Source organism: Streptomyces sp. H39-C1 (assembly GCF_027158125.1).
Classification (GTDB): Bacteria; Actinomycetota; Actinomycetes; order Streptomycetales; family Streptomycetaceae; genus Actinacidiphila; species Actinacidiphila fildesensis.
In genome coordinates this window covers 57,181-170,547 of the sequence record NZ_JAPVLS010000005.1, presented here as the reverse complement: position 1 = coordinate 170,547, position 113,367 = coordinate 57,181, and the positions used below count along the sequence as shown (strand labels likewise).

The window sequence follows — 113,367 nt, the reverse complement described above, 5'->3', positions numbered from 1 at the left end:
GCGATCCCCGCTCCGGTCGCCGCGACCACCACGATGGCGGTCGGGGCCTGGCGCGGTCGGCGGTGTCTGCCGTTCCCGGACTTCAGCATGCGGTCACCCTTCTCCAAAAAACATCGACTACGGTCCTGCGTCATCTTCGAGAAGCCTGCGATGACCGCAGAACGTAGCGGTGTTGACCATCGCATCACAAGTCGGTGTAGCGGGCATCACGTTGAGGTCACGGTCGATTTCAGCCCTTACCTCTTGTACGGGACATTTTTGACGTCCCGTCAGGGATTAACGGTGTGAAAGGCTGGACTCAGGACGTCGATTCGAGGATTCCGGTTTCGGGGGTGAAACCCACCGGCAGCGTCCGCAGCCCGCGCATGATGAGGCCGCCGCGCCACCGCAGATCGTCCGGCTCGGCCGCCAGCCGCAGGTCCGGGAGCCGGGTCAGCAGCGTCGCGAGCGCGGACTGCGCCTCCAGGCGGGCCAGCGGGGCGCCCAGGCAGTAGTGGATGCCGTGCCCGTAGCCGACGTGCTGGTTGTCGCGGCGCGCCAGGTCCAACGTGTCGGGTCCGTCGAACCGGTCGGGGTCGCGGTCGGCCGCCGCCAGCACCACCAGCACCGGCTCGCCCTCCCCGATCCGCTGCCCGCCGATCGTCAGCGACTGCGTCGCGAACCGCCACGTCGCCAGCTCGACCGGCCCGTCGTACCGCAGCAGTTCCTCCACCGCGGTCTCCAGGAGGTCCGTCTCACCACGGGCGATGGACGCCTGGAGCTGGGCGCGTTGCTCGGGATGGCGCAGCAGCGTGTAGACGCCGTTGCCGATGAGGTTGACGGTGGTCTCGAAACCGGCGAAGAGCAGGATGAAGGCCATCGCGGCGGCCTCGTTCTCCGACAGGTGCTCACCGTGGTCGCTCGCCTTGATGAGCCCGGAGATCAGATCGTCGCCGGGGTCCGCGCGCTTGCGGTGGATCAGCTCCAGCAGATACGCCCGCATCTTCTTCACCGACCGGGCGACGCCGCCGCGCGGGCCGCCGCCGTGGCGGATCATCATGCCCGCCCAGTCCCGGAAGTCGTCCTGGTCCTCGGGCGGGACGCCCAGCAGATCGCAGATCGTGTAGATGGGGAGCGGGAACGCGAACTCGTGGATGAGGTCCGCCTCCGACTTCACCGCGCCCGCCTCGTCCACCTGCAGACCGCCGATGAGCCGGTCGGTCAGCTCCTGCACCCGCGGTGCGAACTCCGCGATCCGGCGCGGGGTGAACGCCTTGGAGACGAGCCGCCGCAGCCGGGTGTGGTCCGGCGGATCGATGTTCAGCAGGTGCGTCATCAGATCCGCGCCGCGCTCGCCGGGGATGCCCACCTTGTTCTTGGCGTTGGCGCCCTCGCTGTGATGACCCCGGTTCTTGCTGAGCCGCGCGTCCGCCAGCGCCTGCCGCGCGTCCGCGTACCGCGTCACCAGCCAGGCGTCGACGCCGCTGGGGAGCGTGGTCCTGTGCACCGGCGAGTGCTCGCGCAGCCAGGCGTACGCCGGGTACGGATCGGCGGCGAACTCCCAGGTGAAGAGGGTGGGGGCGGGAGGGGTGGCGGGGGTGGGCGCGGGGGTTGCGGCAGTCTCGTCAGGCACCCCCTGACGCTAGCGCGTCCCGGCAGAGCCGATCGGCGAGCCGGGTCGTCTGCGGCAGCCGGTACTCCGGCGCCAGCGCGAGGACGTGCCGGCACGCGGTGTCCAGGTCGATGCGGTGCCCTGTCGACACATAGACCGGTTTGACGCCCCGCTGGGTGCGCAGCACGCGGCCCACGGTCTCCCCGTCGTCGACGAGCGGTACGAACGCCCCGCGTTCCGGGCCCAGCGCGGCCGGGTCGTGGCGTCCGGTGAACGGTGTCTTCGCGACCCCGGCGGTCGGAATGCCGGTGATCACCCCGAGGTGGCAGGCGAGGCCGAACCGCCGGGGGTGCGCCAGCCCGTGACCGTCGCAGACCAGCAGATCCGGGACGGTGCTCAGCTTGCGCAGCGCCTCGACCAGGGCGGGCAGCTCGCGGAACGCGAACAGCCCCGGGACATAAGGGAACGAGGTCTCGGCGACGGCTGTCGCCTGCTCCACCGGCGCGAGCGTCCGCGCGTCCAGTACGACGACGGCCGCGGCCACCCGGTCGCCCGTGCCGTTCCCGTCGCCCGCGTACGCGACGTCCAGCCCGGCGACGAAGCGCGGCTCGCGCGGGCCTGGCCCGCGATGGTCCGCCCGCGCCCGCAGCCGGTCCTGGATCTCCAGCGCCTGCGCCTCACCGGCGGGCCACTCGTGCGGCACATCAATCTGCATGGCAGAACGCTACGTTGCGGCCCGGAGCCCGGTCGCCCCGGATTCCGCGCCGGACATCCCCTGCCTGCTCCGTCGGTCTATTCGGCTGCGCGCAGGGTGTCGCGGTAGCGGCGGGCGGCGGCCCGCAGCGCGGATTCCGGGTCGAGCCCGGCGGCGGTGGCCGCGGAGGCCAGTGCCAGCAGCAGGTCGCCGAGCGCCGTCTGGTCCGACGGCACCTCGACGCCGGCGGCGTCCGGCACCGGCAGCCCGGCCCTGCGCGCCCGGCCGCTGAGCTGCGCGGCCAGCGCGAGCGCCGGCTGCCCGACGGGCACCCCGTCCGTCACCGAGTCGCGCTGCTTCTCCACGGCCTTGAGCCGGACCCAGTTCGCCTGGACGGCCTCGGGAGTCTCGGCGACCTCGTCCCCGAAGATGTGCGGGTGCCGGTGGATCAGCTTGTCGACGATCGTGCCGGCGACGTCGTCGACCGAGAACGGCTCCTCCGCGTCCTCCTCGGCGATCCGGGAGTGGAAGACGACCTGCAGCAGTACGTCCCCGAGCTCCTCGCGCAGCGACTCCCGGTCGCCCTCCTCGATCGCCTCGACCAGTTCGTACATCTCCTCGATGCCGTACTTGGCGAGGTCCGTGTGGGTCTGCTCACGGGTCCACGGGCACTCCGCGCGGATCCGGTCCATGACCTGCACGAGATCGAGCAGCCGCGCGCCCGGCAGGTCGTACGAGCCGGGCAGCAGTTCCAGGTCCGGCATCGCGACCCGCCCCGACCCGCCGAGGCGGGCCAGTTCGTCGGTGACCGCGGGGTCGTTGTCAGCGGCCGGCAGATAGACGACGGTCCGCTCACCGGCGGTGGCGTCCACCAGTTCCCGCCCGGTCGGCGCCGCGTGCACGACGCGTACGCCCGCCTCCCGCAGATACGGAAGCTGCGGATGCCCGGGGTCGGCGCAGATGACCTGGTCGGCACCGCGCAGCAGTTCCCACGCGGGCCACGACAGCAGACCGGGTGCCACACGGTGGCTGGTGGTGAGCAGTACGAGGCGGCCTGGCGCGGGGGTCATCAAGTCATCCACCGCTCGAACCTACCCCGCCCCGCGCCCCTGCTCCGCCCCGTCCCGGGAGCGGACCCCCGGGGTCCGGCCCCGGGCGGCCGGGGTGGGCCGGCCGCCCGGTCGGGGTCAGGCGCCCTGGACGGGGGCGGTCGCCACGGGGACGAGCCACGGTTCGTGGGTGGCGCCCAGGCGGGCGTTCTGGACGTCCCAGGTGCCGTAGCGGGGGTTCACGTCGATCTTCATGTCCTTGCCGGTCTTGGCGAGCAGCTGGTTCAGGGCCGCGCTTCCGCCGTCGCTGCCGGGCTCGACGCCGAGACTGGAGATGATCTTGCCCGCCTCGACCTGCAGCCGGCAGAAGGCGTCGATGTCGGAGGGCGCGACGTTGTACTTCTCCAGCAGCGCGGGCGCCAGCGCGTCCGGCCCGCCGGACTGGGCCTCCAGTGCCGTCCGCATCTGCCCGACGTCGGAGCGGGTGACCGTGACCCCCGCGTCCTTGGCGACGCGGTCCAGCAGCCGGGTCACCACCATCGTGCCGAGCGTCTGGCTGGTCAGGTCGCTGCTGCCCTCGATGAGGGCCGCCGCCTGGGGCGACTTCTCCTGCGCGGTGCGGACCGCGTTGACCTTCGACTGGAGGTCCGAGACGGAGATCGTCTCGTTCTCCACCACTGCGGCGGCCCCCGCGTGCGGGGTGCCGCACGCGCTGATCACAGGGGTCATCGCCACGAGTGCGGCGGCGGCGAGCGAGACGGCGGTGCGTCGGCGGACCATGGTGCCTCCCGGCATGGGATCGAGCGGCGGTGCTTCGACCTTGCGAAGATCGAGGATATGGAGCGGACCGCTTCGATATCCAGCACTCCGCCGAACTGGGCCGTGTCCGGCCGAACCCGAACGGCTCAGCTGGTGGGCAGCTTCTCGTTCGGGCAGGTGTTCAGCTGCTTGCGCATCGCGTCCTTCTCGGCGGCGGTGACCCACACCCCGTACTTCTTCTTCACCGCGACCTGCCGCGCCACGTACGCGCACCGGTAGCCCTTGTTCGGCGGCAGCCACGTCGCGGTGTCGCCGTCGCCCTTGGAGCGGTTGGCGGACGCGTCGGCGGCGATGAGGTTCATCGGGTCGTTGGCGAACTGCACCCGCTTGTCGGTCGTCCACTGCCCGGCGCCCTTCTGCCAGGCGTCGGAGAGCGCGACCGCGTGGTCGATGTCGATCGTGCTCTTGCCCCGGGTGTAGGTGAGCTGCTGCCCGGTGTACGGGTCGTCCAGCTTCCCCGAGGTGACGACGCAGTCGCCGCCCTTCTCCGCGCGGAACGTTTCCGCGGTGAGGTCGCGCTTCAGTATGTCGTCGCGCGTCCCGCAGCCGTTGTGGTCGGTGTCGACCCAGGACTTGCCGAACTTCTCCCGCGTGTAACCGGTCTTCGGCGCCCGCCCCTTGACGGTCAGGGAGTCGACGGCGGCCAGCGCGCTGCCGCCGGGAGCCGACTTCCCCGGTCCGTTGCCGTTGCCGTTCCCGGCACCGCCCGCGGTGTCGGCCTTGCAGCCCGCCGCGCCGAGCAGTCCGGCGACCGCCAGCCCGCAGAGGAGTATGTGTGGTGCCCGTGCCCCGCGTTTGACCATGCTCGCACCTTATGGCGTTGACAGCCCGGCGTCCGGAGCGGCCCGGTCGGACCACCCATCTGCTCGCCTCATGCCCGAACTTGGCCCAGCCATGCCAGGGTGCGGCGCAACTCGACGCAGAACGGATGGTGCGGTCCGTGCACGCGGTCGGCGTCGTAGAGGAGCCGTGCGAGCACCTCCCGGGCGGTGGCGCGGTCGCCGACGGAGAGCAGGAGGTTGCCGATCCGGCGGCGGATCTCCAGCGGGACGACCGGGTCGGTGGCCGCGTACCGCTCGAAGTACGGCAGCAGGGTGCGGTATTCGCCGAGGGCGGCGCCGGCCTCGCCGAGCTGTTCGAGGCACTGCGCCGCCTCGTAGCGGAACTGCAGGACCTGCCGGTCGGCCGGACCGCTCTGGGTGGCGAACTCGTCCGCCAGCCGCCGCAGTTCGGGGAACGCGCGGCGGAACTGGCCGTCCTCCATGAGCGTGGCGGCGTACTGCTTGCGCAGCATGCGCACGATCGGTGAGTGCTCGCCGTGCTTCGCGGCGGCGGCGGGCAGCACGCCCCCGAGGATGTCGACGGCCTGCGTGATGCGGCCCGCGTCGAGCAGCCGTCTGACCTCGTCGACCGCGGCGGCGATGTCCGGCCCCGCCGGCGGCGTCGGCGTGGTGGAAGGCGGCGTCGACGGCATGGCCGGCACCTGGACACCTTCCTGGCCGGTACCGGGCCGGTCCGGCCAGGGGGCGTGCGGGCGCAGGAACGGGCGGGTGGGGTCCATCGGCCCGGGCGGGCGCTGCGCGTGCGCGGTCCCGGCGGACGGGAGCATTGACGCGAGTTCACCGTAGACGCGCTGGGCGTCGGCGGGCCGGTGCTGCGGGTCCTTGGCGAGCAGCCGCAGGACGAGGGACTCCAGCGGCGCGGGCACCTCGGGCCGCAGCTGGCGCAGCGCGACCGGGGCCTCGTAGAGATGGCGGTGCAGGACGCCGAGCGCGGTGGAGCCGTGGAACGGGACGTTGCCGCTGAGTAGTTCGTGCAGGACCACCCCGAGCGCGTACAGGTCGGTGCGCGGTCCGACGGCGCCGCCCATCGCCTGTTCCGGCGCCATGTACGCGGGGCTGCCGATCGGGGTGCCGGTGTGGGTGAGGCGGGTGGTGTCGGTGTCCATGACGGACGCGACGCCGAGGTCGAGCACGACGACGGTGCCGTCGGGGCGCACCATCACATTGCTCGGCTTCAGGTCGCGGTGCACGATCGGCACCGCGTGGACGGCGGAGAGCGCCGCGCACAACTGGGCGGCGACCGCCACCGCCCAGGGCCACGGGTAGGGGTCGTGCTCGGCGAGGTGGTCCGCCAGGTCCTGGCCCTCGACGTGCTGCATGACGAGGTACAGCTCGTCGCCGTCGGTGCCCGCGTCATGGACGGTGACCAGGCCGGGGTGGTCGACCTGGGCGGTGACCCGGCACTCGCGGTCGAACCGCTGGCGCAGCTCGGCGACGTTCTCGCCGCCAGCGACCTTGTCGGGGCGCAGCAGCTTCACCGCGACCCGGCGGTCCAGTCGGCGGTCGTACGCCGTCCAGACCTGGCCCATGCCGCCCTGGCCGAGAACGGTGGCCAGCTCGTACCGCCCCGCGACGAGCCGGCCGTTCACCGGCCTTCTTCCTTGCGGAGGTAGTCACTCAGCTCGTCCAGCTCGGCGCGGACCTGGTCGATGCGCGGCGCGGGCGTGCCGGCCGGTCCCGGGGTCGGCGTCGCGGCCGGGTCCGGGGCCACCGGAGCGGTGGGAGCCGGGGTGGAGGTGGGGGTGTCCCGGTACGGGTTGTAGTCGGCGCGCGGGGTCGGCAGCTGCGTCTGGTGCACCTGCTGGCGCGGCGGCTGCGGGGCGGCGTAGGGGAACTGCTGCTGCCCGTACGCCCTGGACGCGTTCTGCGCGTCCACCTCCCGGAAGTGCCGGATGTCGGAGACCAGGTAGTACACCGCCACCGCGATGGCCTGGATCACCAGGATGGAGACCACCGCGTTGTCCCGCGGGCTGTTCCTGTTGCCGCTCTCGCCGCTGTCGCCGCCGTTGCCGAGGAGCGCCACCAGTACGACGGTCAGGACGCAGCTGGCGCCGCAGAGCACCCAGTCCACGGCGTTGCGCCGGCGCAGCAGGGCGACGCGCAGCAGCGGTGTCCAGGCGAGCATTCCGCACGACAGCACCGCGAGCAGCACGAACAGGACTCGCAGCCCGGAACGTGTGCCGTCACTCGGCTGGGGCGGCACGATGCCTGGGCCGTTCATGGCTGCTCCTGAACAAAAGTCTCGGCTGGAAGAGCGAGCGTATCGGCAGGGGCGGACGAGCGGTCTGGCGATGCCACAACAATTCGGACCGGACCACACCCCGCACGAACACCGTGCACCCCCGCCACCGTCCGGCCGACGGTCCGGCCGCTGTCACCAAGAGCGACGCAGACTGCGATACGGGTGGTTGCGGTGACCGGAGAACGGCCGGCCGAACCACATACCCGCGCCACTCACGTATCTTTTCGTGGCGGGCGTGCACCGGCCGAGGGTGCCGCGCGTCTTCCCGTGCGAAAGGAACGCAGCATGGACATGGCTACCGCGGCCATCCCCGCCCAGCACGGGAACAGCTCCTCTCCCGGCAGCCGCTTGCAGCGGCTCTTCCGCCCCCGGCTCGACCCGTACTGGCTGGCCGGCGCGCTCTTCGTCGCGTACGCCACCCTGTCGGTGTGCCGGTTCCGGCGGATGGCGACGATGTCCTGGGACCTCGGGATCTTCGAGCAGGCAATCAAGTCCTATGCGCACTTCCAGGCGCCGGTCGCCGATCTCAAGGGCCCCGGGACCAATATCCTCGGCGATCACTTCAGCCCCATCACGGCCCTCGTCGCCCCCTTCTACCGGGTCTTTCCCACCCCGGTCACCCTCCTCGTGGTGCAGGCCGTCCTCTTCGCGCTCTCCGTCGTCCCGGTCACCCGGGTCGCTGCGCACTTCCTCGGCCGCGGCCGGGGGCTGGCCGTCGGTGTCGCCTACGGCCTGTCGTGGGGGGTGCAGCGGGCGATCGAGTTCGACTTCCACGAGATCGCCTTCGCCATGCCGATGCTCGCCTTCTCCCTGGAGGCCGTGCTGCGCAAGCGGTGGAAGACCGCCATGTGGTGGGCGCTGCCGCTGATCCTCGTCAAGGAGGACATGGGCGCGACCGTCGCCGCCATCGGTGTCGTCGTGCTGCTGCGGACCCGGCGCGAGGATCCGCGGACCGCGTCGTACGCGATCTGGCTCATCGGTTTCGGTATCGCCTTCGCCGCCATCGCCTTCGGCGTCCTCATCCCCGCCTTCAACAACAGCGGCGGCTACGACTACTGGAACAAGCTCGGCGGCAGCGGCGCGCCCGTCGCCGGCACCATTGCGCCGGACACCGCGCTGCGCACCCTGTTGTGGATCCTGCTGCCGACCAGCGGGCTGCTCGCGCTGCGCTCCCCGCTGCTGATCGCCGCGCTGCCCACCATCGGCTGGCGCTTCATCTCCCACGACGACCACTACTGGGGCCTGGACTGGCACTACAGCGCCGTGCTGATGCCCGTCGTCCTCCTCGCCCTCGTCGACGCCGTCAACGAGTCGCGCAACAGCCCGCGGGGCTGGCTGCGCTCCTACGCCTCGCAGGTGCCGGCCGCCGTGGCGGCCGCGGCCCTGGCGCTGAGCACCACTCTCCCGCTGGCGGATCTCACGCACACCGCCACGTACCAGCCCGGCGAACACGTCAAGGCCGTCGAGAAGCTGCTGCGGCAGATCCCGGACGGTGCGAGCGTCGAGGCCAACGTCGGGCCGATCAGCAGGCTCGTCAACCGCTGCACCGTCTACTGGGTCGGCGGGGCCAAGAACGTCGTCCCCGACTACATCGCGATCGACAACGGGGACGGCTGGGTCCCCGACCCGGTCGAGTACGCCCACCAGCTCCATCCGTCGGCGGCCTACACCCAGATCGCCAACAGCGAGGGCTACGTCATCCTGCGTCGCGCGTAGCCGGGGTGAGGGCGGGCTCCTGGGCGGGGGCCGGCTGCTCGCGGGTCAGCAGGATCCGCCGGGAGAGCAGGAACGTCACGGGGATCGCGGCGGCCGCCGCGATCAGCGGGGCGGGCTTCTCCCCCACCCCGCACCACTCCACCAGGACGTACATGCCGACCGAGGTGACGGTGAAGTTCGTCAGGTTGGTCAGCGGGAAGAACAGGAACTTCCGCCAGGTCGGCCGGGTCCGGTAGGTGAAGTACGTGTTGAGGAAGAACGAGCCGATCATGCTCAGCACGAACGCCACGACATACGCCGGGTAGTAGGGCATCCAGCGGTGCAGGAGCAGGTAGCAGCCGTAGAAGGTGCCGGTGTTCACCACACCCACCAGGCCGAAGCGCACCACCTGGAGGAGACGTACGGGCATCAGCGCCGGCCCTCCGACGCGGGCGCCGGGCGCTCCGCCAGCAGCGCCGCACCGCTGGCGGGGGCGCTGTCCGGGCCGCCGAAGGTGGCGGGCGGCACGTTGGTCTCCTTCACGAGGAAGTGCGGCCGCCGCTTGGACTCGTAGTAGATACGGCCGATGTACTCGCCCATCAGCCCCAGCATCATCATCTGCAGCCCGCCGAGCCCGACGATGGCGACGATCAGTGTCACATAGCCGGGCGCGGTCACCCCGCCGACCACCGCGGCGACCGTGACCCAGGCGGCGTACAGCCCGGCGAGGCCCGCCAGCGCGAGGCCGAGGTGGATCCCCATCCGCAGCGGGCGGTTGTTGAAGGAGATCAGCCCGTCGATCCCGTAGTTGAGCAGCGCCCCGAACCGCCACTTGGTCTCCCCCGCGGCGCGGGCGGCGTTGCGGTAGTCGAAGGTGACGGTGTCGAAGCCGATCCAGGAGAACAGCCCCTTGGAGAAGCGGTTGTACTCCGGCATCGACAGCAGCGCGTCGACCGCGCGGCGGGAGAGCAGCCGGAAGTCACCGACCCCGTCGGTCAGTTCGACGTCGACCCACTTGTTGACCATCCGGTAGTACAGCCGGCTCACGGTGCTGCGGACGAACTTGTCGCCCTCCCTGGTGCGGCGGGCTATCACCTGGTCGTGGCCGCGGCTGAACAGCTCCAGCATCCGCACGATCAGCTCCGGCGGGTGCTGCAGATCGGCGTCCATCAGCACGACGGCGTCGCCGGTGGCCTCGCGGAGCCCCGCGAGCATGCCGGCCTCCTTGCCGAAGTTCCGGCTGAACGAGACGTACCGGGTGCTGCCCACATGCTGCTCGGCCAGGCCACGCAGGCGTTCCAGCGTCGCGTCCGAGCTGCCGTCGTCCACATAGCAGAGCTCGTACTCGACGGGGAGGAGGTCCAGGGTCTCCCGGATCTTCGCGTCGAAAAGCTCTACACCGGATTCCTCGTTGTAACAGGGAACGACAACGGACAGGCGCATGGATTCACTTTCCGTGGGATACACGGAAATGCTGCCCGCGGTACACGACCCCCGCGCGGCCGCCGCGCAAGGGCCACATGACGGCGATCTGAACGCCACGTGACTCACGGCGCGGCGGCGCCGGTTGTGTATCGGTTACCCCTCGGAAACCCGTCGGTCGGGTCTCAGTTGTCGAGAATCGTGGTCAGGAACTCCGACGTCCAGAGCAGGAGTTCCCGTCCGATGACCGGTGTGCCGCCGATCTTGGCGGTGGTCGGGCGCGGTACGAGGACCTGACGGGCCGCGTTCTTCAGGACCGTGCGCGGGTAGAGCCGGTTGAGCCGCAGTTCCTGCGACTCGCGCAGCTCGACCGGGCCGAACCGGACGTTGCTGCCCGCCAGGGTGATGTCGCTGACCCCGACCTTGCGGGCGAGCAGCCGCAGCCCGGCCACCAGCAGCAGGTTCTCCACCGGCTCCGGCAGCTTGCCGTACCGGTCGGTCAGCTCCTCGCGGACCGCGGTGATGTCCTCGTGGCTGTTGGCGGCGGCGATGGCGCGGTACGCCTGCAGGCGCAGCCGCTCCCCCGGTGCGTAGTCGTGCGGGACATGCGCGTCCACCGGCAGTTCGATCTTGACGTCGAGCAGTGTCTCGTCGGGCTCGCCGCCGTCCTCCAGGGCCGAGCGGTAGTCCGCGACCGCCTCGCCGACCATCCGGATGTAGAGGTCGAAGCCGACGCCCGCGATGTGCCCGGACTGCTCGCCGCCGAGCAGGTTGCCCGCCCCGCGGATCTCCAGGTCCTTCATCGCCACGTACATGCCCGCGCCCATCTCGGTGTGCTGCGCGATGGTCGCCAGCCGCTCGTGCGCGGTCTCGGTGAGCGGCTTCTCCGGCGGGTACAGGAAGTAGGCGTAGCCGCGCTCGCGTGACCGGCCGACGCGGCCGCGCAGCTGGTGCAGCTGCGAGAGACCGAAGTTGTCGCCGCGCTCCACGATGAGGGTGTTCGCGTTGGAGATGTCGATGCCGGACTCCACGATCGTCGTGGAGACCAGCACGTCGAAGCGTTTCTCCCAGAAGTCGACGACGACCTGCTCCAGCGCGCTCTCGCCCATCTGCCCGTGCGCGGTGGCGATCCGCGCCTCCGGCACGATCTCGCGCAGCCGCGCCGCCGCCCGGTCGATCGACTCGACCCGGTTGTGGATGTAGAAGACCTGGCCCTCGCGCAGCAGTTCACGCCGGACCGCGGCGCCGATCTGCTTCTCCTCGTACGGTCCGACGAAGGTCAGCACCGGGTGCCGCTCCTCCGGCGGGGTGGTGATCGTCGACATCTCGCGGATGCCGGTGACCGCCATCTCCAGCGTGCGGGGAATGGGGGTGGCGGACATCGTCAGCACGTCCACGTTGGCCCGCAGCTTCTTCAGCTGCTCCTTGTGCTCGACGCCGAACCGCTGCTCCTCGTCGACGATGACCAGGCCCAGGTCCTTGAACTTCGTCTCGGACGAGAACAGCCGGTGGGTGCCGATGACGACGTCGACCGTGCCGTCGCGCAGCCCCTCCAGGACGGCCTTGGCCTCGCTGTCGGACTGGAAGCGCGACAGCGCCTTCACCGTCACGGGGAACTGGGCGTAGCGCTCGGAGAAGGTCGTGAAGTGCTGCTGCACCAGCAGCGTGGTCGGGACCAGCACCGCGACCTGCTTGCTGTCCTGGACCGCCTTGAAGGCGGCGCGGACCGCGATCTCGGTCTTGCCGTAGCCGACGTCGCCGCAGATCAGCCGGTCCATCGGGACCGACTTCTCCATGTCCTCCTTGACCTCGGCGATGGTGGTCAGCTGGTCGGGCGTCTCCACGTACGGGAAGGCGTCCTCCAGCTCGCGCTGCCACGGGGTGTCGGGCCCGAAGGTGTAGCCGGGGGCCGCCATCCGCGCCGAGTAGAGCTTGATGAGGTCGGCGGCGATCTCCTTGACCGCCTTCTTGGCGCGCGCCTTGGTCTTCGTCCAGTCGGCGCCGCCGAGCCGGTGCAGCGTCGGGGCCTCGCCGCCGACGTACTTGGTGATCTGCTCCAGCTGGTCGGTCGGCACGAAGAGCCGGTCGCCGGGCTGTCCCTTCTTCGCCGGCGCGTACTCGACGAGCAGGTACTCGCGGGTGGCGCCCTGGACGGTGCGCTGCACCATCTCGACGTAGCGGCCCACGCCGTGCTGCTCGTGCACGATGTAGTCGCCGGGCTGCAGGGTCAGCGGGTCGATGGTCTTGCGGCGCCGCGACGGCATCCGCCCCATGTCCTTGGTGGAGGACTTCTGCCCGGTGAGGTCGGACTCCGTCAGCACGGCCAGCTTGAGCCCCGCGTCGATGAAGCCGTGCTCGATCGAACCGGTCGAGACATGGACGACGGACGGCTCCAGATCGGCCAGGTCCATGTCCAGACGGGCCGCGATGCCCTCGCCGCCCAGCACCTCCACGATGCGGGCGGCCGGGCCGTGGCCCTCGGTGACATAGACCGTGCGCCAGCCGTCGGCCAGCCAGCCCTTGGTGTCGGCGAGCGCGCGGGCGGTGTCCCCCCGGTACAGCTCGGGCGCGCGCATGCCCAGCTGCAGGGTGTCCTCGTCCAGCTCGGCATCCGCGGCGAACTGGCTGATCGACCACCAGGGCGTGCCCAGCTGCCGGGCGTGGTCACGCACATCGGCGATCGACCACAGCGAGGCCGCGCCCAGGTCCACCGGCGCCACCCCGCCACCGGCGGAGGCCGCCCAGGACGCCTCAAGGAACTCCTGCGACGTGGCGACCAGGTCGGAGGCGCGTGTCCTGACCCGCTCCGGGTCGCAAACGACCGTCATGCTCCCGGACGGCAGCACGTCCAGCAGCAGCTCCATATCGTCCACCAGGACCGGAGCCAGCGATTCCATGCCCTCGACGGCGATTCCCTCGGCGATCTTGTCGAGCAGTTCGTTCAGCTCGGGGTGCCGGATCGCCAGCTCGGCCGCGCGCGCCCGCACCTCGTCGGTGAGCAGCAGCTCCCGGCACGGCGGTGCCCACAGGCCGTGCTCGGCGATCTCCAGCGAGCGCTGGTCGGCGACCTTGAAGTACCGGATCTCCTCGACGTCGTCGCCCCAGAACTCCACCCGCAGCGGGTGTTCCTCGGTCGGCGGGAAGACATCGAGGATCCCGCCGCGCACCGCGAACTCGCCACGCTTCTCGACCAGCTCCACCCGGGCGTACGCGGCGGCCGCCAGGCCGTCCACGACCTCGCCGAGATCCGCGCTCTGCCCGCTGCGCAGGGACACCGGCTCCAGCTCGCCCAGCCCCTTGACCTGCGGCTGCAACACGGAACGGATCGGCGCGACGACGATCTTCACGGGCCCGGCCGTCGGGTCGTCCGCCCGCGGGTGTGCGAGCCTGCGCAGCACGGCGAGCCGGCGGCCGACCGTGTCGGAGCGCGGCGACAGCCGCTCGTGCGGCAGCGTCTCCCACGCCGGGTACTCCACGACGGAGTCCGGCGGCAGCAGCGAGCGCAGCGCCGCGACCAGGTCCTCGCTCTCCCGGCCGGTGGCCGTCACGGCCAGGACCGTACGGCCGGTGCGGGCGGCGAGGGCCGCCAGCACGAGCGGCCGGGCGGCGGCCGGCCCCACCAGGTCGACGTACGGGCGATTGCCGTCGGTACCGGCCTTGACCGCTTCGGCGAGGGCCGGATCGTTCACGACGACGTCGAGCAGACCGTTCAGACTCATGAAGGGGTTTCCGTCCCAGGGCTGGACAACGCGAACGCCCGACACGTCAAACGGGCCGGGGTTCTTCCAGCGTACGACGCCCCACCGACAGTCGCTGCCGCTCGATCACATGTGACGCACCGAGCGGCGACAAACGGCGGCCCCGGAACGCGGGGGGTTGCGTTCCGGGGCCGCCTGGTAGGCAGTGGGGAGACTGCCTAGTCGGAGGCGATGGCGTTGAGCACGTTCATCCGGCCCGCCCGGAAGGCGGGGACCAGCGCGGCCACCAGGCCGACGAGGGCCGATCCGAAGAAGACGATGATGATCGTCCCCCACGGGATCTCCAGGACTCCGAAGCCCACGGTGGCCATCAGCCGCTGCGCCGAGATGCCCCAGCCCATGCCCAGGCCGAGGCCGACCAGGGCGCCGAAGAGGGCGATGACCACGGACTCCAGCCGGACCATCCGCCGCAGCTGGCGTCGCGACATTCCGATCGCCCGCATCAGGCCGATCTCACGGGTCCGCTCGACGACCGACAGGGCCAGCGTGTTCACGACGCCGAGGATGGCGACGACGATCGCGAGGCCGAGCAGCCCGTAGATCATGTAGAGCAGCTGGTTGACCTGGCTCTTGATGAGGTCCTTGTAGTCGGTCTGGTCCCGGACGGTGAGCTGCGGGTAGTCCTTGACCGCTTCCTTGAGGGACGCGGCCGCCTCCTTCGCCTGGCCGTCGACGGCCTTGGCGAACATGATCTGGTTGGGCGGGAACTTGTCGGCCGGCAGGAACCGCTTCGCCGTGGCGATGTTCGTGTACATCGCGCCCTTGTCGAACGTGGTGTCGTCCGACGTGATCGCGGCGACCTTCAGCTTCGCGGTCTCGCCGCCGACGAAGGCGACGGTCAGCTCGCTGCCGATCTTGATGCCGTGATCCGTGGCGAAGCCTTCGTTGACCGACATCGAGTTGTCGCCGTAGGCGTCGGACAGCTTGCCCTGGACTGCCTCGACGCGCAGGTCCCGCGCGTAGGTGGGGCTGGCGGCCGTCAGCTGCTTGGTGGAGACCTTGCCGTCCGGGGTGGTCAGCTTGGCGTTGGTGCCCGTGTAGTCGGTGACGTGCTCCAGGTGACCGGCCGAGTGGATGGCCTTGGCCAGCGAGGGGCTCAGCGGCTGCTGGTTGTCGGTCTGCAGGATGAAGTCCGCGCCGACCGACTTGTCGAGCTGGTCGGTGGCCGAGGCCACCATCGAGGTGCCGACCACGGACAGTCCGGCGACCAGCGCGAGGCCGATCATCAGCGCCGAGGCGGTGGCGCCGGTACGCCGCGGGTTGCGCAGCGCGTTGCGCTCCGCGAGGCGGCCGACCGGTCCGAAGAACCGCAGCGAGACGGTGCTGAGGGCGCGGACGAGCACTCCGGCCAGCAGCGGGCCGACGATCACGAAGCCGATCAGCGTGAGGAGCACGCCGAAGCCGAGGAACGAGGAGCCCTGGGACGCCTTGTCCGCCTTGCCCGCCGCGACCAGGGCGGCGCCGCCGGCCAGGGCCACCAGCACACCGATGGTGGCGCGGACCTTGCCGGCCTTGCCGTCCGCCGGAGTTCCGGCGTCCCGCATGGCGGCCATCGGCGAGATCTTGCCTGCCCGCCGGGCGGGCAGCATGGCGGCCACCACCGTGACGATGACACCGATCGCGAGGCCGATCACCGGGGTGGTGGCCTTGATGGTCAGCTCGGAGGTGTCCAGGTGCATGCCGAGCTTGCCCATGAGCTTCATCAGCAGGATGGCGAGTCCGATGCCGCCGCCGATGCCGAGCACCGAGCCGAGGACGCCGAGCATCAGCGCCTCGAAGAGCACGGACCGGTTGATCTGCTTGCGGCTGGAGCCGATGGCCCGCATCAGGCCGATCTCGCGGGTCCGCTGGGCGACCAGCATCGAGAAGGTGTTGATGATGAGGAAGATGCCGACGAACACCGAGATGAAGGCGAAGCCGAGCATGACGTACTTCATCGGGTTCAGGAACGAACCGATGTCGTCCTTGGCCTCGGCGTTGGCCTCGGCGGCCGTCTGGATCTTGTAGTCGGTGCCGACCGCGGCCGTGACGTCCTTCTTCAGCTGCGCGTCGCTGACGCCGCTCTTGGCGGTCAGGCCGAAGTTCGTGTACGCGTCCGTGGTGCCGAGCAGCTTGCTCTGCGCGGTCGGGGTGTCGAGGTAGATGAGCGCGGCACCGGGGTTGGTGGTCTTGAAGGTCGCGATGCCGACGATCCGGGTGCTGAAGTCACCGGGGGTGGCGATGACCCGGAGCGAGTCGCCGATCTTCAGGTCCTTCTTGGCGGCGGTGTCGGCGTCGATCAGCGATTCGGTCGGACCGCGCGGCGCGTGGCCGGAGGTGAGCTCCACCGACTTCTTGCTGTCGCGCTCGTCCCAGTTGATGGCGATGGTGGGCGCACCGGTCTTGGAGCCGACGTTCTCGTTCTTGCTGTTGACGACGGTGATCTTGTCGCTGACCACCTGCGTCTCGACCTGCTGCACCCCGGCGGTCTGCTGCAGCTTCGCCAGCAGCGAGGCCGGAACGGTCTCCGGCTTGCCGGTCTCCTGGGCGTCGTCGACCTTCTTGGCGCTGACCGAGACGTCCGACGCCGTGGAGGCGAAGAGCTTGTCGAAGGTCGCGGTCATGGTGTCGGTGAAGACGAGGGTGCCGCAGACGAACGCCACCGAAAGGAGCACGGCGACGGCGCTGAGCACCATCCGGCCCTTGTGCGCGACAAAGTTGCGCATCGATGTCTTGAAGACGGTCACGACACCCTCCCACGGGCGTCGAAGGACTTCATGCGCTCGAGAACGGAGTCGGCCGTCGGGTTCGCCATGTCGTCGACGATGCGGCCGTCGGCCAGGTAGATGACGCGGTCCGCGTAGGAGGCGGCGACCGGGTCGTGGGTCACGATGACGATGGTCTGGCCGAGCTCGTCGACCGAGCGGCGCAGGAAGCCCAACACCTCGGCGCCGGCGCGCGAGTCCAGGTTTCCGGTCGGCTCGTCACCGAAGATGATCTCGGGGCGGGCGGCGAGGGCGCGGGCGACCGCGACACGCTGCTGCTGGCCACCGGAGAGCTGGTTCGGGCGGTGCTTGAGACGCCCGGCCAGGCCGACGGTCTCGATGACGCGGTCCAGCCACTCGCGGTCGGGCTTGCGGCCCGCGATGTCCATCGGCAGCGTGATGTTCTCCAGCGCGTTGAGCGTCGGGAGCAGGTTGAACGCCTGGAAGATGAAGCCGATCTGGTCCCGGCGGAGCTGGGTGAGCTTCTTGTCCTTCAGCTTGGTGATCTCCGTGTCACCGACCCAGATCTGTCCGCTGGTGACCGAGTCCAGGCCCGCCAGGCAGTGCATCAGGGTCGACTTGCCGGAACCGGACGGGCCCATGATGGCGGTGAAACCGCTACGGGCGATGTCCACGTCCACCGCGTCCAGCGCGACCACGCGCGTGTCCTCGGTGGTGCCGTACGACTTGGTGACCTGACGTGCACGGGCGGCAACAGCCGAACGCTCTCCGCTGCCCCCGGACTTGGGAATCGTTACAGCCGTTGTCACTGCTATCTCCTGAAATCTCGTGTGTTTCGTCGGGCTCCTGCGGAACCTGGTGGACCCTGTCGCGCGTTATCAGAGTGCTGGTAAGCCTGGGGTCGCGGCGATGGGGCAGGTCTCCGTCTTGCTGGTGGGGTTAGCCCCACCACGTCCCACTGATGACCCTAAGGAGCACCAGGCCTCCCGAACGTCCTCCGCCAGTACGAACATCGAGTAGGCGGAAGTGAGTACTTTCCCCTAAGGGTCGCCGACATCCAACCGTCCGCGACCTCGGGGTCGATGATCTGCCCTCACGCCACGTGAGGTGCAAGAACCTTGTTCCACCTGCGACGATGCCGCCGATACCGGCTGTCGCGACCCCGGTCCCGCATGGAATGGTGCGGTGTACACACACTGCTGTGCACGCCAGGGGAGGGAGCCGCCGTGAGCGGTCCTGTGGAACGTACGGCCCGGTCATCGGCCGCGGCGGAGCCCGCGCGCCCACCCCGGCGCGGCCGGATCGTGGCCGCGCTGATGCTCGCCATGGCGCTCGCCGCGATGGACTCCACGATCATCTCGACGGCCGTCCCGCAGATCGTCGGCGACCTCGGCGGCCTCTCGGTGTTCTCCTGGCTCTTCTCCGGCTATCTGCTGGCCGTGACGGTGACGCTGCCGGTGTACGGCAAGCTCGCCGACACCTTCGGCCGCAAACCGGTGCTGCTGGCCGGCATCGCGCTCTTCCTGCTCGGCTCGCTGCTGTGCGCGGGCGCCTGGAACATGGCGAGCCTGATCGCCTTCCGGATCGTCCAGGGGCTGGGCGGCGGCGCGATCCAGGGCACTGTGCAGACCGTGGCCGCCGATCTGTACGGGCTGAAGGAACGCGGCCGCATACAGGCGGCGCTCTCCACCGTGTGGGCGGTCTCCGCCATCGCGGGACCGCTGGCCGGCGGCTTCCTCGCCGGATACGGCGACTGGCGCTGGATCTTCCTGATCAACCTGCCGGTCGGCGCGGCCGCCCTCGTCCTCATCCTCCGCCACCTGCACGAGCACATCACCCGCACCCGCCACCGCATCGACTGGCCCGGCGCGGTCGCGCTCTTCCTCGCCGGCGGGCTGCTGCTCCTCGCCCTCGTCCAGGGCGGCATCGCGTGGTCCTGGCTGTCCTGGCAGTCCCTCACCCTGTTCGCCGCCAGCGCCGTCTGCACCGCCGGCACGGTGGTGATCGAACGGCGCGCCGCCGAGCCGATCATCCCGGGCTGGGTGTGGCGGCGGCGGGTCATCGTCTCCGTGAACCTGGCGCTCGGCGCGCTCGGGCTGCTCATGATCGCGCCGACGGTCTTCCTGCCGACCTACGCCCAGACGGTCCTGGGGCTCGGGCCGGTCGCCGCCGGGTTCGTGCTGTCCGTCATGACGCTGAGCTGGCCGCTGTCGGCGGCCCTGAGCAGCCGCGTCTATCTGCGGATCGGCTTCCGCAACAGCGCCGTCATCGGCATGAGCTGCGCCACCGCGATCCTCGCCGCGTTCCCGCTGCTGCCCTACGGCGGGCCGGCCTGGCAGCCCGCGTTGCTGATGCTGCTGCTCGGCGGCGCGCTGGGGCTCTTCCAACTGCCGCTGATCGTCGGTGTGCAGTCCACTGTCGGGTGGGCGGAGCGGGCGACGACGACCTCGTCGGTGCTCTTCTGCCGCCAGGTCGGGCAGAGCGTGGGCGCGGCGGTCTTCGGCGCCGTCGCCAACCACACGCTGGTGGCCCGGCTGGGCGCGGCGCCGGCTTCGCTGACGCCGCCGGGCGGGGCGGCCGAGCCGGTGCGCCGGGCGGTGGCGGCCGCGGTCGACCACGTCTACGTGGGCGCCGCGGCGGCGGCCGGGGCGGCCGTGCTGGTGCTGCTGTTCGTCGCCCCGCGCCGCTTCCCCGTCCTGACGGACGGGGACTGACGGACGGGGACCGACGGACGGGGACCGACGGCCGCCCGTTCCGCTACTCCGGGGCCGGGCCAGGTTCCGGGACCGAGGGATCGTCGTCGGGCAGCGGGCGGCCGGTGAGGGCCGCGAGGCTGCTGCGGACGTGGGCGAGGTGGGCGCGGATCTCCTCGCGGCGCTCCTCGTGCTCGCGCAGTTCCCGCTCGCTCTCGCGCCGGATGCGCTCCTCCCGCATGCGGGCCTCCGCGAGCAGGGCGGCCGCCCGGGCTTCGGCGTCCTCCTGCCCGTGCCGCGCGAACTCCTCGGCCTCGGCGCGCGCCGTCCTGGCGTCCTCGAAGCGGCGCTCCGCGTAGCCGGTCAGCTCGCCGATCCGGCTGTCGACGCCGGCCTCGCGCTCGGCCATCTCGTGCTCGAAGGCGTCCAGCCGCTCGCGCTGTTCCTTGTCGAGATCGGTGAGGGTGCGCGTGGTGTCCTGCCGGGTGGCCTCCAGGGCCTGCTCGGCCTCGCCGCGTACCAGGCCGGCCTCGGTCTGCGCTTCCGTGAGGATCTCGCCGGCGCGGCCGCGTGCCACGTCGAGCACCCGTCCTGCCTGGTCCTCCGCGACCGCGCGCCGCTCGGCGGCGGCGGCCCTGGCCTCGTCCTGGAGGGCGCGGCGGGCGGTCTCCGCGGCGTCGTGGGCGTACTGGATCTCGTTCTCGGCGCGCTCCCTGACCGCCGCGGCCTCTTCCTGCACGAGGCGCAGCAGTTCCTGCGCGCTCGCGCTCAGCGTCTCGTAACTCGCCGGGCCGAGCGCGTCGACGGATTCCCGCAGCGCCTTGGCCTCGGTGTCCATCTCGTTCGCGAGAACAGTGAGCCGGGCGGCCCGCTCCCAGGCCGCGTCGCGGTCCTCGGACAGTTCCTCGAGGAAGCGTTCGACCTGTTCCACCCGGTAGCCGCGCCCGCGAACGGTGTCGAAGCCGTGAGGTGTTGCCGTGCTGCTCATGCGCTGCCCCTCGCCGTCCTTCCGAACCGTACTCTGTAATCCATTTTTGCCGATATGTCTGAATTGTGTATACCGCGACACTCCGACCTACCCCTACCCAACCCATCGCCCGTACATAGCGCGGCGGCCCGGGTCCGGATAATCCGGACCGGGGCCGCCCGGGGATCAGGACACAGCGGGGAGCGTCAGAGCAGGCCGTCCCACATCTGCTCGATCAGTACGGCCCACCAGTTGTCCGGCGAGGCGATCGCGGCCGGGTCCTGCGCCGCGAGCTGCGCCTGGAAGTCGACCGTCCAGCGGCCGGCCTGGTCGGGCGTGAGCCCGATCCGCAGCCGCCACATCCGCCCGAGCAGGGCGAGGCAGCGGGCGAACTCCGGCAGGCTGGAGTTCACGAACTGCGGCGGCACCGGCTGCCCGCCCGGGCCCGCTTCGAGCGGCACCGCGACGATGTGCGCGGTGCCGTACTGCACACACAGCTGGCGCCCGAAGTCATTGCCCATGACCAGGTACGAGCCCGCGTCCGAGGCCGGCTGCACCCCGCGCTCCTGCGCCAGTTCGGCGAGCGTCGGCACCGGGCGGCCCGGCTGGGCCTGCGCCCAGAAGAACGGCCCGAAGTCCACCGGCAGCCCGGCCCACATCAGGGTCTGCGCGACGATGTCCGGCACCCCCTGGCGGGAGACCGCACGCTGGTCGAACCGGAACAGGCCCTGCGGCCCGAACGCCTGCGCCAGCTCGTGGCCGATCCCCTCGAGCGGGATCGGCGGTACCCGCTGGACCTGGTTCGGGTCCGGCATCGGCACCCGCTGCGGCTGCGGCCGCGCCGGCGCCGACGCGACCTGGTGCAACTCGCCCTGGTGCGTCAGCAGATGCTGGACACCCTGCTGGCGCGAGGCGTGCTCGCGGCCGTACGGGGCCGTGTGGCTGATCCGCACCTGGGGCCAGGTCTCGCGGATCATCCGGGCGCAGTAGCCGCCCGGCAGATCGCACGCCTCCAGCTCCGTGTGCAGCTCCAGCACCTGCTGCGGCGGCACGTTGAGCGCGCGCAGCTCGTGCAGGATCTGCCACTCCGGGTGCGGAGTGCCCGGCGCCGAGCGGCGGATCAGCTGCTGCTGCGAACCGTCGTGCGCGCGGTAGCTCAGGACGGCCATGTAGCCGGGGCCGACCGTCGGCACACCGGCCGGCGGCTGCGGGTATCCGTAACCGCCGGGGGGCGGCGGGGCCGCGGCTCCGGGCGGCGGCGGTGGCGGCATGCCGGGACCGCCTGGACCACCAGGGCCACCGGGGTTCGGGCCGGCCAGCATCGTCGCTGCGTACGGGGCACCGGCACCGGGCCCGCCGGGGCCCGGCGGGGTCGGCGGAGCGCCGCGGCCACCGCCGGGGACACCGGGCGGGGGCGGCGGACCACCCGGGCCCGAACCACCGATCACACCGGGAGGAGGCGGCGGACCACCAGGACCACCGGGAGCACCCGGACCACCGACACCGGGACCCGCGAGCATCGTCGCCGCGTAGTTCACACCGCCGGACGACGGCGGGCTGCCCGGGGTGCCGGGGGCACCGGGAGCGGCCGGACCGGGGTCGTTCCGACCGCGCGCCGGCACCAGCTGCGTCGGCAGGTATCCCCCGCCGGCCGGAGCGCCGGGAGCACCCGGGGCTCCGGGCGCGTGGGGCCCGCTGGGCGGCGGCGGGGCGTCCGGGCTGCGCCGTCCGGGACCCGCGGACGGCACGCTGCCGCGCACCGCCTTCGCGGTCTCCGCGTCGGCGATGTCCGCTGCTGCGCTCCCCGAAGTGCCGGGGCCACCGGGTCCGCCCGGGGTCGCGAGACCCGCGGGCGGCGGCAGCGCCACGCCGGGACCTGACGGCGGCGGCAGGCCGGGACGGGCGTAACCGGGGCCCGGCGGCCGGCCGGGACCGCCGGCGCCGGGCGTCGCGGGCGCGATCGGGAAGCCGGCGCCCTCCGGCGGGGCGATGATCGTCGCGGGCAGCGAGCTGCCCTGCGGCATCAGTTCGGTCTTGGCCTCGGCGCCGGCCATCGGCGGCGGGGTGTGCGCCTCGTCGGAGTCGGAGATCGGCGGGGCGAAGACCGTGGCGGGGATGGGGACGGAGACGGAGTCGTCCGGGGCACTGGTGGTGCGGCCGGACCAGGCCCCGGAGTCGATCTCGACGGACGCCTGGGACGGCACCGGCGCGGGGGCCGGCACGACCGGTGCGTCGGGGGCCGCGGCCGGAGCCGCGCCGGGGCGGCGGTCCGGGATGCCCATCTTGTCCGCCGCGTCCTGCAGCCACTGCGGTGGACTGATCAGGAAGGACGTCGCCTCCAGATCGAGCCGTTGGGGCGGCGTCGGCGGGGTGTCGTTCGGCACCGCGCCGTACTCCTCCTCGTAGCGGCGGATGACCTCGCCGACCGGCAGACCCGGCCACAGCGTGGCCTCTCCGCTGTCCCGCGCGATGACCAGCCGCACCTGTCCGTCATCGCTCGACGGACCGTCCTCGCGGGGCTCGGACCAGGCGACGAAGCCCAGGTCGAACTCCCGCACCCGCACCTCGCGGGCCTGGTACGCCGGGACGTCACCGTTGATCCACCGCTCGGCGCGCTCCTGCGCCTGCGCGAAAGTGACCATTCCCTGCTTCACCCCTCCACCGGGACGGCACTGGCGAAGCCACCGTCCACCATCAGGTTCGCCACTGTCTCCAACTCCGGCGGATTTCCCGCCAGCCGCAGCAGGAACGCGTCGAGCGAGTCACCGCACGGCAGCAGCAGCTCCGCGACCCGCTCCTGCGGGGACGACCAGTGGTCGCCGTCCCGCGCGTCGTCGTAGGCGCAGAACCAGACCGAGCCGGTGCTGTCGCCCTTGACCTTCACCGCGAGCACTCCGCCCTGGACGTAGCCGATGGCCAGGTAGTCCTTGGTGAAGTGGTCGCGCAGACATTTGTTGACGTACACGAGGTCGTTGACGGCGGCCTCGTCACGCACCGTGAAGAACGGCTGGTCCAGCAGCAGTCCCAGGTCCGGGTCGAGCGCGACCCCGGCCGGGGCGCAGCCGCCGGCCGCCTTCAGGAAGGTGCGGTAGGCGCCGGGGAGCCGGTAGCCCAGCTCCTCCTCGACGTCCAGGACCTGCTGCTCGGTGACCGCCACACCGCTCTGGTGGGGCGTCGCCTTGGGCAGCCCGAAGTGCACGGGGCGGGTCTCCTGGAGCGGGCGGGTGCCGCGCTTGGAGTGGTCGGCGGTCGAGACGGCGAGGCCGCCGTGGTGCCGCAGCAGGGCCTTGACCTCGACGGGGATCAGCTCCAGCCGCCGGGTGCCCGCGACGTGGTGCCAGGTCCAGCCGTGCGGGGTCGCGACGGGCGGCAGGCTGCCCCACAACTCGTGTCCCGCGGCGTGCATCGCGGCGTTGGCCGACACGCAATCGGTCAGCCGGAGCTCGTCCACGCCGAAGCCCTCGGGCGGTTCCGCGATCTCCGCCGCCGCTCTCGCGAACGCCGAGAAATCCGGGTAGCCGTCGTCGTCGACCCAGACACCCTGGGGGTGCCGGGCGGCGCGCACCGGGTCCGGGAAGTGCACGACCTGACCGGCGTAGGCCGCGTTCGGTGGCACGGTCCGTCCCCCGGTCCGGGGGCTGGGAGGTGCCCCCAGCCCTGGCCGACCTGTCGTCATGGCGGTTGCCCCCTGCTGCGTCTGGCTGATGAACACAGCCTATGGGGTGTGGCAAGGTCGGCTTCCGCCCCCGTCCGGCTCAGCCGGCGGCCTCCGCGGCCTTCAGGTTCGTGTCCTGCTTGCGGGCGACGACGAGGGGCGGGTCGCCCGCCTGGCCGGTCCCCTTCACCGACAGATACGTGACGCTGGCGTCGCCGGTGCGCACGACGGTGACCAGTGCCGTGCCGCCCTCCTTGTCGCCGGTGTCCGCCATGACGTACGAGACGGCCTCGTCGCCCACGGTGACCGCGGGGCCCTTCCGGATCGCGAACGGGATCTTCTTGCCGGTGCCGTCGGTGGCCGTGAACGCGGTGCACTTGTCCAGCGCCTGCCGGATGTCGGCGACCATCTTCCCGGCCTCACCGGGGGCGTGGCTGGCGAGCAGCATCTGGGTCAGCTCGACGCCGGCCGGCAGATTGGCCGGGTCGATCTTGCCGACCGAGGCGCCGACGAACGCCTTGCGCGCGTACTTCGGCCGGGTGCTGGGCGGATCGGCGAGCGGCTGGCACTCGGGCTTGTCCGTCGTCATCACGTCGTCGGGGCTCATCGCCTCGTTCTTCGACGCCTCGATCTTGTAGCCGGGCACCTCGGTGTCCTTGACCAGCGCCGACCTCAACTGCGCTGCGGTCAGCGGCGCCTTGGCGGCCCCCGTCGAGGACCCGGCCGCGGACGTCGCGGGAGCCGTCGTCGCGCCGTCCTTGCCCTTCCCGTCGCCGCTCCCGCCGTCATCGCCGGAACAGGCGGCGGCCAGTGCCAGAACGGGCAGCACGGCGGCGGCCGTGACGGCTTGGCGGATACGGACATTGGTGCGAGTGGTGGTGCGGGACCGAGCGCGCATGCCGGCAACTCTCCCTCGTGGACGGAACGTTCCGCCCGCGAATGCGAGCTGCGGCCCATCCTTCCGGCCCATCTGCTGCCCCGTCCAAGCCGTTTCCACTCCGCCGACGATCCGTCACACCACGGTGACATGGGACACACAGGATGTTCCGCACACCGCACCCGACTTCCCCACCTCCTGACACCTTTGGCACTCTGAGTCTTGTAAACGGGGGATCGCCCGCTCCGGCGGGCGGACAGGAGGACGCACCACCATGCAGACAACGGACGCCGCGGATCCGCGGCTCACCTGGAGTGCCATGGGCGCCGACACCGCGGGGCCACCCGTTCTGCGGCACCGGCGGGACGGCATCCTGCCGGCCGTCGCCGCCGCGCTGTCCATCCGCGACGAGGTGCTGACCTGCACCGGGAGCAAGGCCGAGCAGGCACCGGCGCTGCATCCGATCGTCCAGGACTTCCTCGACACCCTGCCGGTCGCCCAGCGCGAGCGCTTCACCGGACGCTGTCCGGAGCCCGTGCTGCTCTCCCGGTTCCTCTCCGCCGTGGACGCCTCGCGCAGCAAGCGCGCGGCCCGCAAGCCGCTCACGCAGAGTGAGGCCCGTAAGGCATTGCGTGGCGCGCGGCTCACCGCCCGCCGTATACGTGAGGACGGTGACCCCGAGCACGGCTCGTACGCGCCGCCCTGCCGCTCCTGCGGGCCGCTGCTGGCGCATTTCGGCGTGCGGCCGGTCGACCCGTCGGCGGAGGCGGCGTGAGCGACCCGAACGCCCTGCGGGACCCGAACAGCGTGAACGGTGTGAACCACGCCGCCGGTATGCCGAGCTCCCCGAGCACCCGGTTCCCGGTCGGTGTGGACGCCGCCCTGCGGTCGGCCGGCTGGCAGCCCGGCCGCTGGGACATCAAGCAGGCCGAGGTGTGGGCGGACGCACTGCGGGCGCACTCCTCCCCCGCCGGGCACACGCACGCCGTCTCCCCGGCGGCCGTGGAGGCCTGGGCGGAGTTCGGCGGCCTCGCCATACCCGCCACCACCGGCCCCGGCCGGCAGATCGCCCCGACGCCGGTCCTGGTCAACCCGCTGCGCGGACTCCATCTCGCCAGGACCCTCGCCGACCTCGGCCGTGCGCTGGAGACCGAGGTGTCCCCGCTCGGCGAGGAGATGGGCTCGGGCTCGCTGCTCGCGATCGACGCGAACGGCCATGTCTACGCCATCGACCACACCGGGGACTGGTATCTCGGCGCCGACATCGACAGCGCCCTGACCACCCTGGTCAGCGGCGGCCGGCCGAACCGGCTGACCACCGCCTGACGGCTGCCCGGCACGCCCGCCCGGCCGTCCGCTCAGCCGGCGGCCGGCGGTCCGGTGGGCACCGCGACGACGGGCAGCGCCGGGATCATGGCGGAGACCCGGAAGCCGCCGGCCTCGGTGTGCCCCGCGACGAAGCCGCCGCCGAGCGCGGTGACGCGCTCCTTCATCCCGACGAGGCCGTGGCCGCCGCTGGGCAGTGCCGCGGCAGGTGAGCCGTCGGACGGGCCGTTCTCGACGCGGACGGCGACCTCGGCCTCCCGGTAGGCGAGCCGCACCTCGGTACCGGCGCCCGGGGCGTGCTTGTGAACGTTGGTGAGGGCCTCCTGGACGACGCGGTACGCGGTCCGCTCGACCTGGTCCTCGCACGCCCGGACCTCGCCCTCGACGGTCAGCTCGACGCGCATCCCCGCCGCGCGGGACTCCTCGACGAGCGCCTCCAGTTCGGCGAGGCACGGGCCGTCCGGCTGCCGGGCGCCGGCCTGCGGCCCGCTGCCCGCCCCGTCGGAAGGCCCGGCGGTCCGCGCCGCCCCGGAAGCGTTGCCGCTGCCCAGCTCCGTGAAGGCCAGGGTGCTCCCGGTGCCCGCGCCGTTCATCACCTGCGCCGTCCGCAGGACGCCGAGCATCTGGCGCAGCTCGTTGAGCGCCTGCCGCCCCATGTCCCCCAGCAGCTCCGCGCTCGCGGACGCCTTCTCCGGGTCCTTCAGGGCGACGGCCTTGAGCGCCGCCGCGTGCACCACCATCAGGCTCACCCGGTGCGCGACCACGTCGTGCATCTCCCGGGCGATCCGGGTCCGCTCGTCGGAACGGGCCCGTTCCGCCCGCTCGGTCGCCTTCTCGGCGAGCAGCGTCAGTTCCCGCTCCAGACCGTCGGCACGCTCCCGCAGGCTCTCCACCAGCCGGCGCCGGGCCCGGACGTACAGCCCGAGCAGCACCGGCGGCGCGGTCAGCCCGAGGGCCATCAGGACCGAGGTGATCACGATGACCGGCATCGGGGTGTTGCTGTCCTGCCGCAGGCTGTCGCGCATCTGGATGAACGCGACGATCATCGTGCCGACCCCGCTCATCCCGGCCAGGGTGGCGGTGATGCGGCGCGGGACCTCGGAGGCCGCCAGCGTGTAGAGGCCGACGATGCCGAGCAGGAACCCGAGCTGCGCGGGGGTCACCGCGATGGCGATCAGGACGATCGCGATCGGCCAGCGGCGGCGCAGCAGCAGCGACGCGCCGACGAGCAGCCCGAAGACGGCGCCGATGCCGGGCTCGATCCCGGCCTTCTCCGCGAAGGACGCCCCTTCGACAAAGCATTCGAGCGCCGACACAGCGGCCAGCGTCGCGTCGAGCACGAGGCTGCGCCGCCTCGGCCACCACCACGGGCCGGGCCGTGCCCGGCCCCCACCCCTGTCATCCGGTACGTGCGCCCCCGTCGTACTCATACGGTCCAGCCTAGGCCGTGTACCGCGCGGGCAGGGGTCCGGTGTCCTGGGGCGGCCAGGGGGGCGGCCGTCGGCGCATAGGGGTGTCCGCCAGATGGGCGGGGGCCGTGCCCGGCGGTGACCCGACCTATCCTGGTCGGGTCGGACAGCGCGGTCCGCCCCACTCCGCCCATCCACCGGCGGGGAGATCAGCCGTCGCCCATCCCCCTGCACTAGGAGCCGCACCTGTGAGCAGCGCCGACAACGCAACGGACAGCCCAGCCCTGCGCGCCGACATCCGCCGGCTGGGCGAACTCCTCGGCGGAACGCTCGTCCGCCAGGAGGGCCAGGAGCTACTCGACCTCGTCGAGAAGGTGCGGGCCCTGACCCGCTCCGACGGCGAGGCCGCCGCCGCCCTCCTCGGGAAGACGGACCTGCAGACCGCCGCGAAGCTGGTGCGGGCCTTCTCCACCTATTTCAACCTGGCGAACGTCACCGAGCAGGTGCACCGCGGCCGTGAGCTGCGCGCCCGCCGCGCCTCCGAGGGCGGTCTGCTCAGCCAGACGGCGGACCTGATGAAGGACGCCGACCCGGACCACGTCCGCGAGACCGTCAAGCACCTCAATGTGCGGCCGGTGTTCACCGCGCACCCGACCGAGGCGGCCCGCCGCAGCGTGCTGAACAAGCTGCGCCGCATCGCCGAGCTGCTCGACGCGCACCAGGACGGGACCGGCGACCGCCGCCGCGCCGACCTGCGGCTGGCCGAGAACATCGACCTGCTGTGGCAGACCGACGAGCTGCGCGTGGTGCGCCCGGAGCCCGCCGACGAGGCGCGCAACGCGATCTACTACCTCGACGAGCTGCACGCCGGGGCCGTCGGTGACGTCCTCGAGGACCTGTCGGCCGAGCTGGAGCGGGTCGGTGTGCCGCTGCCGCCCGAGACCCGCCCGCTGACCTTCGGCACCTGGATCGGCGGCGACCGCGACGGCAACCCGAACGTGACCCCCGAGGTCACCTGGGACGTCCTGATCCTGCAGCACGAGCACGGCATCACCGACGCCCTGGAACTGGTCGACTTCCTGCGCGGCGCGCTCTCCAACTCGATCCGCAACTGCGGCGCAACCCCGGAGCTGCTCACCTCGCTCGACGCCGACCTGGCGGCGCTTCCGGAGATCAGCCCGCGCTACAAGCGGCTGAACGCCGAGGAGCCGTACCGCCTCAAGGCCACGTGCGTCCGGCAGAAGCTCGTCAACACCCGCGAGCGGCTCGCCGCCGGCAGCGCGCACGTCGCGGGCCGCGACTACCTGGGCAGCGCGGAGCTGCTGCAGGACCTCGCGCTCATCCAGACCTCGCTGCGTGCCAACCGCGGTGAGCTGATGGCGGACGGCCGGATGGAACGCACCATCCGCACGCTCGCCGCCTTCGGGCTGCAGCTCGCCACGATGGACGTCCGCGAGCACGCGGACGCCCATCACCACGCGCTCGGCCAGCTCTTCGACCGGCTCGGCGAGGAGTCCTGGCGGTACGCGGACATGCCCCGCGACTACCGGCGCAAGCTGCTCGCGAAGGAGCTGCGCTCGCGCCGTCCGCTGGCCGGCACCCCGGCCCCGCTGGACGCGGCCGGCGCGAAGACCCTCGGTGTCTTCCACACCATCCGCGAGGCGTTCGGGCGCTTCGGCCCCGAGGTCGTCGAGTCGTACATCATCTCGATGTGCCAGGGCGCGGACGATGTCTTCGCCGCGGCGGTGCTGGCCCGTGAGGCCGGTCTGATCGACCTGCACGGCGGCGTCGCCCAGATCGGCATCGTCCCGCTGCTGGAGACGACGGACGAGCTGAAGGAGGCGGACCGGATCCTCGACGAGATGCTCGCCGACCCGTCGTACCGCCGGCTGGTCTCGCTGCGCGGCGATGTGCAGGAGGTCATGCTCGGGTACTCCGACTCCTCCAAGTTCGGCGGTATCACCACCTCGCAGTGGGAGATCCACCGCGCCCAGCGCCGGCTGCGCGATGTCGCGCACCGCTACGGCGTACGGCTGCGGCTCTTCCACGGCCGCGGCGGCACCGTCGGCCGTGGCGGCGGCCCCTCGCACACCGCGATCCTCGCGCAGCCGTGGGGCACGCTGGAGGGCGAGATCAAGGTGACCGAGCAGGGCGAGGTCATCTCCGACAAGTACCTGATCCCGTCGCTGGCCCGCGAGAACCTCGAACTGACCGTCGCGGCGACGCTGCAGGCCTCCGCGCTGCACACCTCGCCGCGCCAGTCCGACGAGGCGCTGGCCCGCTGGGACGCGGCGATGGACACCATCTCGGACGCGGCGCACAACGCGTACCGGCGCCTCGTCGAGGACCCGGACCTGCCGTCGTACTTCTTCGCCTCCACCCCGGTGGACCAGCTCGCCGAGCTGCACCTGGGCTCCCGTCCCTCCCGCCGTCCGGACTCCGGCGCGGGCCTGGACGGGCTGCGGGCCATCCCGTGGGTGTTCGGCTGGACGCAGTCCCGGCAGATCGTCCCGGGCTGGTTCGGCGTCGGCTCCGGGCTCAAGGCCGCGCGGGACGCCGGCCTCGGCTCCGTCATCGACGAGGCGCACGCCAACTGGCACTTCTTCCGCAACTTCCTGTCCAACGTCGAGATGACGCTGGCCAAGACGGATCTGCGGATCGCCCGGCACTACGTGGACACCCTGGTGCCCGACGAGCTGAAGCACGTCTTCGACACCATCGAGGCCGAGCACGCGCTCACCGTCCAGGAAGTGCTGCGGATCACCGGTGAGAAGGAGCTGCTGGCCGGCGACCCGGCGCTGGCGCAGACGTTCCACATCCGCGACCAGTACCTCGACCCGATCTCGTACCTCCAGGTCGCCCTGCTCTCGCGCCAGCGCGAGGCGGCCGCCCGGGGCGAGGAGGCGGACCCGCTGCTGTCACGTGCCCTGCTGCTGACCGTCAACGGTGTGGCGGCGGGTCTGCGCAACACCGGCTGACCCGGCACCGGGCACGGCACAGGACAGGTGAAAGCCCCCGGACGCGACGTCCGGGGGCTTTCGCCTGCTCAGCTCTTGCGGTGCCCGATCAGGCGCGGCTTGGGCTCGATGCCCGACAGCCCGTTCCAGGACAGGTTCACCAGGTGGGCGGCGACCTCGGCCTTCTCGGGCCGCTGCGGCGCGTCGAGCCACCACTGGCCGGTCAGGGCCACCATCCCGACGAGCGCCTGGGCGTACATCGGCGCGAGCTTGGGTTCGAAGCCGCGGTTCTTGAACTCCATGCCGAGGATGTCCTCGACCTGGGTGGCGATATCGCTGATCAGGGACGCGAAGGTGCCGGTGGACTGCGCGACCGGCGAGTCCCGGACGAGGATCCGGAACCCGTCGGTGTACTGCTCGATGTAGTCGAGCAGCGCGAACGCCGCCTGTTCCAGAAGTTCCCTCGGATGGCCGCCGGTGAGAGCACTGGTGACCATGTCCAGGAGCCGGCGCATCTCGCGGTCGACCACGACGGCGTAGAGCCCTTCCTTGCCGCCGAAGTGCTCGTAGACCACCGGTTTGGACACCCCGGCCTTATGGGCGATCTCCTCGACCGAGGTGCCTTCGAAGCCGCGTTCGGCGAAGAGCGTGCGGCCGATGTCGAGCAGTTGCTCGCGGCGCTCCTTGCCCGTCATCCGTACCCGGCGCACGCGCCGAGCGTTCGTACCCGTCGTTCCGTCCGGGCCCTCGCCGCTCGTACTGCTGCCGTCGCTCACGCGTCAATCATGCCGCTTCACTGACGCTCTCCTTACGCCGGGCGGCGATCCGCTCCTTGCTGGGCCACCGGACGTCACTCGCCCAGCCGAGCTGTTCGCACCAGCGGATGATGCGGGCGCTGGAGTCGAGCTGGCCGCGCAGCACGCCGTGCCGGGCCGAGGTGGGCTCGGCGTGGTGCAGGTTGTGCCAGGACTCGCCGCAGGACAGCACGGCCAGCCACCACACGTTGCCGGACCGGTCACGGGACTTGAACGGGCGGTCGCCGACGGCGTGGCAGATCGAGTTGATCGACCAGGTGACGTGGTGGAGCAGGCCCACCCGGATGAGCGATCCCCAGAAGAACGCGGTGAACGCGCCGGTCCAGGTCATCGTCAGCAGTCCGCCGACGAGCGGCGGGATCGCGAGCGAGACGAGGGTGAAGAGCAGGAACTGCCGGGAGATCATCCTGATCGCCGGGTCCTTCATCAGGTCCGGCGCGTACTTCTCCTGCGGGGTCCGCTCGGTGTCGAACATCCAGCCGATGTGGGCCCACCACAGGCCCTTCATGAGGGCCGGCACGGTCTCGCCGTAGCGCCACGGCGAGTGCGGGTCGCCGTCCGCGTCGGAGTACTTGTGGTGCTTGCGGTGGTCCGCGACCCAGCGCACGACCGGGCCCTCGACGGCCAGCGAACCGGCGACCGCGAGCGCGATCCGCAGCGGGCGCTTGGCCTTGAAGGCGCCGTGCGTGAAGTACCGGTGGAATCCGATGGTGATGCCGTGGCAGCCGATGTAGTACATGCCGACCATCAGACCGAGGTCCAGCCAGCTCATCCCCCAGCCCCAGGCCAGCGGGATCGCGGCGACGAGCGCCACGAAGGGGACACCGATGAAGGCGCCGAGGGTGATGCGCTCGGTCATCCCCTTGTTGTCGCCACCAAGGGTGGCGAGGGTTACGAATTGGCCGGGCCCGGGGTCTCGGGGCTCGGTGATCACGTCGGCCTGTGCGGTCATGAGGGTCCCTCACCGGGGGTGTATGGGGGGATTTACTACGGAACCGTAACCTACGGCGACGTAAGTATGTCAGCGTCGCGTCAACAGGCAATAGGCCCGGAGGGCTGACGCCCTGTAGCTCGTGTACCCCGGAACCTCGTCGCGTTCACGTGGTCGCTTGCGGCATAGTAGGGACGCGCAGGCGCGCTCAGGCGTGTCGGTCCGCCGTGGTGTAATTGGCAGCACCGGGGCTTTTGGTGCCCTTTGTCCGGGTTCGAGTCCTGGCGGCGGAGCTTGTGGTAGCGGGTCCCGGTCTTCACGGCCGGGACCCGCCCGTGTTTCCCCGCCCATACCCCCCGGTATCCTGCGGGTGTCCGTCACCCAAAGCCGAGGAGCCCCTTCCGTGAGCCCCAACCGCCCGGCTGCTGTCGTCGTCCTCGCCGCGGGTGAGGGCACCCGCATGAAGTCGGCCCTCCCCAAGGTCCTGCACGCCATCTGCGGGCGCACCCTGGTCGGCCATGTCGTGGCCGCCTCGCGCGCGCTCGACCCGGAACACCTCGTCGTGGTCGTCGGCCACGCCCGCGAGCAGGTGGGCGCCCACCTCGCCGAGATCGACCCCGCCGCCCGCACCGCCGTGCAGGACCAGCAGCTCGGCACCGGGCACGCGGTCCGGATGGCGCTGGAGGCGCTGTCGGGCCAGGGCGTCGTCCTCGCCGGCACGGTCGTGATCACCTGCGGCGACACCCCGCTGCTGACCGCCGGAACGCTGCGCTCCCTGGTCGCGACGCACGAGGGCGACGGCAACGCCGTCACCGTGCTGTCCGCCGCGGTGCCGGACCCGGCCGGCTACGGCCGGATCGTGCGGGCCGCCGACGGCTCGGTGTCCGGGATCGTCGAGACCAAGGACGCCAACGAGGCCCAACTGGCCATCGCCGAGATCAACTCCGGGGTCTTCGCCTTCGACGCGCAGCTGCTCGCCGACGCGCTCGGCAAGGTCACGACGGACAACGCGCAGGGCGAGGAGTACCTCACGGACACCCTCGGCATCCTGCGCGAGGCCGGCCACCGGGTGGGCGCCGCGGTCGCCGCGGACCACCGCGAGATCGCCGGGATCAACAACCGGGTGCAGCTCGCCGAGGCCCGCCGCACGCTCAACGACCGGCTGCTCAACGAGGCGATGCTGGCCGGCGCCACCATCGTCGACCCGGCCTCGACCTGGGTCGACGTGGCCGTCGAGTTCGCGCCCGACACCTTGGTGCTGCCCAACACCCAGCTGTACGGGGCCACCAGCCTGGCCACGGGCGCCGAGGTCGGCCCGAACTGCACGCTGACCGACACCACCGTGGGCGCGGGCGCCCAGGTGAGCAACACGGTCGCGCAGAGCGCCGAGATCGGCGAGCACGCCACCGTCGGCCCGTTCGCCTTCCTGCGCCCCGGCACCCGGCTCGGCGCGAAGGCGAAGGCCGGCACGTACGTCGAGATGAAGAACGCGACGATCGGCGAGGGCACCAAGGTGCCGCACCTGTCGTACGTGGGCGACGCGACGATCGGCGAGTACACGAACATCGGCGCCGCGAGCGTCTTCGTGAACTACGACGGCGAGGTCAAGCACCACACCACGATCGGCAGCTACTGCAAGACCGGCTCCGACAACATGTTCGTGGCGCCGGTCACAGTCGGGGACGGCGCCTACACCGCCGCGGGCTCCGTGATCACCAAGGACGTACCGGCCGGTTCGCTGGCCGTAGCCCGTGGCCAGCAACGGAACATCGAGGGCTGGGTCGCCCGCAAGCGCCCCGGAAGCGCCGCCGCGGAGGCCGCCGAACGAGCCGGTCAGGGTGAGTAACGGCACTCCCGCCGGGTCACGACCCGCCCCGGCGGGGCGTACCGTAAGAGATGCACAGAATGCCGCAGGTTGACGTCCACAGGACGAACCCGCGAACTGAGTCTTAACTGAGTCTTCACGGGGGTTGCCCCCGAAACCCCCGTAGACCCGTACAACCAAGGAGACGGTGTGACCGGGCTCAAGACGACCGGTGAGAAGAAGCTGATGCTCTTCTCCGGACGCGCTCATCCGGAACTCGCGGAGGAGGTGGCCCACCAGCTCGGTGTCGACCTCGTCCCGACCAAGGCGTTCGACTTCGCGAACGGCGAGATCTACGTCCGCTTCGAGGAGTCCGCGCGCGGCAGCGACGCGTTCGTGATCCAGAGCCACACCGCTCCGATCAACAAGTGGATCATGGAACAGCTGATCATGATCGATGCGCTGAAGCGGGCCTCCGCCAAGCGCATCACCGTGATCCTGCCGTTCTACGGCTACGCCCGCCAGGACAAGAAGCACCGCGGCCGCGAGCCGATCTCGGCCCGGCTGATGGCCGACCTGTTCAAGACCGCGGGTGCCGACCGGCTGCTCGCCGTGGACCTGCACGCCTCGCAGATCCAGGGCTTCTTCGACGGCCCGGTGGACCACCTCATCGCCCTGCCGCTGCTGGCGGACTACGTGGGTGCCAAGGTTGACCGCTCCAAGCTCACCATCGTCTCCCCGGACGCCGGCCGCGTCCGCGTGGCCGACAACTGGTGCGACCGGCTCGGCGCCCCGCTGGCGATCGTCCACAAGCGCCGCGACCCCAACATCGCGAACCAGGTGACGGTCCACGAGGTCGTCGGTGACGTCAAGGGCCGCATCTGCGTGCTCGTCGACGACATGATCGACACCGGTGGCACCATCTGCGCTGCCGCGGACGCCCTGTTCGCGAACGGCGCCGAGGACGTCATCGTGGCGTCGACGCACGGTGTGCTCTCCGGCCCGGCCGCCGACCGGCTGAAGAACTCGCAGGTGAGCGAGTTCATCTTCACCAACTCGCTGCCGACCCCGGGCGAGCTGGAGCTGGACAAGATCACGGTGCTGTCGATCGCCCCGACGCTCGCCTCCGCGATCCGCGAGGTCTTCGAGGACGGCTCGGTCACCAGCCTCTTCGACGGCGCCTCGCACTGAACCATTGATCGACCGCGTCCGGTCCTGACCGGACGTTGATCGATTTCGTCAAGGCCTCCCCGCCGGGTAGACTCCTGGAGTTTGCTCGGCGAGGGAGGCTTTTTCGTCTCCGTTATCGGCGCGCTCCTCGTAAGTGGATCGGCCCCCGTCGTGGGCCGGGCGACATGTGTCCCAGCCAGTCGTCTCTTTACGAGGAGTGATTCTCATGTCCGCATCCGAGGTCAAGCTCAGCGCCGAGGTCCGCACCGAATTCGGCAAGGGTGCCGCCCGTCGTGCGCGCCGCGCCAACCTGGTCCCCGGTGTCGTCTACGGCCACGGCGCCACCCCGGTGCACGTGAACCTTCCGGGTCACGCGCTGCTGCTCGCGCTCCGCACCAAGAACGTCCTGATCAGCCTCGAGGTCGAGGGTGAGACCACCTTCGTGCTCCCCAAGGCCGTCCAGCGTGACGCCATCAAGGGCTTCCTCAAGCACGTCGACCTGCTCACCGTGAAGCGCGGCGAGAAGGTCAACGTCGAGGTGGCCGTGCACACCGAGGGCGAGCTCGCCCCGGGCGGCGGCCTGCTGGAGCACGTCCTCAACGCCCTCCCGGTCGAGGCCGAGGCCACCCACATCCCGACCTCCGTCTCCGTCTCCATCGAGGGCCTGGAGGCCGGCGCCGCCATCCTCGCGAAGGACATCACGCTGCCGGAAGGCACCGTGCTGACGATCGACGGCGACACCGTCGTCATCCAGATCGTCGCCCCGCAGGCCGAGGAGCCGGCGGACGAGTCCGCCACCCCGGCCGGCGAGACCACCGAGGCCTGATCCTCCTGGCCTCCGCTGTCCCGTACCGCCGTCCCGCTCCCACCGGAGCGGGGCGGCGGTTCGGGTTGCGACGTCAGTGGACTTGAATGGACGGCATGAGCATGAGCAGTTCACCCGCCCCCGAGGGGCCCTGGCTGGTGGCCGGGCTCGGCAACCCCGGCCCCGAGTACGCCGGCAACCGGCACAACATCGGCTTCATGGTGGCCGATCTGCTCGCGGAGCGGATCCGCAGCAGGTTCAAGACCCACAAGAGCCGCGCCCAGGTGGTCGAGGGCCGGATCGGCGGACAGCGGGTCGTGCTGGCGAAGCCGATGACGTTCATGAACCTCTCCGGCGGGCCCGTCACGGCACTGCGCGACTTCTACAAGGTGCCCACCGCGCAGATCATCGCCGTCCATGACGAACTGGACATCGACTACCCGACACTGCGGCTGAAACTGGGCGGTGGCGACAACGGCCACAACGGCCTGAAGTCGATCACCAAGTCGCTGGGTCCCGACTATCTGCGGGTGCGCTGCGGCATCGGACGGCCGCCGGGCCGGATGGATGTGGCGGCCTTCGTGCTCAAGGACTTCTCCTCGGCCGAGCGCAAGGAGCTGGACTGGTTCGTCGACCGCTCCGCCGACGCGGTCGAGGCATTGATCTCGGACGGCCTGGAGCGGGCCCAGAGTACGTACAACAGCTGACTCCGGCCGCCGTCGGCCGCGGCGGTTGACTCCATGGCGTGTCATGGCCAAAGATCGCCCGCATGGTCAAACGGAGCCGGTCCCGCCGGATGGCGGAGAGTGCCTGGGGCGTGCTGCTCGTCGGCAAGGCCGTGATCCTGTCGGCGGCGGTCGCCCTGCTGCTCGCCTCGGGTGTGTGGGTGTCCTGGGGGACGGCCCAGCACGTGATGCTCTCCAAGGGCCGCGAGCGCGGCACCATGACGGTGGCGGCCTGCGGCGACAAGACCTGCACCGGCCCCTTCGCCCCCGCCGGGGCCGCCACGGCGCGGCCCCGGGTCACCATCACCCGGTCCGTCACCCACCGCACCGGCGAGAAGCTCAAGGTCGCCGTGGAACCCGGCACCGACGACGTCGTACGCACCGGCTGGGCCGGCGTGCTGTACGCCTGGGTCCCGCTCGGCGGCGCCCTCCTGCTGGCCGCCCTGGTGCTCGCGGGGGGCCTGCGGATGCCCCGCAGCGCCTGGACGGCCGGCCTGGCGGGCGCGGCCCTGATGGTCGCCGCCTTCGCCCTGCTGTAGCGGGCGCCTGCGCAGCGCGCCGCTCAGGAGGGGTCGGGCTCCAGGAACTCCAGGCGGTTGCCGAACGGGTCGTCGGAGTAGAAGCGCCGGTGCCCCGGGAGGTTGTCGTCCCACACGACGGTCGCGCCGCGCTCCTCCAGCCGCCGGGCGTACGCGGTGATGCCGTCGACCCTGATGCCCGGATGCGCCTTCCTGGCCGGGCGGAAGCCCTCCTCGACCCCGATGTGGATCTGGGCCGCGCCGGAGCCGAACCAGCAGCCGCCCCGGGCGGCGAGCACCGGCGGCTTGGGGAGTTCGGTCATGCCGAGGACGTCCCCGTAGAAGGCGCGCAGCGCGTCCTCGCTGCCGGGCGGTGCCGCGAGCTGTACGTGGTCGAGAGCGCTGATCACGCGGCCACCCCTGCCTTGCGCGCGACGACGAAGATCCGCCGGAACGGGAAGACGGTGCCGTGCGGACCGGCCGGATACGCCGTGCGCAGCAGCTCGCCGTACTCGGCGAGGAACTCCTCGCGGGCGGCGGCGTCGTTCCCGAGCGCGGTCAGCACGGGGCGCAGCGCGGTGCCCTTGGTCCATTCGAGCACCGGGTCGGGGCCCTGCAGATGGTGCAGGTACGTGGTCTCCCAGACGTCGGTCTCGCAGCCCAGGCAGCTCAGGCGCTGGAAGTACTCCTCGGGTTCGAGGGTGAGCACGCGGCGGTCGGCGCGGCCGCCCAGCCGGGCCCGCCACCTCGGGGACGCGCACAGCTCGGCGAGCAGCACATGGCTGGGAGCGTCGTAGTTGCCGGGGACCTGGAACGCGAAGGTGCCGCCGGGGGCCAGGTGGTCGAGCCAGTCGGGGAAGCGCTCCGCATGGCCCTCGACCCACTGCAGGGCGGCGTTGGCGATGATCAGGTCGTAGGTCTCGTCGGGAGCCCAGTGCGCGGCGTCGGCGGGCCGGAAGTCCAGCTGTCCGCCGCCGGGGGTCGGGCCGGCGTAGGCGCGGGCCGCGTCCAGCATCTCGGGCGAGTTGTCGAAGCCGGTGACGCGGGCGGCCGGCCAGCGGCCGCTCAGCAGCGTGGTGACATTGCCGGGACCACAGCCGATGTCCGCGATGCGCGGCGCCTGCCCCGGGAGGGCGGGCACCCGGGCGAGCAGTTCGTGGAAGGGGCGGGTGCGGTGGTCGGTGTGGTGCAGGTACTGCTGGGGGTCCCAGGCGGGTGCTGCTGCCGGCACGTTTCTGCCTCCCTGACGGATCCGGTGGATCTGCTGACGTCCTCTACGGTGCCTCAATTTTTATCTTGACGTCAAGAGACTTCATATCGACAGAACCACTACACTGATCGTCATGGAGGACGAGGTCGACCGGCTGGTCGCTGCATGGCGCCGAGAGCGCCCCGACCTCGACGTGGAACCACTCGAGGTGCTCAGCCGCGTCAGCAGGCTGGCCCGGCACCTGGACCGGGCCCGGCGGCTCGCCTTCTCCGAGCACAGCCTGGAGCCGTGGGAGTTCGACGTGCTCACGTCGCTGCGCCGCACCGGCGACCCGTACCAGCTCTCCCCCGGGCAGCTGCTCACGCAGACGCTGGTCACCTCCGGCACGATGACCAACCGGATCGACAGACTCGCCAAGAAGGGCCTGGTGGAACGGCTGCCGGACCCCTCGGACCGGCGCGGGGTGCTCGTCCGGCTCACCCCCGAGGGGCGCGAGCGCGCCGACCAGGCGCTGGCCGGGCTGCTCGCCCAGGAGCGGTCCATCCTCGGTGAACTGACGGACCGCCAGCGCGGCGACCTCGCGGCGCTGCTACGACAGCTGACCGCTCCGTTCGACAACATCCCCGGCTGACGGGACCAGTTCCACCGGTCCGACGCCGGCCCGGCGCGCCAGCGCGACCGCCGCCAGCGTCGAGTGCACGCCCAGCTTCCCCAGCACGTTCTGCATATGGGTGCGGACGGTGTGCGGGGACAGGAACAGCCGCTCGGCGACCGCCTTGCGGCCGAGCCCCGCCACCATGCAGCGCAGCACCTCCTGCTCGCGCGGCGTCAGCGACTCCACCAGCCGTTCGCTCTCGGTGCGGTGCCGGCGAGCCGCGGTCAGCTCCCGCAGCACGCCCGTGAGCAGCGCGGGCGGCAGATGCGTCTCGTCGCGCAGCACCCCGCGCATCACGGCCAGCAGCCGTGACAGGGAACAGTCCTTGGCGACCCAGCCGGAGGCCCCCGCCTGCAGCGCGCGGGCCGCGCGCCGGGCGTCGTCCCGCTCGGCCAGCACCACGGTGCGCGTCGAGGGATGCTCGGCGCGGACCCGTTCCACCAGGCCGATCCCGTCGATCAGATGGTCCGGGATCGCGGGGGCGGCCGGGCCGCCCGGGTGGTCCGCCTGACGGGGCTCCGGCACGATCCGCGGCACCGCGGTCAGCGTTGCCGCGCCCACCGCGCCTCCCGGCGGGCGGAACACCGCACCGAGGTCGGCGTCCACCAACAGCACGTCGTACCTTCGGTTGTCGGCCACCGCGCGCTCCAGACAGCGCTGCGCGGCAGGGCCGCTGCCGGCTGCCGACACATCGACGTCCGGCTCCGCCGCGAGTGCGGCCGCCAGTGATTCGGCGAAGATCCGGTGGTCGTCGACGACGAGAACACGAATGCGTCCCACGGGCCCCACTCCCGGCATGTTGCTCTCCCCCACGGTTGGGGTTGCGATCGCATGGGATCCGGCGCCCGGAAACAGGATCTTCCACCGCAGTACCGCACGACCGCCGTCGTGCCCCGCCTGCGGTACCCGTTCCGGGTGCCGAATCCTTGCGTCTCGCCCCCTGATGGCGCCGGCCCCCACCGGCGCTGTGTCAGAAGCGTAGGGGCCGGGGACGCCAATAGCGCCCGATTGGCAGAAGTCGGCCGGTAGCAGCGGATGCATTCGGCCAACACGCGGGGCGCGCGGGAACGTTGGTGCTTCGGGTCCCCCGCTCTTTCCGGCCGGCCGGGGTTTGGGACGCCGGAACGCCCGGACAGCCGGCCGGTGGCCCGGCCGGCCGGACGACACGTGGCGGGCTACCGGCGGCGGGCGCCCGCCGACGGGACCGCCGTGAAGACCCGCGGCTCCCGGTAGCCGGCGGCGGCGAACGCCGAGACGACCGCCTCGGTGATCTTCTCCGCGGCGTCGCTCTCCGCGAAGACGATGGCCGAGCCGCCGAATCCGCCGCCCGTCATCCGCGCGCCCAGCGCACCGGAGGCGTTCGCGCTGTCCACGACGAGGTCCAACTCGGCGCAGGAGATACGGAAGTCGTCGCGCAGCGAGACGTGGCCCGCCGTCAGAACCGCCCCGATGTCCCGGGTACGGCCGGCGTCCAGCAGCTCGATGACCTGCTCGACCCGGTGGTTCTCGGTGACGATGTGGCGGACGAGACCGAGGATCGTGTCGTCCTGACCGCCCGCGCGCAGCCGGTCGAGGGCCGCGGCCAGGCCGTCGTAGGGGATGTCGCGCAGCGCGGGGACCCCGAGGGCGGCGGCGCCGGCCTCGCACCCGGCACGGCGCTCGGCGTACGAGCCGTCGCTGTGCGCGTGCTTGACGCGGGTGTCCACGACGAGCAGCCGCATCCCCTCCGCGGCGAGGTCGAACGGCACCTGGCGCTGCGAGCCGTCGCGGGTGTCCACGAACAGGGCGTGGCCCGCGGTGCAGCAGGCGGACGCCGTCTGGTCCATGATGCCGGTGGGCGCTCCGACGTAGACGTTCTCGGCGCGCTGGCACAGCAGGGCCATCGCGGGCCGTTCCAGGCCGAGTTCGTGCAGGTCGTCGAGGGCGAGAGCGGTGACGACCTCCAGCGCGGCCGACGAGGACAGGCCGGCGCCGGTGGGGACCGTGCTCTCGTAGTGGATGTCGGCGCCGGTGAGCCGGTGGCCCGCCTCGCGCAGCGCCCACACCACACCCGCCGGATACGAGGCCCAGCCGTCGTCCCTGCCGGGTGTCAGCTCGTCGAGCCGCAGTTCGACGATGCCGCCGGGCATGTCGGCGGAGTGCAGCCGCAGCAGGCCGTCATCGCGGCGGGCGACGGTGGCCACGGTGGTGTGCGGCAGCGCGAACGGCATCACGAAGCCGTCGTTGTAGTCGGTGTGCTCACCGATCAGGTTCACCCGGCCGGGGGCGGCCCACACGCCCTCCGGAGCGGTGCCGAACACCTTCTCGAACACGGTCACTTGGCGGTCTCCTGGTTCTCCCCGCGCTGGGCGAACGCCCAGGCGTCCCGGACGATTTCGGCGAGATCCGGCCGGGACGGACGCCAGCCGAGGACCCGGCGGGCCCGGTCGGCGGAGGCGACGAGTACGGCCGGATCGCCGCCGCGGCGCGGGACGGTGACCTCGGGGACCGGGTGACCGGTGACCTGCCGGACGGTCTCGACGACCTGGCGGACGGAGAAGCCCTCGCCGTTGCCCAGGTTGCAGATCAGGTGCTCGCCCTCGGCGCCGGCGGCCAGCGCCAGCAGATGCGCCTGCGCGAGGTCGGCCACGTGGATGTAGTCGCGGACGCAGGTCCCGTCGGGCGTCGGATAGTCGTCGCCGTAGACGGAGATCGCCTCGCGGCGGCCCTGCGCGACCTGGAGGACCAGCGGGATGAGGTGCGACTCGGGGTCGTGCCGCTCGCCGATCATCTCGCCGGAGAGCGAGCGGTACGCCCCGGCCACGTTGAAGTACCGCAGCGAGACGGCGGACAGCCCGTGCGCGGCGGTCTCGCCGGTGATCATGTGATCGACGGCGAGCTTGGTGGCGCCGTACGGATTGGTCGGCGCGGTCGCGTCGTCCTCGGTGATCGGGACGGACGCCGGCTCCCCGTAGGTCGCGGCCGTGGAGGAGAAGACCAGCCGGCGGACCCCGCACTCGCGCATCGCGGCGAGCAGCTCCATGGTGCCCGCCACGTTGTTGCGCCAGTACTTGCCGGGGTCAGCGACCGACTCGCCGACCTGCGAGGAGGCGGCGAAGTGCAGCACGGCGTCGTAGGAGGAGTCGAGCACCTTGCCCGCGTCCTGGATCCGCCCCTCGACGAAGTCCGCGCCCGCCGGCACGCCCTCCCGGAAGCCCGTCGACAGGTCGTCCAGGACGGTGACCCGGTGGCCGGCTTCCAGCAGGTGTGCGGTGACGACGCTGCCGATGTAACCGGCGCCGCCGGTCACCAGGACCTTCAGGGGGGTGCTCACTGGCTCGCTACCTCTCGCAGTCGCTGTGCCGCGGTTTCCGGGGGCACGTCGTTGATGAACACACTCATGCCGGATTCGGAACCCGCGAGAAACTTCAGCTTGCCGGAAGTGCGGCGGACGGTGAAAAGCTCAAGGTGCAACGCGAAGTCACACCGGTCGGCCGCCCCGAAGGGTGCCTGGTGCCAGCCCGCGATGTACGGCGTGCGCGGTTCGCCCTCCCCGAAGATCCGGTCGAAGCGCTTCAAGAGTTCCAGATAGACATGTGGGAACTCTGTGCGGGCGTCCTCGTCGAGCTGCAGCAGGTCCGGCACCCGGCGGTTCGGGTAGAGGTGCACCTCGTAGGGCCAGTGCGCCGCGTACGGGACGAACGCCGTCCAGTGCTCGCCCTCCAGCACGACACGGCGGCCGTCGGCACGCTCATCCGCGAGTACGTCGTCGAAGAGGTTGCCGCCGGTGCGTTCCCGGTGCTCGGCCAGCGAGCGCAGCATCAGCTCGGTGCGCGGGGTGATGAACGGGTACGCGTAGATCTGTCCGTGCGGGTGGCCGAGGGTGACGCCGATCTCCTTGCCGCGGTTCTCGAAGCAGAAGACCTGTTCGACGCCGGGGAGTTGGGACAGCTCGGCGGTGCGGTCGGTCCAGGCGTCGAGCACCAGTCCGGCCTGCTCGGGGGTGAGGTCGGCGAACGAGGCGTCGTGGTCGGAGGTGAAGCAGACGACCTCGCAGCGGCCGGCGTCGCCCGCGAGGGAGGGGAAGCGGTTCTCGAAGACGGCGACGTCGTAGTCGGCGGCCGGGATCTCGCTGAGCCGGCCGTCGCGCGACGGGCACAGCGGGCACTCGTCGGCCGGCGGGTGGTAGATGCGGCCCTGCCGGTGGGAGGCGACGGCGACGGTGTCGCCCAGCAGCGGATCGCGGCGCAGCTCGGCCGAGGTGGCGACGGCGTCCAGCAGGCGCCGGTCCACGGCGTCGCGCACCACGTCGTCACGGGAGTCGTAGTAGAGCAGCTCACGGCCGTCCGCCAGGCGGGTCGTCGTCTTCTTCACTCCGGAGACCCCTCATCAAACCTACTCAACATAACCGCGCACAATGAACCACAAAACAACAGTGACGTCAATGCACCAGCCAGGACCTGGCCAGATCGGTGAGTGAGGGCACGACGACATGCCGCTGCCCCCACACAGGGCGCGGGGGCAGCGGTGCGTGGAGCATCGGCCTGTGGAGCGTCGACGGGTGGAGCATCGGACCGCGGGCAGGGGGCTCGGGCCCCGGGCTACGGCGGCCCGGTCAGCCTCCGGAGGGGAAGCTCCCGGCCGCGACCCGGTCCAGCAGCCCGGTACGGGCCGCGAGCGCGGCGGCCTCCAGCCGGGAGCCGACGCCGAGTTTCATGAGCACCCGCTGCACATGGGTGCGCGCGGTGCTGGGGGCGATGCTCATCCCGGCGGCGATCAGCCGGGTGTCCTCACCCTCGGCGACCCTCATCAGGACCTCTATCTCGCGCGGTGTGAGCATCTGCAGCAGCCGGCTGCCCTCGTCGTCGGGCTCCTCCACCGGATTCAACAGCTCCGCGAACGCGCTCTGCAGCAGCTGCGGAGAGACCGCGACCTCACCGGCCCTGGCCTTCACCATGGCCCGCTCGACGCCCTCGATGCGCTCGTCCTGCCGCACATAGCCCGAGGCACCGGCCGCGAACGCCGCCGCGATACCGCGCGGGCTCGGCACCGGCCCGAGAACGACCACGGCCACCGCCGGCCGCTCGCGCTTGACCCGCGAGACGGTCTCGAACACCCCCGGATCGGCCGGGGACGACGTGCCGATCAGACACACCTCCGGCGACCTGCTCAGTACGAGATCCGCCGCCCCCGCCGCCGGCGAGGCTGCGGCGAGCACCCGGTGCCCGCGCAGTTTCAGTGCCGAGGCGAGCGCCTCCGCCAGCAGCCGGTGGTCGTCGATGACGACAAGACGTACGCCCATGTCGCGTTCCCCTATCCCCCTGAGGACCGATCGGGACCGGTCCCGGCGGCTCCACGTCCTGCCCCCACTTGTACGTAGCGCACGGCCCGCCCGTTGTCCCGGCGGTTGACCCACGGCGGGCCCGGGTCCAGGGCCTGTCCGGCCGATCACGAACGGCCCCTCCGCCGCCTGGCACGGCCCCTCGCGGCGTTGCCGAAACACCCATATACAACCGGTATGCGGGTGCTCCGGCGCCTTGCGAGGCACCGCACCAGACGACGTCTGGACCGCCCATGATCGGCCGGACAGGCCCTAGCCCCGGAAGCTACACGTTTGTTCGACGCGGCGCGCCCCTTACCGGTAAGAAGCACCCCTCAATTCCGAAATACCCGTCATTGATGGCCGGTTCACACCCGGGCGTCTCATCGTGCACAGGACGGGCCCACAACGGGACAGGTGTCTCGTTATGGGCCCGTCAGTGCGGTACTGGGGTTTTACCCCGGCCGGTGGCTCAGCTGAAGTCCGCGATCACCAGCGCCGACAGCGAGTCCCGGGCGGAGACGGTGACGCCGGTGAGGAAGAAGTGCCCGTTGTGCAGCCACGTGTAGCGGTACGTGTCCAGGAACTCGTTCTCGGTCTTCTTCGTGTCGGCGCTGAACACCATGTACGGCGTGTTCTTCTGCGTCGTCGGGTCCATCGCGTAGAGCCCGCCGGGCTTGTCGTACCCCGACTCCTGGTACGCGATGACCTTGCCGTTCTCGATGCCGACCACGGTCGACTCGCCGGAGACGGCCGGCTTGACGGTCCACAGGGGCTTGCCGGTCTTCAGGTCCACGGCTGCGATCTCGTTGGTCTGGCCGTAGGCGCCACCGTCCGCCTTGTGCGACTTCGTCGGGGTGTAGAGCGTCGTGCCCTGGATGGCGAAGTTGAAGCAGGGGCCCTCACCGGCGATCCGGCAGTGGATCCCGTAGTTGCCCTGATAGCCGCCGTTGCCCAGTGAGGTGTGGCCGACGAGCTTGCCGCCCTCCAGGTACATGAGGTCGGACATCAGGCTGTTGGTGGCGCCGATACCGATGACCACCGGGTCGGTGGACACGATGCTGGAGAGCTCGGTGCCCGCCGAGACCTGCCAGGACCAGCTGGTCTTGTAGGTCGTGGTGTCGATGCCCCGGACGAAGACGTCCTTGCCGCACTCGACCGAGACGACGAGCTGCTTGCCGCCCGCGTAGCTCTTGTCCTGGCAGCTGGACGCCGGGTTGGGCGCCCAGATCTGCGCATGGGTGCTGAGCTTGTACCCGGCGTAGCCGTGCAGCCAGGAGATCGCCGCGACATCGCCGCTGACCGCGACCGTCGAGTAGAGGAACGTGGAGCTGCTCGAACCCGGCGCGATGGGCAGCGGCACCTCCCAGAGCTTCGTGCCCTTGGAGATGTCGACGGCCATCAGCATTTCGCAGTTGGCGCCGAACTGGATCGCGACCCGGTTGTCGGAGACGTCGTCCGACGCCGGGCAGGACTTGCCGGTGATCGGGATCGACCACTTCTCCGCGCCGCCGCTGAGCGCGTACCCCTTCACGGAGTCCGGCAGCGTCTTGACGACGGTGTCGCCACTGAACCAGGTGTTGGGCACCCGGGCGGTGATCTCGTCCACGGGCGGCCGCGTGGCGGTCTTGCTCCAGCCCACCTTGGCGTTGATGACGCCCGTCGGCTTGCCGTCGTTGCCGCCGCTGGCGCCGCCGTTGGCACCGGCCGAGGTCTTGTCCGCGATCGGCTTCTTGTCGCCGTCGTCGCCCTTGGTCAGGAAGTACACGCCACCACCGATGACCAGCACCGCGGCGACCACCGCGGCGACGATCATGACGATCTTGCTGTTGCCGCCGCCCTGACCGCCACCCTGCGGCGGGTACCCGCCGGGCTGGGTGTAGCCACCGGGCTGCGTGTAGACGGTCTGCGGAGGCTGGCCGGGCGGCTGCCCCTGCGACGGGTAGCCGTACTGCGGCTGCGGCTGTTCGGGCTGCTGCGGCGCCGGCTGCGCGTACGGGTTCTGCCCCGGCGGGACCGGCTGCGCGTACGGGTTGTCCGGCACCTGGCCCGCGGGCGGGGCCGGCGGATACCCGTACGACTGCTGCGCGGGCGGCGGCCCCTGCTGCGGGTAGCCGTACTGCGGCGCCTGCGGCGGCGGACCCTGCGGGGGAGGCGGAGGCGGCACAGCGCCCTCGGGCTTCCCGAAGTTGGGCGGGTTGCCGGGCGGCGGGGGCGGCTGCGTCATCAGCAGGTCCTCATTCAGGCAATACCAGTAAGGGTCAGGTAAGCGGGAGTTCTCTTTCTATCACTGCGTCCCTGCCGCCCCACCTGCCGGTCCACGACCGTTACGCGCCCGCTACAAGCCCCACACGCCGGGGCGCGCACGCCCCGGCGTCGACAGCTCCGGCCGCCCTACTCGTCGTCCGCCAGCTCCAGCCAGCGCATTTCCAGCTCGTCGCGCTCGTCGCGCAGCGCGCGCAGTTGGGTGTCCAACTTGGCGACGAGGTCGAAGTCCGTCGAGTTGTCCGCGATCTGCGTGTGCACCTTGGCCTCTTCCTGGCCGATGCGGTCGAGCCGGCGCTCGACCTTCTGCAGCTCCTTCTTCGCCGCCCGCTCGTCCCGGGACCCGGCGGCTCCCGCCGCCTTGCCCTTCGACACGACCGGCGCGGGCGCCGAGTCCGCCGCGATACGGCGGCGGCGCTCCAGGTACTCGTCGACCCCGCGCGGCAGCATCCGCAGCGTCGAGTCGCCGAGCAGCGCCCAGACGTTGTCGGTCGTGCGCTCCAGGAAGAACCGGTCGTGGCTGATGACCACCATCGAACCGGGCCATCCGTCGAGCACGTCCTCCAGCTGCGTCAGCGTCTCGATGTCGAGATCGTTGGTGGGCTCGTCGAGGAACAGCACGTTCGGCTCGTCCATCAGCAGCCGCAGGATCTGCAGCCGGCGCCGCTCACCACCCGACAGGTCACCGACCGGCGTCCACTGCTTCTCCTTCGAGAAGCCGAACTGCTCGCACAGCTGGCCCGCCGTCATCTCCTTGCCCTTGCCGAGGTCCACGCGCTGCCGCACGCTCTCCACGGCCTGCAGCACCCGCCACGTCGGGTCGACCTCGCTGACCTCCTGCGACAGGTACGCGAGCTTCACCGTCTTGCCGACGACGATCTTCCCGGCCGGCGGCTGGTCGTCGCCGTGCGAGTACGCGGCCTGCGCCAGCGCCCGCAGCAGCGACGTCTTGCCCGCGCCGTTCACCCCGACCAGGCCGATCCGGTCGCCCGGACCCAGCTGCCACGTCAGGTGCTTGAGCAGCACCTTGTCGCCGCCCTGGATCGTCACGTCCTCCAGCTCGAAGACGGTCTTGCCGAGCCGGGAGTTGGCGAACTTCATCAGCTCGGCACTGTCGCGCGGCGGCGGCACGTCCGCGATCAGCTCGTTCGCGGCCTCGATGCGGTAGCGCGGCTTGCTGGTCCGCGCCGGGGCGCCGCGGCGCAGCCACGCCAGCTCCTTGCGCATGAGGTTCTGCCGCTTGCCTTCTTCGGTGGCCGCCCGCCGGTCGCGCTCGGCCCGCGCGAAGACGTAGTCGCTGTAGCCGCCCTCGTACTCGTGCACGTCACCGCGCTGCACGTCCCACATCCGGGTGCAGACCTGGTCCAGGAACCACCGGTCGTGAGTGACGCAGACCAGCGCGGAGCGCCGGGTCTGCAGGTGGCCGGCCAGCCAGGCGATGCCCTCGACGTCGAGATGGTTGGTCGGCTCGTCGAGCACGACCAGGTCCTGCTCGTCGATCAGCAGCTTCGCCAGCGCGATCCGGCGCCGCTCACCACCGGACAGCGGCCCGATCACCGTGTCCAGCCCCTGCGGGAACCCCGGCAGGTCCAGCCCGCCGAACAGCCCGGTCAGCACATCGCGGATCTTCGCGTCCCCGAGCCACTCGTGGTCCGCCTTGTCCCCGACCACCTCGTGCCGGACGGTCGCCTTCGGGTCCAGGCTGTCGTGCTGCGTCAGCACCCCGAGCCGCAGCCCGCCCACATGCGTGACCCGCCCGGTGTCCGGCTCCTCCAGCTGCGCGAGCATCCGGATCAGGGTCGTCTTCCCGTCACCATTACGGCCGACGACCCCGATACGGTCGCCCTCCGAAACGCCGAGGGAAACACCGTCGAGCAGCGCCCGGGTGCCGTAGACCTTTCCTACGGCCTCGACGTTGACGAGGTTGACGGCCACTTTTACTCCATGCTGGTGCGGAACGATCGATCTCCCAGGGTAGTCGCCACCACCGACCACCCCCTCCGCCCGCATCCATTGCCGGTAGCACCACACAGCGTGTGTTTTCGGTCACCCGGTGTGCCACTCGCAGGCAGGAGCGGTCCGCCGCTCGCTGCCGCCGCGCGAAACTGCCGCCGCGCGAAGTTGATCGAGCAAGTTCGCGCAAGTTGCTGTCGCGCGCCGGTGGGCGCGGTGCAAGCTCGTTGGCAGCGATCCCATCCGGCTCGCCAGCGGAGGACACCATGGCGTTACACCTGCTCGGCAAGGACCCGGAGAGCAAGTCCGGCGGCTCTCCCACCGTGTATCTCGATGACGAGACCCGACGACCGGCGATCTTGGGCCTCCATCGACTACGTACCCGGCGAAACGTCGTTCGAGGTGGATCAGTACGGCCCACGCCGCCTCTGGGACGAGGTCGGGACCGCCTACTCCTGGTGGTTGGAGAACGGCCGGCCGGAGCGCGACGAATTCGGCCTCACCGTGACGAAGACCGGCGGCCAGCAGGTCTGGCTACGCACGCCGGGAACGCCGGTCCCCACCGTCCGCTGACTGCACCCCAGGAATGCCGCAGGCGGGGCTACTCACCCCGGGGTGAGTAGCCCCGCTCATGCCGCCCGCCCGGTTGCGCCCTAGCGTCATCGGCATGACCATCCCCGTGAGCACACCGGCCGCCCGAACCCCGCTCCCACTGGTCCGCGGGCTGCTCGCAGTGCTGCTCGTCGTCGCCGGCCTGTTCACCTACCTGCTCGCGCCCATCTTCGTCATGGCGAGCGACTCGTGCTTCCCGGACTCCCACGAGGGCATCTGCGACCCCGCCCGCCAGAACCTCATCGTCCTGCTCCCCCAGATCGCCGCCCCACTGATCGTGACGGCCGGCCTGTTCGGCACCCTCCGCCGCAACGGCACGGCGGTGGCCGCCACGTTGGGTTTGGTCCTGCTCCTGGTGGTCTGGATCATCAACGCGACACTGGCCTCGTCCTAGGACCGGTCCGCCCCGGCCTTCAGGGCCTGGAGGAACGCGCGGAGCGCGGCGGGGGTGGTGCGGAGGATCACGTCGGGGTCGTCGCTCTCACGGAGGCGGATCGTTCCGTCGGAGGTGCGGGCTATGTAGAGGCAGTTCGCCCCCTGATTGCTGTACGAGGACTTCTGCCAGTCCATCGTGGGCATGCGCGCTCCTCAGCTCTCCTGTGCGATGCGGCGAATCAAGTCGCGCGACCTGTCGGGCTTGAGCGCGGACCCCTCCATCCGGTCCAGAACGGACCGGTACCACTGTAGAAGCGCCTCCGCGTCGAGAAACTCGCAGCTGTGATCGGTGTCGAGTTCCACGGTGTCCAGCTGCGGCACGGAACCGTAGGCGTAGGTGATCGGCTGGCCGGATGGTGTGAAGGACGCACTACCGAACGGGATCACCACGAGGGAGATGTGGTCGTGCTCGCTCATCTCGATGAGGTGAGCGAGCTGCGCTCGTACCGTGTCGGGCCCGCCCAGCCCCATCCGCAGCGCCGCCTCGTGGATGACCACGGAGTACGAGACCGGTTCGTCGCGGAACAGGATCGCCTGCCGCTTGATCCGGAACGAGACCCGGTGCTCCACCTCATGCGGCCGAAGCGCGGGGACACTCTGGCAAATCGTCGCGCGGGCGTGATCAACGGTCTGGAGCAGACCCGGCATGTGGATCGCCACGGCGACCCGGATCGCTGTTGAGTGGTGCTCCATCTCCGCCAGATCGAGCAACCCGACGGGGAAGGTCTCCCGGTACTCCTCCCACCAGCCGCGCGGGCGCTTCCCGGTCATCGCAACAAGCGCCTCGATCAGGTCCTCACCGAAACAGTTGTAGCCACGGGCCATCGCGTGAACCCGGTCGGCACTCACTGGGTGCCGGCCCGACTCGATGTTGCTGATGCGCGACTGGTTGACGCCGAACAGGGCTGCGGCGGCCGTCGCGGACAACCCCGCGCGCTCACGCAGTTTGCGCAGCTCAGCGCCGAGACGCTGCTGTCGCAACGTCGGAGTACTGCTGGGTGGCATCGCTGCGCCCTCCTCGATCCGTGCACAGTGCGGCGGGTCACCCACACGAGCGCATCCTGAATATATTCAAGTGAATCGCCGAATACTTCACAGTTAACGTCCTACAGTGTGACGCATGCCACTCGATGGCGCCGGAAGAGCACCGCCCCGCCAGGGGCGACACCGCCACCGGGCCACCCGACCGGAGGCGGTCCCCCATGCACAACGACAACAACGTAGCGGCGAACACGCCGCACCCCGACGACTTCTGGACGTACACCCTCCAACTCCCGCACGACGGCAGAGCCGTCCGCATCGCGCGGGCGACGGTGCGAGCCGTGCTGCTGACGTACGGGATCCCGCAGGTCACCGACGTGGCCGAGCTACTGGCGAGCGAGTTGGTGACCAACTCGCTGCTGTACTCCGACGGGCCGTCGTGGATCCGGCTGAGCAATCCGCGCACCACGCACGTACGGGTGGGTGTGTGGGACACCAACCCGACGATTCCGCCGCCGTTTCGCGGCGCACTGCACCCGCCCGGGCCGCCCGAGTGCGCCGAGCGGGGGCGGGGGCTGCTGCTCGTGCGGGAGTGCGCGGACCGGTGGGGCGGGTACGCGCTCGGCGAGGAAGTGTTCGGGGTGTGCGGGAAGTTGCTGTGGTTCGAGTTGGCCGCCTGATGGCGGAACCCGGCGATCCGCTCGTCGAGGCGGCCCTGCGGGTGACCGTCAGCGGGCTGGATCTCGCCGCGGCGGATCGGTTCGACCGCGAACTGAGCGCCGCGCGGCAGGAGGCGGAACGGACGGGCAGTGCCGCCGCGCTGGAATCCTTCCTGCACCGGTGGCGGGTGTTCATCGCGCTGCGGCGGCGCCCCGACGATCCGGGTGAGACCTGACACCCGTTCGAACTCGTGGCGTGACGTCAGGGCGAACCGCTACCGTGCCGCACGTGACGCACAGAGAGATCGTCGAGCAGGGTGTCCGGGTACTGGGTGTGGCGGTCGTCTGTCTGTGCTCCCTCGTCGGGCTGACCGCCGTGTCGCTGATGGGCCTGTCCGCCGGGAACGAATGCGATCCGGGCGACCACGCCCTCTGCAACGGCTGGGGCAGGGACGTTCTGTCCCTCGGGCCGATGGTTGTCGCCCTGGCGGCAGCAGCCGTGGGCAGCTACGGCGCGATGTCCCGCCGCCCGTGGCGACCGGTCCTGTGGGTGATCGCGATGGCAGCGCAGTTCACGGTGTGGGCACTGGTGATGGAGCTTTACGGCTGAGGCTCCATCAGCTCGCTTCGCACCCTGGCCGGTTGGCCATCCCAGGGGAGGAGCGGGTGACGGCGATGGCGGGGGTCACGCCCGTCAGCCGCAGGATGGTGAGCATCCTGGTGTCGGTGCAGAGCAGGGTGAGGTCGCCGCCGCGGTCCACGGCTCGGCGCCAGGCCCGGCAGATGGGGCCGAGCCCGGCACTGTCGATGAAGGTCACCCCGCGCAGGTCGACAAGCACCGACGGAGCGCTGCGGGCGGTTGCCGCGTCCAGGTGCTGGTCGCTCTCGCCGGTGGTTGCGATGTCGATCTCGCCGTGGAACTCGACGACGGTCGTGCCCCGCGCGTCCTGGCCGATGGTGCGGACCGCGGGACGCCGGAGGTGTCCGGGCGCCGCGCCATGGCCCGGATCGGATCCTGTTCGCATGGTGGCTGTGATGGCTGTGATCCTCTGCGGCTTCTCAGGTGCGGGGGATGCGGGCGCGGCCCCTTGTTCGGTGCGCGCCCCCTCCGGACCCGGTACGACCGGGTCCGGACGGGGCGGGACAGTCTCTAGCCCACGCCGATGCTGCTCTGGGAGGCGGGGAAGCAGCTGGGCTCGCCCGGGGACAGCATGACCTCCATGGAGTACATCTTGTCCGGGTGCAGGACACCCTTGAGGGAGGGCTGCACCAGCACCAGGGAGTCCCCGTGCGGGATGGCGCTGGGCCGGATCACCATCACGCGTCCGTTCTTCGGATCCTGCGAGGAGACCGTCTCGAGGTTGGCGTTGTCGGTGCGGACCTTGGCGTGGCAGGACTCCGAGGCCCGCAGGACCACGGCCGGCACACCCAGGCTGCGCAGCGCCGCCTGGAGCCCGGACACCTCAGCGCCCGTCACCTGGATGCTGACGGTCCCGTCCTTGCGCGGAACCACCGTGTAGGCGGCGTTGCTCAGGACCGGCGCACCGCCCGGGACCTGGGCGGTGCTCTGGCCCGTTCCGGCTTGCGGGGTGTCGGTGGTACCGGCCGAGTGCGGGATCAGCATCACTGCGGTGGCGGCTGCGGCCAGTCCCAGCGCGGTGACCGCGATCCGCCGCGTGTGGCGCGGCCGCACCGGCACCGCCGCCACGGGCGGCAGGGCCGCGGCACGGGCGGTGAGCTCCTCGGCGAGCTGCTGCTGGAAGTGCACGGGGGTGGTCATGAGTGGGCCTCCGAGACAGCGTGCAGGGATGAGGTGCTCTTGGTGTCGACGCGCTGCAGGGCCATGCGGGCGCGGTGCAGGCGTACCCGGGCGGCGGCCGAGCTGATGCCCAGGGCCTGTGCGGCCTCGCGGGTGGTCAGTCCGTCCAGTGCCACCAGGTCCAGCACCGCGCGCAGCGGCTCGGACAGGGCGGCGTGCCGCGCGGCCAGCTGCCGGGCGTCGCGGGCGGCGTCGATACGGCCCTCGATCGCGCTGACGTCCTCGTCGTCCAGCAGCCGCCGGCCGGCGAGCTGGGCGGTGGCCTGCCGCTCGCGGGCACTGCCCCGGAAGTGGGCGGCCAGGACGTTGCGGGAGATGCCGTAGAGCCAGGCGACCGGTGCGCCGCGGCGGGCGTCGTAGGTGTGCGCTTGTTCGAGCGCCGTCAGGAAGATGTCGGCGGTCAGGTCCGCGGCCAGGTGCGGGCTGTCGGTGCGCCGGGTGACAAAACCGAGCACAGTGTCGAACTGCTGCTGGTAGAACACGGCGAACCCGACCGGATCACGCACGGGTGGCGCTGCTGAATGCTCCGCTTTCACGGACGACTCCTTGAACGGACGAGCAATGCCTTACATCTCTACTTGGCTCGGCCGCCCGAAAGCGTTACATGCCCCCTCCAGCACCGGCTGTTCCACACCCGGCAGCGTCAGGCGGGCAGGATCGTCGCCCCCGGGGCCGGGGACGTCGTGACCCGGGTCGTACGGCAGGTGCCGGAGGCCAGGACGGCCTCGGCGATCTTCTCGGCTTCTTCGGGGGTGGCGGCCAGGAAGGCGCACGTCGGGCCCGAGCCGGAGACCAGGGCGGCCAGGGCGCCGGCCCCGGTGCCCGCGCGGAGGGTGTCGGCGAGGGCGGGGCGCAGGGAGAGGGCGGCGGGCTGGAGGTCGTTGCCCAGGGCGGCGGCCAGTGCGGCGGGGTCGCCGGAGGCGAGGGCTTCGAGCAGGGCCGGGGCCGGTTCGGGGTCCGCGATGTCGGCCGTGGTGGCGCCGGTGCCGGACGCTTCGCGCAGCCGGTCGCACTCGCGGTAGACGGCCGGAGTCGACAGACCGCCGTCCGCGACGGCGAAGACCCAGTGGAACGGTCCCCGCACGTCGAGCGGGGTGAGGATCTCGCCCCGGCCGCGTCCGAGCGCGGCGCCGCCGATCAGGTTGAACGGCACGTCGCTGCCCAGCTCGGCGCAGATGTCCAGGAGTTCGGCCTGCGGGGTGTGCAGTCCCCACAGGGCGTCGCAGGCGAGCAGTGCGCCCGCCCCGTCCGCGCTGCCGCCCGCCATGCCGCCCGCGACGGGGATGTCCTTGGCGATGTGGATGTGGACGGCGGGCTCGATGCCGTGCCGCGCGGCGAGCGCGACGGCGGCCCGGGCGGCCAGGTTCGTGCCGTCCAGGGGGATCTCCGCGGCGTCCGGGCCGGACGCCGTGATCCGCAGGCTGTCGGCGGGGGTGACGGTGACCTCGTCGTACAGGCCCACGGCGAGGAACACGTTCGCCAGGTCGTGGAAACCGTCGGGCCGCAGACCGCCGACGGCCAGCTGCGCGTTGACCTTGGCGGGGATCCGGACGGTGACGGAGGCGGACGCGGCGGCGGGCACGCTCACTGCTCGTCCTCCACCACGACGTCCGCGGCCGGCTTGTCCTCCGCCACGACGGCCGCGACCGGCTTGTGCTCGGCGATGGCCGCGAACTCCTCGACCGTCAGTGCCTCACCGCGCGCCTGCGGCGAGATGCCCGCCGCGACGAGCGCGGCCTCGGCGGCGGGAGCCGAGCCGGCCCAGCCGGCGAGCGCGGCCCGCAGGGTCTTGCGGCGCTGGGCGAAGGCCGCGTCGACGACGGCGAAGACCTCGCGCCGGGTGGCCGTGGTCGGCGGCGGCTCGTGGCGCACCAGCGCGACCAGACCGGAGTCGACGTTCGGCGCGGGCCAGAAGACGTTGCGGCCGATGGATCCGGCGCGCTTCACGTCCGCGTACCAGTTCGCCTTCACCGAGGGCACGCCGTAGACCTTGTTGCCGGGCTTGGCGGCCAGCCGGTCCGCGACCTCGGCCTGGACCATGACGAGGGTGCGTTCGATCGTCGGGAACGTCGCGAGCATGTGCAGCAGCACCGGCACCGCCACGTTGTACGGCAGATTCGCGACCAGCGCGGTCGGCGGCGGCCCCGGCAACTCCGTGACCTGCATCGCGTCGTTGTGCACCAGCGCGAACCGGTCGGCCCGGGAAGGCATCCGTGCCACGATGGTGGGGGTGAGCGCGCCCGCGAGCACGTCGTCGATCTCGATCGCCGTGACGCGGTCGGCCGCTTCCAGCAACGCCAGCGTCAGCGATCCGAGGCCGGGTCCGACCTCGAGGACGGTGTCGTCCGGCAGGACGCCGGCCGTCCGCACGATGCGCCGCACCGTGTTCGCGTCGATGACGAAGGTCTGGCCCCGCTGCTTGGTGGGGCGTACGCCCAGCGCGGCGGCCAGTTCGCGGATGTCGGCGGGACCGAGGAGTGCGTCGGGCTCAGTGGTGCTCACGTACTCAGCGTACGGGCCCGGCAGCCGCCCTCGAGCCGTGCCCCGGCCGCGCGGACCAGCGGCCGGGCCACCGCTCAGCCGCCGAGCTTGCGCCCGCAGACCGGCCACGGGCTGGAGCCGCGCTGGATGTAGAGCCGTTTGGCGCGGAAGGTCTGTTCGCCCGCGGGGGCGTCCTGGGGGCGGCCGCTGCCGCCGAGGCTGTGCCAGGTCCGGGTGTCGAACTGGTAGAGGCCGCCGTAGGTGCCGGACGGGTCGACCGCGTGCGGGCGGCCGCCGGCCTCGCAGTGCGCGAGGCCCTGCCAGTTCAGGCCGTCGGCCCCGGCGACCGAGGTCGGCAGCGGTTTGGTGCCGATCCGGACGACCTGGGTGACGGGCTCCCTGACGATCTCGGAGCGGATGATCCTGGGCCGCTGCTTCACCCCGTTGATCGTCCGGAAGGCGTACGTGACGCGGCGGACACCCGCCTTGCCCGGAGTGTCGACGGCCTCGGTGCCGTGGAACAGCTTGGCGTCCTTGTGCTTCTCCGTGCGGAACCGCACCGGCTCCTCGCGCACCTCCTCGGTGCCGGAGATGCGCAGCACCGAGATGGTCTGGCCCTCGCGGGGGAAGCTCTCGGGGTCGACGGAGGTCGTGTCCTGGTTCTGCAGGGTGATCCCGGACTGGGCGACGACCTCGCGGACGGTGGCGGCGTTGGTGCGTACCGTCCGCTCACGGCCGTCGGCGAGCAGCGTGACGGTCCGCTCGGTGCGTACGTCCAGGTCGAGGCCGTGCCGTCCGATGGACGAGCCGCGCGACGCGGACAGATGCGCGCCCTCGGCGCGGACGCCGAGCTCCCGCAGGGCCTCGTCGACGGTGTCCGCCGTGGTCCACAGCAGGCGGCGGTGGCCGTCGAGGGTGAGCGTGACGGGACGGCCGAAACGGACTTCGACCTGGTCGCCGTCGTGCAGCTCGGCCTGCGGGCCGGGCGCGACGAGGTCGTGCTCGCCCACGGTCACGCCTTGCTGCGCCAGCACCTCCCCGACATCGTCGGCGAAGGTGTGGAGGGTGCGCGGTTCGCCGTCGACGGTGAGCTGCACGTCCTTGTCACCGGCGAGGAACGCGACGGTCCCGCCCGCCAGGAACGCGACGACGAGCGCCTGCGGCAGCAGCTTGCGCAGGGAGTCGGGCCGGAAGTCGGGGCGGGAATCGCGCCGGGAACCTCCCGCGGGAGAGGCCGCGGACGCCGGTTCCGGCCGTCTGCCGTTCCTGGCGGCGCGGCGCGCGGCGGTCCTGGCGCCGACCGGCGCTGCCGCGGGCGCCGGTTCCTGCTCCGGGATCAGCGGAAGGCAGCCGGTCGCCGCCGCCTCGTCGGCCCACGACGAGTTCGGTACGGCGTCCCAGTCGGACTGGTGCGGCAGCCGGGTGCCCGCGGCCTCCGGTACGACCCCCGGCACGGGGGTCGCCGCACCGCGTGCTGCTCGGTGGGTGCCCTGCGCATTGCTCACGACGACTCCACAGGTCCGACGGTCCCCGATCCGGACCGGGACCCTAGCCCACGTTTCGTCACTCTCCAAAACCATCCGGGCACGCTGTGTCGTGATCACGCGTTTCGGGACGGGTGTCGGCCGGAGGGCCGACGGGGGGGCGACGGGGAGGCCTGCGGGGCCGACGGGGATGGCGGCGGCCGTCAGTAGCCGAAGGCCCGCGCCGTGTTCGCCCCGATGGCGGACGCCAGCTCGTCCTCGGGGAGCTGCCTGGCCGCGGCCATCGCCCGCAGAGTGACCGGAATGAGGTACGGCGCGTTAGGCCGACCGCGGTACGGCACCGGAGTGAGGAAGGGCGCGTCCGTCTCGATCAGCAGGAGGTCGAGCGGGGCCACGGCGACGGCGTCCCGCAGGTCCTGGGCGGACTTGTAGGTGACGTTGCCGGCGAAGGACATGTAGTAGCCCTTGTCGGCGCAGATCCGGGCCATGGCGGCGTCGCCCGAGTAGCAGTGGAAGACGACGGTGTCGGGCGCGCCCTCCTCGTCGAGGATGCGCAGCACGTCGGCGTGCGCCTCGCGGTCGTGGATGACGAGCGCCTTGCCGACGCCCTTCGCGATGTCGATGTGCCGGCGGAAGGAGTACTGCTGGGCCTCGACGCCTTCGGGGCCGGTGCGGAAGTAGTCGAGGCCGGTCTCGCCGACGCCGCGGACCTGGGGAAGCGCGGCGAGCGCGGCGATCCGGTCGAGGGCGTCCCGCAGGGCCTTGTCGCCGCCGGGGGTGCGGGCGCCCTGGCGGGACCAGCCGTCCGGATCGCCGTGGACGATCCGGGGCGCTTCGTTGGGGTGCAGGGCGACGGTGGCCCACACGTTCGGGTGCTGGGCGGCGGTGTCGGCCGCCCATTGCGAGCCCTTCAGGTCGCAGCCGACCTGGATGAGGGTGGTGACCCCGACGGAGGCGGCCTTGGCCAGCGATTCCTCGACCGTTCCTTCCTGCATGTCGAGGTGGGTGTGCGAGTCGGCGACCGGGACCCGCAGCGGCTCGGGCACCGGCGGGGCCGCGGACTTCTCGTTCTTCGGGGACATGCCCCGATCCTATGGAGACCCGGGGAGCGGGCGGGACGGGAGGCCGGGCGGACAGGGGGTCGGCGCTTACGGCCCGGGGTCAGGCCGGCCGGGGATTCGGACGGGCCCGGCGTCAGACCGCCGTCAGGCCGTGTCGGCTTCTCCGTGCTTGCGGTGCAGCCGGTGCAGGAGGGACCAGTGGTGCGTGCGGTGCACGGCACGCTCGCCCGTGGGGGTGTTCCACAGCGACATCACATCGGAGACCTGACCCGACCGCATGATCCGCACCTTGTGCCCTCCGCAGTTCAGGCAGGTCGGGCGGGTGAGCGGGGACGGCACCTTCTCGCCGGCGGTCGTGTAGGTGACGAAGGGCTGACCCTTCGCGTCGACATGGTGCTCGATGTCGTACGACTGCTCCCAGCCGTGGCCGCAATTGAGGCACGCGAAGGCGTACGCCTCGGAGACGGTGGTGTCGGATCCGACGATCTCGCTCATGGCAGCTCCTGTTGCCCTCCGGACGAGGCGTCCGGAGCGGGTCTTCCCACTACCAGCGAACGCCTTTCCGGCCGATACCGCAGCAGGGGTATACGACTCTTGGGGCAGTTTTGGGCCGTAAGTGGGTAGTGCGCTACTTTGCTTTGCCCTCGTCCGAGTTTAGGCACGTGACGTACGTCACGACACTTAATAATGCTGTGCATTAGCATGTTCCCATGGCGAGAACATCCGGACCCGAGACCCGCCGCAAACTGCTCCGCGCGGCCGGGGAACTCTTCGCCCTCAAGGGCGTCGACGGCGCGCTGACCCGCGACATCACCCGTCTCGCGGGCCAGTCCAACCCCTCCGCCGTGCAGTACCACTTCGGATCGCGGCAGGGCCTGCTCGACGCCGTCATGGCCGGCCGCCAGGACCGGACGGAAGCGGCGCTCGCACCACGGCTCGCCGAGTTGCTCGCGGACGCGGCCCCGGGGCCGGACCCGCGGGAGGCCCCCGGGCCGGACCTGCGTGCGCTGGTCGCCGCGCTCGTCGACGCCGAGGCGACCGAGCTCGCCACCGACGGCGGACGGCACTGCCTGCTGATCTCCGCACAGCTCAGCCACGAGAGCGGGGTACGCACCCGCACCCCGCATCCGACGCTGGCCGGCACCGGCTACTGGCGGCTCATCTGCCTCATCGAGGACCGCCTCGACGGGCTGCCGGAACCCGTACGCCTGGAACGCCTCGACCTCGCGCTCACCCTGATCGGCGCGGCCCTGGGCGACCGGGCCCGCCAGTACCTCGACGGCACGCGGACCCTCACCGACGAGCCGCTGTTCCTCGCCGACCTCGTCGGCATGACCACCGCCATGCTGCGCGCGCCCGCGCCCGAGACCGTCCCCGAGACCGCGCCCGCGCCCGTCCCCGAGACCGCGTCCGCACCCCGGACCGACCCCGAGACCGACGCCACTCCTCCAACGACGACCCCGACTCCACAGGGAGCTTGAAAATGAACGACCTGACCGGCAAGACCGTCATCATCACCGGCGCGGCCCGCGGCCTGGGGGCCGAGACCGCCCGTCAGGCGGTCGCGGCAGGCGCCAACGTCGTCCTGACCGACGTCCTGGAGGAGGACGGCAGGGCCACCGCCGCCGCGCTCGGCGACCGGGCCCGCTTCCTGCACCACGACGTCACGTCGGAGGAGGGCTGGGCGGCGGTCGCGGACTTCGCGGTCACCGAGTTCGGCGGCGTCGACGGCCTCGTCAACAACGCCGGGATAGCCGAGGGGAAGTTCATCGAGGACGCCTCCGTCGAATACTTCCGCAACGTCCTCGACATCAACCTCACCGGCGTCTTCATCGGTATGAAGACCGTGATCCCCGCCATGAAGGAGCGCGGCGCGGGCTCGATCGTCAACATCTCGTCCGCCGCCGGGCTCATGGGCATCGCCCTCACCGCGGGTTACGGCGCGTCCAAGTGGGGCGTGCGCGGCCTCACCAAGATCGGCGCGGTGGAGCTGGGCACCTCCCGCATCCGCGTCAACTCCGTCCACCCCGGTATGACGTACACGGCCATGACGGCGTCCGTCGGCATCCAGCGGGGCGAGGGCAACTTCCCGAACACCCCGATGGGCCGGGTCGGCGAGGCAGACGAGATCGCGGGCGCCGTGATCTTCCTGCTCTCGGACTCCGCCTCGTACGTGACGGGCGCCGAGCTCGCCGTGGACGGCGGCTGGACGGCCGGTCCGACGGTCAAGTACGTCATGGGTCAGTAGGACGGGGAGGCGCGCGGGGGTCCGGTTCTCAGGCCCCCGCAGGCGCTCCAGGCCCCTTCTCCGCCGCCTTGGCCGCGTTCTTCGCCGCCACCACCGCGTCGAAGACATCGCGCTTCGGCAGGCCGAGCTCCGCCGCCACGGCCACGATCGCCTCCTTGCGGCGCTCCCCGGCCTCCTCGCGCACCATCACCCGCCGCACCAGTTCGGCCGGGCCGAGGTCCGACGGCCCCCGCTCCGGGGCGCCCTCCACGACGACGGTGATCTCGCCGCGCACGCCCTCCGCCGCCCAGGCGGCCAGTTCCTTCAGCGGGCCGCGCTTGATCTCCTCGTACGTCTTCGTCAGCTCACGGCACACCGCCGCGCGCCGGTCGGGACCGAACGCCTCCGCCATCGCCGCCAGTGTGTCGTCGATCCGGTGCGGCGCCTCGAAATACACCAGGGTGCGACGGTCGTCGGCCACCTCGCGCAACCGCGCCAGCCGCTCCCCCGCCTTGCGCGGCAGGAAGCCCTCGAAGCAGAACCGGTCGACGGGCAGCCCGGAGAGCGCCAGCGCCGTCAGCACCGCCGACGGGCCCGGCACCGCCGTGACCCTGATGCCCTTCTCCACGGCCGCCGCCACCAGCCGGTAGCCGGGGTCGGAGACCGACGGCATGCCCGCGTCGGTGACGAGCAGGACGCGGGCGCCGTTCTCCAGCGCCTCGACCAGCTCGGGGGTGCGGGCGCTCTCGTTGCCCTCGAAGTACGAGACGACCCGGCCGGTCGTGTGCACGCCGAGGCCCTGCGTCAGCCGGCGCAGCCGCCGGGTGTCCTCCGCGGCGATCACTTCCGCCGCGAGCAGTTCGGCGGCGAGGCGCGGTGGCGCGTCCTGGATGTCGCCGATGGGGGTCCCCGCCAGAACCAGTACGCCTACGCCTGCCGCTGAGCTAGTCACGGGTCCAGCTTCCCACCCGCCCGCCCTTTGCCCTCAATCGGCGGGCGGCCTGGGGGTGGGGGTGGAGTGGCCTCGAACGCCGGCCGGGCTGAAAAAACGGGGTGGGACGCAGGCAGCCCTGACCGTGGCCGCCAAACGCCGGCCGGGCCGAACGGTCGCCTCGAACTCCCCCAGCCACCCTTGGGAGGTGCCCCCAGGGGCTGAACCGCTGACAGGAAACGCACAGGAAAGGGGAAAAGGGCGGCTTCCTGTCATCGGAGGGTGGGTTCGAGGGTGGAATCCGCATGCCCGGGACCCGAACCGGCATGCGACATCCCTACGATGGCCCGGTGACCAGTGACACCGCGACTCAGGCCGAGCGGGACGAGGGCCTCCTCCACCCGGAGCCGCAGCCCAGCGCATGGCAGCGACGGCTGCGCCGCTTCGGCTATACGGACCGGCCGCACGTGGACGTCCGCGACCGCCTCGTGGTGCCGTTCCCGGAGCCCGGGACCCGGCTCTGGGGTTCGCTGGGCCTGGGCCAGGCGGCGGCGTCGAGGGTGGCGCGGCTGACCGGATGGGGCGGTCCGCTGCTCGTGGCGCTGATGGCGGGCCTCATCCGCTTCTGGCACCTGGGCACCCCGCACGCGGTGATATTCGACGAGACGTACTACGCGAAGGACGCGTGGTCGCTGCTCAAGTTCGGCTACGAGGGCACCTGGACCGACGGCAAGATCTCCAATGCGCAGATCCTGGCCGATCCCCAGATCATCCCGCTGTCGCGCGATCCGGGCTATGTGGTGCACCCGCCGGTCGGCAAGTGGGTCATCGCGGTCGGTGAGCAGCTGTTCGGCCTGAACCCGTTCGGCTGGCGGTTCATGGTCGCGCTGCTCGGCACCCTGTCGGTGCTGATGGTGTGCCGGATCGGCCGCCGGCTGTTCCGTTCCACCGCGCTGGGCTGCCTGGCCGGCCTCCTGCTGTCGGTGGACGGTCTGCACTACGTGATGAGCCGTACGGCCCTGCTCGACCTGGTCATCATGTTCTTCGCGCTGGCCGCGTTCGGCTGTCTGGTCGTGGACCGCGACTGGTCGCGGGCCCGGCTGGCGGCGGCGCTGCCGGTCGGCGAGGACGGTGTGGCGCGCCCGGACCGCCGGGTCGGGGACCGCGGCAGCATGGGCTGGCGGCCGTGGCGGTTCGCGGCCGGGCTGTTCCTGGGCCTGGCGTGCGCGAGCAAGTGGAACGGTCTGTACTTCCTGGCGGCGTTCGGGCTGATGACCATCCTGTGGGACGCCGGCTCGCGCCGGGTCGCCGGCGCCAGGCGCCCGTACGTGGCGGTGCTGCGCAAGGACACCGGCTGGGCGTTCCTGTCCGTCGTGGTCGTCGCCATCGGCACGTACCTGGTCTCCTGGACCGGCTGGTTCGTGAGCAAGGGCGGCTACGGCCGGGACTGGGCGGCACACCGCAAGGGCCTGTCCCCCGACCACATCAAGCTGCCGCTGATCGGCCGGATCGACCTGCACCAGTTCGACATGACGTGGATGCCGGACGCGCTGCGCAGCCTGTGGCACTACGAGTTCCAGGTCTACCAGTTCAACATCGGCCTCTCCACGCCGCACATGTACCAGTCGAACCCGTGGAGCTGGATGGTCCTGGGCCGGCCCGTCTCCTACTTCTACGAGTCGCCGAAGAACGGCGAGGCCGGCTGCACCGCGGCCAAGGGCTGCGCCCGCGAGATCCTCGCCATCGGCACCCCCCTGCTGTGGTGGTCGGCCTGCTTCGCGCTGCTGTACCTGCTCTACCGCTGGGGCTTCCGCCGCGACTGGCGGGCGGGCGCGATCCTGTGCGCCGCGTTCGCCGGCTGGCTGCCCTGGATGATGTACCAGGACCGCACGATCTTCCTCTTCTACGCGGTCGCCTTCGTCCCCTACCTCTGCCTCGCCGTCGCGATGATGATCGGCGCGATCCTCGGCCCCCCGGGCTCCGACGAACGCCGCCGGATGTGGGGCGCGGTCGGCGCGGGCACACTCGTCCTGCTGATTGTCTGGAACTTCATCTACTTCTTCCCGATCTACACGGGGATGCCGATCTCGATGGACGCCTGGCGTGCCCGGATGTGGTTCGACTCCTGGATCTGACGCCGGAGGCCCCCTCGGGGCGGGTTGATCGGAGTGGCTGGTCCTGGGCGCTCGGTCCGCACCTGATATCGACGCCTGCCCGGAATGAGACCCCCTGCGTCACTGCGGTCACGTAAAGTGCGGTGAAGAGCGCTTTCTTTGAACGCGTTCAGTTCACGAGGGGGGACGGGAAATGCAGCGGGGTGCCAAGCTCGGCATAGTCGGTGGAGTGGTCGCCGGGATGCTCGGGGTCGCCGGGTACGGGGTCTACAACGTGCTGGACGCGCTCAACAGCGACAGCACGTCGTCGACGGGCAACGCCGGTTCGGCGAAGAGCACGCAGCCGCCGGACGCCAAGGAGATCACCGGGACCGCGGCCGACTTCCTGGCTGCCTGGGCCTCCGGGGACACCGCGAAGGCCGCGGGCCTCACGGACTCCGTGCAGACCGCCACCACCGCGCTGAGCGGGTACAAGGACAAGGCGCACGTCTCGGCCGTCAAGCTCACCCCGGGTACTCCCGTCGGCGCCAAGGTGCCGTTCAACGTGGCCGCCACCCTGTCGTTCCAGGGCAAGACCTCGCCGTGGGCGTACGACTCCGCCCTCACCGTCATCCGTGGCACGAGCGGCAAGCCCGTCGTGCAGTGGAAGGCCGCCGTCGTGCACCCGAAGCTCGCGGAGGGCGCGAGCCTGGAGACCGGTACCGCCAAGCAGCCGACGCTGGACTTCACCGACCGGCACGACAAGGTCCTCGATCCGGCCAAGTACCCGTCCCTGGGACGGTTCTTCACCCAGCTGCGGACCACCTACGCGTCCAAGGCGACCGGCGGCACCCCTGGTGTCGAGACCTGGATCGACGGCGCGGACGGCGCCGTGACCGAGACGCTGCACGTCATCACCAAGGGCACCGGCAGCAAGTTCCCGACCACGCTGGACGCGGACATCCAGGCGGCCGCCGAGAAGGCCGTCCTGAAGCGGTCGGGGTCGGCCGTGACCGCGCTGGACGTGAACACCGGCGGGATCCTCGCCGTCGCCAACAACCCGGCGACCGGCACCAACCTGGCCTTCGGCCCGAATGCCGCACCCGGATCGACCTTCAAGGTCGTGACGGCGACGGCGCTGCTGAAGGCCGGGCTCACACCCAGCTCCAAGGTGCCGTGCAAGGCGCACGACAACATCGACAATGGCAAGATGTACAAGAACGTGGAGAAGGAGGGCAATGAGCAGGCCGACTTCGCCTGGGACTTCGCCAACTCCTGCAACACCGCCTTCATCTCGCAGGCCCACCGGGTCCCCGGCACCACCCTCCAGAGCACCGCGCACGACGTCTTCGGTCTCAACCAGAACTGGGAGATCGGCGTCAAGTCCGTCAACAGCAGCGTCCCCGGCGGCACGGGCGACGAGCTGACGTCGGAGATGATCGGCCAGGGCAAGATCACCGCGAGCCCGCTGGACATGGCGTCCGTCGCGGCCACCGCCAAGAACGGCAGCTTCCACCAGCCGCGGATCGTGGCCGCCGACCTCATCGCCGGCCGGCCCTCGATCAGCACCACTCCGCTCTCCCCGGGCGTCAAGCGCTCGCTGCAGCGGATGATGCAGCAGACCGCGCAGAGCGGCACCGCCGCCACCGCGATGAGCGGCGTCGGCGGCAACGTGGGCGCGAAGACCGGTTCCGCCGAGGACGGGGAGGGGCAGCCCAACGGCTGGTTCCTCGCCTATCGCGACGATGTCGCCGCGAGCGCCATCGTGCAGAACGGCGGCCACGGCGGCGACTCCGCCGGACCCATCGTCGCGGCCGTCCTCAAGGCCTCGTAAGCCACGTGCGACCGGCGGCCCCCACTAGGGCGGGTTGCGAAAGTCCCGCCTGGCCCACGACGCCTGACACGCGCCCTAGCGCAGCGCCGCCAGGCACTCCCGTACCGCCCGCAGCAGGGCCTGGGCGCGGGGGTCGGACGTGACGTTCTTCTGCATGCCGTTGGTGATGTAGCCGAACCCGATACCGGCGTCCGGGTCCGCGAAGGCCAGCGGGCCGCCGCGGCCGGGGTGGCCGAACGAGGCGGGGCCGAGGAACGGGGAGGACGGGCCGTGCAGCATGTAGCCGAGGCCGAACCGGGTGTTGACGACGAGCACCTGGTCCGGTCCGTCGGACTCGACGGTGCGGGCGCCGGTGACGGTGGCCGGGGCGAAGAGCATCCTGCTCTCGGCGTCGCTCTCCCGGTACCCGTCCACGTTGCCTATCAGGGCCGCGTAGAAGCGGGCCAGTGAGCGGGCGGTGGCGATGCCGTTGGAGGCCGCCAGTTCGCCGGCCCGGTAGGCCGGGTCGTTCTCGTCCGGGAGCGGGGTGATCGCGGCGAAGGCCCGGCGGGTGAGCGAGTCCGGGTTCGCGTAGGCGTCGTGGACCGACTGCTTGGGGCGGGCGCGCAGCCCGCTCGCGGCGGGCGCGGGCGGCGGCGGGACGTCGGCGATCCGCCCGACGCGGTGGGTCTCGCCGGGCGGCAGGCCCACCCACAGGTCCAGGCCGAGCGGCCGGGTGATCTCCTCGGCGATGTACCGGCCGAGGCTGCGCCCGGACGCCCGCTGGACGATCTCGCCGAGCAGCCAGCTGTAGGTCTGGGCGTGGTAGCCGTGGGTGGTGCCCGGCGCGAAGAGCGGGGCCTGCGCGGCGACGGCGCGGGGGCCGGACACCCCGTCGAGGGCCTGTTCCGGGGTGAGGGGCACATCGAGTGCGGGAACGCCTGCCCGGTGCGCGAGGACGTCCCGTACGGTCACCCGGTCCTTGCCCGCGGCCTTGAAGGCCGGCCAGTACGTACCGACGGGCGCGTCCAGGTCGAGTTGGCCGCGCTGGTGGAGGAGGAGCAGGCAGGCCGCCGCCGGGCCCTTGGTGGCGGACCGGACGATCTGCGCGGTGTCCTCCTGCCAGGGCTCGTCACCGTCGGGGCCTGCCGTGCCCGCCCACAGGTCGACGACCTTGCGGCCGTCGCGGTACAGGGCGAAGGCCGCGCCGCGGTCACCGCGCAGCTCGAAGTTGCGTGCGAACGCCTCGCGGACCGGCTCGAAGCCGTCCGTCACCGTCCCATGGACGTCCACCACCGTTGTCGCTCCCGCTCCGCGCCCGACATGAATCCGCACCCCCATGGTGCACGGCGCACCCCCACATCCCAACCCCGGCCTTCCCCGATACCTTCCGGGACCTTCCAGGACCTTCCGGGAACTTGTTGGGAGCGGGCATGAGCCGCGCCCCGCTCGCGGAATCCGAGCGGGGCGCGGCCGGGACCGAACGCAGGACCCGATGGCGGGGACCGGGAGCAGGCCCGGTCCTGGAGCGGTTACAGCGCCGGGTAGGCGTTCTTCATGAGCTCCTGGAACTGGGCGGAGAACCACTTGCCCGCCAGCGGCGAGTCCGGCAGCGCACCGCTCATGCTGTTGCCGTTGCGACCGTTGCCGGTGTAGGTCGGGTCACACATCCGGTCGAATCCCTTGCCCTCGTCGTTCGGGATCGCCGAGCTGGCACCGTCGGACTCACCCGGCGGCTTCACCCACACATAGGCGTCGATCCCGGCTGCGGGAGCCGCGGTCGGCCGTGCGCCGATACCGGCACCGGACTGGTTGCACCAGTTGCCGAGGTGGATACGGCGGTCGAGTCGGCCGCCGTTGACGTATGTGTCCACGGAGGTCGTCGCACCCGGTCCGGTGGGCCGGGCCGCGCCGCCCCAGCCGTTGCGGGAGGTGTCGATCAGCATGCCGAGACCGGAGTTGAAGCCGGTCGTCACCAGGAGGCTGCGCAGCGCCTGGGCGTAGCTCTGCTCGTCGACGTACTGGTTCCAGTCCACCCACTTCGACTGGCGCACGGAGGTGCCGTTCACGCTGTCGGTGATCTTGAAGAACGGCTCGGTCGTCGCGCCGTAGTTGGCGGTGTTGACGATGAAGCCCGCCACGTCGTTGACGGTGGCGCCGCCCGTTGTCGCGGCCTTCAGGAACTCCTGGGCGGCCGGGCCCAGGTTGGTGTCCCAGCCCAGCCAGCCGTGGTGCCCGGCGTCGATGTAGTTGTAGACGTTCGAGTACGCGCCGAGCCTGTGCAGCGCGTAGCCGACGCCGGCCTCGTAGTTGCCGTTGGCCTTCATCGTCGCGCACGCCTCGGTCGAGCCGGCGGTGCCACCCGCGTTGGTGACCAGGTTGGGCAGCGAGTCCGGCTCGACGATCGTGACGATGCGCAGCGCGGCGTAGGCCGGGTCGGCGATGATCGCGGCGATCGGGTCGATGTACTCGGCCTTGTAGCGGGCGAGCTCGGTCGCGCCGAGTTCACCGTTGGAGGCGAGCGCCGCGCAGTCACGGCCCGGCAGGTCGTAGATGACCAGCTCGATGGTGAGCGGCTGTCCCGCGGCCTGGGTGACCGCCTTGTTCAGGTGGGCGCGCAGGCCCATGCCGCCGTTCACGCCGTTGATCGCGGCGATCCGGTCGAGCCATACGGCGGTCGACGTGTTGGCGATACGGCTGCCGCCGGCCTCGGCCGCGGCCTTCGCGGACCACTCGGGGTTGACGTAGCCCTTGGCGCCGGCGTACGGGTTGTCGACCCGGGTGCCGGGCGGCGGGGTCGTCGGAGGCGTGGTCGGAGGCGTGGTGGGCGGAGTGGTCGGTGGCGTCGTGGGGGGCGTGGTCGGCGTGCCGCCGTTGCAGGCGACGCCGTTGAGCGTGAAGGCGGTGGGGCTCGCGTTCGTGCCGCTGTAGGAGCCGTTGAAGCCGAAGTTCGTGGAGCCGCCGGTCGCCAGGGTCCCGTTGTAGGAGAGGTTCTTGGCGGTGACGGCGGCGGCGCTCTGCGCGATGTCCGCGTTCCAGCCCTGGGTGACCTTCTGGTTGCCGGCGAACGACCAGCCCAGCGTCCAAGAAGTGACCGCGGGACCGGTGTTGGTGAGGGTCACCTGGGTGGTGAAGCCGGTGTCCCACTGGTTCTGCACCGTATACGCGACCGTGCATCCGGCCGCCGCGTCCGTGGCGGCCGAGGCGTTGGTGGCGGTGAACGCGGCCGCGGTCCCGCCCGCGGTGGCGATGAGGAGACCTGCGGCCAGCACGGCCGTACGGCGGTGTCGTGGCGGTGGTAGCTGGCGTGGCTGTTGCGCTGCGGCTCTCATGTGCGGACTACCTCCGGAGTGGGGGTGAGCTTTCAAGTCGTCGAGGGAGGTGGTGCGTTGATGCCTGTTGCGGTTACACGCTCTTAACGTGGGAGCGCTCCCATAGTTGAGCGTTGACCAAGTCCTGTCAACGCTTCGAACAGAACCGCCGTCAGCCGGAACCCCGGCCCGCCGCTACGCGGTCGCCGCTGCCGCCGCCCGGCCCGCCGTGCGCCCGGAGAAGATGCAGCCGCCGAGGAACGTCCCCTCCAGCGAGCGGTAGCCGTGCATGCCCCCGCCGCCGAACCCGGCCGCCTCGCCCGCCGCGTACAGCCCGCCGAACGGTTCCCCGCCCGCCCGCAGCACCCGTCCGTCGAGGTCGGTCTCCAGTCCGCCGAGCGACTTGCGCGTCAGGATGTTCAGCCGGACGGCGATCAGCGGGCCCGCCTTCGGGTCCAGGATCCGGTGCGGCGACGCCGTGCGGATCAGCTTGTCGCCGAGGTAGTTGCGCGCTCCGCGCAGCGCCATGACCTGGAGGTCCTTGGTGAACGTGTTGGCGATCTCCCGGTCCCGCGCCTCGATCTCGCGGCGCAGCGCGGTCTCGTCGATCAGCGCGTCCTTGGTGATCGCGTTCATCCCGCGGACCAGCGCCGGCAGATCGTTCTCGACCACGAAGTCGGGACCGTGCTTCTTGAAGGCCTCGACGGGTCCGGTCGCGCCCGGCAGCGCGCGCTTGAGGACCTCGCGCACGCTCTTGCCCGTCAGGTCCGGGTTCTGCTCGGATCCCGAGAGCGCGAACTCCTTCTCGATGATCTTCTGGGTGAGGACGAACCACGTGTAGTCGTAGCCCGTCGTCATGATGTGCTCCAGCGTCCCCAAAGTGTCGAACCCGGGGAACAGCGGCACCGGCAGCCGCTCGCCGCGCGCGTTCAGCCACAGCGACGACGGGCCCGGCAGGATCCGGATGCCGTGCCGCGCCCAGATCGGGTCCCAGTTCTCGATGCCCTCGGTGTAGTGCCACATCCGGTCGCCGTTGATCAGGTTGGCGCCTGCGGCACCGGCCGTGCCGAGCATCAGGCCGTCCACGTGCGCCGGGACGCCGGACAGCAGCTTCTCGGGGGGCGTGCCGAGCCGGGCGGGCCAGCTCTTCCGGACGAGGTCGTGGTTGCCGCCGATGCCTCCGGAGGTGACGATGACGGCCTGCGCCGTCAGGGTGAACGCCTCGAGCACCTCGCGCGAACTGGCCTCACCGCGCTGGGCGCCGTCGGCGACCAGGATCTCGCCGGTCACACCGTCCACCGTGCCGTCGGTCGTGTTCAGCCCGGTCACCCGGTGCCGGAACCGCAGTTCGACGCGGCCCCGCGCGACCGCTTCGCGCACCTGGCGGACGAACGGCTCGATGATGCCGGGGCCGGTGCCCCAGGTGATGTGGAAGCGCGGCACCGAGTTGCCGGGGCCGGTCGCCAGGAAGCCGCCGCGTTCGGCCCAGCCCACCACCGGGAAGAACCGCACGCCGCGCTCGTGCAGCCAGGCCCGCTTCTCACCCGCGGCGAAGTCCACGTACGCCTCGGCCCACTTGCGCGGCCAGTGGTCCTCCGGGCGGTCGAAGCCCGCCGTGCCCATCCAGTCCTGGAGGGCCAGCTCCGGGCTGTCCTTGATGCGCATCCGGCGCTGCTCCGGCGAGTCGACCAGGAACAGCCCGCCGAACGACCAGAACGCCTGGCCGCCGAGCGACGCCTCGGGTTCCTGGTCCACCAGGATCACCTTGCGGCCGGCGGCGGCCAGCTCCGCTGTCGCCACCAGCCCGGAGAGCCCTGCTCCTACGACGATGACGTCCGCGTCCATTGCCATGGCGGTGCCCTCCGGGTTCGACGGTTGGGGGCACGTTACCTCGCGGTAGGGGCCGTCACCGAGCGGGGGTTGAAGCCGAAGGGGAGTTCGAGCCGGTGCGCCCGCATCAGGTCCTCGTCGCAGAGGAGTTCCTGGGTACGGCCGTCGGCGGTGATGACGCCGTCGCTGAGGACGACCGCGCGGGGGCAGAGCTCCAGGGCGTACGGAAGGTCGTGGGTGACCATCAGGACGGTGACGTCCAGCGAGCGGAGGATGTCGGCCAGCTCGCGGCGGGACGCGGGGTCGAGATTGGACGAGGGCTCGTCCAGGACCAGGATCTCCGGCCGCATCGCGAGCACCGTGGCCACGGCGACCCGGCGGCGCTGTCCGAAGGACAGGTGGTGCGGCGGGCGGGCCGCGAAGTCGGCCATCCCGACCTGGTCGAGGGCGGTCATGACGCGCGCTTCCAGCTCCGGGCCGCGCAGCCCCCCGGCGGCGGGCCCGAAGGCGACGTCCTCGCGGACGGTCGGCATGAAGAGCTGGTCGTCGGGGTCCTGGAAGACGATGCCGACCCGGCGGCGGATCTCGGCGAGGTGCTTCTTGCCGACGGGCAGCCCGCCGACGGTGACCGTGCCGGCGCCGCCGGTGAGGATCCCGTTGAGGTGTAGGACCAGGGTGGTCTTGCCCGCGCCGTTGGGCCCGAGCAGCGCCACCCGCTCACCGCGGGCGACGCTCAGGTCGACGCCGAAGAGGGCCTGGTGACCGTCGGGATAGGCGAAGGCGAGGCCGCGGACGTCCAGCGAGGGCGGCATCGGGCCCGCGGCCGGGTCACGGGTCGGTTCGGTGGTCATCTCAGCGTCCATCCTGTCAGGCAGACGGCCAGGGCCAGTACGGGGAGTACGGCGGCGTGCGACCACTGGGCGCGGGTGGCGGTGACGTCGTCGATGACGGGCATCGTGCCGGTGTAGCCGCGGCTGACCATCGCCAGGTGGACGCGTTCACCGCGTTCGTAGGAGCGGATGAACAGCGCGCCCGCGGACTTCGCGAGGACCGGCCAGTGCCGGACGCCGCGGGCCTGGAAGCCGCGCGACTCCCGGGCGATCCGCATCCGCCGCATCTCGTCGGTGATGACATCGCCGTAGCGGATCATGAAGGAAGCGATCTGGACGAGGAGCGGCGGCATCCGCAGCCGCTGGAGGCCGAGCAGCAGCTCGCGCAGCTCGGTGGTGGCGGCGAGCAGCACGGACGCGGCGACGCCGAGGGTGCCCTTGGCCAGTACGTTCCAGGCGCCCCACAGGCCGTTCTCGCTCAGCGACATCCCGAGGACGTGGACCTGCGGGCCGGTCGCGACGAACGGCAGCAGGACGGCGAAGGCCACGAACGGCACCTCGATGACGAGCCTGCGGAGCAGGAACGCGATCGGGACGCGGGCACGGAACGCGACGGCCACGAGCAGCACCGCGTACAGGCCGAAGGCCCACATCGCCTCGCGCGGGGTGGAGACCACGACGAGGACGAAGCCGAAGACGGCCGCGATCTTGCAGTGCGGGGGCATCCCGTGCACGGGCGAGTGCCCGTGCCGGTAGAGCCGGTGCGCGTGTCCCGCGCCCATCGTCAGGCCCCCTGGCCCTGGATCGGGTGGACGGTGTGCCTGCGGCGGCGCCGTACGACGATGAAGACGCCGGAGCCGACGGTCAGGGTCGCGCCGACGCCGATGACCCCGGCGAGGCCGCCCGACAGCCGGGCGTCGCCGACGTCCTTGACGCTGTAGCCCGCGAGCGGGGAGTCGTCGTTCGCGTGCGGCTTGGCCTTCTCGTCGATGCCCTTGTCGTGGGCGACCTTCTCCAGGCCGTCGGGGCTGGCGGAGGCGTAGTAGCTGACGCCGCCCGCGAGGGCGAGTGCCGCGATCAGGCCCGCGATCCAGACCGGCCGGTTGGAGCGGCCGGCGGGGGCCGGGGAGGTCACGACGGCCGCGGGCGCCGGGGTGGCCACGGTCACGGCCGCCGGACGGGCCTCGCCCGGCACCAGCGGGGCGCCAGTCGGCGTGGTGCGCAGCTCCAGCGGCTTGCTCAGCCCCCGGGCCCCGTAGACCAGGTCGGGGCGGACGGCGACGACCGCGCCGACGGTGGCGGCGGTGATCGCGGCCTCGCCGATGCCGATCAGCACATGGACGCCGACCATCGCGGTGGCGACCTTGCCGATCGGCACGTCGGTGGTGCCGCCGAGCCAGTAGATCGTGGTGAACGCGACGGCGGCGGCCGGCACCGAGACGACCGCGGCGGCGAACGAGGCGACGGTGATGGAGGCCCGGCTGCGCGGCAGCACCTTCACCAGTCCGCGGAAGATCGCGTAGGCGACGACGGTCGTCACGATCGCCATGTCGGTGATGTTGGTGCCGAGCGCGGTGAGCCCGCCGTCCGCGAACAGGACGCCCTGCATCAGCAGGACCACGGACACGCACAGGACCCCCGTGAAGGGGCCGACGAGTATCGCCGCGAGCGCGCCGCCCAGCAGATGGCCGCTGGTGCCGGCGGCCACCGGGAAGTTCAGCATCTGCACGGCGAAGATGAAGGCGGCCACCAGGCCGGCGAGCGGCGCGGTGCGCTCGTCCAGCTCGCGGCGGGCGCCCCGCAGGCTGATCGCGACGGCCGCGACGGCCACGACACCGGTCGCCGCCGACACCGGGGTGTCGATGAATCCGTCGGGTACGTGCATGGGGGTCCCCTCGAGTACTGCCTGGTCAACCGTTCGATGATAGTGGCTACCTGCAATCGATGTGCAAGAGCGCTTCTGGTGCATCGGGAGCGCGTACGAGTTGCCCGCGCCCCCCATGCCCAGAACCATGGGGTAGGTGAGCGATGGCGCGTATCTCCGGTATCCGCATATTCATGGCGAACTGCTGTGCTTCGTCGCCGAGGACGATGTCTGGGTCGCACCGCTGGGGCGGCCGGGTGGCGTTCCCGGCCGGGCCTGGCGGGTCACGGCCGACCGCACGAGGGTCGGCTCGCCACGCTTCTCGCCGGACGGCTCCGCCATCGCCTTCACCTCGTGGCGCAGTCTGGACCCGGAGATCCACCTCGCCCCGGTGGACGGCGGCCCGGCCCGCCGGCTGACGTACTGGGGCAGCTTCGACACCCGGGTGTGCTCCTGGACGCCCGACGGGCAGGTCCTCGCGGTCTCCTCGCACGGCCAGCCGTTCTCGTACTTCTCCTGGGCCCACAGCGTGCCGACCGACGGCGGTCCCGGCGGCCGGCTGCCGTGGGGCCCGGTCTCGGACATCGCGGTGAGCGACGTCGCCGGGGAGCGCCACACCCTGCTGCTGAGCGGCACCCCGCCGCACGAGCCGCACGCCTGGAAGCGGTACCGGGGCGGGGCGACGGGGCGGCTGTGGCTGCACGGCGAGCGGCTGGTGCCGACGATCGACGGGCATCTGAACTCGCCGATGTTCGTGGGCGACCGTATTTGCTTCCTCTCCGACCACGAAGGCGTCGGCAATCTCTACTCGTGCGCTCCGGACGGTACGGACCTGCGCCGCCATACCGACCACGCGGACTTCTACGCCCGCAGCGCCTCGACCGACGGGGAGCGGGTCGTCTACCAGTGCGCGGGCGAGCTGTGGATCGTCGACGACCTCTCCCCCGGCGCCCGGCCCCGCAAACTGGACGTCCGGCTGGGCGGCCCGCGCGCCGGCCGGCGGCCCTACCAGGTGCCGGCCGCGTCCAACCTGGACGGCCTGGCCTGCGACCGGACCGGTCGCGCCAGCGCGGTCTGCGTCCGCGGCAGCCTGTACTGGCTGACCCACCGCGACGGCCCGGCCCGCACCATCGCCGACGAGCCGGGCGCGCGCGTCCGGCTGCCCGAGATGCTCGGGGACACCGGCCGGATCGCCTTCGTCACGGACGCGGAGGGCGAGGACGGCATCGAGATCGCCCATCTGCCGGGCCGGGCCAGCCGTCCGGCGGTCCGCGCGGCGCTGGAGGGCCTCGACGAGGACGACGACGGCAACGCCCTGGACCAGGACGACGAGGCCGGGGAGACCGCCACTCCCCTGGACACCCCCGCGGTCTCCACCGGCACCGCCGGCCGCGCCGCCGTGACCGGCACCGGGCCCCGGCTCGGCGTCGGCGAGCTGGGCCGCGTACTGGAGCTGGTCTCGTCCCCGGACGGCCGCACCCTCGCCGTCGCCGCGAACGACGGGCGGCTGCTGCTCGTCGCCACCGGCGAGGGGGGCGATGCGGGCGGAAACGGCGACGAGGACGACGGAGACGGAGACGGCTTCGCGACCGACCCCGACCACGCGAGCAGCTCGTCCGGGACCGTGGCCGAGCTGATCAGGTCCACGAACGGCCCCGTGCGCGACCTCGCGTTCTCCCCCGACTCGGCCTGGCTGACCTGGTCGCACCCCGGGATCGGCCGGTCGCTGCGCTCGGTGAAGATCGCCAGACTCGCGGACCGCACGATCATCGACGTGACGAACGGCCGCTTCGAGGACGAGCAGCCGGTCTTCACCCTCGACGGCCGCTATCTGGCGTTCCTGTCGTGGCGCGGCTTCGACCCGGTCTACGACGTGCACACCGGCGATCTGTCGTTCCCGCTCGGCTGCCGCCCCTACCTCGTACCGCTGAACTCCGCGACGCCGTCACCGTTCGCGCTGCCCGTCGACGGCCGGCCGATCGGCGGCGGCCTGGACCCGGCGGAGAGCGGCGGGGACGGTCCGGTGGTGGTCGAGACGGAGGGGCTGGCGAGCCGTGTCACGCCGTTCCCGGTCCCGGCGTCCAAGTACTCGGCGCTGGAGCCGGTGCACGACGGCCTGGTGTGGCTGCGCTGGCCGATCTCCGGCGCGCTCGGCGAGACGTTCACCAACCCGACGGACCCGTCCGCGCGTCCGACCCTGGAGTACTTCAACCTGGGCAAGTCCAAGCGGACCGAGCTGGTCCACCACATGGACTGGTACGCGGTCAGCGGGGACGGCAAGCGGCTGGCGGTCTTCGACGAGGGCGATCTGGCCGTCCTGCCGGCCACCGAGCGCGGCGACGACGACTCGACGGTCTACGTCGACATGCGGCGGATCCTGCACGAGGTCGACCCGCCCTCGGAATGGCAGCAGTCCTACGCCGAGGCCGGCCGGCTCATCCGGGACTACTTCTGGGCCCCCGACATGTGCGGCATCGACTGGCCCGCGATCCTGGACCAGTACCGTCCGCTGGTCGAACGGGTCGCCACCCCCGACGAGTTCGCCGATCTGCTGCGCGAGGTCCTCGGCGAACTGGGCACCTCGCACGCGTACGTCAGCCCCGCCCGCCGCAACGAGGGCCCGGCGCACTACCAGCGGCCGATCGGGCTGCTCGGCGCCAACTTCCAGCACAACAAGGACGGTACGTGGACGGTGGTGCGGATCCTGCCCGGTGAGTCCTCGGACTCCAAGGCCCGCTCCCCGCTGGCCGGCACCGGAATCCGCGAGGGCGCGGTGCTCACCCATATCGACGGGCGCCCCGTCGACCCGTGCGCGGGACCGTATCCGCTGCTCGCGGGCGCGGGCGGCACGACCGTGGAGCTGACGTTCACCCCGCCCGGCGAGGGGCATCCGCGCCGGGTCGCCGTCGTCCCGCTGATCGACGAACGGCCGCTGCGCTACCAGGACTGGGTCGCCAAACGGCGGGCCGTCGTACGGAATCTGAGCGGCGGCCGGTGCGGCTATCTGCACATCCCCGACATGGGCGGCTCCGGCTGGGCGCAGTTCAACCGCGATCTGCGGATGGAGGTCGCCTACGAGGCGCTCATCGTGGACGTACGGGGCAACGCGGGCGGGCACATCAGCGAACTCGTCGTCGAGAAGCTCACGCGCACCATCCTCGGCTGGGACCTGACCCGCAACGCGCAGCCCGTCTCGTACGCGAGCCAAGCGCCGCGCGGTCCGGTCGTCGCGCTCGCCGACGAAGCGACCTCATCCGACGGCGACATGATCACCGCCGCGTTCAAACTGCTGGGCCTCGGCCCGGTGGTGGGGCTGCGGACGTGGGGCGGCGTGGTCGGGATGACCGGCCGGCACAAGCTGGGGGACGGCACGGTGATCACGGTGCCGATGAACGCGGGCTGGTTCGACGCGTACGGGTGGGGCGTCGAGAACTACGGCGTCGACCCCGATGTCGAGTCCCTGCGCACCCCGTTGGACTGGGCGGAGGGGCGGCACGCCCAACTGGACGTGGCCGTCGACACGGCCCTCGCGCTGCTGGCCGAACACCCCGCCGTCACCCCGCCGGACCTCTCCCGGCGCCCGGACCGCCGCCGCCCGCCGCTGCCGCCGCGCTGATCAGGTCGCCGTCAGGGGTGAGAGGGAATCGGAACAGCATGAAGGGGCGCACCCTTGACGGGTGCGCCCCTTCACCGTTCGCGCCGCGCAGGCGGACTAACTCCAGTTGTCCTGGGCGTCCTCGGCCGCGTCCCGGGCCTTGTCCTGGCCCATTTCGCGCATGTCGGCAGCCTTGTCGCGGGTCTCGTCCTCCATCTCGGCGGACTTGTCCTGCTGCTCGCCCATGGCCTCCTTGGCCTTGTTCGAGAGGTTGCCGGCCTTGTCCTTGAACTGGTCGAAAGCGCCCATGATCACTCCTCCTGGAGTTTGTGGGGATGGGGCCTCGACCAGACTGACACGGGTGGACATGCCTCGCATGTCGGGAGGAAATACCCAGGTCAGCTACCCTTTTGTCACCCTACGGAGCGTGATGACTGCGCCGCCTCGTCCGCCTCTCCGCCCCGTCCGACGAGCCCCCGCCGGGTGCCCGCCGTGGCGGCGAACCGCGGCTCGGCCCTGCGCATCTCCCGCTGCCCGAGCGCACCGCCGATGACCGACGGCAGATAGCCGCGCACCGACTGCATGCCACGCAGCCACCACTGCGCGTACACATGCGGCGAGCGCCGCTCGATCCCGGCCACGATCCGCTCGACGGCCGGCTCCAGCGGATACGTACGGTTCGCCGGCCAGGGCAGCTTGGCGCGCATGTGGCGCATGAGCTCGTCCTCGTCGGCGCCGCGCACCATGTCGGTGTCGGTCCAGCTCAGATACCCGACGCCGACCTTGACGCCCTTGTGGCCGACCTCGGCGCGCAGGCTGTGCGCGAACGACTCGACGCCCGCCTTGCTCGCGCAGTACGCGGTCATCATCGGGGCCGGGGTGATCGCCGCCAGCGACGCGATCTGCAGCAGATAGCCGCGCGAGGTGAGGAGCGCGGGCAGGAAGGCGCGGGCGGTGGTGACACTGCCCAGCAGGTTGACGTTGATGACCCGTTCGAACGCGACGGGGTCGGAGTCCAGGAACGGACCACCGGTCGCCACACCCGCGTTGGCGACCACGACGTCGATCCGCCCGAAGTGCTCCAGGATCTCGGCGGCGGCCCGCCGCATCGCCTCGAGGTCGGTGACATCGGCGACCCAGTGCGCCGCGCCGCCGCCGAGGCCCTCCGCCACCAGCTTGAGCTGGTCCGGCTCCAGGCCGACCAGCGCCAGCTTGGCACCGCGGCGGGCGAGCTTGCGCGCGAGCATCTCGCCCACCCCGCGGGCGGCGCCCGTGACCACCACGACCTGTCCGTTCAACGACTGGCTCATACCGTCTGCTCCTTCACGGAAAGGTTCTCCTGGACCGGCAGGTGGTCCCTGACCAGACCGCGGACGACGCCCGCGACCGCGGCCGTGCCTTCGATGGGTGTCATGTGGCCGAGGACTTCGAGTTCGGTCAGCCCGACGCAGTGGGGCAGCGCGGCGGCCATGCCGCGCGCGTGCACCGGCGGGGTCAGCTTGTCAGCCGTGCCGACCAGGACAGCGGTCGGCGCGGTGATCCCGCGGAGCGCCGCGTCCAGGTCGAGTCCCGCCAGCACCCGTCCCCACGCGGAGCGCGGCCGGGTCCCGCAGGCATGCACGATACGGGCGGTCGCGGCGACCTGTTCCGGGGTCGAACCCGCCGCCATCACGCCGTACTTGAGCGCGGCGCGCGACATCCCGCTGACCGGCCCGAGCGGGGCGCGCGAGCCGAGCAGCAGCCGGTGGAAGCGGTCCCGGACCTTCTGGGAGCGGATCCGCTGCGGCAGCACCTGGGTCTCGGCGAGCAGCCGTCCGCTGCCGGTGCTGGCCAGCAGGGTGGCGGCCGTGCGGGAGCGGACGGCGGCGCGGCCGGAGGCGGCCATCAGCGTCATCCCGCCCATGGAGTGGCCGACCAGCACCGCCCGTTCCCCCTCGGGAACGACGGCCTGCAGCACCGCCGACAGATCGTCGGCCAGTACCCGTGTGCTGTAGCCGGTGCGGTGCGGTGTGCCGCTGCGGCCGTGTCCGCGCTGGTCGTAGGCGACCACCCGGAAGTCGGCCGCGAGGTCCCGGATCAGCGGCGCCCAGAAGATCGTGGAACAGGTCCAGCCGTGGATCAGGACGACGGTCGGCCGGTCGGCGGGCCCGTGCTCCTCGACGTGGATCCGGGTGCCGTCCGCCGAGTTCACGGCGAGCTCCCGGCGGGGAGCGGGGAGGGTGAACGGGCTGTCCGCCGCCGCTGCGCTCTTTGCGGTGATCCTGCTCATGACGCGGGCACCTCCACGGGCTCCACCGGCTCCGCCGTGCGCACGGGCGCCGGCACCAGGTCGTACTCTGCAAGCCTCAGTTCGCGGGTGGCCCGCCGGAATTCGGCCGTCGTGCCGGGCCAGGCCGTCGTGTTGCGGCCCTCGGCGTCCAGGTACCAGCTCTTGCAGCCGCCGGTGTTCCACACCGTCCGCGCGGTGCGCCGCTGCATCTCGGCGTTCCACGCCCTGACCGCCGCCGGCTTGGCGTCCAGCGCGGCCGCCCCGGTCCGCTCCAGGGTGCGCAGGTAATCGGCGACGTAGTTGATGGACGACTCGATCATCAGGATCATCGAGCTGTTCCCGAGGCCGGTGTTGGGGCCGATGATCAGCAGCAGGTTCGGGAAGCCGTCGATCGTGGTGCCGCGCAGCGCCGCCATCCCGTCCTTCCAGTGCTCGGCCAGCGATCGGCCGCCGACGCCGGTGATCCGGTCGCCGATCGGCATGTCCGTCACATGGAAGCCGGTGCCGAAGACGATCGCGTCGACCTCGCGCTCGGTGCCGTCCGACGTGACGATCGTCGAGCCGCGCACCTCCTTGAGCGCCGAGGTGACCACCTCGGTGTTGGGCTGGGCGAGCGCCGGATAGTAGTCGTTGGAGAGCAGGATCCGCTTGCAGCCGATGGTGTAGTCCGGCGTCAGCTTCGCCCGCATCACCGGGTCCTTGATCGCGCGCCGCATGTGGTTCTTCGCGATCTGCTCGGTCGCCTTCATCAGCTGCGGGCGCTTGACGAACGCGCCGACCTGGAACTCCCTGATCAGCCAGAGCAGTCCGCGCCGCGCCTTCGCGGTGCCCGGCACCGTGCCGTGCAGCCACCGCTCGGCCTTGTTGATGCCGCGGTCCATCCGCGGCATCACCCACGGCGGGGTGCGCTGCAGCACGGTCAGCGACTTCACCTGCGGCTGGATGGACGGCACGATCTGGATCGCGGAGGCGCCGGTGCCGACCATCGCGATGCGCTTGTCCTTGATGTCGAAGTCGTGGTCCCAGCGCGAGGAGTGGAAGACCGCGCCGGGGAACGTGTCGAGGCCCGGGATGTCCGGCAGCTTGGGGTCGGACAGCGGGCCGGTGGCGGAGACGACGACATCGGCCGTCAGGTCGCCCTGCGTGGTCCGTATGTGCCAGTGCTTGGCCTCGTCGTCCCAGCTCGCCTGGAGCACCTCGGAGTCGAACCGCAGATGCGGCCGCAGCCCGAAGGTGTCGGTGACCCGCTCCAGATAGGCGCGGATGTGCGGCTGTCCGGAGAACGTACGGGGCCAGTCCGCGTTCGGCGCGAAGGAGAACGAGTACAGGTGGGAGGGGACGTCGCAGGCGCATCCCGGGTAGCTGTTGTCCCGCCAGGTCCCGCCGACCGAGCCGGCGCGTTCGAGGATCACGAAGTCCGTGATGCCCTCCCGCCGCAGCCGGACGGCCGCGCCGAGCCCGCCGAACCCTGATCCGATCACCGCCACCCGCACGTGCTCAGCCATGGCGCCGCCTCCCTGCCTCAATCACGCCAGCAATCACTGGCACGATCCGTACGGTAGACCACTGCGGTTACCGGCGGTAGGGGTCAGGCCCACCCAAGACGAAACGGACCCCGGGCGGGGTGTGCGCACCCGCCCGGCACCCGCGCACCGGCCCCGGCGCGCTCCGGGGAGCGCATAGGCTGACGAGGTGGCCGAGGACGTGCAGGAGACCAGGGAGCAGCCCGAGGAGCGGAAGCCGGGGCAGGAATACCGGATGGAGGCACTGGCCGAGGCGGCCGGTATCCCCGTGCGCACCGTTCGCTTCTACCGCGAGCGCAAGCTCATCCCGCCACCGCGCCGCGAGGGCCGTATCGCCTGGTACAACGAAGCCCATCTCGCCCGCCTGCACACGATCGCCGCCCTCCTGGAGCGGGGCCACACCCTCGGCGGCATCGCCGAGCTGATCGGCGCGTGGGAGAACGGCCGGACCCTCGACGGCGTCGCCGAACTCCTGGGCCTGGAAGGCGCGTTGATCACGCCCTGGTCGGAGGAGACCCCGGTCAGGCTCACCCCCGAGGCCCTCGCCGACTACTTCGGCGAGGACGTCACCCCGGAGAACCTGACGACGGCCCTCGACATCGGCTACATCGCCGTCGACGGCGAGAACGTCGTCCACACCAGCCGCCGGCTGCTCGACGCGTCGGCCGCCCTGGTCCGCGAGGGCGTCCCGCTGGCCGCCGTGCTGGAGACGGGCCGCGCCGTACGCGTCCATGTGGACGCGCTCGCCGATCTGTTCACGGTGCTCATCCGCAAGCACGTGGTGGACGCCGCCGCCGTCGACCACCTGCCGCCGGGCGAGGTGACCCGGCTCGCCGAGGCGCTGGAACGGCTGCATCCGCTGGCCAAGAACGTGGTCGACGCGGAGCTGTCGCTGGCCATGGACCGGCGCGTCAGGACCGAGCTGGAGAGCTGGCTGCAGGACCACGCGGCGCCCGGGGCCGCACCCGGCCCGACCCCGCCGGAGGACCCGCCGGCCACCCCCGCTCCATAAGTCGCACTTTCGGCCGCCCCGCTCCGACCGAAGAGCGGACCCGGCGGCCGTACCAGCGGTGGCGGAACCCGGCACCGCGTCCAATCCTGAGGGGGACCCGCCCCCTGCGCAGGAGGTACCGGCCCGATGACCACGCTCGCCGAGGCCGGACCCGCGACGGGACCGCCCACGGGCCCGTCCTCGCTCAGCCGCCGCCAGACCAACGTCGTCTTCGTGACGATCGTCCTCGGCATGCTGCTGGCGGCACTCGACCAGACCATCGTCTCCACCGCCCTGCCGACCATCGTCGCGGACCTCGGCGGCGCCGGTCACATGGCCTGGGTGGTGACCGCGTACCTCCTGGCCGAAACCGTCTCCACCGTCCTCGTCGGCAAGTTCGGTGACCTGTTCGGCCGAAAGATCGTCTTCCAGCTCAGCGCGGTCGTCTTCGTCGGCGGATCCGTCCTCGCGGGCGCCGCCAACGGCATGGGCATGCTGATCCTCGCCCGCGCGATCCAGGGCATCGGCGGCGGCGGTCTGATGGTGACCGCGATGGCCCTGATCGCCGACGTCATCCCGCTGCGCGAACGCGGCAAGTACCAGGGCGCGCTCGGTGCGGTCTTCGGCGTCACCACCGTGGTCGGCCCGACGCTCGGCGGGCTCTTCACCGACCACGCCTCCTGGCGCTGGTGCTTCTACGTCAACGTGCCCGTCGCCGTCGTCATGCTCGTGATGGCCGCGCGGACGATCCCCTCGGTCAAGGCCGCCACCCGCCCCACCATCGACTACCTGGGCATCGTGCTGGTGGCGCTCGGCGCCTCCGGTCTCGTGCTGGCCCTGGAGTGGGGCGGCAATGAGTACGCGTGGGGCTCGGCGACCATCATCGGCCTCTTCGTCGGCTCCGTCGTGGCGCTCACCGCGTTCGTCTTCGTGGAACTGCACGCCAAGGAACCGATGCTCCCCATGCATCTGTTCCGCAGCCCCGTCTTCACGATCTGCTCGGTGCTGAGCTTCATCGTCGGCTTCGCGATGCTGGGCGCTCTGACCTACCTGCCGACGTATCTGCAGTACGTGGACGGGGTGTCCGCGACGATGTCGGGCGTCCGCACGCTCCCCATGGTCGTCGGGCTGCTCGGCACCTCGATGCTCTCCGGCATCGTCGTCAGCCGCACCGGCCGGTACCGGATCTTCCCGATCGTCGGCACCGGCGTCATGGCCATCGGCCTGTACCTGATGTCCACCATGGGCCCGTCCACCGGCGTCTGGCTGGAATCCCTCTACATGCTCGTGCTCGGCCTCGGTATCGGGCTGGCCATGCAGGTGCTCACCATCGCCGTGCAGAACACCGTGCCCTACCACGAGCTGGGCTCCGCGACCTCGGGCGTCACGTTCTTCCGGACCCTGGGCAGCGCCTTCGGCACCGCCATCTTCGGCACGCTCTACAGCAACCAGCTCGGGCCCAACCTCGAAAAGGCCTTCGCCCAGTCGCCCGGCATCAGCCCCGCCGCCGTACAGAGCCCGGCCGCCCTGCACGCGCTGCCCGCCGACCGCATCACCCATATCGTCGACGCCTACGCCGACACCGTGAACTACGTCTTCCAGTGGGTCGTACCGGTCGCCCTCGTCGGCTTCGTCGTCGCCTGGTTCCTCAAGGAGGTGCCGCTGCGCGACAGCGCCAGGGCCGGCGCCTCCGACATGGGTGACGCCTTCGCCGCCCCCAACTCCGCGGACGCCGACCGGCAGCTGGAGCGCTCCATCGCCCGCGTGATGCGCCGGGCCAAGGCCGAGGAGCCGGTCTCGCTGCGGATCCTCGCCGACTCGGGCAGCCACCTCACCCCCGGTCAGGCCTGGGCCCTCGGGCAGATCCACTGGCGCGGCAAACTCCAGGGCGGAGCCCGGCTCAGCACCGTCGCCAAGGCCCACCGGATGCCCGGAGAGGTCCTCGAACCGGCCTTCTCCAGGATCGCCCAGGCCGGCTACGCCGATTTCGACGGCGAGCAGCTCGCCATCACCGACTCCGGCCGGGCGCAGATCGACCTCCTCGCCGGAGCGTGGCGCCGCTGGCTCGACGAGCGCCTGGACGACTGGGACGTCGCGGATCCGGCCGACCGGGCGCGCCTCGACCGGGCCGTCGACGGCATCGCACGCCGCCTCCTGGACGAGGAGGAGGCGCATCTCGAGCGCACCGCGCTGTGAACTGCGAAGGTGGAGAAAGAGCCGCAGGCACGGCAGCACCGCACCGCCTGATGACCACACCGCCCGATCACCGCATCGCCGCATTGAGGAGGCACCCCATGGACCAGCCCGACGACACCAAGGCAGAACAGGCGATCCTCTCCAGGATCAAGGCCATGGTCGCGGACGAGAAGGCCCTGCGTGAGCAGCTGACCGACGGCAGTATCGACGTGGCCACCGAACAGGCCAGGCTCGGCGCCCTGGAACGCGAGCTCGACCAGTGCTGGGACCTGCTGCGCCAGCGCCGCGCCAAGGGCGAGGCCGGCGAGGACCCGGGCCAGGCCACCGTCCGGTCGGAAATCACCGTGGAGGGCTACACCTCATGACGGGAAGCGCCGAAGTGCCGATTCCCGAGGGGGCGAAGGCCTATCCGGGGAACGGCATCACGGTCACCTTCGAGGCCGGCCGCTGTCTGCACTCCGGTGAGTGCGTGCGCGGCCTCCCCGAGGTCTTCGACACCGCCAAGCGCCCGTGGATCCGGCCCGACCGCGCTCCCGCCGATCTCGTCGCGCAGGTCATCCGGCGCTGCCCCTCGGGCGCGCTGCAGTACCGGCTCGACGGCGGGCACCCCGAGGAGCCGACCCACCCGACCGAGATCAGCCGCTCCTCCTCCGGCGGCATCACCATCCGCGGCGACCTCGTCATCCATACGGACGGCGAGGCCAGGACCGAGACCCGCGCCGTCCTGTGCGGCTGCGGCGCCACGGGCCACGCGCCGTACTGCGACCGCACCGGCCCGTGCGGAACGGCGACCGGCTGACGGGCTGTTCCGCACGGGCCGTTCCGTACGGGCCGTTCCGCACGGGCCCGAGGGCCTGTCCGGCCAGGATTCAGGACGTGAACAACGCCTGCATCTCGCCGTATCCGGGCCCCTCCACCACCGGGGTGCAGGTGCCGTCCGTCAGGAACTCACGTGCCTCCTGCCGCACCACGCCGTACGCGGCCTCGGCCATCCGGCCGCCGATGCTGACGCGCGCCGCTCCGGCGCCGCCGAGTTCGGCGACGGACGGGCCGCCCGGTCCTGTGAGGATGTTGAGCGGGGCGGCGATGCCCTTCGCCAGTTCGGCGACGACCGCGAGATCGGTCACCCCGGGGACGAAGATCCCGTCCGCGCCCGCCTCGATGAAGGCGGCGGCACGGTCGAGCGCCACCCCGAGCCGCGACTCCGGCGCGCCGACGGCACCGAGGTAGACATCGGTGCGCGCGTTGATGAAGAGCGGGACGCCCGCCTCGTCCGCGGCCTTGCGGGCGGCGGCGATCCGTTCCACCTGCTCCGCGAGGGTGCGCAGCGGCTCGGGCCCGTTCACGAGCGCGTCCTCGATGTTGATGCCGGCCGCCCCGGCGGCGAGCACCCCGCGTACGGTCTCGGCGACACCGGCCGCGTCGTCCGCGAAACCGCTCTCGATATCGGCGGACACCGGCACGCCGACCCCTGCCGCGACCCGGCCGATGAGCGCGAGCGCCAGCTCGCGGGGCAGCCGGTCGCCGTCGGCGTAGCCGAGGCTCCAGGCGACGCCGCAGCTGGTGGTGGCGACGGCGGCCGCCCCCGCCTCCTCGATGATCCGCGCGCTGGCGACGTCCCAGGCGTTGGCGAGGGCGAGCGGCCGGTCGGCGGTGTGCAGGGAGTGGAGGAGCTGGGCCTTGTCACGGAGGTTCGACGTAGTCATGGGGACAGTCCATCACCGCCCTGTGACATCGTCCGGCAGTTCTGCGACATCGACGTCGACATCCACGTCGCGGTGCGGAGGCCGGGCTACCCGCGAGCTACATGTCGGATTCTCGCTAGACCGGTGCCGTGACCCGGGGCGATGCTTGAGCCATGCACACCGACTTCGAGCGCTGCGTACGAGCCGTGCAGTCGAAGGACGCCCGGTTCGACGGATGGTTCTTCACCGCGGTGCTGACGACCAGGATCTACTGCCGGCCCAGCTGCCCCGTGGTGCCGCCCAAGGTCAGGAACATGAGCTTCTACCCGAGCGCGGCGGCCGCGCAACAGGCCGGCTTCCGGGCCTGCAAGCGCTGCCGGCCGGACGCGAGCCCGGGTTCGCCGCAGTGGAACGAGCGGGCGGACCTCGTGGCCCGGGCCATGCGGCTGATCGCGGACGGCGTCGTCGACCGGGACGGCGTCCCGGGGCTCGCCGCCCGGCTCGGCTACAGCACGCGGCAGGTGGAGCGGCAGCTGCTCGCCGAACTCGGCGCGGGGCCACTGGCGTTGGCGCGGGCACAGCGCGCGCAGACCGCCCGGCTGCTGATAGAGACGACGACGCTGCCGATGGGGGAATCCGCCTTCGCGGCGGGCTTCTCCAGCATCCGCACCTTCAACGACACCGTTCGCGAGGTCTTCGCCCTCTCCCCCACCGAACTGCGCGCCCGCGTCGCCAAGGGCCGCCCGGCCGCCACACCCGGCGAACTGTCGCTGCGGCTGCCCTTCCGGGCCCCGCTGTGCCCGGACAACCTCTTCGGACATCTGGCGGCGACGGCGGTGCCTGGCGTCGAGGAGTGGCGCGACGGCGCGTACCGCCGCACCCTGCGGCTGCCGCACGGCCCCGGCATCGTCAGCCTGCGCCCGCAGCCCGATCACATCGCGTGCCGGCTGCGCCTGACGGACCTGCGCGATCTGGCGCACGCCATCAGCCGCTGCCGGTGGACGCTGGACCTCGACGCGGACCCGGTCGCGGTCGACGCGCAGCTGGGCAAGGACCCGGTGCTGGCACCGCTGGTCGCCAAGGCACCGGGCCGCCGGGTGCCGAGGGTCGCGGACGGGCCGGAGTTCGCGGTGCGCGCGGTGCTCGGCCAGCAGATCTCGACGGCCGCCGCGCGGACGCACGCCGGACGGCTGGTGACGGCGTACGGCGAGCCCGTCGAGGATCCGGCGGGGGGGCTGACCCATCTGTTCCCCGACCCGGCGGCACTGGCCGCCCTCGACCCGGCGGCGCTCGCCATGCCGCGGACCCGCCGCACCACCCTCACCACACTGGTCACCGCCCTGGCCGGTGGCGAACTCGACCTCGACGTCGGCAGCGACTGGCAGCGCGCCCGCGCGCAGCTCTCCGCGCTGCCGGGGTTCGGCCCGTGGACCGTCGAGTCGATCGCGATGCGCGCGCTCGGCGACCCGGACGCGTTCCTGGCGAGCGACCTCGGAATCCGCTTCGCCGCGAAGGAGTTGGGACTGCCCACCACCCCCGCCGCCCTCACCCGCCATGCCGCCGCCTGGGCGCCGTGGCGCGCCTACGCCGTCCAGTACCTGTGGGCGACCGGCGACCACGCCATCAACACCTTCCCCGTGAACGGAGCCGCGTGATGTCCACCCGCACCCACACCGTGACCGATTCCCCCTGCGGCCCGCTGACCCTCGTCGCCCTCGACGGAACCCTCTGCGGCCTGTACATGACGCAGCAGCGGCACCTCCCCGCCGAGGAGACCTTCGGCGACCGCGACGACTCCGCCTTCGGCGCCGTCGAGGAGCAGCTCACCGCCTACTTCGCCGGGGAGCTGACCGACTTCGACGTCCCCTTGACGCTGCTGGGCACCCCGTTCCAGCAGCGCGTCTGGTCCGCCCTGCGGGACATCCCGTACGGCGAGACCGGCTCCTACGGGCAGCTCGCCGACCTCCTCGGCAACGCCGGCGCCTCCCGCGCGGTCGGGCTCGCCAACGGCAAGAACCCGATCGGCATCATCGTCCCCTGCCACCGCGTCGTCGGCGCCGACGGCTCCCTGACCGGCTACGGGGGCGGCCTCGACCGCAAGCGCTACCTCCTCGCCTTCGAGAACGGCACCCACGAGCCGACGGCGCTGTTCTGACCCCGGACGCCCGCCTACTCGGGCGGCGGGGCCGGTCAGGCCATCCAGTGCGGGCGGCTCACCGCCGACGCCAGCGGCCGGCCCGCCGCGTCGTCCATCGCCAGCGCGACCCGCTGGACGGCCTCGTCCAGCGTGCCGCCCGGCAGCGTGAACGGCAGCCGCAGCCGGTGCTCGAACGTCCCCGGCTCCGCGCCGAAGCGTGATCCGCCCTCGATCCGCACCCCGTACCCGGCGGCCCGTTCCGCCAGCGCCGTGGCGACCGGCTCGCCGAGGTCCACCCACAGGGACAGGCCGCCCGGCGGGAGCCGCCAGCTCCACTCGGGGATGTCGCGGACGAGTGCGGCGACCAGCGCGGCACGCCGGTCGCGCGCCTCGGCGACGCGGGCCGCGACGAGTTCGTCCATGCGGCGCAGCAGCGGCAGCGCGACGAGCTGGTCGATCACCGAACCCGCCATGTCCATCGACACCCGGAGGCCGGCGAGTTCCGTCACGAGACGCGGCGTGGCACGCAGCCAGCCGATCCGCAGCCCGCCCCAGTGGCTCTTGCTCATCGAGCCGATGGTGATGACGTGATCGGCGCCGCCGCGTGCCGCGTGGGAGGCGAACGGCGCGGGCGGCGGCACGTCGATCGCGAGGTCGGTGATGGTCTCGTCGGCGACGAGCCACGTCGACGACCGCTGGGTGGCGCGGATCAGTTCGGCCCGCTGTGCGGGCGGCATGAGATTGCCGGTCGGGTTGTGGAAGTCCGGGATCATGTAGGCGAGGCGCGGCACCGCCTGGCGCAGGGTCGCCTCGATGATCTCCATGTCCCAGCCGTCGTCCGAGACGGCGACGGGCACGGTACGCAGCCGCGCGCGGCGGATGGAGTCGAGGGCGTTGGTGTAGGTGGGGTTCTCCACCAGCACCCGGTCGCCGGGACCGCAGAGCATCCCGACGGCCAGCCCCAGCGCCTGGAGGGCGCCGGAGGTGATGAGGATCTGGTCCGGCCGCGTCCTCAGTCCGCGGCGGGTGTACCGGTCGGCGACGGCGGCGCGCAGCTCCGGCAGGCCGTAGGGGTGGTATCCGGGGGTGTTCGCGTGCTGCGCCAGGAGCGGCGCGATCTCGGCGAGCGCGTCGGTCAGCACGTCCGAGGGCAGTCCGCCGACGGCGTTGGAGAGGTCGATCGCGCTCTCCGGCCGGGAGAGCCGGTCGAGTCCGGTGTGCCGGTGGCCTTCCGGAAGCACCGTCCAGGTCCCGGACCCGCGCCGGCTCTGGGCGTAGCCGCTCTCGCGCAGCAGGTCGTAGGCGGCGGTCACGGTGGCGCGGCTCAGCCCGAGGGTCGTCGCGAGCTCGCGTTCCGCGGGCAGTTTGACGCGCAGCGAGATGCGTCCGTCCAGGACGAGGGCGCGGATCGCCTGCGCCAGGCCCCGGTACACGGGCCGGTCCCCGGCCGCGGGACCCGTCAGATCGGGGAGCAGCGCGGCCAACTGCCTGCTGCCCAGCGGTATGCCGGAAGGCGCGTTCGTGGGCGAGCCCGGCGCCGACGCCTGCGGTGTGCCCGCACTCTGGACGGTCCCCATGTCTGCCATGCCAATCTCCCGCGAATGGCCCTGCCCCGCAGGCCAATTCCCCCCAAGAATCGTTCAAGTGGCCCGCCGTGGCAAGGGCGGTACAGGCCCGGAACACGATGACGAGGGGGAATGTCCGGATGTCGAGGATCCTCACCGACAGCTATGAGCGGGAGCTCCAGCACCGGCACGAGCAGCGCAACACCACCGGTACGGGCGGGTCGTTCCCCGGGTCGTTCCGCCGCTGGATCGGCCAGGTCGGCCTCCTGGTGCGGGCCAGGAGACAGCCGCGCGGCACGTAGCCGGCGGCACAGTGCCCGGGGGACACGGGGCTCCGCGGGTACGACACAGGGCCCGGCGATTCGCCGGGCCCTGTCCTGCGCGCCATCCCCCCGTCCCCACGGGGCGGGCGCGTCATGGGGCCGCCGTCGAGCTCTCCGCCAACCGGCGGCCCCAGCTGGTGTGCCGCGTCAGACGCGGCTCGGCTCCGGTGCCCGCTCGGGCGCGGAACCGGCGGCCTGCGCCGCCAGGTTCTTCTGGAGCTGCTCGCCCTCGACATCGACGTTGGGCAGGGCCCGGTCGAGCCAGCGCGGCAGCCACCAGGCGGCCTTGCCGAGCAGGGCGAGGACCGCCGGGACGACGGCCATACGCACCACGAACGCGTCGAACGCGACGGCGATGGCGAGACCGAAGCCCATCATCTTGATCATCGATTCCGACGAGCCGATGAAGCCCGCGAAGACGCTGATCATGATGACCGCGGCCGCGGCGACCACCCGGGCGCCGTGCGTGAAGCCGGTGACGATCGCCTGTCCCGGCTTCTCGCCGTGCACGTACGCCTCACGCATCCGGGTGACGAGGAAGACCTCGTAGTCCATCGCGAGACCGAACACCACACCGATCATGAAGATCGGCATCATGCTCATGATCGGCCCGGTCTGCTCGACCCCGAGCAGGCTCGCGAGCCAGCCCCACTGGAAGACCGCGACGACGGCGCCGAGGGCCGCGACCACCGAGAGCAGGAAGCCGAGGGCCGCCTTCAGCGGTACCAGCACCGAGCGGAAGACCACCATCAGCAGCAGGAACGCCAGGCCGACGACGAGCGCCAGGTACGGCAGCAGCGCGTCGTTGAGCTTCTGCGACACATCGATGTTCATGGCCGTCGTGCCGGTGACCAGCGTCACGGCGCCCGTCTCGGACTTCAGCCCGGCCGCCTGGCCGCGGATGGTGTGGACCAGGTCCTCGGTCTCCAGGCCACTGGGCTTGGACTTCGGGACGACCGTCAGCATCGCGGTGTCGCCGGCCTTGTTGAACGCGGGCTCGGTGACCTTCTCGACGTCTCCCATCCCGGAGATGGTCCGGGAGATCTTGTCGAGAGCGGCCTTCGGGTCGTCGCTGTGCGCGGCGTCCACGGCGATCATCAGCGGGCCGTTGAAGCCGGGGCCGAAGCCGTCCGACAGCAGGTCGTACGCCTTGCGCTGCGTGGTGCTGACGGGCTGCGACCCGTCGTCCGGCAGGCCGAGCTCCAGGCTGGCCGCCGGGATGGCGATCGCGCCCAGGCCGAGCACACCCACCACCAGCACCCAGATCGGGCGGCGCAGGACGAACCTGGCCCAGCGGGTGCCCATGTTGGGCTTCTTCGCGGCGGAACCGGCCCCACCCGTGACGCCGTCGGAGGCGTCGTCCTTGATCCCCTTGAGGCCCTTGCGCACCTTGCGGCCGAGCACCCGGTGCTTGGCGAAGCCGAGCAGCGCCGGGATCAGGGTGAGAGCGATGAGGACCGCGATGGCGACCGTGCCGGCCGCCGCGAGGCCCATCTTGGTGAGCATCGGGATGTTGACGACGGCGAGGCCCGCGAGGGCGATCAGCACCGTGAGGCCCGCGAAGACCACCGCGGATCCGGCGGTGCCCACGGCCCGACCGGCAGCGTCCTCCGGTTCCCGGCCCTCGGTGAGTTCGTGCCGGAAGCGCGAGACGATGAAGAGCGCGTAGTCGATACCGACCGCGAGGCCGATCATCATCGCGAGGGTGGACGTGGAGCTGCCCAGGTCCAGGACGTTGGCGAGCGCGGTGATCGACGAGACACCGATGCCCACGCCGATGAGCGCGGTCAGCAGCGGCAGTCCCGCGGCGACCAGCGACCCGAAGGTGACCAGCAGAACGACCGCGGAGATACCGATACCGATGATCTCGGTGGCGCCGGTCTCGGGCATCGCCTGCAGCGCGTCACCGCCGATCTCGACGGTGAGCCCGGCGTCACGGCCGTGCTGCGCGGCGTCCTTGAGCGCCTCGCGGTCCGCGTCGGTCAGCTCCATCGAGGTGAGCTTGTACTTCACGGACGCGTAGGCGGTGCTGCCGTCCTTGCTGACGGCCTTCGACTCGAAGGGGTCGGCGACGGAGCTGACCTGCTTGCCGGTCTTCAGCTCCTTGACGACGTTCTCGACGGCGGCCTTCGGCGCGCCGACGTCCACCTTCTGCCCACCGGGGGCCGTGAACACCACCCGCGCGGAGGCACCGTTGGCGCTGGCGTCCGGGAAGCGCTGCTCCATCAGGTCGAAAGCCTTCTGGGCCTCCGTGCCGGGTATCGAGAAACTGCTCGACGTGGAAGTGGAGGCCGAGGCGGCGCCGACTCCGGCGAGTACCAGCAGAGCCACCCATGTGAGGGCCACATACCAGCGTCGCCTGAAGGCGAACCGGCCGAGTTTGTAAAGGAAAGTAGCCACGAGTCGCGGCGCTCCCGTCAGGTCGAGGAAAAAAGGGCGTACGGTGCCTGCCCGACGACGAGAGCGGCGTGTCAGGTGGGGCCTTGTTCCGGTGTGATCTTGTGCCGGTGGGGTCTTGTTCCGGTGGATCGGGCGGTGGGATCAGGCGATTGATCCCACCGGTCGGATCAGGTCAGACGCAGGGCGGGGAGTACCACCGCGTCGATGTATCGGAAGGCGAATTCGGGGTCGGGTTCGACTCCCTCGATCAGCGGCCGCCCCATCGCGGCGCCGATCAGCATGTGCGGTACGAAATGCCTGGCGGGTACGTCGGCCGCCAGTTCGCCACGTTCCACGGCACGTTGCAACATGCCGTCGAAGGCGGCCATTTCCGGTTCGATGAGCAGTTGCCGCAACGCCTGGAAGAGGTCCGGATTCTGATGTGCGGCCTGTCCGAGCGCCCGCATCAGTTCGTTGTCCCGCTTCGAGTCGCCCGTCGCGTCATGGCACCGCACCAGTTCGCGCAGGTCGCCCCGCACCGATCCGGTGTCGATGTCCTCGATCCGCACCGGCTTGGTGTGCCGCAGCGCGGTCGCCACCAGTTCGGGCTTGCCCTTCCACTGGCGGTAGAGCGTGGCCTTGCTGGAGCGGGTGCGCGAGGCGATCGCGTCCATGGTGAGCGCCTCGTAGCCCACCTCCCGCAGCATCTCGACCACCGCGGCGTAGAGCTCCTGCTCGCGTTCGGGCGTGAGCCTGGTGCGGCGTGCCGGGGCATCCGTCGACATCCTCGGCCTCCATCCAAACGAAACGGTTTCGTACAGCTGACTCCTAGAGAGTAGAACACCACCCATCGAAACGGAAACGTTTCGATGGGTGGTGTGGGTCACGTTGTCCGGCTTTACGGCCGGCGGACCGCCCCTTACGCCCGGTTTGCCGCCCGCCGCGCCAAGACCGGAGGGACTTCGGACGGCTCAGATCCAGCCGTCCAGCGAACGGAAGAACCCGTCGAAGTCGTCGCGGTGGATGGTGTGGCCGGCGCCCACGACCGTACGGATCCCGAAGCCGCGCTCGCTGAGCAGCCCCGCGTCGTCCGGGCCGATCAGGAAGCTGTTCTCGGCGAGCTGCACGAGCGACGGGACGGCGGGCTTCTGCGGCAGATAGCCGGTCAGCGGCCGGCCGCCCAGGAAGGCGGCGGAGTCGGTGTCCCACAGCGCCAGGGTGGCGAGTTCCACCTCGATGTCCGCCTCCTGCCAGCGCGGGTTCAGGCCGGCGATCTGCTCCCGTGTGGCCCGGGCGAAGTGGACGAAGATCGCCGGGTCGACCTGCTGAGCGGGGTCCGCCGAGGCCCAGGCCGGGTCGGAGTAGACGGCCCGCGCCGGCGCGAGGCGCTCGGCGGCGAGCGACAGCGCCAGCCCGCCCAGCGAGTGCCCGACCGCCAGCTCCGCGCCGCCCGGCAGCGTCTCGACGAGGTCCTCGGCGAACAGCTCGGGGCTGTACTCGCCGCGCGGGCTCTCACCGTGACCGCGCAGGTCCACGGCGATGACGCGGTAGCCCCGGTCCGCGAGCGCGGGACCGACCCGGCGCCAGGTGCGGTGGTCGGACATGATGCCGTGGACCAGGAGCGCGATCCGGTCGCCGGTGCCCCACTCGCGGGTGTTGAGCTTCATGGTGTTGATGCCTCTCCTGCTGTTGGGGTGCTGCCGGACTGCCGGGGGCTCCGACGGAGGGTTCGGTCCCATCTTCGGGCGCGGGGCGGTGACACCTGTCGCATGACACGTGTAACTATATGTGTAGCATCCACCCCGAACTCTCGGCCAGACCGGATCTCTGAAAAGATGCCGAGCGGAATGACACAGTCACCCGAGCCCACGAGCCCCCCGGCCACGCCGACCAGCACCGATGTCGCGCGCCTCGCCGGTGTGTCCCGCGCCACCGTCTCGTACGTCCTGAACGCCCAGGCCGCGGGCCGCGTCAGCACGCGGACCCAGGACCGGGTGCGCGCCGCCGCGGAAGAGCTCGGCTATGTGCCGCACGCCGCAGCCCGCACCCTGCGGGCCGGGCACTCCGGCCTCGTCCTGCTGACCACCCCGGCCACCCCGATCCCCAGGATCGGCGCGCTCTTCGGCGACTTCCTGATGGAACTGCAGGGCGCTCTGCACCAGCTCGGCTACACCAGCGTCTGGCACGGCCCCGTCGCGGGCGCCGGCGAGCAGGCCGCGCGCGCCTGGGCGGAACTGCGCCCGGCCGCCGTCCTCGCCCTGCCGGGCACCGGCCTGACCCCGTCCGCCGTCGAGCTGCTCAAGCGCTCGGGCACCCGCGCCGTGCTCACCCTCGGCATGCAGCCGGTGGCGGGCGCGCACGCCCTGCTCCTCGACCAGGAGATGCTCGGCGCCCGCGCCGGCACCCATCTGCTGGAGCGCGGCCGCCGCCGGATCGGCGTCATCATGCCGACCGAGTCGGGCCTCGACCTCTTCAGCGTTCCCCGCCTCGCCGGCGTCCGGGCGGCCGCCACCCTCGAGACCGGCACCCACGTCGAGCCGCTCACGCTGGACTGCACCGAGGAATCGGCGGCCGAACTCGCCGCCCGCTGGCCCCGGCTCGGCCTCGACTCCCTCTTCGCGTACAACGACGAGTACGCGATGCTCGTGATGCGCGCCTTCCAGGACGCCGGCCTGGCCATCCCCGGCGACCTCGCGATCGTCGGCGCCGACGACCTCCTCCTGGCCCGCCTGCTGCGCCCGCGCCTCACCAGCGTGCACTTCGACACCATCCCCACCGCCCGCATCGTGGGCCTGGTCGACCGCGCCATCCGCGAGCCGGAAACGGCCCCGGAGACCCACCAGTTGACCCGTGTCGTCGTAGCGGCCCGCGACTCCGGCTGACCCCCACCCGCCCCACGAACGCGCCCCACGGACCCGCCCAGCCGCCCCGCAGGACCCCGGAATCACCCCGAACACCAAAAAGCCCCTGGCGGGTTTCCCCGCCAGGGGCTTTGAGCTGCGGTGGACCTGTGGGGATTTGAACCCCAGACCCCCTCGATGCGAACGAGGTGCGCTACCAGACTGCGCCACAGGCCCTTGCAACGAGGAAAACGATAGCACCCTCTCGGGGGTGGTTGTTAACGAGATCCTCGCTGGTCACCGATCGCTCACTCGTTGGCGGCGCGCGGCCGGTCCGGGTCGGCGTACTGGTCGAACAAGGGGGTGCGGGAACGGTCGCGGGAGCGGCGGCCGGTGGTGGGGCGCGGGAGCTCGCGCTGCGGCTCCGGCTCGGGGGCCGCGGCCGGGGCCGGCGTGGCCTGCGGGTGGCCCGGCGTGGTGCCGGAGCGTGCCGAGCTCCAGTTGCCCGGCGCGGTGAAGTCGATGCCGCCCGGGGTGCGGGGCGCGACCGGCGCCGTGACGTACGTGGGCAGCGGCACCGGTACGGGGTCCCAGCCGTCGTCGGGGGCCGCGTGCTGCTCGCGCTGCTGCTGGTCCACCCACTCCGCGTGATCGGTCTGCTCGACCAGGGCCCGCCGGTCCGCGGTGCGCGGCGAGGTGGCGGGCTCGGGCTCGTCGTCGAGGTCCGGCTCGTCGGCCGCCTGGGGGCGCGGGCGGTCGCGCAGCCGCACGGCGGCGTCGGCGGCCCGGCGCTGGTCGATCTTGACCTCGAAGCGGCGGCGCTCCTGGCGGCGCAGATGGCCGATGTAGAGGGTCAGCAGCGCGGCGGGCGCCGCCGGCGCCCACAGGAACGCGAGGCCGCCCACGGCGGCGACGATCGCGCCGACGGTGAAGGCCAGGAAGAGGAGCGTGGTGGTGCGGCGACGGCGCGCGAGGACCTTGGCCCGGGGGTTGTGCACCGGGCCGGGACGCTGCGCCTTCTGATGCGCGGGGACGGGGTGGTGCGCCGGGGCGGACTGCTGGGCCGGAACGGCCGCCGGGGCGGGTTTGATCTCGGTCGCGGGCACGGCGAGGCCCCGGACGTCCACCACGTCGTCGACGGAGTCCGGTGCATCGGCGGGCTGATCGCTCTCATCGCGCGCTTTCGCGACGCGACGCTCCATCCCCGCCCTTCCGGACAGCAGCCGGATGGCGGTGCTGAAGCGTTCCGTCGGACGCGCTTCGTTGAGCTCATCCTGCCTACGGAGCCACATCGGCACCAAGTAGGCAGCCCAGGCCCCGACGATGACTGCGTAGATGAGGCCACTACTGCTCACGGATTACACGGTAGGTGCCACGGAGACACGCCATACGCAATTCCGCACGGTGTGTCGCACGATCTGGCTGATATGCCGAGATTTTTTTGTGATTGGGTTCATTTTCGAACATTGATTTTATTTCTGCGGCGTTCCCGGCCTGGCCTGCCGCCATCGGTTGAGCAGCCCCTCCGGCACTTCCTCCGCCGTCAACGCGAACACCAAGTGGTCACGCCACGCACCGTCGATGTGGAGATAGCGCGGGCGCGGACCCTCTTCGCGAAATCCGAGTTTTTCCACCACCCGTCGACTGGGGGTGTTCTCCGGCCGGATGCACACCTCGACCCGGTGCAGCCCGACATGGCGGAAACAGTGGTCGACGGCGAGCGCGACGGAGGTCGGCATGACGCCGCGTCCGGCGACCGACCGGTCGACCCAGTAGCCGACATGGGCGGAGCACATCGAGCCCCAGGTGACGCCGGCGACGGTCAACTGACCGGCCAGCCGCCCCTGGTACTCGATGACGAAGGGCAGCATGCGGCCCGCGTTCGCCTCCGACCGCAGATGGCGCACCATCTGACGGTACGTGGGGCGCTGGATGACATGGCCGGGCGGCGCGGGCGGCACGGTGGCCTCCCACGGCCGCAGCCAGTCGCGGTTGCGGCGGTTGACCTCGCGCCAGGAGCGCTGGTCGCGCATCCGGATCGGGCGGAGGGTGATGTCACCGTCCACCAGCTCGGCCGGCCAGGACGCGTTCAGCTCGCCCCTCTTTTCTGGCCGGTGGGCCCGGATTGCGGGTGGTCGCCGCCGCGGATCTGGTCGACGGCGTGGACGAGGAGCGGGGCGAGCACGTCCAGGCCGTCCTTGACGCCACCGGTCGAGCCCGGAAGGTTCACCACCAGGGTGCCGCCGGCGACGCCCGCGACGCCACGGGACAGCACCGCGGTGGGCACCTTCTCCCGCCCGGCGGCACGGATCGCCTCGGCGATGCCGGGGATCTCGTAGTCCAGCACCTCGCGGGTGACCTCCGGAGTGCGGTCGGTGGGCGAGATCCCGGTCCCACCGGTGGTCACGACGACGTCGTAGGAGGCCACCACTGCGTCGCGCAGGGCCTGCCCGACGGGCTCCCCGTCCGGGACCACCCGCGGGCCGTCGGTCTCGAAGCCGAGAGCCCGCAGCGCAGCGACGATCAGCGGTCCGCCGCGGTCCTCGTAGACACCCGCGGCGGCGCGGTTCGACGCGGTGACCGCCAGCGCCCTCATGGCCGCTGCCAGTCGCCGGACTTGCCGCCGGTCTTCGTCTCGACCCGCACGTCGGTGATGACGGCGGCCTTGTCCACGGCCTTGACCATGTCGATGACGGTCAGGGCCGCGACGGTGACGGCGGTGAGCGCCTCCATCTCGACCCCGGTGCGGTCGGTGGTCCGCACGGTCGCGGCGATCTCCACGGCCTCGTCGGTGACGGCGAGGTCGAGCGTCACCCCGGACAGCGCGAGCGGATGGCAGAGCGGGATCAGGTCCGGCGTCCGCTTGGCGCCCATGATGCCCGCGATGCGCGCGGTGGCGAGGGCGTCGCCCTTGGGAACGCCCTCACCGCGCAGCAGCTCGATCACGCGCGGGGCGACGAGTACCCGGCCGGTGGCGCGGGCCGTGCGGGCGGTGACGTCCTTGCCGGAGACGTCCACCATCCGGGCCGCACCGGCCTCGTCGATGTGGGTGAGGTGCTCTTGCGCGCTGCTCATCGTTCTCCCGGTCCGGTCCTCTGGGCAGCCACCGTACCGGGAGGGCGGATCAAAAGGGCCGCAGGGCCTTCAACGGGAGGGCCCGGTCGATACCGCACGGGACCTTTTTCACCACGCCCTAGTCCAGCCGGATCACGTCGACCTCCGCGCCCTTCTCCACGGAGGTGGTGTCCTCCGGGACGACGATCAGCGCGTTGGCGTGCGCGAGCGATCTGACCAGGTGGGACGCGGAGCCGCCGACGGGGGTCACCGTGCCGTTCGCGTACTTGCCGCGGAGGAACTGGCGCTTGCCCTCGGGCGACGACTCGATCGCCGTGTCGCAGAGCGCGCGCACGACCTCGCGGTGCACGGCGCCGGCGCCCATCAGCGTGCGGATCGCGGGGCGTACGAAGAGCTCGAAGGAGACATACGCGCTGACCGGGTTGCCGGGCAGGGCCAGCAGCGGGATGCGGTCGGGGCCGATCCGGCCGAAGCCCTGGGGCTTGCCGGGCTGCATGGCGAGCTTGCGGAAGTCGACACGGCTCTCGTCGTCCTCGATCGAGGCGAGCGCCTCCTTGACGACGTCGTACGCGCCGACGCTCACCCCACCGCTGGTGACGATGATGTCGGCCCGGATGAGCTGGTCCTCGATGGTGGCACGCAGTGTCTCGACGTCATCGGCGACGGCGCCCACCCGGTACGCGATGGCGCCCGCGTCCCGCGCGGCGGCGGTCAGCGCGAAGCTGTTGGAGTCATGGATCCGGCCGGGGCTGAGCTCCTCGCCGGGCTGTACGAGCTCGCTGCCGGTCGACATCACCACGACCCGGGGGCGCGGGCGCACCCGGACGCTGCCGCGGCCGATGGCGGCGAGCAGCCCGATCTGCGGCGGGCCGAGGATCGTGCCGGCGGCCAGCGCCAGCTCCCCCGCGGCGACGTCGCTGCCGCGGGCCCTGACGTACTGGCGCGCCTCGACGGGACGGTGGACCCGGACCTCGCCGCTGGCGCCGGCCGGGTCGGAGCTGTGCGACCGCATGGTGGTGGCCGGTCCGCCGCCGGTGCCGGCGTCGGTCCACTCCACGGGGACGACGGCCTCCGCGCCGGGCGGCAGCGGGGCGCCGGTCATGATGCGGGCGGCCTGGCCGGGGCCGACGGTGGGCAGATGGTCGCTGCCCGCCGCGACATCCCCGATGACGGTCAGGACCGCCGGGTGCGCGTCGGTGGCCCCGTCCGTGTCCGCGGTGCGGACCGCGTAGCCGTCCATCGCGCTGTTGTCGAAGGGCGGCAGCGCGACGGGGACGGTGACGTCCTCGACGAGGACGCAGCCCTGGGCGTCGAGGAGTTGCAGCTCGATCGATTCCAGCGGGGACAACTGCCCGAGGATGTTGTCGAGGTGCTCGGAGACAGACCAGATTCGGTCAGCCACGGTGCTCAATCTTGCATCTCCTCAGTCACGTACGAGCGGAGCCAGGTCCGGAAGTCCGGGCCCAGGTCTTCACGTTCGCACGCGAGTCTGACAATGGCACGCAGATAGTCGGCGCGGTCGCCGGTGTCGTAGCGGCGCCCGGTGAAGACCACGCCGTGGACCGGGCCGCCGTCGTCGTCGCGGTGGGACATCTCCCGCAGCGCGTCGGTGAGCTGGATCTCCCCGCCGCGGCCGGGCGGCGTCTTCTTGATCGCGTCGAACACCGCCGGGTCCAGCACGTACCGGCCGATGATCGCGTACGAGGACGGTGCCTCGTTCGTCGCGGGCTTCTCGACCAGGTCCGTCACCCGCACCACGTCGTCCTCGGCGGTGGGCACGATCGCCGCGCAGCCGTACAGGTGGATCTGCGCCGGGTCGACCTCCATCAGCGCGATGACGCTGCCGCCGAACCGCTCCTGGATGTCGATCATGCGTGACAGCAGCGGGTCCCGCGGGTCGATCAGGTCGTCACCCAGCAGCACCGCGAAGGGCTGGTCCCCCACATGCGGCTCCGCGCACAGCACCGCGTGCCCCAGACCCTTCGGGTCCCCCTGTCGCACGTAGTGCATCGTGGCCAGGTCGCTGGACTCCCGCACCCGCGCCAGCCGCGACTCGTCGCCCTTGCGGGTCAGCGCCTCTTCCAGCTCGTAGTTCCGGTCGAAGTGGTCCTCGAGCGCGCGCTTGTTCCGCCCGGTGATCATCAGCACGTCACTGAGGTTCGCCGCCCGCGCCTCCTCCACCACGTACTGGATCGCCGGCTTGTCGACGACCGGCAGCATCTCCTTGGGCGTGGCCTTGGTGGCCGGCAGGAACCGGGTACCGAGACCCGCCGCCGGGATGACGGCCTTGGTGATCCGAGTACGTGCTTGAGTCATGCCGTGCACCATAACCGCTGCGCGTGAGGTGAAGATGAAGTTCCGGTTGATAACGGCTGATAGGCGGCGGTAGTGCGGGGTATGAGCGACAACCACGGCACCAAGGGGGCGCTGCGCGCCGAGTTGCTGGGCGTCCGGCGCGGACGGACGCCGCAGGAGCGCGCGGCGGCGGCCCGCTCGCTGGCCGACCGGGTGGCTGACCTGCCCGAGGTCCGGGCGGCGGGCACCGTCGCCGCCTATGTGTCGATGGGCACGGAACCCGGCACCCGCGACCTGATCGACGCGCTGCGTGCCGCCGGCACCCGTGTGCTGCTTCCCGTACTGATGGCCGATAACGACCTGGACTGGGCGGAGTACGAGGGACCGCAGGCGCTGGAGCGCACGGACCGGGGGCTGTTCGAGCCGACCGGCGCGCGCCTGGGACCCGACGCGGTGACGCGGGCCCGGGTGGTGCTGCTGCCGGGGCTCGCGGTGGACGGGCGCGGGCTGCGGCTGGGCCGCGGCGGGGGCTCGTACGACCGCGTGCTGGCCCGGCTGGAGCGGGCGGGCGGGCGGCCGGCCCTCATGGTGCTGCTCTACGCGAACGAGGTGGTCGCCCGGGTCCCGAGGGAACCGCACGACCACCCCGTGCACTTCGCGGTCACCCCCGAGGGGATCCACCGCTTCACCCCCTGAAAGGGGGTTACGGCGTGAGCGCCATCTTGTCGTCCGTCGCGCCGTCCACCGTGGGTCTGGAGAAGACCCACGGCAGGAGCTCGCCCTTGGCCCACAGCGCCGTCTGGTCGGAGTAGTGCGCGTTGTACGCGTGCCCCGAGGCGCCGGTGAGGTTGATCCAGCGGGACTTGTCGAAGTCGTCGAGGTTGACGATCATGCGCATCGACGGCACCCAGACGACGTCGTAGCCACCGGCCGCGTTCCAGCCCGTCGCGTTGACGGCCGCCTCGCCGCCGCCGAGCTGCCACGGGCCGCGGTTGAGCAGCCACTTCACCACGGCGGGGCCGCCGGTGCCCAGCGTCTGGTTCTTGAGTTCCAGCTTGTGCAGCCGGCCCCAGCTCCAGGTGTCGATGTCCTTGCCGAGCTTGGCGGTCAGCTCGTACCGCGCGTCCTGCATCGCCTGCCGGAGCAGCTGGTCCCGCGTGGTGTGCGCGGACGGCGCCGAGGTCTTGTCGAAGAACGCGGTCGGCGACATCGTCCACCAGGCGTTCTTCTCGTCCGGAAGGATCTTGCGGACCACCTCGAACCAGCGGTCGCCGCCGTCCGGCTGCGCCTGGTCGGCTTCGCGCTCACCGCACTCGTTGACGGTCTCGCTCTTGCCGTTGAGGTCGTCGACCGGGCCCGACCGGTCGACGGCCGGGACGCGCAGGCACTGGTCCTCGGGGCGCAGCTCCTTGGGCAGCTTGTTGCCGAAGGCGAGCTTGAGGGTGTTGCGCCAGACCGCGTTGAAGTAGGCGGCGGCCGCGGAGTCGGCGTCCTGGTTGAAGTCCCAGCCCTCCAGCAGCTGCTGGGCGTCGCGGACGTAGGAGTCCTTGACGTCGACCTTGAGCAGATAGGGCACCAGCAGCTTCGCGATCTCGCTGCTGCTGTCGGACTGCATGGACTGCATGTCGTCCATGGAGACCTTGCCGCCGTCCTTGATCTTGGACGCGATGAGGTCGTTGATGCGCTGGCTGCGGGCGCCGTAGCCCCAGTCCTTGGTCAGCATCGGGCCGTACTTGTCCTCGTCGATCACGGCCTGGTTGGCGGTGACGATGTAGCCGCGCGCCGGGTCCTCCTCCCAGGGCATGGACTTGAACGGGATGTACGTGTCCCAGCGGTAGCGCGAGTCCCAGCCGGGCGCGGGGTAGCGGCCGTCGCCGTTGGCGCGCACCGGGATCCTGCCCGGGGCCTGGTAGCCGATGTGGCCCTGCTTGTCGGCGTAGATCAGGTTCTGTGACGGGACCTCGAAGTCGGCCGCCGCGGCCCGGAACTGGGTGAAGTCCTGCGCCTTGTCGATCTCGAAGACCGCGTCCATGCTCTTGCCGGGGTCGAGTGCGGTCCACCGCAGGGCGACCGCGTAACCGCCGCTGCGGTCCGGGGCGGCGTCCTGGACGGGCGCGCTCTCGCCGACCTTGAGCAGTTCGTCGGAGCGGTCGGAGATGATCGGGCCGTTGTTGGTGGTGCGCACGACGATGTCGCGGTCGGCGCCGCCGGCGACCTTGATGGTCTCCTTGCGGGTCGTGAACGGCTTCTGCTTGCCGTCGTAGAGGTAGCTGTCCGCGGTGACCTTCTCCAGGTACAGGTCGGTCACGTCGGCGCCGAGGTTGGTCATCCCCCAGGCGATGTTCTGGTTGTGGCCGATGACGACACCGGGCATTCCGGAGAACGTGTAGCCGGCCACGTCGAACGGACAGGCCGTGCCGACGCTGCGGCAGTGCAGCCCCATCTGGTACCAGAGGGACGGCATCTGCGGTGCCAGGTGCGGGTCGTTGGCCAGCATCGGCTTGCCGGTGGTCGTGTACTTGCCGGAGACGACCCAGGAGTTGGAGCCGATGCCGTTGCCGGACGGGCCGAGCAGATTGGGCATCTGGTCGATGATCTCGGAGAGCCCGGAGAGCTGGCTGTTCAGGGCGCCGGCGGCGATCGGGGTGCCCCCGGCGCCGGCCGGTGTGTACTTCTTGGTGATCGGGTCGAGCTTGCCGCCGTCGACGATCGGCTGGTGCCGCTGGTACGGGTAGCCGGGGTAGAGCGACTCGATCTGGCTGCTGTCGAGCCGGCTCGTCATGAGCGCCCGGTCGATCTCCTCCTGCATGTTGCCGCGCAGGTCCCAGGCCATGGCCTTGAGCCAGGCGACGGAGTCGACCGGGGTCCACTGCTCGGGCTTGTAGTCGTTGGAGAACGACAGGGCCGCGTACTCGACGGACAGGCTCGCACCGCTGTGATCCTTCAGATACGCGTTGACGCCGTCCGAATAGGCCTGCAGGTACTTCTTGGTCGTCGCGTCGAGCTTGGTGTCGTACTCCTTCTGCGCGATGCCGCGCCAGCCGAGCGTGCGGAGGAACGCGTCGGTCTCCACCTGTCCGGAGCCGAACATCTCCGACAGCCGGCCCGCGGTGAGGTGGCGTCGGACGTCCATCTCGTAGAACCGGTCCTGCGCCTGGACGAAGCCCTGGGCCCGGAACAGGTCCTCGGAGGTGTCCGCGTAGATCTGCGGGATGCCGTTGCCGTCACGCTCCACGTCGACCGGCGCGGTCAGGCCCTTGAGTTTCAGCGAACCGGTGGTCTCGGGGAACGAGGCCCGCACGGTGCTGACGCTCCAGTACGACCCGTATCCGATGCCCCCCACCAGCAGGACCACGAACGCGATCACAAAGAGGCGAAGGCGGCGGGACTTCTTCTTGGCGGGCATCTCTGTCCTTCGAGGGGCAGGGTGGACCGGGTGCTCTTGGTGCTGGATTGGTGCTGGAGCAACCATAGGCGCAGCGATCGGGGCACCCCTACGCGGAGTCATCGTTGACCGCGGAAGTTCAAGTACCGGTAAAATGTTAGGCAAGGCAATGAACTTCTCCCTGGCCTTCGAGGAAGGACCGCGCCCTGACTGTCCACCGTCTCAATGAACTCCTGTTGATCGGCGCCCTCGTGCTGCTCATCGCGGTGGTCGCCGTGCGACTGGCGTCCCGCAGCGGCCTGCCCACTCTGCTCATCTACCTCGGCATCGGCGTCGCGATCGGCCAGGACGGCCCGTTCGGCTTCACCTTCGACGACGTCCAGCTGACCCAGGTCCTGGGATATGCGGCACTTGTGGTGATTCTTGCCGAAGGTGGACTCGGCACGAAGTGGCAGGAGATCAAACCGGTGGTGCCCGCCGCCGCCGTGCTCTCGACGTTCGGCCTCATGCTGAGCGTCTTCATCACGGCGGGTGCGGCCCACTATCTGGTGGGGCTGGACTGGCGGCAGGCGCTCATCATCGGAGCGGTGGTGTCGTCCACGGACGCGGCGGCGGTGTTCTCGGTCCTGCGCAACGTGCCGCTGCCGAAACGAATCACCGGAGTTCTGGAAGCGGAATCCGGCTTCAACGACGCCCCGGTCGTCATCCTCGTGGTCGCCTTCTCCACCGCGGGACCCGTCGACCACTGGTACGTGCTCGTCGCGGAGATCGCCATGGAGCTGGCGATCGGCGCCGCGATCGGACTGACGGTCGGCTGGCTCGGCGCCTACGCGTTGCGGCACATCGCCCTGCCCGCCTCCGGCCTCTACCCGATCGCGGTGATGGCCATCGCGGTCTTCGCCTACGCCGCCGGCGCGACGGCGCACGGCTCCGGATTCCTCGCCGTCTACATCGCCTCCCTGATACTGGGCAACGCGAAACTGCCGCACCGGCCGGCCACCCGGGGCTTCGCCGAAGGGCTCGGCTGGATCGCGCAGATCGGCCTCTTCGTCCTGCTCGGACTGCTCGTCACCCCGCACGAACTCGGCGACGACATCCTGCCCGCACTGGTCATCGGCCTGATCCTGACCGCGGTGGCCAGACCGCTGTCGGTGACCGCGAGCCTGGCGCCGTTCAGCATCCCCTGGCGCGAGCAGGCGCTGATGTCCTGGGCCGGGCTGCGCGGCGCCGTGCCCATCGTGCTGGCCACCATCCCGATGGTCGCGGGCGTGCCCAACAGCCGCCGGATATTCAACATCGTCTTCATTCTGGTGATCGTCTACACGCTGGTGCAGGGCCCGACGCTGCCGTGGCTCGCCCGGCGGCTGCGCCTCGGCGTCCGCGACGGGGCGGCCGACCTGGGCATCGAGTCGGCGCCGCTGGAACGGCTGCGCGGCCACCTCCTCTCGGTGTCCATCCCGGAGGAGTCCCGGATGCACGGCGTGGAGGTCAACGAGCTGCGGCTGCCTGCCGGGGCGGCCGTCACGCTCGTCGTACGGGACGGGGCCAGCTTCGTACCGCTGCCGAACACGGTGCTGCGGCGCGGCGACGAGCTGCTGGTCGTCGCCACCGATCCGGTGCGGGACGCGGCGGAGCGGCGGCTGCGCGCGATCGGGAAGGGCGGCAAGCTCGCGAACTGGCTGGGCGAGGGGTGAGCGAGCTGGGGTGAGCGAGGTCTCAGGGGGAAATGGGTGGCACTCGGGGCGAATGGCACTGAGTGCCGCTAAGCTGGGCCGGTACGTCTTGACCACGTACGTGTTGAGTACACAGACCTCTGTCTGACGCAGAGCTGGCGCGACGGGACGACCACAGTCGTCCCGTGTCTTGCGCGAGCGGACAGCTCTCGGCGCCATCCGTGACGGATGCCGCTACCAGACAGCACAAAGGACCAAGCCGTGGCATCCACGGTGAACCAGCCGGACAGCCCCGCCACCAAGCGGCCCGGTTACGGACAACTTCTGCGCACACCCCGCGCCTGGACGTTCCTGCTGCCCGGGTTCGCGGCCCGGCAGCCCTTCGCGATGCTCACCATCGGCATCGTGCTGCTCGTCCAGAACACCACCGGCTCCTACGGCACGGCGGGCGCCGTCGCCGCGGTGACCGGTGTCTCCATGGCGATCTTCGCCCCGCAGAACGGCAAGCTCGCCGACCGTTTCGGACAGAGCGCCGTCCTGTTGCCGGGCGTCCTCGTGCACACGGCCTCCGTCATCCTGCTGACCGTGCTGGCCCTGTCGCACGCCCCCCTGTGGGCGCTGTTCGCGGCCGCCGTGCCGGCCGGCGCCTCGGTGCCGCAGATCGGACCGATGGTCCGGGCCCGCTGGGCGGCCAAGCTGGACGGTTCGCCCCTGATGTCGACCGCCGCGGCCTTCGAGTCCGTGACGGACGAGTTCACCTTCGTCATCGGCCCGGTGCTGGCCACCGCGCTGTGCACGGGAGTGCACCCGGCGGCCGGCCTGATCGCCGAGGCCACCCTCACCCTGGTCGGCGGCCTGTTCTTCGCCGCCCAGCGCAGCACCGCACCGGCGCCCAACAGGACCGTCGACGGCGTCCGCGCGAAGCACACCTCGGCGCTGACCATCCCGGGCGTCAGGGCGCTGGCCGTGGCCTTCCTCGGCATCGGCGCGGTCTTCGGCGGCATGCAGGTCGGCCTGACGTCCTTCACCGAGGAGATCGGCCGCCAGGGCATCGCGGGGCTGCTGTACGGCACCTTCGCGGCGGGCAACATGCTGGCCGGAGTCGTCTGCGGGGCCATCGCCTGGCGCCGCAGCCCGCAGGGCCGGCTGCTGATCGCGTACGCGGCGCTCGCACTGGCCTGCTCCGCGCTGTGGGCCGTGCACTCGGTGCCGCTGCTCGGCGCGCTCGGCCTGCTCATCGGGCTGTGCATCGCCCCCGCCCTGATCACCGGCTACACCCTGGTCGAATCCCTGGTGCCGGCCACCTCCCGCACCGAGGCCTTCACCTGGCTGACCGGCTCGGTCGCGCTCGGCCAGGCCATCGCGGTCACGGCCGCCGGCCAGCTGGCCGACCGGGTCAGCGCGAGCGCCGCCTTCGTGGTGCCGCTGGCCGGTACGGCGCTGGCTCTGGCCACCCTCGTGGCGCTGCGCAAGCGGCTCAAACCACGCTCCGAGGGACGGATCGTCCAGGGTTCGACACGTGGGATGAGTCACCGCGTGCCGGTCACGGTGGACTGACGCGGCGGAATGCTGCACTATTGAATGTCGTTAGCACTCATCGAGTGAGAGTGCCAGGAGGATCAAGTGCCGACGTACCAGTACCAGTGCACCGAGTGCGGCGAGGGCCTCGAGGCGGTGCAGAAGTTCAGCGATGACGCTCTGACCGTTTGCCCGACCTGCAGCGGACGCCTGCGCAAGATCTTCTCGGCGGTCGGGGTCGTGTTCAAGGGTTCCGGTTTCTACCGGACCGACAGCCGTGGCTCGTCCTCGGCGAGCACCCCCGCGGCCAAGAGCAGCTCGGATGCGAAGCCTTCGACGACGTCCGCGCCGTCCTCGGCATCGTCCGGCAGCTCCTCATCCGGTTCGAGCAGCTCTTCCAGCGGGTCTTCCGCAGCCTGATCGCTGTGCACGTGTGAGCCCGCGAGCGAGTCGCAAGGCTTACGCGTCGATGACGGACCCCGCCGATCCAGTCGGCGGGGTCCTCGTCGTATCCGGCCGCCGTTAGGGTGATCCGCATGGTGGAGATGAGCGGTGCGCGAGCCGATATCGGCGTCATTGGCGGGTCCGGTTTCTACTCGTTCCTCGAGGATGTGACCGAGATCACGGTCGAGACCCCCTACGGTCCGCCGAGCGACTCGCTCTTCCTCGGCGAAGTGGCCGGCCGGCGGGTGGCATTCCTGCCGCGGCACGGCCGCAAGCACCACTTGCCGCCGCACAAGATCAACTACCGGGCCAACCTGTGGGCGCTGCGCTCGGTCGGCGCGCGCCAGGTGCTCGGCCCGTGCGCGGTGGGCGGACTGCGCGCGGAGTTCGGCCCCGGCACCCTGCTGGTGCCCGACCAGCTCGTGGACCGCACGAAGTCCCGCGTCCAGACGTACTTCGACGGTGAGGTGCTGCCGGACGGCAGGCAGCCGAACGTCGTGCATGTCTCGCTGGCCGACCCGTACTGCCCGGTGGGCCGCCAGGTCGCGGTGGACACCGCGCGGGCGGGCGGCTGGGACGCGGTCGACGGCGGGACGCTGGTCGTCGTCGAGGGGCCCCGGTTCTCGACCCGGGCGGAGTCCCGGTGGCATGCGGCGCAGGGCTGGTCGGTGGTCGGCATGACCGGGCACCCCGAGGCGATCCTCGCGCGGGAACTCGGGCTCTGCTACACGTCCCTGACGCTGGTGACGGACCTGGACGCGGGCGCCGAGACGGGCGAGGGGGTCTCCCACGAGGAGGTCCTGGAGGTCTTCGCGGCGAACGTCGGCCGGATGCGGACCGTGCTGTTCGACGTGGTCGGCGGGCTGCCGCCGATCGCGGAGCGGAACTGCCTGTGCGTGGACCCGTGGGGCGGCCAGGACCCGGGGATCACGCTGCCGTAGGGCTGTGGAGCTGTGGGTGCGCGGGTTCGCGGATCTGCGGGTTCGGGATTTTCACCCGCGCGGGTGACGGAGTTTTCCACAACTGGTGAGTAATCCACAGGCCCGAGAGGGCCGTCAGCCGGGTGCGGGATCGTAGGGATCCCAGTCGCAGAGATCCCTAAGAGGCGGTGGTCGCCGTGCCCGCATTTCCCAATCCCTCTCCCTCTCCCGCCGCATCCCCTTCTCCTGCTCCCACTCCCCCGGATTCCTACGCGCTCCCGCGCTGCGTCGTGCCGTCCTTCCAGCCGATCCGGGCCGGTGGCGGGCGCGGGCGGATCCGGCTGTGGAGGCCGGTGCACCGCAGGCGCCGGGCCGTGGCCGCGGGGCTGGCGATGGCCGCCGCCGCGCTGGCGGCCTCCGCCCCGCGCGCGGACTCCCAGGCACCACGCGGTGAACCACACGTACCCCCGGCGGCGACTGCCGCACAGGACGCCCGGGGCGCGCGGGCCATAGCATCCGGTCGCGATGCGACAGCAGCTCAGGACGTGCGCGACGCCCCGGACACGGTGCGGGCGCCGGTGCGGATCGCGGACGCGGCGGCGGTGCGGCTGTTACGGCCCGGCGACCGGGTGGACGTGCTGGCCGCCGACCGGGTGGTGGCCGTTGCGGCGCCGGTGGTGTCCGTGCCGGCGGACGGCGGCGAGGCGGCCGGACGCATCGGTGAGGGCGCGCTGATCGTGCTGGCGGTGCCGCGCCGGACGGCTGCTGCGATCATCGGCGCGGCAGCGTCAACTCCCCTGGCGGTGACGCTGTGTTGACTCACTCTTTCGTGTGTACGGATTGGACACCTCACTCCCGGAATGCCATAGGTTGCGGGCCTTGCTGTGCCGTCACCTGTGTGCGGGGAAAGAGAGAATTCAATGAGCGACGAGAAGACCGGGGTCCTGGGCGGCTTCAAGGAATTCCTGATGCGCGGGAACGTGATCGACCTGGCCGTCGCCGTCGTCATCGGTGCCGCGTTCACCAGCGTCGTGAGCTCCGTGGTCAAGGGCGTCATCAATCCCCTGGTCGGTGCGTTCGGCACCAAGGATCTGGAGCACTACCGGTCGTGCCTCAAGGGCCCGTGCGTGGTGAACGACGCGGGCGACGCGGTGAGCGGTATTCCGATCCTGTGGGGCTCGGTGCTCAGCGCGGTCCTCACGTTCGTGATCACTGCCGCGGTGGTCTATTTCCTGATGGTGCTGCCGATGTCCCGCTACCTGGCGAAGAAGGCGGCGCGGGCCCGGCAGGAGGCCGTGGTGCACGCGGAGGCGGAGGCCGCCGAGGTGGCGCTGCTGCGCGAGATCCGCGACGTCATGGTGTCCCAGCGCAGCTGAGCCACCTGGATCAGATGTGGTGCGGGGGCTTCTCGTCGAGGAAGCGGGCGAGGTCGTCGTTCCCGCCGCCCGACGGGCGCTCGCCCCAGCCCCCGTCCGTGTCGTCGGACGACTGCCGGCTGAGCGGGTCGTCGAAGACCAGCGCGGCGGCGGGGTCGCGCCGCGGCTTCCCGGGCCGTGCTTCGGGCCGGGGGTCGGACTCGGGTGCGGGAGCGGTGCTCATGCCTCCAGGGTACGGCCGCGGGCCTGCCGGGCGGCTCCGCGTCCTCGCGCGCACCGGGCCGCCCCGCGCGGTCCTACGTCATCGGTCCTTCGGGCCGAGCAGCCAGATACCGGGCACCACCAGGAAGGACACCCCGAGGAAGCCGGCGCACCACCAGGCGATGGACGTGTCGCCCCGCATCCACTCATTGACGGCGATGGACAGCGCTCACAGCTGGCCGATGACGACCGTGATCGCCGGCGCCGGCCGGGCGGAGAGCTTGGCGGAGCGCTCCGGGTCCTGGTCGGTGCCGGCGCCGGGACCGGGGCCGGTGTGGCGCACCCGGGGGTCGCCGTAGCCGCTGGTCGGGCGGATCCGGGGGGAGCGCTCGCGCACCGGCCGGTTCAGCCGTGGCCGGTCGCTGCCGGGGTGGTAGGGCGCGTTGGCCACCTGATCGTTCCGCGAAGGTCACCGGCCGCGGCGGCCCAACGGCCCCCAAGCGTCAGCGGGGAGAAACCCCAAGCGCCGGTTTGGGACACCCCGCCAGCTATACCTGGGGCCATGGAACTCGACATCGACCGGCGTGACCCGGTGTACCGGAACTGGCTCAAGGACGCCGTCGGCAAGGTGCAGGCCGACGCCAACCGGTCCGCCGACACCCATCTGCTGTCGGTGCCGCTGCCGGCCGAGTGGGGCATCGACCTGTATCTGAAGGACGAGTCGACGCACCCGACCGGCTCGCTCAAGCACCGGCTGGCCCGCTCGCTGTTCCTGTACGGGCTGTGCAACGGCTGGATCCGCCCCGGGAAGCCGGTCATCGAGGCGTCCAGCGGCTCGACGGCGGTCTCCGAGGCGTACTTCGCGAAGCTGATCGGGGTGCCGTTCATCGCCGTGATGGCGAAGAGCACCGTGCGCTCCAAGATCGACCTGATCGAGTTCCACGGCGGCCGATGTCATCTCGTCGACGACCCCTGCGAGGTCTATGAGGTGGCGGTGCGGCTCGCGGCCGAATCGGGCGGCCACTACATGGACCAGTTCACGTACGCCGAGCGCGCCACCGACTGGCGCGGCAACAACAACATCGCCGACTCGATCTTCCGGCAGCTGGCGCTGGAGCGGCACCCCGTACCGGCCTGGATCGTCGCGACCGCCGGCACCGGCGGAACGTCCGCCACCATCGCCCGCTTCGTCCACTACACCCAGCAGGACACCGGGGTCTGTGTCGCCGACCCGGAGAACTCCGCGTTCTTCCCCAGCTGGCAGTCGGACGACCCGGACGTCGTCACCGACCGCGGCTCCCGCATCGAGGGCATCGGCCGCCAGCGGGTGGAGCCGAGCTTCGTCCCCGGGGCGATCGACCGCATGATGCGGGTGCCGGACGCCGCGTCCGTCGCCTGTATCCGCGTGCTGGAACGGCTGCTGGGACGCAAGGCCGGCGCCTCCACCGGCACCGGCCTGTGGGCCGCCTTCCGGATCATCTCCGACATGCGGGCGGCCGGCGAACAGGGCAGCGTGGTGGGGCTGTTGTGCGACCCCGGCGAGCGGTACCTGGAGAAGTACTACTCGGACGAGTGGCTGGCCGCGCAGGGCATCGACATCGCCCCGTTCACCGCGCGGATCGAGCACTTCCTCACGACGGGCGAACTCAGCACCGTCGCGCCCAGCACCGTCACGCCCGTCAGCGAGCACGCCGCGCAGGCCGTCTGACGCTCAGCGGGCCGGGGACCGGCGCCGTCAGGCCTCCGTGCGGAGCCGCACGGAGGCGAGCGGCACGAAGCCGGGGCCGGATCCCTCGGTGGAGGCGTCGGTCCCCGACAGCCGGCGCAGCATCGACAGGGCTATCCGTTCGCCCTGCGCCTTGGCGTGGTCCGCGTTGGGGCCCGCGTACAGCCCGTCGACGGAGGCGCGCCACAGCTGGACCCAGCGGCCGAAGTGCTCGGCGGTCATCGGCCGGGTGTCGTGCAGGGCGGCGTGCGGGGCGAAGGCGTTGCCGCTGTAGTCGGCCGTCCGGAGCAGGGCGCGTTCCCAGAAGTCGGTGATCCTGGGGAGGTGGTCCTCGAGGTCGAGGCCCGCGATCTCGGTGAAGTACGGGCCGATCAGCCGGTCGGCGAGCGCCGCCTCGTAGAAGCGGCGCAGCAGCGTGCCGAGGTCGGCGCGGTCGGCGATGTCGGGCTTGGCAGTGACCATGGTCCTTCCAGGGTCCGTGTGGGGCGGACCGGCCGCCAGGGCCGAAAGACCCGGATACGGCAGCGTGCCATGGTGTTCCTCGCGCGGGTTCTGCCGCAAGGTGGCCTCCATGAGCAACCCCGCCGGCGCCGCGTTCCGCCGTATGACCGCCCGCAGCCGTGACGAGGCGCACCGGGCCTCGACCCCGCTCGAGCTCTTTTTCGACCTCTGCTTCGTGGTCGCCGTCGCCCAGGCGGGCGCCCGGCTGGTGCACGCGCTGGCCGCGGGCCATCCCGGCAACGGGGTCGTCGGCTATCTGCTGGTGTTCTTCGGCATCTGGTGGGCCTGGATGAACTTCTCCTGGTTCGCTTCCGCCTACGACACGGACGACGTGCTGTACCGGATCACCACGCTGGTGCAGATCACCGGCGTCCTCATCTTCGCCGCCGGCGTGCCGCGCGCCTTCGACGACAACGACTGGACGATCTCGGTGATCGGCTACTCGGTGATGCGGCTGGCGCTGGCCTCGCAGTGGCTGCGGGCCGCGCGCGGTGAGACCGGTGACGCGCGCAGCTGCGCGCTGCGGTACGCGTTCGGCGTCACCGTCTGCCAGTTCGGGTGGATCGGGCTGCTCTTCCTGCCCGACGGTGCGAAGGTGTGGGCGTTCCTCGGCCTGATCGTCGTCGAGCTGTCGGTGCCGCTGTTCGCCGAGCGCCGCCACCAGACGCCCTGGCACCCGCAGCACATCGCCGAGCGGTACGGCCTGTTCACCATCATCGTGCTCGGCGAGTCGATCGCGGCGGCGACCGTCGCCGTGCAGTCCGCGCTCGACGAGCACGAGGCGGTGGCCGAGCTGCTGCCGATCGCGGGCGGCGGGCTGCTGATCGTCTTCGCGGCCTGGTGGATCTACTTCGCCGTGCCCATCGAGGAGCACCTGGTCTCCAACCGCGAGGCGATCCCCTGGGGTTACGGCCACTACATCGTGTTCGTCTCCGCCGCGGCGATCGGCGCCGGCCTCGAAGTGGCCGTGGAGCAGAGCGTCGGGAAGGCGGAGATCTCGGTACGGGCCGCCTCCGCCGCGGTGACCGTGCCGACCGCCGTCCTGTTCTTCACCGTCTGGCTGCTGCACTCCCGGCACTACAAGAGCGGCCTCGCCCAGCAACTCGTCCTGCCGGTCGCCTCGTTGCTGGTCCTGGCCTGCACGTTCGCCGGGGAATCGGCGGTGCTACTGGCCGGGGTGGTGTCGGCGCTGACCGTCGCGGTCGGGGTCACGCTGGCGCGTCGCAGTGTCTCCCCACAGGTCTGATCAAGGATGGGCAAAGTCCTTCCCACCGCATTCCCACGACCGTACGATCTGCCCCGACGACCAGCCTGACCAGGCAATACGGCGTTACGGCGGCGGGGCGCCACGGCGCCGCGGTGTCACGTCAAGGGGGAGCCGGAAATGATCAAGACGGATACGGCGGGCGGGCCGGGCCGCGGCAGAGCGATGCTGCTGAGCTGGGGCCCGACGGTGCTGTTCAGCATC

General features: G+C 71.4%; 103 protein-coding genes, 2 tRNA genes and 1 pseudogene (2 of these 106 cut by a window edge). 40 read left to right on the top strand and 66 right to left on the bottom strand.

The window, feature by feature from the left end; translation table 11 throughout:
* The 8 genes from O3W51_RS05655 to O3W51_RS05620 form a co-directional block, all read right to left on the bottom strand.
* Positions 1-89, bottom strand: partial view of a LysM peptidoglycan-binding domain-containing protein gene (locus tag O3W51_RS05655; RefSeq protein ID WP_187144899.1) — the 5' portion only. It extends 874 nt beyond the left edge of the window; 89 of the gene's 963 nt are visible here — the first part of the coding sequence; it begins with the start codon at positions 87-89; its stop codon lies beyond the left edge, outside the window.
* Between the two features lie 209 nt (positions 90-298).
* On the bottom strand, positions 299-1,612 hold the full coding sequence (locus O3W51_RS05650) for a cytochrome P450 family protein (RefSeq protein ID WP_269284231.1): 1,314 nt from the start codon (positions 1,610-1,612) through the stop codon (positions 299-301).
* The gene (locus O3W51_RS05645; RefSeq protein ID WP_138356093.1) at positions 1,605-2,306 is read right to left on the bottom strand and encodes an endonuclease V; all 702 of its coding nucleotides are present in this window, start codon (positions 2,304-2,306) and stop codon (positions 1,605-1,607) included. The genes O3W51_RS05650 and O3W51_RS05645 overlap by 8 nt, the downstream gene beginning before the upstream one ends.
* Positions 2,307-2,383: 77 nt before the next feature.
* Positions 2,384-3,355, bottom strand: a complete 972-nt coding sequence (locus O3W51_RS05640) for a nucleoside triphosphate pyrophosphohydrolase (RefSeq protein ID WP_138356092.1) — start codon at positions 3,353-3,355, stop codon at positions 2,384-2,386.
* Between the two features lie 117 nt (positions 3,356-3,472).
* Entirely contained in the window at positions 3,473-4,114 is a 642-nt protein-coding gene (locus tag O3W51_RS05635) for a SurA N-terminal domain-containing protein (protein ID WP_187144900.1), read from the bottom strand.
* A 125-nt stretch (positions 4,115-4,239) separates the two neighbouring features.
* Complete coding sequence (locus tag O3W51_RS05630) at positions 4,240-4,956, bottom strand: HNH endonuclease family protein (protein WP_138356090.1); 717 nt, start codon at positions 4,954-4,956, stop codon at positions 4,240-4,242.
* Positions 4,957-5,024: 68 nt separating this feature from the next.
* Positions 5,025-6,584: a serine/threonine-protein kinase gene (locus tag O3W51_RS05625; RefSeq protein WP_138356089.1), complete on the bottom strand. Its 1,560-nt coding sequence runs from the start codon at positions 6,582-6,584 to the stop codon at positions 5,025-5,027.
* The gene (locus O3W51_RS05620) at positions 6,581-7,216 is read right to left on the bottom strand and encodes a hypothetical protein (RefSeq protein ID WP_269284224.1); all 636 of its coding nucleotides are present in this window, start codon (positions 7,214-7,216) and stop codon (positions 6,581-6,583) included. The genes O3W51_RS05625 and O3W51_RS05620 overlap by 4 nt, the downstream gene beginning before the upstream one ends.
* Positions 7,217-7,522: 306 nt before the next feature.
* On the opposite strand from O3W51_RS05620, the gene O3W51_RS05615 reads away from it, so the two are divergent.
* Positions 7,523-8,953 (top strand): DUF2079 domain-containing protein, encoded by a 1,431-nt coding sequence (locus tag O3W51_RS05615; RefSeq protein ID WP_138356087.1) that lies wholly within the window; start codon positions 7,523-7,525, stop codon positions 8,951-8,953.
* Here O3W51_RS05615 and O3W51_RS05610 read toward each other — a convergent pair.
* The 5 genes from O3W51_RS05610 to O3W51_RS05590 all read right to left on the bottom strand — a co-directional run bounded on the left by O3W51_RS05610 (position 8,934) and on the right by O3W51_RS05590 (position 17,626).
* Positions 8,934-9,362 carry a GtrA family protein gene (locus O3W51_RS05610; RefSeq protein WP_164296803.1) on the bottom strand — a complete coding sequence of 143 codons (429 nt, stop codon included), beginning with the start codon at positions 9,360-9,362 and terminating at the stop codon, positions 8,934-8,936. The genes O3W51_RS05615 and O3W51_RS05610 overlap by 20 nt on opposite strands.
* Entirely contained in the window at positions 9,362-10,375 is a 1,014-nt protein-coding gene (locus O3W51_RS05605) for a glycosyltransferase family 2 protein (protein WP_138356086.1), read from the bottom strand. Before O3W51_RS05605 ends, O3W51_RS05610 begins: the two co-directional genes overlap by 1 nt.
* A gap of 164 nt (positions 10,376-10,539) precedes the next feature.
* Positions 10,540-14,073 carry a transcription-repair coupling factor gene (mfd, locus tag O3W51_RS05600; protein ID WP_138356085.1) on the bottom strand — a complete coding sequence of 1,178 codons (3,534 nt, stop codon included), beginning with the start codon at positions 14,071-14,073 and terminating at the stop codon, positions 10,540-10,542.
* A 197-nt stretch (positions 14,074-14,270) separates the two neighbouring features.
* Positions 14,271-16,838 carry an ABC transporter permease gene (locus O3W51_RS05595; RefSeq protein ID WP_269284212.1) on the bottom strand — a complete coding sequence of 856 codons (2,568 nt, stop codon included), beginning with the start codon at positions 16,836-16,838 and terminating at the stop codon, positions 14,271-14,273.
* Positions 16,835-17,626, bottom strand: coding sequence for an ABC transporter ATP-binding protein (locus O3W51_RS05590; RefSeq protein WP_138356083.1), 792 nt, complete (start codon positions 17,624-17,626; stop codon positions 16,835-16,837). Before O3W51_RS05590 ends, O3W51_RS05595 begins: the two co-directional genes overlap by 4 nt.
* Before the next feature lie 363 nt (positions 17,627-17,989).
* Between O3W51_RS05590 and O3W51_RS05585 the strand changes: the two genes are divergently transcribed.
* Positions 17,990-19,531: an MFS transporter gene (locus O3W51_RS05585; RefSeq protein ID WP_443048241.1), complete on the top strand. Its 1,542-nt coding sequence runs from the start codon at positions 17,990-17,992 to the stop codon at positions 19,529-19,531.
* Positions 19,532-19,574: 43 nt separating this feature from the next.
* On the opposite strand, the gene O3W51_RS05580 is transcribed toward O3W51_RS05585, so the two are convergent.
* The 4 genes from O3W51_RS05580 to O3W51_RS05565 form a co-directional block, all read right to left on the bottom strand.
* Positions 19,575-20,498, bottom strand: coding sequence for a cellulose-binding protein (locus O3W51_RS05580; protein ID WP_138356081.1), 924 nt, complete (start codon positions 20,496-20,498; stop codon positions 19,575-19,577).
* 185 nt (positions 20,499-20,683) lie between these two features.
* Positions 20,684-23,119 (bottom strand): SUKH-4 family immunity protein, encoded by a 2,436-nt coding sequence (locus O3W51_RS05575; protein WP_269284203.1) that lies wholly within the window; start codon positions 23,117-23,119, stop codon positions 20,684-20,686.
* 8 nt (positions 23,120-23,127) lie between these two features.
* Complete coding sequence (locus O3W51_RS05570; RefSeq protein WP_138354674.1) at positions 23,128-24,153, bottom strand: SMI1/KNR4 family protein; 1,026 nt, start codon at positions 24,151-24,153, stop codon at positions 23,128-23,130.
* Positions 24,154-24,232: 79 nt separating this feature from the next.
* A complete protein-coding gene (locus O3W51_RS05565) occupies positions 24,233-25,030 on the bottom strand; it encodes a sensor domain-containing protein (protein ID WP_164294436.1) in 798 nt (265 codons plus the stop codon).
* A 253-nt stretch (positions 25,031-25,283) separates the two neighbouring features.
* Between O3W51_RS05565 and O3W51_RS05560 the strand changes: the two genes are divergently transcribed.
* Positions 25,284-25,784 (top strand): YwqJ-related putative deaminase, encoded by a 501-nt coding sequence (locus O3W51_RS05560; RefSeq protein WP_138354676.1) that lies wholly within the window; start codon positions 25,284-25,286, stop codon positions 25,782-25,784.
* A 59-nt stretch (positions 25,785-25,843) separates the two neighbouring features.
* Positions 25,844-26,335 carry an SUKH-3 domain-containing protein gene (locus tag O3W51_RS05555; RefSeq protein ID WP_138354765.1) on the top strand — a complete coding sequence of 164 codons (492 nt, stop codon included), beginning with the start codon at positions 25,844-25,846 and terminating at the stop codon, positions 26,333-26,335.
* Positions 26,336-26,367: 32 nt separating this feature from the next.
* Here the strand turns inward: O3W51_RS05555 and O3W51_RS05550 are convergent, their stop codons facing one another.
* Complete coding sequence (locus O3W51_RS05550) at positions 26,368-27,765, bottom strand: histidine kinase (RefSeq protein ID WP_269284197.1); 1,398 nt, start codon at positions 27,763-27,765, stop codon at positions 26,368-26,370.
* Positions 27,766-27,992: 227 nt separating this feature from the next.
* Between O3W51_RS05550 and ppc the strand changes: the two genes are divergently transcribed.
* On the top strand, positions 27,993-30,722 hold the full coding sequence (gene ppc, locus O3W51_RS05545) for a phosphoenolpyruvate carboxylase (protein ID WP_138354678.1): 2,730 nt from the start codon (positions 27,993-27,995) through the stop codon (positions 30,720-30,722).
* 68 nt (positions 30,723-30,790) lie between these two features.
* On the opposite strand, the gene O3W51_RS05540 is transcribed toward ppc, so the two are convergent.
* Together O3W51_RS05540 and O3W51_RS05535 are read right to left on the bottom strand one after the other, a co-directional pair.
* Positions 30,791-31,396, bottom strand: coding sequence for a TetR/AcrR family transcriptional regulator (locus O3W51_RS05540; protein WP_138354766.1), 606 nt, complete (start codon positions 31,394-31,396; stop codon positions 30,791-30,793).
* Between the two features lie 88 nt (positions 31,397-31,484).
* Positions 31,485-32,468, bottom strand: coding sequence for an acyl-CoA desaturase (locus O3W51_RS05535; protein ID WP_138354679.1), 984 nt, complete (start codon positions 32,466-32,468; stop codon positions 31,485-31,487).
* A 200-nt stretch (positions 32,469-32,668) separates the two neighbouring features.
* Here O3W51_RS05535 and O3W51_RS05530 point away from each other — a divergent pair.
* The 6 genes from O3W51_RS05530 (at position 32,669) to O3W51_RS05505 (ending at position 37,490) form a co-directional block, all read left to right on the top strand.
* Positions 32,669-32,740 (top strand) — tRNA-Gln (locus O3W51_RS05530).
* Between the two features lie 110 nt (positions 32,741-32,850).
* Positions 32,851-34,293 (top strand): bifunctional UDP-N-acetylglucosamine diphosphorylase/glucosamine-1-phosphate N-acetyltransferase GlmU, encoded by a 1,443-nt coding sequence (gene glmU, locus O3W51_RS05525; RefSeq protein ID WP_138354680.1) that lies wholly within the window; start codon positions 32,851-32,853, stop codon positions 34,291-34,293.
* A 168-nt stretch (positions 34,294-34,461) separates the two neighbouring features.
* Entirely contained in the window at positions 34,462-35,442 is a 981-nt protein-coding gene (locus tag O3W51_RS05520; protein WP_138354681.1) for a ribose-phosphate diphosphokinase, read from the top strand.
* Positions 35,443-35,647: 205 nt separating this feature from the next.
* Positions 35,648-36,247 (top strand): 50S ribosomal protein L25/general stress protein Ctc, encoded by a 600-nt coding sequence (locus tag O3W51_RS05515; RefSeq protein ID WP_138354682.1) that lies wholly within the window; start codon positions 35,648-35,650, stop codon positions 36,245-36,247.
* Between the two features lie 86 nt (positions 36,248-36,333).
* Positions 36,334-36,933, top strand: coding sequence for an aminoacyl-tRNA hydrolase (pth, locus tag O3W51_RS05510; RefSeq protein WP_187144902.1), 600 nt, complete (start codon positions 36,334-36,336; stop codon positions 36,931-36,933).
* Positions 36,934-36,995: 62 nt separating this feature from the next.
* The gene (locus tag O3W51_RS05505; protein ID WP_138354684.1) at positions 36,996-37,490 is read left to right on the top strand and encodes a hypothetical protein; all 495 of its coding nucleotides are present in this window, start codon (positions 36,996-36,998) and stop codon (positions 37,488-37,490) included.
* A gap of 23 nt (positions 37,491-37,513) precedes the next feature.
* Here the strand turns inward: O3W51_RS05505 and O3W51_RS05500 are convergent, their stop codons facing one another.
* Together O3W51_RS05500 and O3W51_RS05495 are read right to left on the bottom strand one after the other, a co-directional pair.
* Positions 37,514-37,879 (bottom strand): VOC family protein, encoded by a 366-nt coding sequence (locus O3W51_RS05500; RefSeq protein WP_164294429.1) that lies wholly within the window; start codon positions 37,877-37,879, stop codon positions 37,514-37,516.
* Positions 37,876-38,700, bottom strand: a complete 825-nt coding sequence (locus O3W51_RS05495; RefSeq protein WP_198359258.1) for a trans-aconitate 2-methyltransferase — start codon at positions 38,698-38,700, stop codon at positions 37,876-37,878. The genes O3W51_RS05500 and O3W51_RS05495 overlap by 4 nt, the downstream gene beginning before the upstream one ends.
* A 112-nt stretch (positions 38,701-38,812) precedes the next feature.
* Here O3W51_RS05495 and O3W51_RS05490 point away from each other — a divergent pair, with 112 nt between their 5' ends.
* Positions 38,813-39,310, top strand: a complete 498-nt coding sequence (locus O3W51_RS05490; RefSeq protein ID WP_138354687.1) for a MarR family winged helix-turn-helix transcriptional regulator — start codon at positions 38,813-38,815, stop codon at positions 39,308-39,310.
* Here the strand turns inward: O3W51_RS05490 and O3W51_RS05485 are convergent.
* The 7 genes from O3W51_RS05485 to O3W51_RS05455 form a co-directional block, all read right to left on the bottom strand.
* The gene (locus O3W51_RS05485; protein ID WP_244809204.1) at positions 39,269-40,114 is read right to left on the bottom strand and encodes a response regulator transcription factor; all 846 of its coding nucleotides are present in this window, start codon (positions 40,112-40,114) and stop codon (positions 39,269-39,271) included. The genes O3W51_RS05490 and O3W51_RS05485 overlap by 42 nt on opposite strands.
* Before the next feature lie 395 nt (positions 40,115-40,509).
* Positions 40,510-41,652, bottom strand: coding sequence for a galactokinase (galK, locus tag O3W51_RS05480; protein WP_138354689.1), 1,143 nt, complete (start codon positions 41,650-41,652; stop codon positions 40,510-40,512).
* Positions 41,649-42,647 carry a UDP-glucose 4-epimerase GalE gene (galE, locus tag O3W51_RS05475; RefSeq protein ID WP_138354690.1) on the bottom strand — a complete coding sequence of 333 codons (999 nt, stop codon included), beginning with the start codon at positions 42,645-42,647 and terminating at the stop codon, positions 41,649-41,651. The genes galK and galE overlap by 4 nt, the downstream gene beginning before the upstream one ends.
* Entirely contained in the window at positions 42,644-43,687 is a 1,044-nt protein-coding gene (gene galT, locus O3W51_RS05470) for a galactose-1-phosphate uridylyltransferase (RefSeq protein ID WP_138354691.1), read from the bottom strand. Before galT ends, galE begins: the two co-directional genes overlap by 4 nt.
* A gap of 241 nt (positions 43,688-43,928) precedes the next feature.
* Positions 43,929-44,615: a response regulator transcription factor gene (locus O3W51_RS05465; RefSeq protein WP_138354692.1), complete on the bottom strand. Its 687-nt coding sequence runs from the start codon at positions 44,613-44,615 to the stop codon at positions 43,929-43,931.
* A gap of 490 nt (positions 44,616-45,105) precedes the next feature.
* Positions 45,106-46,860: a DUF3824 domain-containing protein gene (locus O3W51_RS05460; RefSeq protein ID WP_198359259.1), complete on the bottom strand. Its 1,755-nt coding sequence runs from the start codon at positions 46,858-46,860 to the stop codon at positions 45,106-45,108.
* A 167-nt stretch (positions 46,861-47,027) separates the two neighbouring features.
* On the bottom strand, positions 47,028-48,833 hold the full coding sequence (locus O3W51_RS05455; protein WP_138354695.1) for an ABC-F family ATP-binding cassette domain-containing protein: 1,806 nt from the start codon (positions 48,831-48,833) through the stop codon (positions 47,028-47,030).
* Between the two features lie 351 nt (positions 48,834-49,184).
* Between O3W51_RS05455 and O3W51_RS05450 the strand changes: the two genes are divergently transcribed.
* Positions 49,185-49,424, top strand: a complete 240-nt coding sequence (locus tag O3W51_RS05450; protein ID WP_187144903.1) for a hypothetical protein — start codon at positions 49,185-49,187, stop codon at positions 49,422-49,424.
* Positions 49,425-49,518: 94 nt separating this feature from the next.
* A complete protein-coding gene (locus O3W51_RS05445; protein ID WP_138354697.1) occupies positions 49,519-49,857 on the top strand; it encodes a hypothetical protein in 339 nt (112 codons plus the stop codon).
* On the opposite strand, the gene O3W51_RS05440 is transcribed toward O3W51_RS05445, so the two are convergent.
* Positions 49,854-50,042: a DUF397 domain-containing protein gene (locus tag O3W51_RS05440; RefSeq protein WP_138354698.1), complete on the bottom strand. Its 189-nt coding sequence runs from the start codon at positions 50,040-50,042 to the stop codon at positions 49,854-49,856. The genes O3W51_RS05445 and O3W51_RS05440 overlap by 4 nt on opposite strands.
* A 9-nt stretch (positions 50,043-50,051) precedes the next feature.
* Positions 50,052-50,903: a helix-turn-helix domain-containing protein gene (locus O3W51_RS05435; RefSeq protein WP_138354699.1), complete on the bottom strand. Its 852-nt coding sequence runs from the start codon at positions 50,901-50,903 to the stop codon at positions 50,052-50,054.
* Between the two features lie 197 nt (positions 50,904-51,100).
* Here O3W51_RS05435 and O3W51_RS05430 point away from each other — a divergent pair, with 197 nt between their 5' ends.
* The 3 genes from O3W51_RS05430 to O3W51_RS05420 are packed head-to-tail and all read left to right on the top strand — an operon-like array spanning position 51,101 to position 52,148.
* The gene (locus O3W51_RS05430; RefSeq protein ID WP_138354700.1) at positions 51,101-51,559 is read left to right on the top strand and encodes an ATP-binding protein; all 459 of its coding nucleotides are present in this window, start codon (positions 51,101-51,103) and stop codon (positions 51,557-51,559) included.
* Positions 51,559-51,774 (top strand): hypothetical protein, encoded by a 216-nt coding sequence (locus O3W51_RS05425; protein ID WP_138354701.1) that lies wholly within the window; start codon positions 51,559-51,561, stop codon positions 51,772-51,774. The genes O3W51_RS05430 and O3W51_RS05425 overlap by 1 nt, the downstream gene beginning before the upstream one ends.
* Positions 51,775-51,827: 53 nt before the next feature.
* Positions 51,828-52,148 carry a hypothetical protein gene (locus O3W51_RS05420; RefSeq protein ID WP_164294414.1) on the top strand — a complete coding sequence of 107 codons (321 nt, stop codon included), beginning with the start codon at positions 51,828-51,830 and terminating at the stop codon, positions 52,146-52,148.
* 7 nt (positions 52,149-52,155) lie between these two features.
* Here O3W51_RS05420 and O3W51_RS05415 read toward each other — a convergent pair whose 3' ends face one another.
* The 8 genes from O3W51_RS05415 to O3W51_RS05380 all read right to left on the bottom strand — a co-directional run bounded on the left by O3W51_RS05415 (position 52,156) and on the right by O3W51_RS05380 (position 58,878).
* Positions 52,156-52,563, bottom strand: coding sequence for an STAS domain-containing protein (locus O3W51_RS05415; RefSeq protein WP_138354702.1), 408 nt, complete (start codon positions 52,561-52,563; stop codon positions 52,156-52,158).
* Between the two features lie 125 nt (positions 52,564-52,688).
* Positions 52,689-53,318, bottom strand: coding sequence for a hypothetical protein (locus tag O3W51_RS05410; protein WP_138354703.1), 630 nt, complete (start codon positions 53,316-53,318; stop codon positions 52,689-52,691).
* On the bottom strand, positions 53,315-53,893 hold the full coding sequence (locus O3W51_RS05405; RefSeq protein ID WP_269284180.1) for an RNA polymerase sigma factor: 579 nt from the start codon (positions 53,891-53,893) through the stop codon (positions 53,315-53,317). The genes O3W51_RS05410 and O3W51_RS05405 overlap by 4 nt, the downstream gene beginning before the upstream one ends.
* 107 nt (positions 53,894-54,000) lie before the next feature.
* Complete coding sequence (locus tag O3W51_RS05400; RefSeq protein ID WP_138354704.1) at positions 54,001-54,945, bottom strand: 4-(cytidine 5'-diphospho)-2-C-methyl-D-erythritol kinase; 945 nt, start codon at positions 54,943-54,945, stop codon at positions 54,001-54,003.
* Entirely contained in the window at positions 54,942-55,859 is a 918-nt protein-coding gene (gene rsmA / locus O3W51_RS05395; protein ID WP_269284179.1) for a 16S rRNA (adenine(1518)-N(6)/adenine(1519)-N(6))-dimethyltransferase RsmA, read from the bottom strand. Before rsmA ends, O3W51_RS05400 begins: the two co-directional genes overlap by 4 nt.
* Positions 55,860-55,933: 74 nt before the next feature.
* Positions 55,934-57,343 carry a resuscitation-promoting factor gene (locus O3W51_RS05390; RefSeq protein ID WP_244809206.1) on the bottom strand — a complete coding sequence of 470 codons (1,410 nt, stop codon included), beginning with the start codon at positions 57,341-57,343 and terminating at the stop codon, positions 55,934-55,936.
* A 182-nt stretch (positions 57,344-57,525) separates the two neighbouring features.
* The gene (locus tag O3W51_RS05385) at positions 57,526-58,404 is read right to left on the bottom strand and encodes a TatD family hydrolase (RefSeq protein ID WP_269284178.1); all 879 of its coding nucleotides are present in this window, start codon (positions 58,402-58,404) and stop codon (positions 57,526-57,528) included.
* A gap of 123 nt (positions 58,405-58,527) precedes the next feature.
* Positions 58,528-58,878: a hypothetical protein gene (locus O3W51_RS05380; RefSeq protein WP_138354708.1), complete on the bottom strand. Its 351-nt coding sequence runs from the start codon at positions 58,876-58,878 to the stop codon at positions 58,528-58,530.
* 215 nt (positions 58,879-59,093) lie between these two features.
* Between O3W51_RS05380 and O3W51_RS05375 the strand changes: the two genes are divergently transcribed.
* Positions 59,094-59,864, top strand: a complete 771-nt coding sequence (locus O3W51_RS05375) for a TetR/AcrR family transcriptional regulator (protein WP_138354709.1) — start codon at positions 59,094-59,096, stop codon at positions 59,862-59,864.
* A 2-nt stretch (positions 59,865-59,866) separates the two neighbouring features.
* On the top strand, positions 59,867-60,631 hold the full coding sequence (locus tag O3W51_RS05370) for a glucose 1-dehydrogenase (RefSeq protein WP_138354710.1): 765 nt from the start codon (positions 59,867-59,869) through the stop codon (positions 60,629-60,631).
* Positions 60,632-60,659: 28 nt separating this feature from the next.
* Here the strand turns inward: O3W51_RS05370 and rsmI are convergent, their stop codons facing one another.
* Positions 60,660-61,562 (bottom strand): 16S rRNA (cytidine(1402)-2'-O)-methyltransferase, encoded by a 903-nt coding sequence (gene rsmI / locus O3W51_RS05365; protein ID WP_138354711.1) that lies wholly within the window; start codon positions 61,560-61,562, stop codon positions 60,660-60,662.
* Positions 61,563-61,867: 305 nt separating this feature from the next.
* Between rsmI and O3W51_RS05360 the strand changes: the two genes are divergently transcribed.
* Positions 61,868-63,676: a dolichyl-phosphate-mannose--protein mannosyltransferase gene (locus O3W51_RS05360; RefSeq protein ID WP_443048243.1), complete on the top strand. Its 1,809-nt coding sequence runs from the start codon at positions 61,868-61,870 to the stop codon at positions 63,674-63,676.
* A 172-nt stretch (positions 63,677-63,848) separates the two neighbouring features.
* The gene (locus O3W51_RS05355; RefSeq protein ID WP_198358454.1) at positions 63,849-65,468 is read left to right on the top strand and encodes a penicillin-binding transpeptidase domain-containing protein; all 1,620 of its coding nucleotides are present in this window, start codon (positions 63,849-63,851) and stop codon (positions 65,466-65,468) included.
* Positions 65,469-65,543: 75 nt separating this feature from the next.
* Here the strand turns inward: O3W51_RS05355 and O3W51_RS05350 are convergent, their stop codons facing one another.
* The 6 genes from O3W51_RS05350 to O3W51_RS05325 form a co-directional block, all read right to left on the bottom strand.
* A complete protein-coding gene (locus O3W51_RS05350) occupies positions 65,544-66,743 on the bottom strand; it encodes a serine hydrolase domain-containing protein (protein WP_269284176.1) in 1,200 nt (399 codons plus the stop codon).
* Between the two features lie 236 nt (positions 66,744-66,979).
* A complete protein-coding gene (locus tag O3W51_RS05345; protein ID WP_138354714.1) occupies positions 66,980-68,779 on the bottom strand; it encodes a glycoside hydrolase family 6 protein in 1,800 nt (599 codons plus the stop codon).
* A gap of 174 nt (positions 68,780-68,953) precedes the next feature.
* Positions 68,954-70,609, bottom strand: a complete 1,656-nt coding sequence (locus O3W51_RS05340; RefSeq protein ID WP_138354715.1) for an FAD-binding dehydrogenase — start codon at positions 70,607-70,609, stop codon at positions 68,954-68,956.
* Between the two features lie 35 nt (positions 70,610-70,644).
* Positions 70,645-71,439, bottom strand: a complete 795-nt coding sequence (locus O3W51_RS05335) for an energy-coupling factor ABC transporter ATP-binding protein (protein WP_187144905.1) — start codon at positions 71,437-71,439, stop codon at positions 70,645-70,647.
* Entirely contained in the window at positions 71,436-72,200 is a 765-nt protein-coding gene (cbiQ, locus tag O3W51_RS05330; protein WP_138354716.1) for a cobalt ECF transporter T component CbiQ, read from the bottom strand. The genes O3W51_RS05335 and cbiQ overlap by 4 nt, the downstream gene beginning before the upstream one ends.
* 2 nt (positions 72,201-72,202) lie before the next feature.
* Entirely contained in the window at positions 72,203-73,303 is a 1,101-nt protein-coding gene (locus O3W51_RS05325) for an energy-coupling factor ABC transporter permease (RefSeq protein ID WP_138354717.1), read from the bottom strand.
* 136 nt (positions 73,304-73,439) lie between these two features.
* Between O3W51_RS05325 and O3W51_RS05320 the strand changes: the two genes are divergently transcribed.
* On the top strand, positions 73,440-76,898 hold the full coding sequence (locus O3W51_RS05320; RefSeq protein ID WP_269284175.1) for a S41 family peptidase: 3,459 nt from the start codon (positions 73,440-73,442) through the stop codon (positions 76,896-76,898).
* 96 nt (positions 76,899-76,994) lie between these two features.
* On the opposite strand, the gene O3W51_RS05315 is transcribed toward O3W51_RS05320, so the two are convergent.
* From O3W51_RS05315 to O3W51_RS05300, 4 genes are all read right to left on the bottom strand, one after another.
* A complete protein-coding gene (locus tag O3W51_RS05315) occupies positions 76,995-77,186 on the bottom strand; it encodes a hypothetical protein (protein WP_164294399.1) in 192 nt (63 codons plus the stop codon).
* A 104-nt stretch (positions 77,187-77,290) separates the two neighbouring features.
* Positions 77,291-78,187, bottom strand: a complete 897-nt coding sequence (locus O3W51_RS05310) for an SDR family oxidoreductase (protein WP_138354720.1) — start codon at positions 78,185-78,187, stop codon at positions 77,291-77,293.
* Positions 78,184-79,146: an alpha/beta fold hydrolase gene (locus tag O3W51_RS05305; RefSeq protein ID WP_269284174.1), complete on the bottom strand. Its 963-nt coding sequence runs from the start codon at positions 79,144-79,146 to the stop codon at positions 78,184-78,186. The genes O3W51_RS05310 and O3W51_RS05305 overlap by 4 nt, the downstream gene beginning before the upstream one ends.
* Positions 79,143-80,651 carry a flavin-containing monooxygenase gene (locus O3W51_RS05300; protein WP_269284173.1) on the bottom strand — a complete coding sequence of 503 codons (1,509 nt, stop codon included), beginning with the start codon at positions 80,649-80,651 and terminating at the stop codon, positions 79,143-79,145. The genes O3W51_RS05305 and O3W51_RS05300 overlap by 4 nt, the downstream gene beginning before the upstream one ends.
* A 253-nt stretch (positions 80,652-80,904) precedes the next feature.
* Between O3W51_RS05300 and O3W51_RS05295 the strand changes: the two genes are divergently transcribed.
* From O3W51_RS05295 to O3W51_RS05280, 4 genes are all read left to right on the top strand, one after another.
* Complete coding sequence (locus O3W51_RS05295) at positions 80,905-81,681, top strand: MerR family transcriptional regulator (RefSeq protein ID WP_138354770.1); 777 nt, start codon at positions 80,905-80,907, stop codon at positions 81,679-81,681.
* A 126-nt stretch (positions 81,682-81,807) separates the two neighbouring features.
* A complete protein-coding gene (locus tag O3W51_RS05290; protein ID WP_138354723.1) occupies positions 81,808-83,856 on the top strand; it encodes an MDR family MFS transporter in 2,049 nt (682 codons plus the stop codon).
* A gap of 98 nt (positions 83,857-83,954) precedes the next feature.
* Positions 83,955-84,221, top strand: a complete 267-nt coding sequence (locus tag O3W51_RS05285; RefSeq protein WP_138354724.1) for a DUF2630 family protein — start codon at positions 83,955-83,957, stop codon at positions 84,219-84,221.
* Positions 84,218-84,655, top strand: coding sequence for a (4Fe-4S)-binding protein (locus tag O3W51_RS05280; RefSeq protein ID WP_198358459.1), 438 nt, complete (start codon positions 84,218-84,220; stop codon positions 84,653-84,655). Before O3W51_RS05285 ends, O3W51_RS05280 begins: the two co-directional genes overlap by 4 nt.
* A gap of 70 nt (positions 84,656-84,725) precedes the next feature.
* On the opposite strand, the gene O3W51_RS05275 is transcribed toward O3W51_RS05280, so the two are convergent.
* Complete coding sequence (locus O3W51_RS05275; protein WP_138354726.1) at positions 84,726-85,562, bottom strand: isocitrate lyase/PEP mutase family protein; 837 nt, start codon at positions 85,560-85,562, stop codon at positions 84,726-84,728.
* A 152-nt stretch (positions 85,563-85,714) separates the two neighbouring features.
* Between O3W51_RS05275 and O3W51_RS05270 the strand changes: the two genes are divergently transcribed.
* The gene (locus O3W51_RS05270; protein WP_138354727.1) at positions 85,715-87,196 is read left to right on the top strand and encodes an AlkA N-terminal domain-containing protein; all 1,482 of its coding nucleotides are present in this window, start codon (positions 85,715-85,717) and stop codon (positions 87,194-87,196) included.
* Entirely contained in the window at positions 87,196-87,696 is a 501-nt protein-coding gene (locus tag O3W51_RS05265) for a methylated-DNA--[protein]-cysteine S-methyltransferase (protein WP_198358461.1), read from the top strand. Before O3W51_RS05270 ends, O3W51_RS05265 begins: the two co-directional genes overlap by 1 nt.
* Positions 87,697-87,731: 35 nt before the next feature.
* Here the strand turns inward: O3W51_RS05265 and yczR are convergent, their stop codons facing one another.
* Entirely contained in the window at positions 87,732-89,264 is a 1,533-nt protein-coding gene (gene yczR / locus O3W51_RS05260) for a MocR-like transcription factor YczR (protein WP_232485721.1), read from the bottom strand.
* A 119-nt stretch (positions 89,265-89,383) separates the two neighbouring features.
* Here yczR and O3W51_RS05255 point away from each other — a divergent pair, with 119 nt between their 5' ends.
* Entirely contained in the window at positions 89,384-89,545 is a 162-nt protein-coding gene (locus O3W51_RS05255) for a hypothetical protein (protein ID WP_187144906.1), read from the top strand.
* A gap of 168 nt (positions 89,546-89,713) precedes the next feature.
* Here O3W51_RS05255 and O3W51_RS05250 read toward each other — a convergent pair whose 3' ends face one another.
* From O3W51_RS05250 to O3W51_RS05240, 3 genes are all read right to left on the bottom strand, one after another.
* The gene (locus O3W51_RS05250; protein ID WP_138354729.1) at positions 89,714-91,966 is read right to left on the bottom strand and encodes an MMPL family transporter; all 2,253 of its coding nucleotides are present in this window, start codon (positions 91,964-91,966) and stop codon (positions 89,714-89,716) included.
* A 167-nt stretch (positions 91,967-92,133) separates the two neighbouring features.
* A complete protein-coding gene (locus O3W51_RS05245; RefSeq protein WP_138354730.1) occupies positions 92,134-92,730 on the bottom strand; it encodes a TetR/AcrR family transcriptional regulator in 597 nt (198 codons plus the stop codon).
* Positions 92,731-92,916: 186 nt separating this feature from the next.
* A complete protein-coding gene (locus O3W51_RS05240) occupies positions 92,917-93,612 on the bottom strand; it encodes an alpha/beta fold hydrolase (protein ID WP_269284162.1) in 696 nt (231 codons plus the stop codon).
* Positions 93,613-93,792: 180 nt separating this feature from the next.
* On the opposite strand from O3W51_RS05240, the gene O3W51_RS05235 reads away from it, so the two are divergent.
* Positions 93,793-94,827, top strand: a complete 1,035-nt coding sequence (locus O3W51_RS05235) for a LacI family DNA-binding transcriptional regulator (RefSeq protein ID WP_164294391.1) — start codon at positions 93,793-93,795, stop codon at positions 94,825-94,827.
* A 121-nt stretch (positions 94,828-94,948) separates the two neighbouring features.
* Here O3W51_RS05235 and O3W51_RS05230 read toward each other — a convergent pair.
* The 7 genes from O3W51_RS05230 to galU all read right to left on the bottom strand — a co-directional run bounded on the left by O3W51_RS05230 (position 94,949) and on the right by galU (position 100,176).
* Positions 94,949-95,022, bottom strand: a tRNA-Ala gene (locus O3W51_RS05230).
* 71 nt (positions 95,023-95,093) lie between these two features.
* Entirely contained in the window at positions 95,094-96,140 is a 1,047-nt protein-coding gene (gene sepX, locus O3W51_RS05225; RefSeq protein WP_138354733.1) for a divisome protein SepX/GlpR, read from the bottom strand.
* 117 nt (positions 96,141-96,257) lie between these two features.
* Positions 96,258-96,878, bottom strand: coding sequence for a GNAT family N-acetyltransferase (locus O3W51_RS05220; RefSeq protein ID WP_187145295.1), 621 nt, complete (start codon positions 96,876-96,878; stop codon positions 96,258-96,260).
* Positions 96,875-97,381: a MogA/MoaB family molybdenum cofactor biosynthesis protein gene (locus O3W51_RS05215; protein ID WP_138354734.1), complete on the bottom strand. Its 507-nt coding sequence runs from the start codon at positions 97,379-97,381 to the stop codon at positions 96,875-96,877. Before O3W51_RS05215 ends, O3W51_RS05220 begins: the two co-directional genes overlap by 4 nt.
* A complete protein-coding gene (gene moaC, locus O3W51_RS05210; protein WP_138354735.1) occupies positions 97,378-97,860 on the bottom strand; it encodes a cyclic pyranopterin monophosphate synthase MoaC in 483 nt (160 codons plus the stop codon). Before moaC ends, O3W51_RS05215 begins: the two co-directional genes overlap by 4 nt.
* 118 nt (positions 97,861-97,978) lie before the next feature.
* Complete coding sequence (glp, locus tag O3W51_RS05205; RefSeq protein ID WP_138354736.1) at positions 97,979-99,262, bottom strand: molybdotransferase-like divisome protein Glp; 1,284 nt, start codon at positions 99,260-99,262, stop codon at positions 97,979-97,981.
* 5 nt (positions 99,263-99,267) lie between these two features.
* Positions 99,268-100,176: a UTP--glucose-1-phosphate uridylyltransferase GalU gene (gene galU, locus O3W51_RS05200; protein WP_138354737.1), complete on the bottom strand. Its 909-nt coding sequence runs from the start codon at positions 100,174-100,176 to the stop codon at positions 99,268-99,270.
* Positions 100,177-100,257: 81 nt separating this feature from the next.
* Here galU and O3W51_RS05195 point away from each other — a divergent pair, with 81 nt between their 5' ends.
* The gene (locus O3W51_RS05195; RefSeq protein ID WP_138354738.1) at positions 100,258-100,851 is read left to right on the top strand and encodes a 5-formyltetrahydrofolate cyclo-ligase; all 594 of its coding nucleotides are present in this window, start codon (positions 100,258-100,260) and stop codon (positions 100,849-100,851) included.
* Positions 100,852-100,858: 7 nt separating this feature from the next.
* Here O3W51_RS05195 and O3W51_RS05190 read toward each other — a convergent pair whose 3' ends face one another.
* On the bottom strand, positions 100,859-103,561 hold the full coding sequence (locus O3W51_RS05190; RefSeq protein ID WP_138354739.1) for a penicillin acylase family protein: 2,703 nt from the start codon (positions 103,559-103,561) through the stop codon (positions 100,859-100,861).
* A gap of 185 nt (positions 103,562-103,746) precedes the next feature.
* Here O3W51_RS05190 and O3W51_RS05185 point away from each other — a divergent pair, with 185 nt between their 5' ends.
* From O3W51_RS05185 to mscL, 6 genes are all read left to right on the top strand, one after another.
* Positions 103,747-105,234 carry a potassium/proton antiporter gene (locus tag O3W51_RS05185; RefSeq protein WP_138354740.1) on the top strand — a complete coding sequence of 496 codons (1,488 nt, stop codon included), beginning with the start codon at positions 103,747-103,749 and terminating at the stop codon, positions 105,232-105,234.
* Positions 105,235-105,474: 240 nt separating this feature from the next.
* Positions 105,475-106,770, top strand: a complete 1,296-nt coding sequence (locus O3W51_RS05180) for an MFS transporter (RefSeq protein WP_244809209.1) — start codon at positions 105,475-105,477, stop codon at positions 106,768-106,770.
* A gap of 66 nt (positions 106,771-106,836) precedes the next feature.
* Positions 106,837-107,151 (top strand): FmdB family zinc ribbon protein, encoded by a 315-nt coding sequence (locus O3W51_RS05175; RefSeq protein ID WP_138354742.1) that lies wholly within the window; start codon positions 106,837-106,839, stop codon positions 107,149-107,151.
* A gap of 116 nt (positions 107,152-107,267) precedes the next feature.
* Positions 107,268-108,116, top strand: coding sequence for an S-methyl-5'-thioadenosine phosphorylase (locus O3W51_RS05170; protein WP_164294385.1), 849 nt, complete (start codon positions 107,268-107,270; stop codon positions 108,114-108,116).
* Between the two features lie 332 nt (positions 108,117-108,448).
* Positions 108,449-108,913 carry a hypothetical protein gene (locus O3W51_RS05165; protein ID WP_307811553.1) on the top strand — a complete coding sequence of 155 codons (465 nt, stop codon included), beginning with the start codon at positions 108,449-108,451 and terminating at the stop codon, positions 108,911-108,913.
* Between the two features lie 102 nt (positions 108,914-109,015).
* Entirely contained in the window at positions 109,016-109,471 is a 456-nt protein-coding gene (mscL, locus tag O3W51_RS05160; protein WP_138354745.1) for a large conductance mechanosensitive channel protein MscL, read from the top strand.
* A gap of 10 nt (positions 109,472-109,481) precedes the next feature.
* Here the strand turns inward: mscL and O3W51_RS05155 are convergent, their stop codons facing one another.
* Together O3W51_RS05155 and O3W51_RS05150 are read right to left on the bottom strand one after the other, a co-directional pair.
* Positions 109,482-109,694, bottom strand: a complete 213-nt coding sequence (locus O3W51_RS05155) for a hypothetical protein (protein WP_138354746.1) — start codon at positions 109,692-109,694, stop codon at positions 109,482-109,484.
* Between the two features lie 78 nt (positions 109,695-109,772).
* A pseudogene (locus O3W51_RS05150) lies at positions 109,773-110,123 on the bottom strand (hypothetical protein).
* 111 nt (positions 110,124-110,234) lie between these two features.
* On the opposite strand from O3W51_RS05150, the gene O3W51_RS05145 reads away from it, so the two are divergent.
* Positions 110,235-111,380, top strand: coding sequence for a PLP-dependent cysteine synthase family protein (locus O3W51_RS05145; protein ID WP_269284140.1), 1,146 nt, complete (start codon positions 110,235-110,237; stop codon positions 111,378-111,380).
* 27 nt (positions 111,381-111,407) lie between these two features.
* Here O3W51_RS05145 and O3W51_RS05140 read toward each other — a convergent pair whose 3' ends face one another.
* Entirely contained in the window at positions 111,408-111,860 is a 453-nt protein-coding gene (locus O3W51_RS05140; RefSeq protein WP_138354748.1) for a group III truncated hemoglobin, read from the bottom strand.
* Between the two features lie 109 nt (positions 111,861-111,969).
* Between O3W51_RS05140 and O3W51_RS05135 the strand changes: the two genes are divergently transcribed.
* Complete coding sequence (locus O3W51_RS05135; protein WP_138354749.1) at positions 111,970-113,145, top strand: low temperature requirement protein A; 1,176 nt, start codon at positions 111,970-111,972, stop codon at positions 113,143-113,145.
* Positions 113,146-113,283: 138 nt separating this feature from the next.
* On the top strand, positions 113,284-113,367 hold the 5' end (the start) of the coding sequence (locus O3W51_RS05130; protein WP_269284135.1) for a VC0807 family protein. Its footprint extends 696 nt past the window's final position; the window shows 84 of its 780 coding nt (coding positions 1-84); its start codon is at positions 113,284-113,286; its stop codon lies beyond the right edge, outside the window.

Bases quoted from the DNA above. Each gene is read 5' to 3' on its own strand.
- O3W51_RS05645 (WP_138356093.1), bottom strand. From the start codon at position 2,306: ATGCAGATTGATGTGCCGCACGAGTGGCCCGCCGGTGAGGCGCAGGCG.
- O3W51_RS05640 (WP_138356092.1), bottom strand. From the start codon at position 3,355: ATGACCCCCGCGCCAGGCCGCCTCGTACTGCTCACCACCAGCCACCGT.
- O3W51_RS05635 (WP_187144900.1), bottom strand. From the start codon at position 4,114: ATGGTCCGCCGACGCACCGCCGTCTCGCTCGCCGCCGCCGCACTCGTG.
- O3W51_RS05630 (WP_138356090.1), bottom strand. From the start codon at position 4,956: ATGGTCAAACGCGGGGCACGGGCACCACACATACTCCTCTGCGGGCTG.
- O3W51_RS05620 (WP_269284224.1), bottom strand. From the start codon at position 7,216: ATGAACGGCCCAGGCATCGTGCCGCCCCAGCCGAGTGACGGCACACGT.
- O3W51_RS05615 (WP_138356087.1), top strand. From the start codon at position 7,523: ATGGACATGGCTACCGCGGCCATCCCCGCCCAGCACGGGAACAGCTCC.
- O3W51_RS05610 (WP_164296803.1), bottom strand. From the start codon at position 9,362: ATGCCCGTACGTCTCCTCCAGGTGGTGCGCTTCGGCCTGGTGGGTGTG.
- O3W51_RS05605 (WP_138356086.1), bottom strand. From the start codon at position 10,375: ATGCGCCTGTCCGTTGTCGTTCCCTGTTACAACGAGGAATCCGGTGTA.
- mfd (WP_138356085.1), bottom strand. From the start codon at position 14,073: ATGAGTCTGAACGGTCTGCTCGACGTCGTCGTGAACGATCCGGCCCTC.
- O3W51_RS05585 (WP_443048241.1), top strand. From the start codon at position 17,990: ATGGAATGGTGCGGTGTACACACACTGCTGTGCACGCCAGGGGAGGGA.
- O3W51_RS05580 (WP_138356081.1), bottom strand. From the start codon at position 20,498: ATGAGCAGCACGGCAACACCTCACGGCTTCGACACCGTTCGCGGGCGC.
- O3W51_RS05575 (WP_269284203.1), bottom strand. From the start codon at position 23,119: ATGGTCACTTTCGCGCAGGCGCAGGAGCGCGCCGAGCGGTGGATCAAC.
- O3W51_RS05570 (WP_138354674.1), bottom strand. From the start codon at position 24,153: ATGACGACAGGTCGGCCAGGGCTGGGGGCACCTCCCAGCCCCCGGACC.
- O3W51_RS05565 (WP_164294436.1), bottom strand. From the start codon at position 25,030: ATGCGCGCTCGGTCCCGCACCACCACTCGCACCAATGTCCGTATCCGC.
- O3W51_RS05560 (WP_138354676.1), top strand. From the start codon at position 25,284: ATGCAGACAACGGACGCCGCGGATCCGCGGCTCACCTGGAGTGCCATG.
- O3W51_RS05555 (WP_138354765.1), top strand. From the start codon at position 25,844: ATGCCGAGCTCCCCGAGCACCCGGTTCCCGGTCGGTGTGGACGCCGCC.
- O3W51_RS05550 (WP_269284197.1), bottom strand. From the start codon at position 27,765: ATGAGTACGACGGGGGCGCACGTACCGGATGACAGGGGTGGGGGCCGG.
- O3W51_RS05540 (WP_138354766.1), bottom strand. From the start codon at position 31,396: ATGACGGGCAAGGAGCGCCGCGAGCAACTGCTCGACATCGGCCGCACG.
- O3W51_RS05535 (WP_138354679.1), bottom strand. From the start codon at position 32,468: ATGACCGCACAGGCCGACGTGATCACCGAGCCCCGAGACCCCGGGCCC.
- O3W51_RS05515 (WP_138354682.1), top strand. From the start codon at position 35,648: ATGTCCGCATCCGAGGTCAAGCTCAGCGCCGAGGTCCGCACCGAATTC.
- pth (WP_187144902.1), top strand. From the start codon at position 36,334: ATGGACGGCATGAGCATGAGCAGTTCACCCGCCCCCGAGGGGCCCTGG.
- O3W51_RS05505 (WP_138354684.1), top strand. From the start codon at position 36,996: ATGGTCAAACGGAGCCGGTCCCGCCGGATGGCGGAGAGTGCCTGGGGC.
- O3W51_RS05490 (WP_138354687.1), top strand. From the start codon at position 38,813: ATGGAGGACGAGGTCGACCGGCTGGTCGCTGCATGGCGCCGAGAGCGC.
- O3W51_RS05465 (WP_138354692.1), bottom strand. From the start codon at position 44,615: ATGGGCGTACGTCTTGTCGTCATCGACGACCACCGGCTGCTGGCGGAG.
- O3W51_RS05460 (WP_198359259.1), bottom strand. From the start codon at position 46,860: ATGACGCAGCCGCCCCCGCCGCCCGGCAACCCGCCCAACTTCGGGAAG.
- O3W51_RS05450 (WP_187144903.1), top strand. From the start codon at position 49,185: ATGACGAGACCCGACGACCGGCGATCTTGGGCCTCCATCGACTACGTA.
- O3W51_RS05445 (WP_138354697.1), top strand. From the start codon at position 49,519: ATGACCATCCCCGTGAGCACACCGGCCGCCCGAACCCCGCTCCCACTG.
- O3W51_RS05440 (WP_138354698.1), bottom strand. From the start codon at position 50,042: ATGCCCACGATGGACTGGCAGAAGTCCTCGTACAGCAATCAGGGGGCG.
- O3W51_RS05435 (WP_138354699.1), bottom strand. From the start codon at position 50,903: ATGCCACCCAGCAGTACTCCGACGTTGCGACAGCAGCGTCTCGGCGCT.
- O3W51_RS05430 (WP_138354700.1), top strand. From the start codon at position 51,101: ATGCACAACGACAACAACGTAGCGGCGAACACGCCGCACCCCGACGAC.
- O3W51_RS05425 (WP_138354701.1), top strand. From the start codon at position 51,559: ATGGCGGAACCCGGCGATCCGCTCGTCGAGGCGGCCCTGCGGGTGACC.
- O3W51_RS05415 (WP_138354702.1), bottom strand. From the start codon at position 52,563: ATGCGAACAGGATCCGATCCGGGCCATGGCGCGGCGCCCGGACACCTC.
- O3W51_RS05410 (WP_138354703.1), bottom strand. From the start codon at position 53,318: ATGACCACCCCCGTGCACTTCCAGCAGCAGCTCGCCGAGGAGCTCACC.
- O3W51_RS05385 (WP_269284178.1), bottom strand. From the start codon at position 58,404: ATGTCCCCGAAGAACGAGAAGTCCGCGGCCCCGCCGGTGCCCGAGCCG.
- O3W51_RS05380 (WP_138354708.1), bottom strand. From the start codon at position 58,878: ATGAGCGAGATCGTCGGATCCGACACCACCGTCTCCGAGGCGTACGCC.
- O3W51_RS05375 (WP_138354709.1), top strand. From the start codon at position 59,094: ATGGCGAGAACATCCGGACCCGAGACCCGCCGCAAACTGCTCCGCGCG.
- O3W51_RS05370 (WP_138354710.1), top strand. From the start codon at position 59,867: ATGAACGACCTGACCGGCAAGACCGTCATCATCACCGGCGCGGCCCGC.
- O3W51_RS05360 (WP_443048243.1), top strand. From the start codon at position 61,868: ATGCGACATCCCTACGATGGCCCGGTGACCAGTGACACCGCGACTCAG.
- O3W51_RS05355 (WP_198358454.1), top strand. From the start codon at position 63,849: ATGCAGCGGGGTGCCAAGCTCGGCATAGTCGGTGGAGTGGTCGCCGGG.
- O3W51_RS05345 (WP_138354714.1), bottom strand. From the start codon at position 68,779: ATGAGAGCCGCAGCGCAACAGCCACGCCAGCTACCACCGCCACGACAC.
- O3W51_RS05340 (WP_138354715.1), bottom strand. From the start codon at position 70,609: ATGGCAATGGACGCGGACGTCATCGTCGTAGGAGCAGGGCTCTCCGGG.
- O3W51_RS05335 (WP_187144905.1), bottom strand. From the start codon at position 71,439: ATGACCACCGAACCGACCCGTGACCCGGCCGCGGGCCCGATGCCGCCC.
- cbiQ (WP_138354716.1), bottom strand. From the start codon at position 72,200: ATGGGCGCGGGACACGCGCACCGGCTCTACCGGCACGGGCACTCGCCC.
- O3W51_RS05325 (WP_138354717.1), bottom strand. From the start codon at position 73,303: ATGCACGTACCCGACGGATTCATCGACACCCCGGTGTCGGCGGCGACC.
- O3W51_RS05315 (WP_164294399.1), bottom strand. From the start codon at position 77,186: ATGGGCGCTTTCGACCAGTTCAAGGACAAGGCCGGCAACCTCTCGAAC.
- O3W51_RS05310 (WP_138354720.1), bottom strand. From the start codon at position 78,187: ATGAGCCAGTCGTTGAACGGACAGGTCGTGGTGGTCACGGGCGCCGCC.
- O3W51_RS05305 (WP_269284174.1), bottom strand. From the start codon at position 79,146: ATGAGCAGGATCACCGCAAAGAGCGCAGCGGCGGCGGACAGCCCGTTC.
- O3W51_RS05300 (WP_269284173.1), bottom strand. From the start codon at position 80,651: ATGGCTGAGCACGTGCGGGTGGCGGTGATCGGATCAGGGTTCGGCGGG.
- O3W51_RS05295 (WP_138354770.1), top strand. From the start codon at position 80,905: ATGGAGGCACTGGCCGAGGCGGCCGGTATCCCCGTGCGCACCGTTCGC.
- O3W51_RS05290 (WP_138354723.1), top strand. From the start codon at position 81,808: ATGACCACGCTCGCCGAGGCCGGACCCGCGACGGGACCGCCCACGGGC.
- O3W51_RS05285 (WP_138354724.1), top strand. From the start codon at position 83,955: ATGGACCAGCCCGACGACACCAAGGCAGAACAGGCGATCCTCTCCAGG.
- O3W51_RS05280 (WP_198358459.1), top strand. From the start codon at position 84,218: ATGACGGGAAGCGCCGAAGTGCCGATTCCCGAGGGGGCGAAGGCCTAT.
- O3W51_RS05275 (WP_138354726.1), bottom strand. From the start codon at position 85,562: ATGACTACGTCGAACCTCCGTGACAAGGCCCAGCTCCTCCACTCCCTG.
- O3W51_RS05270 (WP_138354727.1), top strand. From the start codon at position 85,715: ATGCACACCGACTTCGAGCGCTGCGTACGAGCCGTGCAGTCGAAGGAC.
- O3W51_RS05265 (WP_198358461.1), top strand. From the start codon at position 87,196: ATGTCCACCCGCACCCACACCGTGACCGATTCCCCCTGCGGCCCGCTG.
- yczR (WP_232485721.1), bottom strand. From the start codon at position 89,264: ATGGCAGACATGGGGACCGTCCAGAGTGCGGGCACACCGCAGGCGTCG.
- O3W51_RS05255 (WP_187144906.1), top strand. From the start codon at position 89,384: ATGTCGAGGATCCTCACCGACAGCTATGAGCGGGAGCTCCAGCACCGG.
- O3W51_RS05245 (WP_138354730.1), bottom strand. From the start codon at position 92,730: ATGTCGACGGATGCCCCGGCACGCCGCACCAGGCTCACGCCCGAACGC.
- O3W51_RS05240 (WP_269284162.1), bottom strand. From the start codon at position 93,612: ATGAAGCTCAACACCCGCGAGTGGGGCACCGGCGACCGGATCGCGCTC.
- O3W51_RS05235 (WP_164294391.1), top strand. From the start codon at position 93,793: ATGACACAGTCACCCGAGCCCACGAGCCCCCCGGCCACGCCGACCAGC.
- O3W51_RS05215 (WP_138354734.1), bottom strand. From the start codon at position 97,381: ATGAGGGCGCTGGCGGTCACCGCGTCGAACCGCGCCGCCGCGGGTGTC.
- moaC (WP_138354735.1), bottom strand. From the start codon at position 97,860: ATGAGCAGCGCGCAAGAGCACCTCACCCACATCGACGAGGCCGGTGCG.
- galU (WP_138354737.1), bottom strand. From the start codon at position 100,176: ATGACTCAAGCACGTACTCGGATCACCAAGGCCGTCATCCCGGCGGCG.
- O3W51_RS05195 (WP_138354738.1), top strand. From the start codon at position 100,258: ATGAGCGACAACCACGGCACCAAGGGGGCGCTGCGCGCCGAGTTGCTG.
- O3W51_RS05190 (WP_138354739.1), bottom strand. From the start codon at position 103,561: ATGCCCGCCAAGAAGAAGTCCCGCCGCCTTCGCCTCTTTGTGATCGCG.
- O3W51_RS05170 (WP_164294385.1), top strand. From the start codon at position 107,268: ATGGTGGAGATGAGCGGTGCGCGAGCCGATATCGGCGTCATTGGCGGG.
- mscL (WP_138354745.1), top strand. From the start codon at position 109,016: ATGAGCGACGAGAAGACCGGGGTCCTGGGCGGCTTCAAGGAATTCCTG.
- O3W51_RS05155 (WP_138354746.1), bottom strand. From the start codon at position 109,694: ATGAGCACCGCTCCCGCACCCGAGTCCGACCCCCGGCCCGAAGCACGG.
- O3W51_RS05145 (WP_269284140.1), top strand. From the start codon at position 110,235: ATGGAACTCGACATCGACCGGCGTGACCCGGTGTACCGGAACTGGCTC.
- O3W51_RS05140 (WP_138354748.1), bottom strand. From the start codon at position 111,860: ATGGTCACTGCCAAGCCCGACATCGCCGACCGCGCCGACCTCGGCACG.
- O3W51_RS05135 (WP_138354749.1), top strand. From the start codon at position 111,970: ATGAGCAACCCCGCCGGCGCCGCGTTCCGCCGTATGACCGCCCGCAGC.